Origin of the sequence: Vibrio porteresiae DSM 19223 (genome assembly GCF_024347055.1) — a bacterium.
In the GTDB taxonomy this organism is placed as follows: Bacteria; Pseudomonadota; Gammaproteobacteria; order Enterobacterales; family Vibrionaceae; genus Vibrio; species Vibrio porteresiae.
Genome location: NZ_AP024895.1, coordinates 2,360,338 through 2,475,680 on the forward strand (window position 1 = coordinate 2,360,338; position 115,343 = coordinate 2,475,680).

Below are 115,343 nucleotides of genomic sequence, written 5' to 3' on the forward strand. Positions count from 1 at the left end.
TTATTAGATGAACCGACTGCCAGCCTTGATGCACGTAGCGAGCAGCTCGTAATGCAAGGTTTGGATAATCAAATTCATGGTAAAACCGCGCTATTGGTTACCCACCAACTGGCACCACTGAAATCAGTGGACCATATCCTAGTAATGCAAAGCGGCGCCATTATTCAAGATGGTGATTTTGCAACGCTCAGTTCTGAAGAAGGCCTGTTTGCTTCCATGCTAAAAGCCAATCAAGTCCTTCAAGAAGCGGATAAGGGGAATCTCGATGCGTGATCTACTGCCTTACTTAAAACTGTATAAAAAGCATTGGTTCGGCTTAAGCCTTGGGATGATTTTGGCCTTCCTAACCCTGTGCTGCTCTATCGGTCTATTGACCATCTCTGGTTGGTTCCTCTCTGCGGCCGCGGTGGCAGGATTAACGGTGGCCAAAGAGACATTCAACTTCATGCTACCGAGTGGCTTTGTGCGTGGCTTTGCCATCGGCCGAACTGCAGGTCGTTGGGGTGAACGTGTTGTTAGCCATAATGCTACCTTTAAGCTTTTGACTGACCTGCGTATTTTCTTTTTTGAAAAACTGACTCCACTTATTCCGGGGCGGATTTCGAATCTACGTAATGCTGACCTGCTCAACCGTGTTGTGGCGGATATCGACGCGATGGATCACATCTATCTGCGTTTGATTAGCCCTATCACTATCGCCATTTGCGGTATTGCTGCGATTACCTTCTTAGTAACCTGCTTTGATATGCGATTAGGTCTGATTCTTGGCGCTATATTGCTGTGTATCGTATTGGTATGGCCGGTATTGTTCTACAAGTTGGGTAAACGTAACGGTGCAGAGTTAACTCAAAACAAAGCCGATTTTCGTATTACCACGCTCGATTGGATTGAAGGTTTCAGTGAGCTGACTATCTTTGGTGCTGAATCGCGCTATCGCCAAGCGATGGATTCTGCGCAAGCCCGTCTAATCAATAACCAGCGTATCAATGCTCATATCTCTGGACTTGCTATGGCGCTATTGATGCTGGCAAACGGTTGGACCTTGGTGTTGATGCTGTGGCTTTCCGCAGACGGTGTTGGCGGCAATACCCCAGACCCACTGATTGCGTTGGTGGTCTTTGCCACCATGGCCAGTGTTGAACTGCTGATGCCAATCGCTGGCGCATTCCAATACTTGAGCCAAACGCTCTCTTCAGCACGTCGCTTGAATGATGTTATTTTGGCAGAGCCTGAAGTGCGTTTCCCAACCGAGGCGACTCAACATAGCGGTCAATTCGGCATTGAGTTCGATAATGTCTCTTATGCGTACAGTGCCGAGCAGCGTAAAGCGGTTGAAGAGGTATCACTTTCTATTCCAGCGGGTCACAAAGTGGCAATCGTCGGTCAAACCGGCTCTGGTAAATCAACGCTGATTCAGCTTTTGACTCGCTACTGGGATACCCAAGCTGGTGAAATTCGTATTGCTGGCACGCCATTGAAATCATGGAATGAAAGCGACTTACGTGCTGCTATCAGTGTTGTAAGCCAACGTGTTGATATCTTAAACGGCACACTTCGCGATAACTTGCTACTAGCAAAAGACGAAGCAACCGATGCTGAGCTTGCAACCATGCTTACTCAAGTCGGTCTTGAAAAATTGCTTGAAGCACCGGGGCTAGATGCTTGGCTTGGTGACGGCGGTCGTCAGCTTTCTGGTGGTGAAAAACGCCGTATTGGTATTGCACGCGCCCTACTTCACCAAGGCCCGATCTTGCTGCTTGATGAACCTACCGAAGGTTTGGATAAACAGACTGAGCAACAGATTTTGGCGCTATTCCGCCAACACTTTGCGGGCAAAACCGTGGTGTTCATTACTCACCGTTTGGTCGAACTAGAAACCATGGATTCTATTTGCCTCATTGAGCAAGGCCAATTGGTAGAACACGGTAGCCATACCGAACTGCTTGCAAAACAAGGGCGTTATTACCAACTAACCCAAACGCTGTAAGTTTTTATCGCTCTAGTCATTGATTAAGGCGCATCATTTGATGCGCCTTTTTTATTGAGCTACAAACACAGCGCTCTCGATCTGGTTCTCCCCCCTTGTTTTTAAGGGGGGAGTTAGAGGGGGGATTATGCTCAGAAGTTAAAGAGATTCACCGTAACACACTGAATTAAATATAAATTATTTGATAGAAATTCGAAATAATAGGATTTTTCTTTTGTTAGCACTAAATTCGTTACGAAACTATCAAAACCAAACAAAAAACTAACAAAATAATGTGAATACAGTAACTTCAGTGCACGTAATGCTCCCTCCCCCGCCCTCCCTCTAAAGAAGGAGGGAGCCAGATCGAGATCGCGGTTACAAAATTGCTCGAGCCGCAAGTCCTGAGAACAGTGAAAATGCGACCATTCCGCAACCCAAATTAATGCAATCTGCAGCAATTACTACTTGATCCATCCAATCTCACAAACATAGCGGTAATCGCTGCAAACACAGCGTGCTCGATCTGGTTCTCCCCCCTTGTTTTTAAGGGGGGAGTTAGAGGGGGGATTATGCTCAGAAGTTAAAGAGGCTCACCGTAACACACTGAATTAAATATAAATTATTTGATATAAATTCGAAATAATAGGATTTTTCTTTTGTTAGCACTAAATTCGTTACGAAACTATCAAAACCTAATAAAAACTAGAAAAATAACGTGAATACAGTAACTTCAGTGCACGTAATGCTCCCTCCCCCGCCCTCCCTCTAAAGAAGGAGGGAGCCGGTTCGAGATCGCGGTTATAAATATGCTAGAGCCGTGGATTCAGCGATGATTAAAAATCACAGAAACTAAATACAGAAGGTCATATTAGTCCCACTCTCTTTACAGAAGAAGAAAGCCAGACCGAGGTCGCGGCTACAAATACGCTCAACTTGTGGGTTCTGAGATGATTAAAAATCCGACCCGTAATTTCCGCACATAAAGAAAATCCCGAGTCATTGCTGACTCGGGATTTTTATTCTTAAACGAGATGAACGCTTGAATTAACGCGTGCGACCTGCAGCGCGTCCGCCAGTTTTGTTTGGCTTCGCTTTTGCAGCGCCGTTATTGTTATTGCGTGTTGTCGTTGTTGTGCCCGCAGTTGCGCGGCTGCCACCGGATTTACCACCTGTTGGTTTACCACCACGAGGTTTTGGAGCGTTAATGCGCTCTTCGTGACGACGAACTGCACGACGGATTTTTTGGCTACGTGAACGTTCACGTTGACGAGAAGTGTTCTCTTTTTCGTCACCCAGCATCGTGGTTTTTTCTGGTCTTAATTCAACCAATTCACGCAAGTAGTTCACGTCTTTAAGGCTTAATTCCATCCAACCGCCACGAGGCAGTTTTTTATCAAGGAAGATGTCGCCGTAACGAACACGTTTCAGACGGCTAACTGTGGTTTCCTGAGATTCCCACAGACGACGAACTTCACGGTTACGACCTTCGTTGATCACAACGTAGAACGTGTGGTTCATGCCTTCACCACCCGCGTATACGATGTCCTCAAAACGTGCGATACCATCTTCTAGTTCAACACCTTTTACAAGGTTGCGAACTTTGTCTTCAGTCACATCACCAAACACACGTACTAAATATTCACGCTCAACCTGACGGCTTGGGTGCATCAAGCGGTTTGCTAATTCGCCGTCTGTTGTAAATAGCAACAGACCCGAAGTGTTTGCATCCAAACGGCCTACGGAAATCCAGCGTGAGCCACGGATTTTTGGTAGACGGTCAAATACCGTACGACGACCTTCTGGGTCGTGGCGAGTACATAACTCACCTTCTGGCTTGTAATAGGCCAAAACGCGGCAAATTACCTCTTCTTGTGCTTTTACAGACACAGCATGTCCATCAATACGCACAATGGCGTTATCATCTTCTAGGCGTTCACCTAATACAGCTACCTTGCCATTAACACTCACACGGCCAGCTCGAATCAGAGCTTCTAACTCACGACGAGAACCATGACCAGCACGTGCTAAAACCTTTTGTAACTTTTCGCTCATCTATCTACCTATGTGTCGTCTTCTCAGACGTCGAATAACATTATGCGATTCCCAAGATCGCGGCCGCGTAGTATCGCAAATATCCGCAAAAAAAGCATCCGTTTTATTGCGATCCATTGCGTTGTCGAGAACCGAGAAACTTCCTTAGGAAACCGAACCTTATTCAAACGGTGTCGGATCACCTGCACCTAAACGTTCAATACGAATGTCATCGTCGCTGAAATCAATCACTGTGGTGGGCTGTTCGCCCAAATATCCACCATTAAGAATCACGTCTACCGCATGTTCTAGACGATCGCGAATCTCTTCAGGATCAGACTCAGTGGTCTCTTTACCCGGTAAGATTAACGAAGTCGACATCAACGGTTCACCCATCGCATCTAACAAGTCTAGGGCGATTTTGTTGTTTGGTACACGAATACCAATGGTTTTACGTTTGGCATTCATTAACCGGCGAGGCACTTCTTTGGTCCCTTTAAAAATAAAGGTATAAGCGCCAGGAGTGTTGTTTTTTAACAGACGAAATGCGGTGTTATCAACGCGGGCATAAATCGACAGTTCAGACAAATCACGGCACATTAGCGTGAAATTATGGTTATCGTTCAAACGACGAATCTGGATAATTTTCTCTAATGCGTGTTTATTTTCCAACTGACAACCAATGGCATAACCTGAGTCGGTTGGATAAACAATGACACCACCATTACGCACAATCGCCACGGCCTGACTGATCAGGCGAGTTTGTGGGTTTTCTGGGTGAACATAAAAATACTGGCTCATGCTAATTCCTCATCATCCAGCGTATTTACTGGTGCTTTAGGGACAATTCCCCACTCGTTCCATACTGGAACCACACCGGCGGGTAGCCAGAGATTTCTTCCTAACTCCATCCAAGGCGATGGGTAATGGAAGTCGCTACCTTGAGATGCTAATAGATTGTATTGTATCGCATAATCAGCCAAGTTGCGCTTTTCTTGCGGAGCTTGTTGTGGTTGTGACACTTCCATCGCATCTCCACCCGCTTGTGCATACGCTTCAATCAGACGTTTTAACCATTTGGTCGTCAGATCATAACGGCCCGGATGCGCAAGTACCGCTTGACCACCAGCCGCATGAATCGCGTTAATGGCATCAGCCATTGAACACCAGCTTGGTGGCACATAACCGGGGTTATTGCGGGTCATGTATTTCTTAAAAACTTTTTGCATATTGGGAGCAAAGCCCTGCTCCACCAGCCATTGGGCAAAATGTGCACGCGTGAGCGCAACGCCATTCGCCAATTCTTTGACTTCTTCTAACACGCCTGGACGTGTCACTTTCTCTAAGCGATGGGCAATTAACTCAGCGCGCGCATCGCGACGCTGTTTTTGTTCTTCGATCAACGCGGTTAACGCGGGATGGGTTGGATCGATGTTCAATCCAACAATATGAATGTCTTTGTTTTGCCACAAGGTGGAAAACTCAATCCCGTTAATTAGCTGTAACGGCTTGTCATTCTGCTTAATGTAGTCATGCGCAGCGGCTAAAGCATCGACCGTATCATGATCAGTAATTGCCAATACCCCAACGCCCATTTCAATGGCTCGGTCGATCAGCGCGTCATAGGTAAAACGGCCATCTGACGCTGTGGTATGGCTATGTAGGTCAATAATATTCATATTCTTCAGTTTGCTTACAATTTCTGCTTGACAATTTATCCCTGCACTAGTTTACTAGTACGCAAATACAGGACACACGTTAAAGGCTTATCATGTTACAAGAATTTAACCTAAATCATAAACCCTTAATCCAATCAGTTCGCAGCGAACTCTCTTGGTGGCGCACTTGGTCAAACTCAAGTGGGCTGACGTGTGCATAACATTTAATAACCAATGCAACCGACAAAGCCCGCCCCCAAGCGGGCTTTGTTTTATCCAGAATGAGACCACAAACATGACGATTTTCTCCTCTCACTCTGGCGCTTAAAGAATATAAAGAATGAAAAGGAGGTCTTGTGAAAAAGGCCAACACAACAAAAAAACTCGCTGCTCTGGAACTCATTACTCTGCCAGTGACCTATCGCCGCAATCCAACTGCCTTGTTCCACACGCTGTGTGAAAACAAAACCGACAGCTTGCTGCTTGAGTCTGCTGAAATCGATTCAAAGCAAGACCTAAAAAGCCTGCTGCTGATTGATGCTGCGGTTCGCATCACTTGCTACGGTCAGGATGTGACTCTGCATGCGCTAACCGATAACGGTGCTGCTCTGCTCTCCATTCTAAGTGAGCAAGTGGCAAGCGATGTAAAAGCTCAACAAACCGAAGCTCACACGCTAACACTGACTTTCCCGCACGCAGATGAAACCTTAGACGAAGATAGCCGCTTACGCCAAACATCCACATTTGATGCTTTGCGTATGGTGCAGCACAGTTTCGATTTAGCTGGGTTAGACAAACACGCGATTTTCCTTGGCGGTCTGTTTGCTTACGACCTCGTTGCGAACTTCGAACCACTGGGTAACGTGAAAGATACCACATCTTGTCCTGACTATGTGTTTTACGTCGCTGAGACTTTGATGATCATTGACCACCAAACCGAAACGGCGCATCTGCAAGGCACGCTTTTTGGTCAAGACAACAGCCATAAACTGGCACTGCAACAACGCATGCAAGCCATTATTGCTCAAGCACAGCACAGCGTGTCACATCAAGTGGCGAAACGCCTAGCCGAAGTGCCGCTAACGACCAATATTGAAGATGCTGATTTCTGCTCGATTGTGTCTGACTTAAAAGACTACATCGTAAAAGGCGACATTTTCCAAGTGGTACCTTCACGTCGCTTCTTCCTACCTTGCCCATCTCCATTGGCAGCGTACGAACAGCTCAAAATCAACAACCCAAGTCCTTACATGTTCTACATGCAAGACGAAAACTTCACCCTGTTCGGTGCATCACCAGAGAGTGCTTTGAAATACGCAACCGAAAGTAATGAAGTACAGATTTACCCAATTGCTGGTACTCGTCGCCGCGGTAAACGTGCCGATGGCTCTATCGACCCAGATTTAGATAGCCGTATTGAACTTGAACTGCGTAACGATAAAAAAGAGACCGCAGAGCACATGATGCTGGTCGATCTAGCGCGTAACGATGTGGCTCGCATTTCTCAAGCAGGTACGCGCCATGTGGCTGACCTGCTTAAAGTCGACCGCTACAGCCACGTAATGCACTTGGTCTCTCGCGTTGTGGGTCAGCTACGCACGGATTTGGATGCGCTGCACGCGTATCAAGCGAGCATGAACATGGGCACACTCACTGGTGCACCGAAGATTCGCGCCATGCAATTGATTCGTGAAGTGGAACGTGAACGTCGTGGTAGCTACGGTGGTGCTGTCGGCTACTTAACCGGTGAAGGCGATTTGGATACCTGCATTGTGATCCGCGCCGCTTACGTGCGTAACGGTATTGCGCAAGTCCAAGCTGGCGCGGGTGTGGTGTATGACTCAGACCCACAATCAGAAGCGGATGAAACCCGCACTAAAGCGCAAGCCGTTATTACCGCGATTCAACAAGCTCACCAAGCGTAAGGAAGATTCTCATGGCTAACATCGTTTTCATCGATAACTTCGACTCCTTTACCTACAACTTGGTGGATCAATTTCGCGCTCTTGGCCACCAAGTTGCGGTTTATCGCAACACCATCACTGTCGAAGCAGTAGAAAAAATCACAGCGCAATTAGAGCAACCTTTGATTGTGCTTTCTCCAGGCCCTGGTACTCCTGCTGCCGCAGGTTCAATGCCAGCCATTATTCAACGTTTTAAAGGTGAAGTGCCTATTTTGGGAATCTGCCTTGGTCATCAAGCGATTGTTGAAGCCTACGGCGGTACTGTGGCTGGCGCTGGTGAAATTGTCCACGGCAAAGTGTCGATGATGGCACACGATTCTCACCCGATTTACGAAGGCTTACCTTCTCCTCTGGCGATTGCGCGCTACCACTCACTGGTTGCGACCAAGGTGCCTGAGTCGCTCACCATTACCGCCCAAGTAGACGGCTTAGTGATGTCGGTTTGCCATGAACAAGACAAAGTGTGTGGATTCCAATTTCACCCAGAGTCAATCATGACCACTCAAGGCGCAGCACTCTTAACCAAAGCGATTGATTGGGCTCTTGCTTAAACGCTAATCCTAACCAATTGAATCGCTAGAACCCGAATAGAACGAAGCATAAAAAAGAATTCATGGAGAGAGTTATCATGCAACAGATCATCGACAAATTGTACGCACAAGTATCATTGACCCAAAACGAAAGCCATGAGCTATTTGATCACATTATCCGCGGCGAAGTAGACCCAATTTTGATGGGCGCAGCGCTGACTGCACTCAAAATCAAAGGTGAAACACCACAAGAAATTGCCGGCGCAGCCAATGCTCTGCTTGCCAATGCCAAAGCATTTCCTCGTCCAGAGTACGATTTCGCTGACATCGTTGGTACTGGTGGTGATGGCTCAAATACCATGAATATCTCCACTACCTCTGCTTTTGTTGCCGCCGCGTGTGGCGTGAAAGTTGCGAAACACGGTAACCGTGGTGTATCGAGTAAATCCGGCTCGTCTGATCTGTTAGATGCCTTTGGCATCAACTTAGCGATGGAGCCACAAGCAACTCGCGAAGCATTAGATGATTTAGGTGTCGCGTTTTTGTTTGCTCCGCAATATCACGGTGGCGTTCGTCATGCGATGCCTGTGCGCCAAACGCTCAAAACTCGTACGATTTTTAACATTCTTGGCCCACTGATTAACCCTGCTCGCCCAAATATTCAATTAATGGGTGTGTATAGCAAAGAACTCGTTCGCCCTATTGCTGAAACCATGTTACAAATGGGACTGAAACGTGCCGCGGTTGTGTTTGGTTCGGGCTTAGATGAAGTGGCGATTCATGGCACAACCACAGTGGCAGAAATCCACAATGGCACGATTAAAGAGTATGAACTGACGCCAGAAGATTTTGGCTTAGCGACCTACTCACTGGACGAAATTAAAGGTGGCGATCCGCAGCAAAACCGTGAGATTGCAACCAATGTACTGACTGGGAAGTCAACTCCTGCGCAAGCGGCTGCGGTCGCAGCCAACGTAGCTTTACTGCTACGTCTGTTTGGTCAAGAAGACCTACGTCAAAACGCGCAGCAAGCCCTTGATGTCATGGCATCTGGCAAAGCTTTCCAGTTGGTTCAACAGTTAGCACAACGAGGTTAAGTTATGTCTGAACAACTGTCTGAACACATCTCCGTCAAAAATGCCCAAATGGCAGAAGTACTGGCTAAGATCGTAAATGATAAATATCTCTGGGTTGAACAACGTAAAGCTGAGCAACCATTAGAGAGCTTTCAGCCATTATTGACTCGTTCAGATCGCAGTTTCTATGACGCGCTAGGTACTCCAGAAACCGCGTTTATCTTGGAATGTAAAAAGGCATCACCATCAAAAGGCTTGATTCGTGACGTCTTTGATTTGGATTACATAGCTTCGGTTTATAACCGCTATGCGAGTGCTATTTCCGTTCTGACTGACGAGAAATATTTCCAAGGTAACTTAGAATTTCTACCGCAAGTGCGCCGCCAAGTGACTCAACCTGTTCTATGCAAAGATTTTATTGTTGATGCATACCAGATTTACCTTGCACGCCATTACCAAGCTGATGCGATTTTGTTAATGCTGTCGGTGTTAAATGACGAGCAATACCGTGAATTTTCTGCGATTGCCCATGAGCTAGGACTCGGGGTTCTGACTGAAGCCAGTAACGAAGAAGAGCTGCACCGAGCGCTCAACTTAAACGCCAAAGTGGTTGGGATTAATAACCGTAACTTGCGTGATTTAACCACTGACCTCAATCGCACTAAAGCGCTTGCACCGCTGATTCCAGAAGGGACGATTATCATCTCTGAGTCAGGTATTTATACCCATCAACAAGTGCTTGAATTAGCTCAATACGCCAACGGATTTTTGATTGGCAGCTCACTGATGAGTGAAGAAAACCTTGAATTGGCCGTTCGTAAAGTGCTGCTTGGGGAAAACAAAGTGTGTGGTCTGACTCGCCCTGAAGATGCGGTCGCAGCTTACCAAGCCGGGGCGATTTATGGTGGCTTAATTTTTGTTCCTCAATCCAAACGTTGTGTCGCGATAGATCAAGCACAAGAAGTCGTAGAAGCCGCGCCATTGCATTTCGTTGGCGTGTTCCAAAACGCTACGTTGCAAACCGTGATTTCAACAGCGCGCGAATTAGGCCTTTATGCGGTGCAACTGCATGGTGAAGAAGACCAAACCTATGTTTCTGAGCTACGCCAACACCTGCCAATGAATGTGCAAATTTGGAAAGCCTATGGGGTGAGCGAAACGATGCCAACACTTCTGGCTCAAGACGTTGACCGCCATCTGCTCGATAGCAAGATTGGGCAGCAGTCTGGTGGAACCGGCAAAGCGTTTGATTGGAGTGTGATAGCCGAGCCAGAGCGCATTATGTTAGCCGGCGGACTCAATCCAGATAACGTGGCACAAGCTCACCAACTCGGTTGTATCGGCTTAGATTTTAACTCCGGCGTTGAAATAGAACCTGGCGTAAAAGATCGCAGCAAAATAGCACAAGTGTTTGAAACACTGCGTCGCTATTAGCTTTAGCACTAAATAACGCCCTGCCCGAGCGGCAAAGAATGACAGCGGCTGACGAACATCGGCAGCCGACAAAAAAACAATATAAGACATGGATGCCATGTCGACGACTTACAAGGAATATGAGAATGGCTAAGTTAGATGCCTACTTTGGCGAATTTGGTGGTCAGTATGTACCACAGATCCTCGTTCCCGCGCTGGATCAGTTAGAACAAGCGTTTATTGATGCGCAAGAAGACCCAGAATTTCGCTCCGAATTTATGGAGCTGCTACAAGAATTTGCAGGTCGTCCAACCGCGCTAACCCTTACCAAAAACATCACCAAAGGTACCAAAACCAAACTGTACCTGAAACGTGAAGACTTGCTGCACGGCGGCGCGCACAAAACGAACCAAGTGTTAGGTCAAGCTCTACTGGCAAAACGTATGGGTAAAACCGAGATCATCGCGGAAACAGGTGCAGGCCAACACGGCGTAGCAACCGCGATTGCTTGTGCACTGCTTAACCTAAAATGCCGCGTTTACATGGGCGCGAAAGACGTTGAACGTCAAAGCCCGAACGTATTTCGTATGCGCTTAATGGGTGCAGAAGTGATTCCTGTGCATTCAGGTTCGGCAACACTTAAAGATGCGTGTAACGAGGCGCTACGTGACTGGTCTGGTAGTTACGAAACCACCCACTACCTACTTGGCACCGCCGCTGGTCCACACCCATTCCCAACGATCGTGCGTGAATTCCAACGTATTATTGGTGAAGAGACTAAGAACCAAATTTTAGCTCGTGAAGGTCGCCTACCAGATGCCGTTATTGCCTGTGTTGGCGGTGGATCAAACGCCATAGGCATGTTTGCCGATTTCATCGAAGAGACCGATGTTCGTCTGATTGGCGTAGAACCGGGCGGTAAAGGGATTGAAACCCATCAGCACGGCGCGCCACTTAAACATGGCACTACGGGTATCTACTTCGGTATGAAAGCACCGATGATGCAAGACCAATATGGTCAAATTGAAGAGTCCTATTCTGTTTCAGCGGGTTTGGACTTCCCATCAGTGGGTCCGCAACATGCGTATCTGAACGCCACTGGCCGTGCTGATTACGTCAATATCACCGATGATGAAGCGCTAGACGCCTTCCAACAATTGGCGCAACACGAAGGCATTATTCCTGCGTTGGAATCATCTCACGCGTTAGCACATGCTTTGAAAATGGCGTTCGCTGAGCCAGAAAAAGAGCAGCTATTGGTGGTTAACCTATCAGGCCGTGGTGACAAAGATATCTTTACTGTAAACAAAATTTTGGATGAGAAAGGAGCGCTGTAATGGATCGTTATCAATCGCTGTTTGCCCGTTTGGCAGAGAAAAAACAGGGCGCGTTTGTTCCTTTCGTTACCATCGGCGACCCAAATCCAGATCTGTCGCTGAAGATCATGCAAACGTTAATTGATGCCGGCGCTGATGCACTAGAGCTAGGGATGCCATTTTCCGATCCTCTCGCCGATGGCCCAACCATTCAGCAGGCTAACATTCGTGCGTTAGCTGCTGGAACGAACCCTGACATTTGCTTTGATTTAATTAAGCAGATTCGCGCAGCTAACCCAGAAACGCCAATTGGCCTACTCATGTATGCAAACTTGGTGTTCAAACGCGGCATCGATGATTTTTATCGCCGTTGTGAAGAAGCGGGCGTTGATTCGGTGCTGGTTGCTGATGTACCAACCGGTGAAAGCCAACCGTTTGTGGAAGCCGCTAACCGTCATGGCATTAAACCGATTTTCATTGCGCCTCCAGGTGCTACAGCGCAAACACTTGAACAGGTTTCCACCCTTGGTGGCGGTTACACTTACCTACTCTCGCGTGCTGGGGTAACCGGTACAGAAACCAAAGCACAAATGCCTGTGCATGAGATGTTGGATCGTTTGCAGCAATACAATGCGCCACCAGCACTGCTTGGTTTTGGTATTTCTGCTCCAGAGCAAGTTAAACAAGCATTAGAAGCAGGTGCGGCAGGTGCCATTTCAGGATCAGCAGTGGTCAAGATTATTGAGAACAACGCCGAGAAACCCGATGAATTGTTAAATAATTTGCACACTTTCGTTAAAAACATGAAGGCCGCAACGCTTTAATTAATCATCCCTAAATTAGTTCATATTTTAAACAGGCCAAAGTGAAAGTACTTTGGCCTGTTTTTTTAACCAATTTGCGTACGTTAAAAAGCATAAAATTTGGTCAAACACAGTTCAAATCAGCCTCCCCATTATGGTTCAACTTAACGCAAACGTTTTCCATTGAATAAAAAGCCGTCAAAAATCAACAGAAATTCATGGTAATGACAAGTTATTGACTATTTTGTATTGCCAACCAAGCCCTAAAAGTGTACAAAGCAAATGCAAAACAAATCCCCACAAATGGACTGACAATTAGTGGGGAACACTAGGAAATTAACAATTATTAGCACAGAGGTTACGGAAGTGTTAAAGGAAAAGAGTTTGCTAAGCAACATTGGCGTGCAAGTTGTTATCGCCATGATCATCGGTACCGTTGTCGGTGGTGTCATGGGGCATGATGCTTCTATGTTCGCTCCTCTAGGTAGCATCTTTATTAACTTAATTAAGATGTTGGTTATTCCACTAGTCGCTGTCGCTTTAATTTCAGGTGCAGCTGGCCTAGGTGATAGCCAGTCAGCAGGTAAAGTAGGTTTCGTTACACTATTTTATTTCGCTGTCACTTCTGCACTTGCAGTTGTTCTTGCCCTTGTTATGGGTCATATCTTCCAACCTGGTATTGGCGTAGATGTGTCTGGCGTAGAAGGAATGTTCTCTTCTGAATACGCTTCTAAAGGTGAATTGCCAACTTTCTGGGCAACCGTTATCGGTATGATCCCAACCAACGTTTTCCAATCACTGAACGACGCTAACATTCTACAAATCTTGGTATTCTGCCTATTCTTCGGTATTGCGGTTTCTAAACAATCAAAAGAAAAACGTGCACCGATCATTAACGGCGTAAATACTATTGTTGATTCAATGGTTTGGATGATCAACAAAGTGATGATCATTGCACCACTTGGCGTATTTGGTCTGATGGCTGAAGCCGTTGGTACCTTTGGCTTTGGTGCGTTGATGGTGGTGTTTAAACTGTTCATCGTTTACGTAGCGGCGATTGCGATTTTCGGCTTCATCGTTTACCCACTGATGATTCAATTCTTCACCAAAACTTCTGCTCGTACTTTCATTAAAGCAATGAAAAAACCACAAGCTGTGGCACTGTCGACTGCCTCTTCTATGGCAACACTACCAGTGAACATGGACACTTGTGAAAATGAGCTAGGTGTGCGCAACTCAACTGCATCATTCGTGCTGCCATTGGGAGCAACCATCAACATGTCAGGTAACGCGATTTACTACGGTTTAGTCGCTATCTTCTTTGCTCAGCTATTCCATATTGACCTAGGTATTGGTGCATACGCAGCGATCGTTGTGACAGCAACACTAGGCGCAGTAGGTCAAGCGGGTGTACCTGGACCATCATTCCTTGTTGTAGCGGTATTACTTGCAGCTGGTATTCCAATTGAAGGTCTACCACTACTGTTCGCTCTTGACCGTATCTTCGACATGATTCGTACCGCACTAAACATCACTGGTGATGCGGCTTGTGCGTTGATCGTTGATGCAATGATCAAAGAGGAAGATGCAGTAAAGTCAGAAGAAGCGCTAAATAGCCAAGAAGCGTAATCTGGACGACACTCAATCTTGATGAAAAGCCACTCTTCGGAGTGGCTTTTTTATTCCAAATTGCACCATTAATGCGACGTTAGTGAACTATTTTGTTTCCAAATGTCTATAAGAGTTTTGCAACTGGCCGTATTTGGTTAGACTGTCACTAGTGTTTAGACTGGATGTATACCTAAATGAAACAATTGCTCGACTTTATTCCTCTGATTATCTTCTTTGCTCTGTTCAAGTTTTACGATATTTACGTCGCGACAGGCGCATTGATTGTGGCAACCGCAGCTCAAATCGGCATTACGTACCTAGTCTACAAAAAACTTGAAAAAATACAGCTCATTACCTTTGCTTTGGTCGCGGTATTTGGTGGCATGACTATCGTGTTACACGATGCTGACTTCATCAAATGGAAAGTGACTATCCTTTACGTTGTGTTTGCTTTAGGTCTAACGATTAGCCATCTCATGGGGCGCTCAGCCATCAAAAGCATGCTAGGGAAAGAGTTAGTCTTACCTGAAGCTGTATGGGCAAAAATCAACTGGGCGTGGGTATTCTTCTTTGTCGCCTGTGCCATCATCAACATCTATGTGGCGTATCGTCTCCCGTTGGATGTTTGGGTGAACTTTAAAGTGTTCGGCCTGTTAGTTGCGACCTTTGTTTACACCCTGCTAACGGGTATTTACATTTATAAACATATGCCTAAAGAACAGAAAGATTCTCAACAATAAGCGTCATTTACACCGCATTTAACGGATGATTCACGACATTTATTTTTGTTATAATCCAAGCTCTTGTCAGCGACCGGCGGGTCGCTGTTTTCTTTTTTGCGGATGATAAAATGACTCAAGAAGTGAATTCACCTAAAGGCCAATTACTACTTCGCACTCTGGCTATGCCGGCTGACACCAACGCAAATGGTGATATTTTTGGCGGATGGATTATGTCTCAGCTCGATTTGGCTGGGGGTATTCTAGCGAAAGAAATTTCAGCAGGCCGTATCGTTACCGTTTCGGTTTCTAGTATTACGTTTCAAAAGCCAGTGAAAGTCGGTGATGTAGTGTGTTGTTACGGTGAATGTGTGAAGATTGGACGCACGTCAATGACCATCAACCTTGAACTATGGGTGAAACCGGTAAAAGAAGATGGCGTACATGACCGTTTCCAAGTCTGTGGGGCGACTTTCCACTACGTGGCAATTGACGCCAATGGACGACCTCGTGCAATAAACGTCGGCAGCTGATCACACTTATTGGCATTAGATGGTTGGAATACGGTTAACTTTCAGTACATTAACCATTGTAATGGAACCGAACTCTCTGACATGACTCTTAAACAAGCGTAAAGTAGAGTAAAGTTCCATCGACGATGTGACTTAGCCTATGGACTTAGCTATAAGGAAAGCGATATGTGGTATGTAATCTTCTCACAAGATGTAGACAACTCTTTGGAAAAACGCATGAGCGTTCGACCACAGCACTTAGCCAGACTACAAGACCTACAAGATGAAGGTCGTCTGCTAACTGCAGGACCAATGCCTGCCATTGATTCTGATAACCCAGGCGAAGCCGGTTTCACAGGGTCAACCGTCATTGCCGAGTTCTCTTCTCTCGAAGCAGCAAAAACTTGGGCAGATGCGGATCCATACGTCGCAGCAGGCGTCTATGCTAACGTTATTGTAAAACCATTTAAAAAAGTATTTTAGTATGAAAATAAGCACTTGGGGTGTGATTGCACTCAGTGGCGTGCTGTTGGCGGGTTGTAGCTCCAACAGTGAACGAGAAAAAACACTTGAAATGATTGCAACGAACCGTGCCGCTTTACTCGCCTCGGAATTGCCGTTGGAATACGGTCCTTTACATATCATGCGTGCGAATGCCAAAGGCTCCACCATTGAAATGATGATGGTCTACAACAACTCGGCGCCCAATGCCAAGTCCACTCAAGAAGTGCTCACTAACAGTGAAAAAGCGTTTTGCAACAACACCACGATCATGGAAAACCTCACTACAGGGATAAGCTATCGTATTAAGATGCGCGACAGTCGTGGCACTTTGTTAGTCGATCAGCTGATCACTCAAGAGACCTGTGACAAACAGAAAAAGTCAAAATAGCGTCTCGTTTTTCATGCTAAAGGCCATCCAACGGATGGCCTTTTTGTTGTCACTTAACTCAGTCGTCGCTAAGTCATCATGCCTGTTACTGCGCAAATTCCTGACGTAGCGCTTTGGCTGCTAACACCATGTTAGTCAGCGACGCTTCAACTTCCGCCCAGTTGCGCGTTTTTAGGCCACAATCGGGGTTAACCCATAAGCGCTCTACCGGAATTTTTGTTGCTGCAGTACGAATTAACTCTTCAATCCAACCCTGTGCAGGAATGTTTGGCGAGTGAATATCGTAAACGCCAGGACCAATTTCATTGGGGTAGTGAAACTCTTCAAACGCTTTAAGTAACTCCATATTTGAACGTGACGTCTCGATAGTAATCACGTCGGCATCCATCGCCGCCACCGATTCAATGATCTCATTAAATTCGCTGTAACACATATGGGTATGAATCTGTGTTTCTGATTTTGCACTGCTCGCTGCAATACGAAATGCTTCAACTGCCCAATCAAGATACGCTTGGTGATCACGCCGCTTAAGCGGTAAGCCTTCACGAATCGCAGGTTCATCAATTTGGATAATGTGAATTCCAGCCGCCTGCAAATCATGTACTTCATCACGTAGTGCCAATGCTAATTGCTGTGTGATCGCCTTACGGCTGATGTCTTCACGCGGGAATGTCCAACATAAAATGGTCACCGGGCCGGTTAACATCCCTTTCATCTGCTTTTGCGTCAAAGATTGCGCGTAAGTCGACCATTCCACTGTGATTGGCTGTTCTCGTTCAATATCAGCCACCACTATCGCAGGTTTGACACAACGCGATCCGTAACTCTGCACCCAACCAAACTCTGTGGTTTGAAAACCTGACAGATGTTCAGCAAAGTACTCTACCATGTCATTACGCTCTGGCTCCCCGTGCACCAAAACATCCAAACCTAACGCTTCCTGTCGCTGAACTGCATCGGCAATCTGCTCTTTAATTGCTGCCACATAATCCGCTTTGGCTAATCTTCCCTGACGAAATGCACTACGTAAGGCGCGAATTTCCGCCGTTTGCGGGAACGAACCAATGGTCGTTGTAGGCAGTAATGGCAGATTCAACACTTCATGTTGATGATGGGCACGCGCTTGATAAGGTTCAGAGCGCTGACTCAATGCTGGCGTTATTTGTTCAACGCGATCTTGAACGTGAGGTTTATTGACATGCAGTGCCGACTGGCGAGCAATGATCGGTTGGCTATATGTGTCACAGGCAAGAATGGCCGCAGGATCGTTATCCAGAGCTTTACCTAACAGCACCACTTCCGCTACTTTCTGTTTGGCAAAGGCAAACCAACTCTGTACTTCAGGCGTTAACTTTGTCTCAGCATCAAGGTTAACGGGACTATGCAACAACGAGCAAGAACTGGCTATCCAGAGACGCTCTCCCAATTGCTGTTTTACTGGTTCTAACCGTTCAATCCATTCACTGAGGTTGGCTCGCCATACGTTACGACCATTAATCACCCCAACCGACAGCACCCAATCTTCTGGTAATAGATTGACCACCTCATTCAATTGCTCTGGCGCTGAAGCAAGGTCAACATGCAAACCATCAACAGGCAGCGTAACTATCTTGCTCAGTACGTGTGACACAGAATCAAAATAGGTAGTCAGTAACAGTTTCACTTCGCTTTGGAGCGTCTGATACGCCAGTGCAAATGACTCAAGCCACGGACTCTCAAGTTCAAGAGCCAAAATAGGTTCATCGATTTGCACCCAAGTGACACCTTGCGCAGCAAGCTTTGCGAGAATGTCTTGATAAGCGGCCAGCACACGCGGCAACAATGAGAGACGGTCAAATCCTTCTTCAATTTCTTTCCCAAGATAGAGATAACTCACCGGCCCAAGTAAGACAGGTTTGACTTGATGGCCCTGCTGTAGCGCTTGATTGATTTCCTCAAATAGCTGCGGCCAACTGACTTGAAACTGATCGTTTGCGCCAAACTCTGGAACGATGTAATGATAGTTAGTGTTAAACCATTTAGTCATATCTGACGCTGCATGTCCTTGGCAACCACACTGCTGTTGCGATTGACCTCGTGCAACGTTAAATAGCGTGTCCAATTCCAGAGCACTTTGTTCCTGCACACTGTGGCCCGAATGACGATGGCGCGCTGGTACATGCCCTAACAGCAATGACGTGGTAAGAACATGGTCATACCAAGCAAAGTCGCCTGCTGTAACAAACTCAAGACCAGCCTCCTTTTGCAACGCCCAGTTTTGCGTGCGAAGGTCACTTCCCAATGCCTGCAACTGAACTTGATCGATTTCGCCTCGCCAATATTTCTCTAATCCAAATTTCAGTTCACGTTGTTCGCCAATGCGTGGGTAACCCAAAATGTGTGTTGTTGTCGCCATCATCTCTTCCTTCTAAATTATGTGGAGCCGACATTGAATGAATGCAAATTCAGATGTCTAGATGGCTAAACTATCTAACTGGCACGTTATTTTCGCAAGCGTCGAATATTCAACTTGTTTATTAAAAATTTTCATGTAGTTTAAGTTGATATTGATAAACTTACACATCCACTAACCATTTGGACATCTAGACGTTTACAAGTCCAAAGATAAAGTGATAAGTTACGCGCACTCCGTAACGGAACAAAAAGCACATGCAACGCTCAGGGCACACAGTTAAGTAAGGATTTTTAATGATTGAGCTCAAACACTTACGAACATTGATTTCACTTCGCGATACGGGTTCGTTGACCTCGACTGCCACAGCGCAGCATCTTACTCAGTCAGCCCTTTCTCATCAGATCAAAGACTTGGAGTCACGTATTGGTGGCCAACTCTTTCTGCGTAAAACTCGCCCAGTAAAATTCACCTCTGAGGGTGAGATTCTGTTGGCTTTAGCTGATGAAATTTTGCCACGTCTTGCTCGAGCAGAAAATGAATTGGCCAGCCTCAAAGAGGATGTGAATGGTCGCTTACACATGGCGATTGAGTGTCACTCCTGCTTCCAATGGCTCATGCCAGCGCTGCGTGAATATCAGGTGGCGTGGCCAACGGTCACACTCGATTTTTCTTCAGGCTTTGGTTTTGAACCGCTGCCAGCTCTACTCGCTGGCGAGCTGGATCTTGTGATCACGTCAGATATTTTGCCGCGTTCAGAAGTGCATTACGAGCCGCTGTTTGACTTTGAGATGCGCCTGATTACTGCGACAAATCACCCGCTTGCCAATAAAGAGCGTATTGAGCCACAAGATCTCGCCGATCAAACCATGTTGAGCTACCCAGTACAAAAGCAGCGTTTGGATGTGGTAAAACATTTCCTCAATCCAGCAGGAGTTGAACCGGCACGCTGGAAACAGGCCGATAACACTCTGATGTTAGTGCAAATGGTTTCTGCTGGACTTGGGGTTGCAGCATTGCCTAACTGGGCAATCAGTGAATTTTCTCGCCAAGGATTGATCACCAGTAAGCCACTGGGTAACGGCTTGTGGCGACGTCTGTTTGCCGCCACTCGCCATAGTGAAAAGGATAAACGCTATCTCCAAGCCTTCTTTGCTACGGCTCGTTCACAATGTAAAAGCCATCTTGAAGGCATAAAAATAGCTTAAGTCTAACGGAATTGGTTAGTAAGCGGGTCATATTCAAAGCCCGCAGCTTCAAGCTTTTGTTCCAAGTGACTTTGATCGATTTCATAGGTCATCACTAAATCATCCAAACTGTGGCACTCTAGCCGCAGTTTTTCATTAATGATGCCAAGTAAGATATGGGTGTCAAAACGCTGCACATTACTGAGATCCATTGTCAGTCTCCTTATAGCGATCTTATCCATCGTCGAAAGTAAGAGATCACTTAAAGCGTAGTCAGCAATAGAGAGAAGCGCAGTATCACACGTGAAAAATGTGATACTGCGAAAAATGAAGTGTCGTTGTGGTTAAAGTAAGTAGAGACCTTCAAATCCGGTCATAGCGATCAAGATCAGAATTTGAGTTACCGCTAACTGGATTTTTGCCACGCTCTTATTGGTAAAGATGTGCCAACACCAAGTGATGATCGCCAGCACCAGCAGTGCCAAATAGGTTAATACGCCTTGAGTCAACGCGCCTAATGCACTCTCGCTCAACTGGTATCCATACGGAACTAAACAGAGCACCATCAGCATGGTGCCAACAATGCCTACCACTGGCAGAATCCGGTTAAACGCTTGCAGACGTGATCGCGCCAGCGTCATCAAGAGATGCGCCAAGACACTACCCGAGACAGCTAGACTGATAAAATGCGCTACGCCAGCCCAAAGATGGGGATATAAGAAAGATTGCCACAGCAGCGCAAGCACCGCGAGCACGTTCGTCACATGCATTGCCCACAACGGGCCTTCATCGCGGGTTTTCTTGGTTTGCACCTGCGAACAGAAAAACAGAATCCCTGCGCCAAGTACAATAAAAATAAGATGGTTGAAAGCGGTCGCTAACCACAAAATACCAACCACTGGCAGCACTTTATGTACACGGCCACGCTGTCCAGGGCAGATTTCACCTTTAACCATGATGAGCGTTAGAACGAGCTGCGCACCCAATAGCATAGGCGGCAACATTGCAAGTAATGAATGAAGCATAATCATCGAGACAAGAAGAGTAACAGGGCGCAGATAATAGCAAACTATTCATTTATCCCCAAATCACTTCACCATTGGGTATATAGTTTAATGCAAACAGAATGGGACTTACTGACTGCCTATCGTCACGTCCTTGAGTCAATGAAAACCATCTCCAATGACGAACTGACTGTGGCTAGAAAGCAGTTTTGGAACTCGCTAAACCACGACTTGGATTTTGATGATGCATGGAGTGAAGTGCTACTTGTCGCCTTAGAGAACCACTATTCGTTAAAAGAGTTGCCTCTCTATGAGCAGATAATTAACCCCGATTTCAGATAATAATTGCTGCACTCATGATTTAGAGCAGCGAGCAAAGCAATTGTTTGGTAACCATAGTCAGCATTTTTACTCCTATTTGTTTCCGGAATCAGATCATTAGAACCGTTTCTTAGTAATTAAATATATCCCAGTAGCAAGCTAACTTTTGGTACTGGGATATTATTTTAGCTGTTACTTAATTTGATCAAATAATCCGTCATAAAAATAGCACTCGTTATTATTTTGACTTATCGCCAATTATTAGACGAATTTTTCTCTTACCAGCAATCCCCAAATAGTTATTTGAAGCTCTGTCGTTTCACTCTATTTCACATGCTACGAATGGCGAATACTCCCTGCTAAGACCTCTATGTTCAGTGGTTGAACATGACCACTACCGCAGAGACCTCTTCTCTATTTTCATTTGTGATGACGACCAATGTCATGCGTTTTAACGCAGATACCTGCAAATCATGTCATTCGCAACAATCTCACCTTATCTTGCCCTCTCAGACAAACCGATCAAAAGGCCATCACATGTTTCTTGATTGTGACGCAGGGATAAATTTTTCATTACGAATTGAATGCAAAACAATCAGCCATTGATGATCATTTTATTTTTATAAAGTGTTGTATTCGCCACACATATTAGATTATATTCACTGCGCACAACATCAATCAGTTGCATTGAATTTATATTCATTGCCATCTGTATGATTAAAACCAGTAGCAATGCCTATCATCCACTATCCTTCCATGTTCGAATCGACGGCACACACTCGGCAAGCCATCCCAATTCGACATGTATTAGGAAATTGTAGCCTGCTTGCATCTCTGTTTATGAAGCGCTGCAAAGTTAGGGAGGGTAAATAAAGTAGGCATGCATCGTTGTTTCAACAATATATTTTAGGGATAACAAGGAATACTTGTTAGCGGAGCGCATGACTTTAGGTTTTAAATCTCGCATCTATCTCAGTGTGTCATTATTAGTCGCACTTTCATTGATCATTCTTGGTTCGATTAATATCTATAATCTGCAAGACAAAATGGTGTCTTCTCTGGTGAAAGAAACAGAGATAAAACTCAAATCGCAAGTTTCCAATATGGAAACTTGGTATCAAGGTAAGCAACAAGCCATTGATAACGGAGCCGCTTCATTTTCTCTCAACCTTTCGGACGCGGAAAACCTCAAATTAGTTGACCTACTCGAAAAAAGCGGCAATTTCAGCACCGTTGCCATCGCTTACAGTAACGGCACTAGCTTCATCTCTCGCGATCACCAAATTCTTGGTAACAACATTCTACAAAATCGACCTTGGTATAAAACAGCAATTCAGTCTAACGATCTGATCGTGACCGACATTTATCAAGATTTGCAGACCGGTGAGAAAACCATCAGCCTGACCAAAGCAGTGACCGAAAATGGTCGCAAAGTGGGTGTTTTGATTGGTGATATCGTGATCGATAACGTTGCCAGTAGCATCAACCAAATGCGTTTTGCAGGTGGCGCAGCCACGTTGGTTGACCGCAACTCTGTCTTCTTTGCAAGTGATGACCCATCTGACATTGGCAAAACACCAACCCAAGTCAACCCAGTGTTTGCTGATATGGAACGTGGTTTCGAAACCAAAGAGCAAGGACATCTGACTTTCCCTTACCTTGGCAAAGACTTTACTGGTTACTTCCAACGTATTCATCTTACCGGCGATAACCACTGGACGTTGATGGTTTTCATTGACAAATCGACCGCTCAAGCGGGTGTGGAAAGTGCGAAATGGAATGCCATTTGGACCGGTCTAGTGCTGCTTTTGGTGAGCTGTGCTTGCATGGTGCTCTCCATCGAAAGTGCCTATAAACCTCTACTACGCTTGAAAGCAGCGGTATTAGCGCTTTCACAAGGCAGTGGCGACCTGACGTCACGTCTACAAGTGGATGGCAATGACGATCTTGCGCAAATCAGCCAAGGTTTCAACAGCTTCACTGAGCAATTGCAACAAATGATGCTGCACATTGCTCAAGCAAGCCAAAACATCTCCAGCAGTATCACGCAACTGGGTCAAAGCGCTCGTGATAACGAAACCCAGTTAATTTCTCACTCTGCTGAGACAGAACAAGTAGTCACCGCGATTACTGAGATGAGTGAAAGCGCCCATAGCGTGGCGGTTAACGTCACTGAATCGAACAAACTTACCGCTTCTGCTAACACTGGCGCACGTGAATCACTGGCCATCGTTAATAACGCAGTGAGTAACGTCGAGTCATTAGTGGGTGAAGTGGAAACCATGTCTGGCCGTATTGCGGCAATGAACAACGATACGATGAAAATCTACGACGTGGTAAATGTGATTGAAGAGATCTCAGCGCAAACCAATCTGTTAGCACTAAACGCTGCAATTGAAGCCGCTCGCGCCGGCGAACAAGGTCGTGGCTTTGCGGTGGTTGCCGATGAAGTGCGCGCACTGGCTGTTCGCACCCAAAACAGTACCTCGGAAATTTCTTCCATGCTGCAGCAACTACTGGACGTCACCTCCAGTGTGGTCAACTCGATGAAACAGACCCAGCAACAGTGTCAATCCACTGCCGACAGCACTGCCCAAGTCTCCACCAGCCTGACCGAGATGAGCCAATCGGTAAACGAAATCGATGATGTCAGCACCCAAATTGCTACCGCGACAGAAGAACAAAGCCGTGTAACGGAAGAACTATCGCGCAATATGTTGACCATCCGCGATATCGTTGAATCCCTTGTGGTCAGCGGTCGTCAAACGGTGTCAGCAACTGAACTCTTGGCGCAAGCCAATAGTGAACTAGACCAACTAGTTCGCAAATTTAAATTGTATTAACTTCGTTTATACCATTAAGTAAGAGGTCCGTATGACAACGGAAATAATTGAGCACGTTTGGTCTGATCTTTCTGCCAATACTGTAAGCGATACGTTCAACAGTAAGTATTCTCAGGTGGTAAAACGCTTTTTCGGTCGCGATAAAGCGTTATGGCCAACCTATCAGATCGCCGGCTTGGACAGTTTAATTGAGAACCGTCGCCACAGTGCTGAATTAAACGACGAGCACATGATGGAAACCCTGCTGAACTATTCAGAGATTCCAGCGCATTGCTCAGACAGTAACGAACCATTCGATCCTATCGCGATGTTCGCAGCGCAAAAAACCAAAAACTGGGAAGATCCTAAAGCGGTAGAAAACGTGATTTCTACGCCGAGCGATCCTGCGATTCACGGTGCCATTTTGGCCACGATCGCTAACCCAAACTTGGTGTACAGCGAATACTCAGGTAAAGCGACTGAACTTGAACGTTTAGTGGTTCGTCAAATTGCAAATCTTGCTGGTTACGACGTTGAAAATGCTTCTGGTATTTTCACTCAAGGCGGCACGTTCTGTAACCTATATGGTTACCTGCTGGGTCTGCGTAAAGCCCTGCCAGGCTCTTGCGTGCAAGGTTTTGCCAATCAATCGATGATGATGATGAACTCTCAAGCGGGTCACTATTCCAACATGACCAACTTGTCGTTACTGGGCATCAATATCAACGATCAAGTATTGCGCATTCATATCGATGAAAATAACCAAATGGATATCGACCATGCTGAGCAACAAATGGAAACCTGCTTTAAACAAGGCATTGTGATTCCGACCATTTTGTTGACCTTTGGCACGACAGATACCTTTGCAATCGATGATGTGAAAGCGGTTTATGATATCCGTGAACGCTTATGCGCACAGTACAAAACCTCTTACAAGCCACACATCCATGTGGATGCGGCTATCGGTTGGGCGCTAATTTTCTTCAATAACTATGACTTTACCACTAACCCTCTAGGCATTAATGCGGCAACGCTTGATGGCCTAATGGCACTGAATGGCAAAGTGAAAGCGCTAAAATACGCAGATTCGTTCACTGTCGATTTCCAAAAATGGGGTTATGTTCCTTATACCTCTAGTTTGATCATGGTGAAAAACGGTAAAGATTTTGAGAGCTTAAAACACGATCCAAGTTACTTCTCATACTTTGAACCAGCGATGCAAGATGATACTCACCTGCAATCCACTATTGAGTGTTCTCGTAGCGGTGTGGGTGTCTTTTCTGCATTTTCTGCTCTGCAATACATGGGCTTAGAAGGTTACCAAGCCGTGATTGCTAATGGCCTGCAAAACGCGAACTACCTGCGCGCGCTATTAGAACAAAAGCCAAACTGTGTTGTGGTTTCACCAGAAAACCACGGCCCTTCAGTGACCTTCCGTCTTTACGATGCAAAATGCAAAGCAGAAGCAACGGAAATGTTCCGTCGTGAACGCGATGCGTTTACGTCAGAAAAAGACATGGAAAATGTGGTACACGCTGCGGCGTTCCACCGTCAAAATTTCCAAGCGCGTAAAGGCCAAGTACTGAACACCAACTGGATCGATTCCATTGCTCGCACTGCTTACAACGCAAACGGTCAATGCCTCTATCTGCCAGGTGAAAAAGCGGTATTTTTGAACCCATTTACTTCACGTCAACGCATTGAAGAGTTTGTGGCCAACATCGATCAATAGTACCGATTTGACCAAACAACCGTGTTGATAAAAAGCCTGCAAATTGCAGGCTTTTTTCATCTAACGGTAGCGAAATCCCTAAAAAATATACGCCTAATACCAATGTTAACTATCCTTAATATAACGTGAAGTGATCATGGTGTTCTCTATTGAGTTCATGATAAACTCCAGCGCTATTTTGTCGCTCAATTTATACCCGCAGAGGGAATGTCATGACCATCAAGAACATGCGGTCGGTCGTGTTCTTTGCCGCAATGGGAATGAACAGATGGATTTATCAAACAGTAATGAGCGAACATTCACACCGATGGAAGTCAGCACGACAGATGGCACAACAATAATTCTTCCTGAAAATGCCATAACTGTTAGATAAGTGAGCAAATGTTATCTCTATGAATATTAAAAAGATTTTTGAGTACAACAAGTATTGGGCTGAGTGCTATGGCATTTCCCCATTCTTACCGACCTCTCGTAAAGAGATGGACCAACTGGGTTGGGACAGCTGTGATGTCATCATCGTGACCGGTGATGCCTACGTTGACCACCCTAGTTTTGGTATGGCGATTATTGGCCGATTACTTGAAGCTCAAGGATTTCGCGTAGGTATTATTGCCCAGCCAGAATGGCAGAATAAAGATGCCTTTATGGAACTGGGGAAACCTAACCTCTTTTTCGGCATCACTGCTGGCAACATGGATTCGATGATTAACCGCTATACATCGGATAAAAAGTTGCGCCAAGATGATGCCTATACTCCCAATAATGAAGGGGGTAAACGCCCTGATCGCGCAACCTTGGTCTATTCGCAACGTTGTAAAGAAGCCTATAAAGATGTGCCTATCGTACTTGGCGGCATTGAGGCGAGTCTGCGCCGCGTCGCCCATTACGATTATTGGTCAGACAAAGTACGCCGCTCTATTTTAATGGATGCGAAAGCCGATATTTTGCTGTTTGGTAACGCTGAGCGCGCCCTTGTCGAAGTGGCCCATCGCCTTGCGGACGGGGAAACCATCGAGACCATGACCAACATTCGTGGTACCGCTGTTAACCTTTCAGCTGCACCTGAACGTTACAAAATCATCGATTCTTCGCGCATCGATAAACCAAGCACACCCTTTGTACCGACCAACCCGTATGAAGTAGAAACTCAGTGTGAGACGAAAACCAAGGAAGAAGATAGTCAGCCAAAGCCGATTACCATTCGTCCTTCTCGTCACGATGCAGAAAATACCGCCGTGCGCCTACCTTCATTCGAGAAGTTAGTGAATGACCGTATTTTGTATGCGCACGCTAGCCGCGTATTGCACCTAGAGACCAACCCTTATTCAGGGCGTGCGCTACTGCAAAGCCACGGTAATCGTGAGCTGTTAGTCAACCAATCCCCTATTCCTCTCTCCACTGAAGAGATGGACTATGTGTTTGGCCTTTACTACGCGCGCGTACCGCACCCGAAATATGGCAAGGCAAAAATTCCTGCCTACGACATGATCAAAACCTCGGTGAACATCATGCGTGGCTGTTTTGGTGGCTGTTCTTTCTGCTCTATTACTGAGCACGAAGGCCGTATCATTCAAAACCGCTCTCAAGAATCGATCTTAAATGAGCTTGCCGAGATCCGTGACAAAGTGCCTGGCTTCACTGGCACCATTTCCGATTTGGGTGGCCCAACGGCGAACATGTATCGCCTAGGCTGTTCTGATCCTAAAGCAGAAGCAAACTGTCGTCGCCCATCATGTGTGTTCCCTGGTATCTGTCATAAGTTAAATACCGATCACAAACACACCATCGATCTCTACCGCGCAGCTCGTCAAGTGGATGGTATTAAGAAGATTTTGATCGCATCTGGGGTTCGTTACGACCTTGCTATTGAATCTCCAGAGTACATCAAAGAGTTGGTGACTCACCACGTCGGTGGTTACTTGAAGATTGCCCCTGAACATACCGAAAAAGGTCCACTGGATCTGATGATGAAACCGGGCATGGGCACCTATGACAAGTTCAAAGCGTTATTTGAAAAATACAGTGCCGAAGCGGGTAAGAAGCAGTATTTGATCCCGTACTTCATCTCAGCTCACCCAGGTACTGAAGATGAAGACATGCTGAATTTGGCGTTGTGGCTGAAAAAGAACGACTTCGAATGTGACCAAGTACAAAACTTCTACCCATCACCGATGTGTAACGCCACCGCGATGTATCACTCAGAAGTGAACCCGCTAAAACGCGTTAAGTACAAGAAACGTGAAGATATTCCTGTTCCAAAAGGCATTCGTCAACGTCGCTTGCACAAAGCGCTATTGCGTTACCATGATCCGGTGAACTGGCCAATCATTCGTGAAGCCTTAATCGAGATGGGTAAAAAGCATCTTATTGGTGATAAACCGGGCTGTTTGGTTCCGGCAGAAGATGGTGACAAACAAACACCGGCGCAACGTCGTAAGTCTGGTCGTCACGGTTCAAACCGTTTTGCAACCAAGCACTCGCCTGATCAACCAGGATTTGAACCATTACGTGGCGGTCGCAACAACAATGGCCAAACCAACAACCGTGGTAACAACAGCAATCGTGGCGAAGGAAACACCAATAGCCGCAATAGCGACAACCGTGCTGGTAGCCAACGTAATGGTGGTGGCAATAGTGGCAACCGTAACCAAGGCAATGGTCAAAAAGCAGGTAATAACCAAGGGAACCGCGGTGCGGTGAATAATGGCAAACCAGCTGGAGCTGGCCGTCCGGGTCAACGTCCGAACAATAAACAGCGTCCACGTGCTACCTCATAATGTGAGTTAGCCATTAGCTGAAAGAAAAAGCGCAGTGTTTTCACACTGCGCTTTTTTATTGTTTCTGCTCTTTTACTATCTATTGCTTAAGGACTTAAAGCGTTATAGCAACTTAAGCGTATTGAGCTTCGAACTCACGCATAAAGTCAACAAGAGCTTGAACGCCTTCGAGTGGCATCGCGTTGTAGATAGAAGCACGCATACCACCAACAACACGGTGACCTTTAAGTGAAGTCAAACCTTTTGCTTCAGCCAGTTCAAGGAATGTCGCATCCAATTCTGGTTTAGCCAGTTGGAATGGGATATTCATGCGCGAACGGTTCGCAGGGTGAATGTTGTTACGGTAGAAGTCTGAGCCGTCGATAGCGCTGTAAAGAAGGTCAGCTTTTTGGCGGTTAACCGCTTCCATCGCTTTCACGCCACCTTGGTCTTTCAACCATTTGAACACTTGACCAGATAAGTACCATGCAAATGTTGGTGGTGTGTTGAACATTGATTCACCTTCGGCAAGAATTTTGTAATTCAATACGCTAGGTAATACGTCGTTCGCCAAATCCAACAAGTCGTCACGCACAATCGCGATACAGATACCAGCAGGACCAATGTTTTTCTGTGCACCAGCGTAGATCACGCCGTACTTAGACACATCAATCACTTTAGACAGAATGTTCGAAGACATGTCTGCTACGATTGGTTTGTCAGTCACAGGGAGGTCATTGATTTCGATGCCGTCGATGGTTTCGTTTGGACAAAAGTGCACGTAGGCAGAATCATCAGCGATAGACCAAGCTGAAGCGGGTTTAACCGCCATTTTGCCATCGATCTCTGTTTTGGCATCAAAAAGGTCGATTTCACAGTATTTTTGAGCTTCTTTTACTGCGCTCATCGCCCAGTAGCCGCCATCGATGTAAGTCGCTTTAGTCGACTCACCAAGAAGGTTTAGAGGTACAGCAGCAAATTGAGCACGCGCACCACCTTGGCAGAAAAGGACTTTGTAGTTATCAGGGATATTTAGCAGATCACGTAGATCTTGCTCCGCTTCTTTAGCGACCTGAATAAAAGGTTTACTACGGTGGCTGATTTCCATGACGGACGATCCAAGATCGTGCCAGTTAACAAATTCTTGTTGTGCTTTGAGCATAACCGGTTTCGGTAATACAGCCGGACCTGCGCTAAAGTTAAAAACGGTGTCCTGATTAGGCTCCATGTGTTTCTCGCTCCTGCTTTTGAAATAAGTGTGATTAATACCACTTTTTTTTCTGAATAAAAAGTGACAAAAAATTCTTTTCCATGCGAATAAGTAATTTTCTCGTATTTTAAGAAAAAGACCTAGTTACTCGGTATTTTATCAACGGTGTTAACCGGAATCGTAGTGAATAATCTTGATAATCCCATACGACATAGAAACACAAATAATAAGGGTAATATCAAGGTCTTGAGTAAATAAAGCGCCATCAAAGTCATCAAATCGACCACCGAGCTCTCTGCAATATCCGCCAGTTGTGTTAATTTATCCTTTTGGGCTGCAACATCGTGGGTTAACTGTTCCCATTGCTGCTGAAGCTGTTGCAAGAAACTGAGAAAGCTGTGTTCGGTTTTTTCTTCTGCCGCTGTAACAGGGTAACTCGATTGCTCAGACTCATGGGCTAAAGCAGCCACACGCTGTTGATATTGCTCGATTTGTGGATTGATAAACCACCAATCAATGCATTGTGAACTGAGCACCGCGAGCAACACTAAAAACCGGCCAATCGCCATGATATGAAAAAGGCGTTGGGCAAGCGATCGCCACTGCTGTGCCCAGCCAGCCCACATCGTCAATAAGTACGCGGCGGCAAACAGAGCAAATATCACGTTAGCGGCGGTTGACGATAGCATCAACAAAAGTACTTTCTGTAGGCTCAGTGAAGTGAAAGACATCACCATGATGTCACTGAACTTATTGATTAAGTCACTGACTGGATTAAGCACTTGGCCGATGTCGATGGAAAACACACCCGCTGAAACTTCCGAGCTTTGCAGAGTCGAGATCGCGGCATCTAAGGTGCGCGCAATGGTGTAGCTTCCTGCAGCACTAAGCATGGCTTGATTAATGAGCTGATGCGCTTTTTCATCAGCAAGATTGAGCGAGCTCACTGCCACCAGCCCAATAATGAGCAAGGTCATCAGCCCTTTTTGCCACTTTGACTGCACGTGAGTTGTAACCATGTGATGCCCCACTCCTTGAGCACATTTTGTGCGCATCAGTTTAACATCGTTATCTCAAGAGAACATCTACCCCATGTCATTGCCTTGTTACCTTTGAAGCTAACGGTGAACTTTAGGGGTTAACAAAAGGGCTTAGCCAAAAACCGATACGTCGGATATTTCACATTTTAGGCTGTGTTATTCGCACCTAGCATAATGATGTGCCAACATTGCATAACCTAACTGATTAGCGTCGAATTTGCACTCGTTCTCAGCATATGAATCTAAATTCGTGCTCATATCCCATTTTGCAATATATTATTCCGACGATATTGCATAAATATTCCGATGGAGTACTATGCGCCTTTTCAAACGCACTACATATCGAAAATATGGGAATTAAAGCGAATCACATCAATAAATCCTATGGGGAGCATCAGGTTTTAACCGATGTGAGCTTTGGATGCGACAAAGGTGATACTTTGGTCCTGCTTGGCCCAAGCGGCGCAGGTAAAAGCTCTTTGATCCGCGTACTCAACTTACTTGAGACTGCGTCTTCAGGAACATTGACCATTGCCGGACAATCTTTTGATTTCGGTCAGCCGATTTCCGATAGTGTTGGTCAAACACTACGCAAACACGTGGGCATGGTGTTTCAACAATACCACTTATGGCCACATATGACGGTATTGGACAACCTGATCGAAGCCCCGGTCAAAGTAATGGGAATCACCAAAGCCCAAGCGAAAGAACAAGCGTTGACCATTCTCAAACAGTTGCAATTAGCCGATAAAGCCAACGCATGGCCACTTCAGCTTTCTGGCGGCCAGCAGCAGCGTGTCGCGATTGCCAGAGCGCTAATGATGAAGCCGGATGTATTACTGTTTGATGAGCCAACAGCAGCACTTGATCCAGAAATCACCTCGCAAGTGGTGAATATTATCAAGCAGCTCAGTGAAACGGGCATCACGCAAGTCATCGTTACCCACGAAGTGGATTTTGCCAAGAAAATCGCAAGTCATGTTCTTTACCTAGAACAAGGCAAAGTGGTTGAATTCGGCGATAAATCGGTATTTGAGCACCCACAAACAAAACAATTTGCTCAATACTTAACACACTAATTTATTCTTCGTTTCCCCAGATAGGGAAATGTTCATTGTTGTCATGGAGTTAAACATGAAAAAAGTACTTTTCGCTAGCCTTATTGCCCTTGCATCAACTCAAGTTTCTGCCGCGCAAACTATTAAGTTCGCGACTGAAGCCACTTATGCTCCTTTTGAGTTTGTTGACGCAAACAACCAAATTCAAGGCTTTGACATTGATGTTGCAAACGCACTTTGTGCAGAGCTTAAAGCTGACTGCACCTTTGCTAACCAAGCGTTTGACAGTTTAATCCCTGCACTAAAATTCAAACGTTACGATGCAGCGATTTCAGCAATGGACATCACTGAAGCTCGTTTAGAACAAGTGAGCTTCACTCAAGCTTACTACGATAACGCGGCGGCTTTTGTTACCACGAAAGGTCACGTAGCGACTCAAGCTGATCTAAAAGGCAAACGTGTTGGCGTACAAAACGGTTCAACTCATCAATCTTACTTGATTGAACAAATGCCAGGTGTTACTGCAGTTCCTTACTCTAGCTACCAAAACGCCTTTACTGACATGCAAAACGGTCGTATCGATGCGGTATTTGGTGACACTGCTGTGGTGGCTGAATGGTTTAAAGACAACCAAAACTTAGCTTATGTTGGCAAACCAGTGACCAATGCCAAATACTTCGGGAATGGTTTTGGTATCGCGGTGAACAAAAACAACGATGCACTACTAAAACAGCTTAACGGCGCACTCAATGCCATCAAAGCAAACGGCCAATATCAAGTTATCTACAATAAGTACTTTGGTAAGTAATTTATGATCTTATCGGGATACTCCCAAGCGTTGATCTCTGCAAGCTGGATGACTGTCCAGCTTGCTTTTTCTAGCCTGATGGTTGGGCTAGTTTTAGCAGTGATATTTGCTGCAGGCGAAATGTCTAAACTGACTCCACTGCGTTGGCTAACCAGTGGGTTTGTGACGATCGTTCGTGGTTTACCAGAGTTATTGGTTGTCCTGTTCATCTTCTTTGGTTCAGCGCAGATTTTGTTCTACATCACTGGCGATTTTATTGAAATCAGTCCGTTTTTGGCTGGTGTAGTGGCGTTATCGCTGATTTTTGCTTCTTACGCTTCGCAAACTTTGCGTGGTGCCATCAAAGCAGTCCCGCGTGGTCAAATTGAGGCCGCTCGCGCTTTGGGTTTACCCAAACTGCACACATTTGTACGCATCACTCTCCCCCAAGCGATTCGCCATGCACTTCCTGGTTTAAGTAACCAATGGCTAGTGCTACTCAAGGATACTGCGTTAGTTTCCTTGATTGGGGTAACCGACCTCTTTCGTCAAGCTCAATTGGCTTCTGCTACAACGCACCAAACTTTTGCTTGGTATGCGATGGCCGCGATGATCTATCTCGTGATCACTTTAATAACTCAACAAGTGATTAAAAGAGTCAATGCACGTGTTCAATTAAAAGAGACAGGTTCGCGTTAATTCGCAACACTGTTTACATGGAATAGGAATAGACAATGAATTCCCAACATGTCTGGCAACTGATCGACGGTCTCGGTACCAGTATTGAACTTACGTTAGTTGCTCTGATTATCGGTGGCATGCTGGCCCTTGCTCTCACTGTCGTCGTGGTTCGCCAATGGTGTCCGCTAAATTGGATCGCACAAGGGTTTATTACGCTGTTTACTGGCACACCACTGTTAGTACAGATCTTTCTGATTTACTACGGCCCGGGTCAGTTTGAATGGTTTAGAGCATCGTTTTTATGGGATTGGTTTAGCCAACCATGGTTTTGTGCCATGTTAGCACTGGCTTTCAATACCTCAGCCTACAGCACGCAACTCTTCGTTGGCGCTGTCAATGCTATTCCAAATGGTCAATGGCAAGCGTGCCGAGCTCTGGGTATGAACGATCGCCAAACGTTACGGGTGATCTTACCTTATGCACTACGCCGCGCCGTACCTGCGTACTCCAATGAAGTGATTTTGGTGTTCAAAGGAACATCACTAGCAAGCACCATCACGATCATGGACATCATGGGTTATGCTCAGCGTATCAATGCGCAAACCTATGATACGTTAGCGGTATTTGGTTTAGCAGGCTTATTCTACCTGTGCGTAAATGGCTCACTGACTTTGCTCTTTCGTTACATCGAGAAACGCGTTTTGGCATTTGAGCATAACTAAGTCATTCATCACTAAATGACTTCAGTGCAACCGTAAAAATGGTTATAAAAAAGGGCTCTCTCGAGCCCTTTTCTTTATCTATCAGGTTCTGTTTAGGCTTAGTAACCGCGCATTCCCATCATTACGAGCGAGATAAGCGGAATTTTTTCGCCGTTATCAAATACCACGCTGCCATCTTTAATTTCAGCTTTTAGTGCGTAGCCTTTATCATTTTGCGTTGCCATTTCCATCACAACCAACTCATCGGCCCATTTGTGCATTTCTGGGAATTGTTCCAATAAAGCGGTTGAGGCTGTGGTGCCAATATGACCAGTAAGTGCTGTTACCACCGCGGCTGGGTTTTGCGAAACATGCTCTGTTCCTTTTGGCACGGACAAGGATACTTGTGAAGTAAAACGGCCTTCGCCAATGGTGGCGTCCATCTTACCTAGACTAACGTCAAAACCTTGACTAAATAGTGTATCGACATAAGGCAAAGCTTTGCCGATCTCCTCATTTGAAAGGCTTGGATTGTTTTGATACAGGTTAGAAAGCTGCTTGAACGCATTACTATCCACACCATTGAGGGCGAAATCCAACTCCATCTGCTTAGCGTGAACGGTTTTGCTGTCTAACGCAACTAGGGTAAAGACGTGTTGACTGCTAAAGCGTGTCTGCTGCTCATCAAGCTTGGACGTAAAGTGGTAATTAAATCCATTAAGTTCCAAAGCAACAGGAGCCGTTTTTTCCTCACCAGCCTTAGCAGGTTCTTCAGGAAGATTACCTTGCCCAGTCAGTTTACCAATAGTAAGCACTTGATCACCAATCCAGAAACCATTGGTTTGTTTGCCTTCACCTTTGGTCGTCATGTCGGTTAATACAATTTTCGCTTGATTATCAAAGTCGATTGCTAACGATGGAATTTTGGATTCAAATTTCACTTCACCCAATTTGGTTACCATACCTTTTAGATAGGAGGGTGAAAGTGACACGGTAAATGGCTCTTTACCGTCGCGATGGTAATTCCAAGCGTTTAATACCAAGTTGAAATCTGTGTTGCCATTCAACTGAGTGGTGGTCTGTAGTGTCATTGGAAAATCGCGATAATCCGCCAATGTTGTTTGAGACGAGAGGCTAACCACACCATGGGAAACATGGCTATTAAGGACAAATTCGGTAGGTAAGCCATCGGCGATAAACTGCTGTTTTAAGCGAGGATCAAGCAAAGTAATTTTGGTTTGTACTTCTGAAGAGAGGTAGCCGCGATCGTATTTAACCAAGGAAACAGCAACGCGGTCATTTCCTGCATTCTGTGCACCTTCGGTTAAAATACGTTGCCCAATCTGCCCCACTGCTAGCGGCCAGCATGCGACGATAACAATCGCGCCACCTATTGCGCCCGCTTTTTTTAAATTGTTCATAATGCCTTTATCCTATGGAATTTTTCTCATTTGTGATCCCCTCGCTAAGCGTCTGCATTGGGCAGTTTATCTCGCTCTACGACAATTTCACTGCGCAGTGTAACCCGCTATGTCTCAGTTTATATTAAGAAAATGCCAATTTACGACTCTAAACGACAATTAATTTTTCTTAACAGAGATTCAGCGCCTAAATCCATCATCAAACAAAGCTTTTCTTCATCAATTGAACCCATTCTAAAAGCCAACTTTGGTCATCTTATCTACATCACAGTTTAGCCGCTGTATCTGTGAGAGCATGGCTAATTATGGCATTCAACTTGCTAGAGAATTAAGCATTCAAGCAAAATCGACATTTTTTTGATGGTCTATCGGAATCAATGCTTTATGATACTGGCTAAACGTGACCATCGTTTTGGATTTCACTGCATCACAGTGAATGAATGGAATTAATGACAGAATATAGGTTTATCGTGACTATGCGTAAAACAATGATTGCAGCAGCGCTGCTTCTCGCTTCAAGCCATGCTCTCGCTGAAACAGACCAAGATAGTCCTTCCGTTATGAGTAACTTTAGTTACGACTATATCGAAGCGCGCATCGGTGTTAGCCCTGTGACTTATGGTGCGGGATTCAGTATGTCGATTCACCCTAATGCACACTTTGTTGGCCGTGTTGACTCAGAATTTGATGGCGACTTTGATGCTGCGACAGGTCTTGGTTTTCATGCGCCAATTAATAACTGGTCTGACTTAACAGGTGAAATGTTACTTCGCGCTCAAGATAAGAAGCACGATGGCAACGCAGATGCTGGCATGGAACTGAACTTAGGTGTTCGTCAATGGTTAGGTCCACAACTTGAAGTGGGTGGTAAAGCAGGTTACGTCTCTATCGACGACCGTGATGACTGGATCGGTTCTGTGTACGCTCGTTTCCACTCAACAGAGCTATTCTCTCTTGGTGCTGAAGCTCGCTTTAACGACGCTTACGACGACCAAATTCTTTTCACAGCGCGTTTCAAATACTAATCAAACATTTGTTACCCAGACTGTGAATAAAAAGTCGACCGGCATGAAGGACACATTTTCACCACCGGTCGGCTTTAATTAATTCTGTTTTACTGGTCACTCAGCACCAAGCGAAGTAAACGCTATGCTCAGTTAACCAAGTGCTATCTTACTGCAGAGCCACAAATCCAAAATGTCGGCACTCTTGTAACAGCTGCTGCCTTTTCGGTTCTTGAATCAGTTCCCAATGGATTCCGTCTACGGCTCCCGCTAATTTCCAAAGTAAGCGCATATCGATATCGCGTCCGTAAATTTCACAAATTCGCGCAAACGCATAGGACGCTCCTTTTTCCAAAAAGGTATCCACGTTTTCAATACCCGCTTTTTTCATCATGCGTTCAGTGGTGAGCTGCATGTTAGGCAAATCACGTAAGCGTCGCTTACTTTTGCAGCGCTTCGCTTCATCATCTTGTTTCGCGCCTTCAATTGCCAATTTGACTAACTCAACGGCCAAATCACTCTGCTCTTCTACTAACTCGGTAATATCATAGTAGTTAACAGTGGCGACGGAGGACTTCTTGATGTGCTTAAATTTTTCGCAGGCCAGTTCAGCCAATTTGGGTTCAACGAGAGGGTGACTTCTTAGATAAATAGATTGTTCCCGAATCAGTGCATACATAACATTGTTTTGAAATATGCCAGTTCCGCCAAACATGGAGCGCGTCTGCAATGAGCCACATTGCGTCGCAACTTTATAAAATAATTGTCTTTTCATAATGGTGTCCTTCACTAGTTCTGACGTTGTTAAGTGGGTTCATTAGGTACTAGATTTATTGCATCATTACATCGATTTAATGAATAAAGACTCAGTCACTCATTCATGAAGCGGAGTATGCCCATTATTTATACTCTTATCACTTATGCATCGCTGTTTTATGCGATGCAGATCTCGTCAGATACCTCTTGTTGATGAGATCAAACATAAAAAGCGGACTAAATGTCGAACTGCTCGGAGAAAAATGAATTTATTTGAAGAGAAAATTATAATGTGTTGCAGTTGTTGTAATTCCCTAGGTAGAATAGCCGCCGGTATGGCAGAGTTGACGTTTTTATGAATCATTTATCCTTTTATTGGCTTCCAGATAATCGGCACAAATTGATCCATGGCTTGGAAAGTGAGTTTGCACAACTCGTCGAGCTATCGATAAGCACAGGTAAAATCTCTTTACCACCGATTCCAACGGTCGTTATTCGCGTCCAGCAACTCTGTATGCAAGACTCGACAACTATTTCAGATATTGCAGACTGCTTGACTGACGATCCGAGCTTAGCGGCAATTGTGATCCGCGTAGCTAACTCTGTGGTGTTCAACCGCCGTAACATCACCTGTAATGATTTAATTACTGCTGTTTCGCGTTTGGGTATATTGCGAGTGCGTGACATCGTCACAGCGCAAGCTATCGAACAGTTAAAACACGCCATCAACTTAAGCCCTGAATGTAATAAAATTCTAGCGAACAGTGCTCATACTTCCCGTGAACTTGGGGCAACCATGGTGCTTGTCACCGAGACGTTCAAACAAGTTGAACCTGAAGAGTATGGTTATCTTGAAGAAGAGAAATCGCTCTTAGTCGGTCTACTGGCGGACATTGGTCTATTTTGTCTCGTTAACGAATATCACCTCTATTTGGAAAACGGTAACTATCTGGATGAAGATATTGCAATGCAAATCTTCCAATCTCGCTGTTCCAGCACCAGTAAATTGGTATTGAAACATTGGGGATTTGATACGGATTTCCAAGAAGTGTCCTGTAACGAAGAGATGCGTGATCATATCCATGAAGTGCGTTATTTGGATATTGCCCGCATTGCGAGCCACCTATTGATGTTCCGCAAGCAAGATGATGCTATCGAAGATCATGAAGTGGAGATCAACGCAGCCGGCGCAGATGTGCTGTACCAGCTAAGTAACCTTTCTGACACTGAATTTAACGAGAAATTACGCTCCGTTATTACTCGCAGTGGCTTCTAATTATTTGATATTGAGCCGTTCATGATATCAAGCATGTTGTTGGTCATGGGACCACTGTTCATCGGCTATCTCATTGTTATAAAAGAATCAATGTGGCTTGGTAAAATAAACCAAGCCACTGCTTTTCTCATCCACTTGATTCTGTTTTTGATGGGACTCAGTCTCTCTCATCTCGATAATCTTTCCGCCAACTTGCAAATAATACTTCGCTACACCGCTGTGTTTTTTGTCTCGATGACTTTATGCAATCTAGCGGTGCTTCCTTGGTTAGATAAGTACTCACCATTGGCCATCCGCTCGGGTAAAGCACAGTTAGCGCTTGGCCAGATGGCATTTCAATCAGTCAAATTGATCATGATTGTCGCAACAGGTCTCGTGATTGGATTACTATTGCCTTTTGATTTCAGTTGGGTATCCAAAGCAAGTGAACACACATTGTCGCTACTCTTGTTGTTTATTGGGATACAGCTTAGGACCAGTGGTCTTTCATTACGTGAAATTATCCTCAACAAACATGGGATGATCATCTCTTTACTGATGTGGTTAACTTGCTGGTTAGGCGGCATCATTTCCGCTTGGGTATTGGATATGCCACTGTCTCAAGCTCTCGCAATGGCATCAGGATTTGGCTGGTACTCTTTGTCCGGTATTTTGATCAGTGAAGCTTATGGACCTGTATTTGGCGGTAGCTCTTTTTTGATAGAACTGTTGCGTGAGTTAGGCGCGCTGATCATGATACCTATGCTGATCAGTCGCAAACCTTGTACGACAATAGGTTATGCAGGTGCAACGGCGATGGACTTTACGCTTCCTTTGATCCAAAGTACTGGAGGTGTTCGTTGCGTTCCAGTGGCTATCGTCAGCGGTTTTGTCCTTAGCATATTGGTGCCGATATTGATGTTGTGTTTCATTTCATTTGCACGATAACGCCGCTAGTTTTCCATGCGCTAAGCGCGTATGGTGAGCAGCGCCGAGTAGGTTTGGGCCTATCGACATTAATCAATAACCATCACTGGTTGAGTTTTTCTCTCAGGCATTAACGCACCAACTTGCCAGTGAACTAGCATGAAGCTATTGCTCTTTAGTAAAGATGAATTAGGTAAATTAGGATGACGGCAAAAAACAAAACAGCGGATGTGACTTTTGAAAATCTCCTGCGCATTTTCACCATACCAGAAGGCCCCGACTCCACCTTAACGCGTATTGAAGCCGAGCTTTCGCGTAACCTAAATCTGTTTCTAGGTGAGCACATCGTTGCCGAAGAAAAACCATTAATCGACATCGAGAAGGATTTTGCCAGCGCGCATATTCCTGAGCAGGCACAATTTGTCTCAGAGCACACCGAACATTTACTTGATACGTTAGTTGCTCATTCAGTGCACACCTCCGCCCCCAGTTTTGTCGGGCATATGACTTCAGCACTGCCGTACTTCTTAATGCCGCTTTCCAAAATCATGATTGCTCTCAACCAAAACTTGGTAAAAATTGAGACTTCAAAAGCCTTTACCCCGTTAGAACGTCAAGTACTCGGCATGATTCATCACCTTATCTACGGTGAGGAGGATGCTTTTTATGCTCGCTGGATGCACAGCGCTGCACACTCCCTTGGCGCATTTTGTTCTGGTGGCACGATTGCCAACATTACAGCGCTTTGGGTTGCACGTAATAACGCCCTCAGAGCAACCGCCGATTTTGGTGGCGTAGAAAAAGAAGGGTTATTCAAAGCGCTAAAATATTATGGCTATGAAGGACTTGCTATCGTTGTGTCAGAGCGAGGGCATTACTCTTTGAAAAAAGCCGCTGACGTGTTGGGTATTGGCCAAGATGGTTTAGTCAGTGTCGCTACCGATGAACATAACCGCATCGAGCCACAAGCGCTCGAAAAGACACTCAAGGATCTCAAAGCTCAGCGTATTTTACCGTTCGCTGTAGTTGGCGTCGCGGGGACGACAGAGACTGGAAATATCGATCCATTAAAAGCGATGGCGACAATTTGTCGTCATCATCATTGCCATTTTCACGTTGATGCAGCTTGGGGCGGCGCGACATTAATGTCGCAGCAACACCGTTATTTATTGGACGGGATTGAACTGGCTGACTCAGTCACCATTGATGCACATAAGCAACTTTATATCCCTATGGGCGCTGGCATGGTGCTGTTCAAAGACCCAAGTGCGATGCAGTCAATCGAACATCACGCACAATACATTTTGCGTCAAGGGTCAAAGGATTTAGGCAGCCACACCCTAGAAGGCTCCCGCTCCGGCATGGCAATGCTGGTTTATTCTAGTCTGCACATTATTAGCCGCGCTGGCTACGGCATGTTAATCGATCAAAGCATCGCTAAAGCGCGTTATTTCGCAGACCTTATCAATGCAACGGATGATTTCGAACTGGTCTCAGAGCCTGAATTGTGTCTGCTCACCTATCGTTATATTCCTGCCGTTGCGTTAAAGGCGCTAGAGCTAGCCACACCAGAACAGCAACTCGCACTAAATAATGCCATTAACGAGTTAACCAAATTCATTCAAAAGCATCAGCGAGAAACAGGACGCTCATTTGTTTCCCGGACTCAGTTAACCCCAGCGCGTTGGCGACATCTTAAAACCATCGTTTTTCGTGTTGTACTGGCCAATCCGCTTACCACAAACACCATTTTGCAGGGAATTTTGCAAGAGCAGCGAGAAATTGCTAGATTAGCACCCCAATTGATGACAAACATAGAGAACATCGCGTACTCTATCGTCCCAGTTCCTGCGCCCAAAGTTACACAAGAGTGAAAATTTATTTCTTATCTTTGTAATTTACCTATCATCAACAGGCTGAATTAAGGTAAAAGCAGCGCAACTAGTTGGTGTATGTGTAGTTTTAATGAAATTTTGTTTGAGGCTTGTCATAGAATCACCATTTGATACATCGTTTCATTTATGAATTGACCTGGCTTAGGTTTATACTCGAGTCACTGGGGTTGGGTCGATGTGCCTATGTGATGTGGCAATGTTCTCAGAATTTAAAACAGCTTTATGGCATACCAACGAATCATTCCTTATGCCTGCGTGAATACTATGAATACAATAGAAAAAATCCAAAAAAATCTGGAAAATTTTAGCAAGTCTGAGCGTAAGGTAGCGGAAGTCATTATGGCCTCCCCGCAAACTGCCATCCACTCAAGTATTGCCACTTTAGCGAAAATGGCCGACGTCAGCGAGCCAACCGTTAACCGTTTTTGTCGTCGTTTAGACACAAAAGGCTTTCCAGACTTCAAACTGCACTTAGCGCAAAGTTTGGCCAATGGCACCCCTTACGTCAACCGCAACGTCGAAGAAGACGATGGCCCAGATGCGTACACTCATAAGATTTTTGAATCGACAATGGCGTGTTTGGACGTGGCAAAAAACAGTATTGACCCAGTACAGATCAACCGTGCTGTCGACCTATTGACTCAAGCGAAACGCATCTCTTTCTTTGGCTTGGGTGCTTCATCTGCTGTTGCACGTGATGCTCAAAATAAATTCATCCGTTTCAATATTCCAATCACTTGCTTTGAAGATATTGTCATGCAGCGTATGAGCTGCATTAACTGTACGGATAACGATGTGATCGTGCTGATTTCTCATACTGGCCGGACGAAAAGCCAAGTGGAAATTGCCCATCTAGCCAGAGAAAACGGTGCTACGGTCATTGCGATTACCGCAAAAGATTCGCCACTCGATAAGGCCAGCTCATTGTCTATTTGTCTTGATGTCCCAGAAGATACCGACGTTTATATGCCAATGGCGAGTCGCGTCGTTCAAATGACAGTCATTGATGTGTTGGCGACAGGATTTACCTTGCGTCGCGGTTCAGGTTTTCGTGAAAACCTCAAACGAGTGAAAGAAGCACTGAAAGACTCGCGCTACGACAAATATTCCAATTTATCCTAATCCCCAATGAGCGTCTTTCGACGCTCATTCTTTTTCTAACGATTGTCTTGCCCCACTTCTCTGCCCTTCCGTTTGTCGGATCAGTTCAACCGCATTGCCTTCATTCACTTGCTCGCCATCATGTTCTGCGCATTCACGGCATTGACACACCTGATTGAGAATCCCCATCAAACGTTCTTCCGTTAAAGGTAACGGATTTCCTTTAATCGAATTTGATTGCAGCGCATCTCGCACCACTTCTTCAAACGAGGTTTGGCATACGCCAAAATGATCTAACGTAGGCAGTTGTAAACGTTCTAAGATCATATTGACCCACAAAACCCCATCTTCCAAATTGACATTACGCCTATCGGTGAGAATTTGAGCAATACGATGATAGCGTTGCAAAATCTCATCCTTTTGATAAGTACGTGCCAGCTCTATGTTTTCATGCATGACATAAGGTGCGAGACGCGCCGTAATCACGCTGTGGGGAGCAGCCAGTTTTCCACCCAACGCGGAAGCAAGACCATGCGCTGCACCGAGTTTTGCGTTATTCAGTGCTAGACCACCCAACATCGCTGCAAAAGAGAGATCACGCCGAGCTTGAGGCTTATCTTCCACACATCCATCAATGATCGAATGCGTTATTCGACTCAGCCCCTCCTCACACACCATATCGGTGAGCAGATTGGGAACGCCACACACATAGGCTTCCATCAAATGGGTAAAGGCATCCATTGCTCCCCGTCCGGAAAGGTAAAGATCGGTACCATAAGTTAAAGTCGGATCGATGATCGCGACATCCGCCATCATATCAGGGCTGCGCAAACTGACTTTTATTTTGTCTTGCCCCGAGCGAAGCACGGCGTTCTTGGTGACTTCCGATCCAGTGCTTGCCGTGGTGGGGATTGCGATAAACGGCAGCGGTTTCGCTTTGAGCGGTACATTGCGACCAATCACTTCGACATAATCGTACAAAGAACCTTGATTAGGGATAATGGCCGCCAGCGCTTTACCGGTATCTAAAACACTTCCGCCTCCGATAGCCACCACGGCATCCGGTTTAAAGCGTCGCGCCAAATTAGCGGCCTCTTCAATCATGGTGATATTGGGCTCGCTCGATACGGCAACGTGTTGATAACGTTTATGATGTTGTTGGAAATCGGCGACAATCGGATGGGCTCTCTGCTGATTGCGCCCCGATACCAGCAAAATGCTGTAACCTATTTGCCGAATAAGTGGTAACGAGTGTTGCAATGAACCGGCACCAAAAATGATCTTTGTGGGGGTCATAAATTCAAACATGATTAAGCCCTTTTTAAGATGTTATTGTTTATACCCAAATGACCTCAAGATGCAGAATTCAGAGCTTCATCAACCAGCAAAGGGCGAGTTGTATTCACTGAAACCGCATCTTGAGGTTACTTAGATATATAGAATGGCTCATCTACTTTTCGAATTTGGTGATGCAGTGCAAAGTGAACCGTTGCTGAAAAAATCCAATGGTTAAAATATGCTCACAATCACGTAAATATCGTTATGATAGCTTTGTGTCCATTGACCTTAAACGGCGGCTAACCTGCATGCTTTAGAGCCGAAACGGGGGATTTCAACTATACTCATTTCATTGATCAGGTTGAATATGAATGCGCCGAGAATAGCCCAAGAAGTGAACAATAGGTTTTATCTATTGAATTGAATGGTAATTGCTACTTTATTTCCTATATCTTATCAGGCATATTGGCATCGAAAACAATTAAGGAGAGAGTCATGTTTGTAGTTATTTTTGGTCGTCCAGGTTGTCCTTACTGTGTTCGTGCAAAAGAGCACGCAGAAACTCTGAAAGCAAAACTTGAAGACTTCAACTACCGCTATGTTGATATTCAAGCGGAAGGCATCACCAAAGAAGATCTATCAAAAAGCGTGGGTAAACCAGTTGAAACTGTTCCACAAATCTTTATCGATCAAAAGCCTATCGGCGGTTGTACTGACTTCGAAGCTTACGCAAAAGAGCATTTGGGTCTGTTTGACTAGTCGTAACAGATTGAAAAACCCGCTAAAAATAGCGGGTTTTTTATTTTCTAGAGAAAGGCATTCAGACGGATATTGCAAAAGCTTTACACCGCGATGGTTTGACCTCTCTAAAATCTGCATAAAAGTGAAAAATTTAACTTATCTTTTTCTCATATTCAGATAAAATTGTGCACGTTAATTCTTTTCGCCATACCTTCTTTGAGCCTAGACAGTGAATATAGACGTCGTACTCTTGCTAAAACAAAATCCCATCCTCCTTATTTTCGTCGTTTTAGCCATTGGGCTTACCATTGGTAAAATCAGGATAGGTAGTTTTCAATTCGGAAACTCCATTGGTGTATTGGTCACCTCACTCGTTATGGGGCACCTTGGTTTTTCTTTCAGTTCAGAATCACTCACAATTGGGTTCATGCTGTTTATCTACTGTGTAGGTATTGAAGCGGGGCCCAATTTTTTTGGCATTTTTTTCCGCGATGGCAAACATTATCTGATTCTTAGTTTGACGGTGCTCATCACCGCAACGTGGATCACCTATTTCGGTAGCTATTATCTCGACCTCGATTTTGGTCTTTCCGCTGGTATGATGGCTGGGGCATTAACCTCAACGCCGGTATTGGTAGGCGCTCAAGATGCGATCAACTCTGGATTGGCGGAAATACCACACAATAAAGACCTGTCGCTTATCCTAGATAGTGTCTCGGTAGGTTATGCGATGGCTTACTTAGTGGGCTTAATCAGCATGATTATGTTCGCTAAGCTTATGCCAAAACTGCAAAAACAAAACCTGTCCGATTCAGCGCAACAAATCGCCAGAGAACGTGGTCTAGGTGGCAATAGTCAGCGTAAAGTGTATCTGCCGATTATCCGTGCTTACCGTGTCGGCCCTGAGCTCACCAATTGGGTTGATGGTCGTAACCTTCGCGAATTGGGTATCTATCGCCAAACCGGTTGTTACATTGAACGTATTCGTCGTAACGGTATCCTTGCCCATCCCGATGGGGATGCAATTTTGCAAGAAGGCGATGAAATTGCTCTCGTTGGCTTCCCTGACAGCCATGCGCGTCTTGACCCAAGCTTTCGTAACGGTAAAGAGGTATTTGACCGCAACTTGCTTGACTTACGCATCTCTGAAGAGGAGATCGTGGTAAAAAGCGATGCGATTGCAGGGAAACGTCTATCCGAGTTGAACCTATCTGAATACGGCTGTTTCTTAAACCGTGTGGTACGTGCTCAAATCGAAATGCCAATGGACTCCGACATCGTGCTGGCTAAAGGCGATGTATTGCAAGTCAGTGGTGAAAAGAGCCGTGTGCAAGGGCTAGCCGACAAAATCGGTTTTATCTCGATTCACAGCCAAATGGCCGACTTACTCGCCTTCTGTGGCTTCTTTATCCTGGGGATTTTGTTTGGTTTGATCACCATGACCTTCGGTCAAGTCTCATTTAGTTTGGGTAATGCGGTAGGCTTACTGTTATCTGGTATCACGCTAGGCTTTTTGCGCGCCAACCACCCAACCTTTGGTTACGTACCGCAGGGGGCATTGAACATGGTTAAAGACCTAGGTTTGATGTTCTTTATGGTGGGAATCGGCTTAAGCGCAGGTGGCCAGATGTTTGAGCACTTATCTGATATTGGCTTGAAGGTCTTTGCTCTTGCTTTCTTAGTGAGTGTTGTGCCAGTGTTTTTTGCCTATCTCGTGGGTGCTTATATTCTGAAGATGAACCATGCCCTGCTGTTTGGTGCGATCATCGGTGCCCGTACTTGTGGCCCAGCAATGGACATCGTTAATGAATACGCAAAATCCACAATTCCAGCTTTGGGTTATGCTGGCACTTATGCGATTGCCAACATCTTGATGACTCTCGCCGGTACTGTGCTGATTTTGCTCAACTAGATCCGATGCCGCGTGATACACGCTGCATCTTCTTCGTGTTTGTTTTTCTTAGCCGACACCAAGACATTAAAAAAGGCGCTCATTGAGCGCCTTTTGTCTATCTGCTGTCCATTTAAGGACGGTAGACCCAATTAGAAATTGATCAGATCGAATTCTACTTCTGGGTTTACATCAGCTTCGTAATCAATGCCTTCGATACCAAAACCGAACAGTTTCAAGAACTCTTCTTTGTACTGAACGTAGTCAGTCAGTTCTTTAAGGTTTTCAGTCGTGATTTGTGGCCATAGATTTTGGCAGTGTTGTTGGATGTCATCACGTAGCTCTAAGTCGTCTAGACGTAGACGGTTTTTGTCGTCCACTTCTGGAGCTGAACCATCTTCTTTGTAAAGACGTTGACTGAACATACGGAAGATCTGTTCCATACAACCTTCGTGTACACCTTCTTCACGCATTTTCTTGAAGACCATTGCGATATAAAGAGGCATAACAGGAATAGCAGAACTTGCTTGAGTCACAACAGACTTAAGAACAGCAACGTTTGCACTGCCGCCTTTAGCAGACAGTTTCGAGTTCAGTTCAGATGCTGCGCGGTCTAGGTCCATCTTCGCACGGCCTAGAGCACCGTCCCAGTAGATTGGCCAAGTCAGCTCAGTACCGATGTAGCTGTAAGCAACGGTTTTACAACCTTCAGCCAGTACACCAGCTTCATCAAGCGCGTTGATCCACAATTCCCAATCTTGACCACCCATAACAGTGATGGTGTCTTCGATCTCTTGTTCAGTTGCAGGTTCAACACTGGCTTCAATGATAACGTCACGGTTAGTGTCAACCGCAGTTGAAGTGTAAGTTTGACCGATAGGTTTTAGAGATGAACGAATCAACTCACCTGTTTCAGGCAATTTACGAACTGGAGACGCTAGTGAGTAAACCACCATATCAATTTGACCTAGGTCTTGTTTGATAAGCTCAATGGTTTTTTCTTTTGCTTCGTTAGAGAAAGCATCGCCATTTAGGCTTTTTGAGTATAGGCCTTCAGCTTTAGCGAACTTATCGAACGCAGCTGAGTTGTAGTAGCCCGCAGTACCTGGTTTTTTGTCTGTACCAGGTTTTTCAAAGAAAACACCGATAGTCGCTGCACCACCGCCGAAAGCAGCTGCAATGCGAGAAGACAGGCCGTAGCCACTAGATGAACCAATCACAAGAACGCGTTTAGGTGCGTTTTTAATTGGGCCATTAGCTTTAGTGTATTCAATTTGTTCTTTTACGTTAGCTTCACAACCCACTGGGTGCGTTGTTGTACAGATAAATCCGCGAATTTTAGGTTTGATGATCATATTCAACTTCCTTCAAAAATCTTCGATAGGATAAAAGGTTCGTCGCCCCTTCGCATCCTATTTCTGCAAAAATAGGAATAAATCCCAAGTGGTTGGAGCACTCTCGCTTAAAATTCACGCAAGAAATAGCAAGAGCTTCTATTTTGAGAAGCTCTCGAGGTCAGTTTGAACCACTTAATCAGCGGATTAAAGTGTAGGGGCTTGTCCCTTATTGGTCAAAACTTCAGAGAGATCATGTGAAAAATGATCTACTTGAATCGCACGATAACGCAATTGTTCTGCCCGAAGCACCATGCGTCTCTCATTCGCGCTCATCACCCCCACCTTTTCTGCCGCATTTAATTTCTCTTCGAGAGGCAATTTGCTGTCTACTTTTTTCGCGACGATTGCCTGCTGCAACCGCTTTTCAATGTCTTTAACCTCATACAAGGCGACAAAAGCGTTATCCATGAGCGCAATAGCATCATCCTTATCTTTGCCAACGAAACAGAGGTGGGTCATTCGATCACGTTGCTCGCCCGGTATCATCATCAGTTGAGCAATCTCTAACGCTATCGCATCTTTCGGTGGCGCATAATTTTGCCCTAGTGGGAAAATTATGCCGCGCAATATCGAGCCAATAAAACCATTAGGGAAGTTAATTAGGGCTTCTTTCATTGCATTAGCTGCGCGCCAATAGCAATGCGCTAGCGCATAATCGAGATAGGGTCTGTCGACCACTTGTTCGCCTTCATCAGCAAACCGTTTTAAAGCAGCACTGGCCATGTATAAATAAGCTAAAGCATCACCTAGGCGCGCCGAGATAAGCTCTTTACGTTTCAACGCTCCGCCTAACGTCAGCATCGCCATATCCGCAGTCACTGCAAGTCCTGCGCATAAACGGGAGAGATGTTGAAACTCTCGAGTTATTGTCCCCTGACTTGGTACCTTGACCCAACGAGATCCGGTCAATGCCAACCCCAATGCGCGCCCCATATTCCCTGCGGTGTGGCCTATATGCTGAAACAACCAGCGATCAAACGCCTTTGCGCCACGCTCTGTTTCTGGGTCTGCGGCCGCAGCCATCTCTTTAAGGACAAAGGGATGGCAACGTGTTGCTCCTTGACCAAAAATCATTAGGTTACGTGTCAGGATGTTGGCTCCTTCGACGGTAATTGCAATCGGTATCCCTAAATAATGGGTCGATAAATAATTCATTGGCCCACCTTGAATCGCCCGCCCCGCATGAATGTCCATGGCATCCGCCAAAATGGTTCGCCCCATTTCGGTCATGTGATATTTCGCAATGGCGGTCACCACACCAGGCTTTTCGTCACTGTCTAACGCGGTAGTGGTCAAAGTTCGGGTGGCTTCCAGTAAATAGGTCAAACCACCAATGCGTCCAAGGGCTTCGCCCACCCCTTCAAAACGCCCTATCGAGACACCAAACTGCTTTCTCACGTAGGCGTAAGCGCCAGTCGTCCGTGAGGCCAGATGGCCGATAGCCGCGCCTAATGCAGGTAAAGAAATACCTCGCCCAGCAGATAGGCACTCCACCAGCATTCGCCACCCTTTTCCTGCATACTCCTGTCCCCCGATGATCCACTCGATGGGGATAAAAACATCTTTACCTCGGGTAGGTCCATTCATAAAGGCCAATCCCATTGGGTCGTGCCTCTCACCAATCTCAACTCCGGGATGCGATGTCGGGATCAAAGCGCAAGTGATGCCTAATTCTGATTTTTCACCAATTAATCCATCGGGATCATACAATTTGAACGCTAACCCCAGTACGGTCGCCACGGGAGCTAAGGTGATATAGCGCTTGTTCCAAGTCAGGCGTATACCAAGCACTTCTTTACCTTGGTACTCGCCCCGACAAACGATGCCTTTATCAGGAATACTTCCTGCATCGGATCCTGCTTCAGGACCCGTTAAGGCAAAGCACGGAATGTCTCGTCCATCAGCCAAACGAGGTAACCAATACTCTTTCTGTTCTTTTGTCCCATATTGAGTGAGCAGTTCGCCCGGCCCCAAAGAGTTGGGCACCATAACCGTCACCGCGGCACTGATACTACGCGTAGCAATTTTGGTCACTATGGTTGAATTGGCATAAGCAGAAAACGCTCTACCGCCGTACTCTTTTTCGATGATTAACGAGAAAAACCGTTGTTCACGCAGGAAATTCCAAATCGACTCGGGAAGATCCTTCTCTCGGTGCATGATGTGGTAGTCGTCGAGTTGCGAGAGCAATATTTCCAGCTCGTTATCGATAAACGCTTGCTCTTCATCGCTTAATTGAGGCTTGGTGTATTCCAAAAGATGTGAAAAGTTAGGTCGACCGGAAAAAAGTTCGCCTTCCCACCATACGCTGCCCGCTTCCATCGCCTCTTTTTCAGTGGCTGACAGTGGCGGTAGAACGCGGCGAAACCATTTTAGTGCAGGATCACTTACCCATTTCTGACGAAATGTACTCATAGGGCGCTCCTTATTATGGTTGGAAAACTGTGGTTGGGAAACTCAGTCTCACTTGACCAGCTAACCGTTTTAAATCGTGGCAACGCTTTAAGCTATCAGTCCCTTTCTTCACCTCTCTGTTAAAAACTATAGCCCTCGGCCATTTATTAACAAATGATTAACCTAAGACTTTGGTCAAACTCTGCGTGGTGGTACGTTTTACTCTTCGCAAATCTTTTAGCAAAAAATCTGAACTCTTCGCAAAACCTGCAGTCTCTATTTATGTGGTTAAGAAGCTTTCGGCGAAACGCTGAAGTGTTTTTTCATCGTAACAGTTAACTCTATGTTACTGTTTTTCCTATTAACTCCTACGTTTGTATGTGCCCAGTTCGTTTTGTTCTGGGTATTTTTTTGTCTTACGTTTGTTTGGTAACTATCGATCAGTCTCGATTGCTAGCCTCTCAATCAACTTGCCTATCCTCAGGACATTTCCCCGCGAAATCCGATATAATCAACGCACTTACCGTAGCGCCTAATGATCATGAAACTTCAGCACAGTCCAATTACCTGCCATCAGTTTGAACAAATCGACTTTTATCTCAAACGCGACGACTTATTGCATCCGCAGTTTTCTGGAAATAAGGCCCGTAAATTCATGAGTCTTTTGTCTCTCGCCAATGCAGATATTGATACCTTAGTGGGTCACGGCTCTCCCCAAGCGAACTCTCTGTATTCAATGGCAGCTTTGGCTAACTTGCGAGGTTGGAAGCTCGATTTTTATGTGGATCATATTCCCTCTTGGTTGAGCCAAAATCCGATCGGCAACTATCGTGCAGCACTGGCACTTGGCGCGAATATCATTGCTACTCGCCCAACCTATGGCTGCAGCGTTGCAGATTATCTAACCCAGCAACAATGGCTTCCTAATCAATTGTTTGTGCCAGAAGGCGGCCGCTCTCCCATCGCACAAAGTGGGGTTAACCAACTAGCACAAGAGATCTTAGCGTGGATGGCGAATCAACCCTCAGCCAACTGGGTGGTGGCGTTACCTTCTGGGACGGGGACAACCGCTTTATATCTTCATCAAGCATTAAAGCAGCACCATATTGAAGTCGTCACTTGTGCTTGTGTCGGTGGCGATGATTACCTTCGAGAACAATGGCTAAGTTTAGGGGAGCAATCCCACCCTACCATCCTAAGTAATGGCACTAAGCATCAATTTGGCCACCTTTACCCAGAGCAATACGATTTGTGGCAAAAGCTCGGCGACCAAACTGAGGTGGAATTTGAATTGTTGTACGACCCACTGATGTGGCAACGATTACTAGAGTGGTGGCCAACTCAAACAGATCGCCAATTACTTTATATCCATCAAGGTGGGATTTTAGGTAACGAAAGTATGCTGCCCCGCTATCGCCGCCAAAGAAACTAGGCCTCTCTCCTTTTTCCTTATCTATCTGTGAACTCTATGGCACTAATCTTGATAAATTTCGTCTATCCCTACTCTGGGTGGCGCTTTTTTTAAGGTTATACCCCGTCAGTCGCCATAAGCTGTGCGACAGGTTCCTATTAGCCCACAGAGCCTACTGTCGAGATACTCCCAACCACCACAAAATTTTTCATTTTGATATTACAAAGGAGTTTCTTATGTCTTTTGCGTTAAAAATGCCCAGACTTTGTCTGATGGGTGTTGGTGCTATTCATGATGCCGTTGAACAGATGGCGACTCAGAATACGCAAAAAGCCTTAGTTGTTACTGACCATACATTGGTAGAGCTCAATATTGTTGCTCCTGTATTGGCGGCTTTAGAGAAGCACCACATTGCTTATTCCTTGTTTGACAAAGTGACACCAAACCCAACTGTCACCTTGGTTAATCAAGGTCTAGCTCAGTATCAACAAGAGCAATGTGACGCTTTTATCGCTATTGGTGGCGGTAGCCCTATTGACTGCGCTAAAGCGATTCGCATTATGGCGACCAATAAAGGTCGGATTAATGATTATGAAGGGGTCAATAAAGTCGCTAACGAAGGCGCTTACTTTATTGCCATTAATACCACAGCTGGTACGGCCGCTGAGATGACCTCCAACTCAGTGATTACTGACGAGCAGGCAGAAAAGAAAATGGTGATCATTGATGACAAACAGATCCCAGATATCGCCGTCAATGATCCGACGGTGATGGTTGGTCTGCCAGCCTCAGTGACTGCTGCAACTGGCATGGATGCATTGACTCACGCCATCGAAGCGTATGTTTCTGCTGGACATCATGCCTTAACCGACCCAACCGCACTAGAAGCGATCCGGTTGATCCATCACTGGCTCCCTACTGCAGTTGCTGATGGACAAAATATTGAAGCACGCCAAGGATTAGCCTGCGCCGAATATCTGGCTGGTATGGCATTTAACAGTGCTGGTCTAGGTTTAGTACATGCAATGGCTCACCAACCAGGAGCAACGCACAACCTACCTCACGGTGTATGTAATGCGATTCTACTTCCTGTTGTCAGCGCCTATAACGCCAAGTTTGTTCCTGAACGTTTTCGCACGGTTGCGGCAGTATTAGGTGAAGATGTCGCCACATTAAGTGATAAAGAGGGCGCACTCCAAGCCATCAAAGCGATTCGCTCACTTTCAACACAAGTGGGTATTCCAAGTGGTTTCTCTGAATTGGGCATCAAAGAGAGCGACATTCCTCATTGGATTGATAAAGCACTGGCTGATCCATGTTTAGGGTGTAACCCGCATCAACCGACCGCAAAAGAAGTTTACGAGCTTTACTCAGAAGCACTTTAATCTTCGTTAACAGCAATGAAAAAGGTCCTGAAAAGGACCTTTTTGTTGTTTTTAGTGCTCGTTTGCGCTGCTATTTCAATCTAAATTGAGTAATCAGCTTATTGAGTTGCTCTGATTGATCGGTCAATTCTCTTGCAGACGCAGCGCAGCTATCTGAGTTAGTACTGTTTTGCTGAGTGACTTCATCAATTTGGCCGATACCTAAGCTCACTTGGTCAGCACCAGCAGACTGCTCACTTGCCGCCTGGGCAATCTCTTCCACTAAACCTGATACTTGGCTCGCACCATCAACAATGTCTTTCAACGATTGCGCTGTCTGTTTAGAGAGTTCAATACCGCGATTGGTTTTTTCAGCTGACGTGGCAATCAGCTTCGATGTTTGTTGTACCGCTTCGGCACTGCGACCCGCCAGCTTACGTACTTCGTCAGCCACCACCGCAAAACCTCGACCATGTTCGCCGGCACGAGCCGCTTCAATTGCCGCGTTCAAAGCAAGCAAGTTGGTTTGCTCAGCAATCGATTCGATGGTGCGAATGATGTCATTAATATCATTACCCGACGCTTCAATCTCGGTCATCGCCGTTTGTAGCTCGGACATCAGTTGGTTACCATTATTGGCGGATGCCACCGACTGAGCAGATAGACGACTTGCTTTATCCGCATTATTGGCGCTCTGACGGATCTGTTGGGCAATTTCGTTGATTGTCGCACTGATCTCGGTCACCGCCGAAGCCGAATCCGTTGCACCGCTGGACAGACTTTGACTCAAGCCGTTTACCATGTCCGCGTTACGCGCAATGATGTCGGAACGAGAACGAATTTGCCCGACCAACGTATTTAAATCATCCACCATCTGCGATAGAGCTCGGCCAAGCTGGTCCTCGTTCGAAGCCAGTTTCACATTCACCGCTAAATCACCTTGAGAGATTTTCTCGGCAATCGAAACCTGAGCTTGCAAACTTTCCGCCATATTATCTAAGGCTTCAGATAGCTGACCCACTTCATCAACACTGCGATAATTCAAACGGTTTTTAAACTGGCCCGTTGCAATGGTTTTCGCCATGTTTACCGCATTCAAAATAGGCTGGGAAATATTGCGCGCCATCACCAAAAGGGCACCGATTGCAACGACAGAAATAATCAGACCTAAGCCAATCTGCCAAGTGGTATCGGTTTGGTTGTTCGATTTCAATTCCGCAGATAAGGCATTGGCATCTGCAAGCACCAATCCCAAATCGAGCTTTATCACCATTGCCCAAGTGACATTACTTTGGCCCAACACAAAGGGAGAGATAACTTTTAGGTTGTTGGACTTCTCATCAATTTTGACTGTGGATTCTTTATTTTTTATCGCTGTTTGAACGAAATTAGTCTCATCGCCAAACAGAGCTTGCATCGATTTACCGATGGTTTCTGTCTGTTCGCTGTCGGCGATGACTAACCCCGACGCTGTCACAATCGATACGTGAGAGCGACCGTTGTAAAGCTCAGAAGAGACCTGTTCACTCAGTTTCTGTACAAAATCGAGGTTATAGTCAGCGCCTACAACCCCTAAAAACTTACCATTAGCAATAATGGGTGCAGACAACGTCGCTAGCCAAACGTTCTTACCTTGCACAATGTAAGGTAGTGGCGCCGTCACTGTTTCGTTCAAGGTTTTTTCTGGCACTTGATACCATGCCCCTTTCATCACCCCATTCGGATGCGCTTCAAACGAGTCGTATTCCACCAGCGGTTGCACATTGATCGCCCCAGAGGCATCTCGAATCCAGTACGGCGTAAATCGGCCCGTGTCTGGGTTGTTCCCGTCACGATTGACTTTAAACTGCGCATCTTGACCATCAAACGCATTCGGTGCCCAAGCGCTATAAGTACCGTTCAAATCTTTATTCGATTTCAACACTTCGGTTAGCATGCCGTTAAACACACTACGGTTGATAAAAGGCGCACCTTGGTTGATTTGCGCTTCTTTTGCTGCAGACATCGCATCGGAAATCGCTCTCGCAGCACTTAACGCCTCTTCAAGACGTCGACTGATCGATTCGGAGTAATTAGCCGCGGTTGCTTTAATCTCTTTCAGTGTGGTTTCGGTGGCTAACTTAGACACTTTCTCCGAAACCAAGGTTTGTGTTTTTAACGCAGAATAGACGCTATAACCGACTAGGATACCTGCTGTCAGGAGCAAGCAGAGTCCTGCTGTTACGGCAATTTTTGCCTGAATAGATTTTAACTTCATACTTTCGTCCTAAAACCAGCTCACCCTAAAACCAGAACCCTAAACCACAGGGACACGGTTATTCAGCATTAAATAAAGCGTATTTAGGCGATTTTTCCAGTAGCACGCCGACAAAACGATACGAAGTTTATAAAAGTGTAACTTAGCTCTCCAAATCACTGTTTAGTTGTCCTGAGTCGACATAAAACTCAGCATTTATCTTATAAATTTTGTTGACCATTCAAGGCCCTTAAGTATTTCTTAAGTTAAGAAAGGCAGGCTACGCGCGCGTCATTCCTCTATCAATCATCAAACAAGGAAAAATCATATGAAGCCTGGTCATACTGGCATTTTGCGTCTGTTCTATGCCACTCAGTTTTCTTGGCAAGGATTAAACGCTGCATGGAAAAATGAGGCCGCATTTCGCCAAGAAGTGCTGTTCCTATTACCTCTCGCTGGCGCATCGCTACTCTTCCCTGTAAGCAAAGCCGAACATGTCGCCTTAATCGCAAGCCTTGTATTGGTGATGATTGTGGAATTACTTAACTCCGCTATTGAAGCTGTCGTCGATAGAATTGGCTCAGAGCATCACGAGCTAAGCGGTCGAGCTAAAGATATTGGTTCCGCGGCCGTATTGGTGACCATGGCACTCGCTTTTACAACTTGGTGCATTATTTTGATTTAGCGCCACTTTCTTATGCCTATTTTTCATAGGCAATATACGTATCACGAAATATATGTAACCAATTAAAATCAATATCTTTATATTAATTTTCGAGTCATATCACGTCATTAGGTTCAATACCCTCTAATGGGTATTGAACTTCATTTAATCGCTAATTATCGTCACGGCATATTTCTTATATTTATAACGGCAGTAAGTATGTGGTTACGATTATTTGGCTTGTTTAATGTCTGCTTATTAATTGGCTGCAATAGCGGTGGTAGTAGCAGCGACTCAAGTGACAATAGTTCATCTTGGTATACACCTTCTGTAGGTGTAACTTGGCAATGGCAACTACAAGGCACTGTAAATACAAGTTACGATGTCACCATATACGATATCGACCTTTTTGATTCTTCCGCCTCTCTTATCTCCACTTTGCAAGCACAGGGCCGTAAAGTTATCTGCTATTTCTCTGCAGGTTCTTACGAAAACTGGCGCTCTGACGCTGCAGATTTTGACTCCAGTGATCTTGGCAATGACGTTGAGGGGTGGGCCAATGAGCAGTGGCTCAATATCAATTCAACCTCAGTACGCAATATCATGCTGGCGCGTCTCGATTTGGCACAGTCCAAAGGGTGTGATGGTGTCGAACCCGATAACGTCGATGGCTACGTCAATAGCAGTGGATTTAGCTTAACTTATAACGACCAACTCTCCTTTAACCGCTTTCTCGCCAATGCGGCACACAGTCGAGGCTTAGCGATCGGTCTGAAAAATGACCTCGACCAAATCGATGATTTAGTCAGCTATTTTGATTTTGCGGTTAATGAGCAATGCTTTGAGTACAGTGAATGCTCCACGGTTGTCCCTTTTATTACCGCTGGAAAACCTGTCCTTAACGCTGAGTATTTAAGCACCTATGTTTCCAGCTCATCCGCTCGCGCGAGCATGTGTTCCTCATCCATTAGCCTCGGTTTAAGCACGCTGGTCCTCTCTGAAGACCTCGATGACAGCCTACGCTACTCCTGTCGCTGATAGATTGAAGCCAGAGCGAATGAAACCGAACGTGTACGAATTAAATTCACTTTTGTTTCAGAACGTTACCGCGCTCTACCACTATAGGGTTAGCCAAGCTTGCAGATATGAACTATTTTTTCTTTAATCCCTTAGGTCGCATAATGGTAATGGTTGTGAATTTTCATCGAAGTAAACACACAACATGGTTTTTGGTCTGCTCTATTTTGTTGTTTCTCTCTTTAGACACAACAATGCTCGCCCTTAACTATAGAATTACACACGAAGTCTCAGAAGATGCTGTGATCATTAACCTTGCCGGTAGACAAAGGATGCTATCGCAAAACATGGCCAAATCCGTGTTTCAAATCGATGAAGAACGCACCACCTCCAAACAAGCACAATCGCTTATCCTGCAATATATGCAATCTTATGAAATGTTCAGCGACACTTTAGAGGGCTTTGCCAAGGGTGGCTATGTGGTTGATGCGGAGAAAAAACTGGTGATGGTAAAACCAATCAACCTGCCGCAAGTGAACAACCTCATTAACAATGCCAATCAATTGCTCATCCCTCTTGATCAGCTTAATTTGAGCATATTGAAAAATGGGCTCAACCCCAAATTGCTCGACGACATAAAGCAAACTCTTGCCAATATAAATTTACCTTTATTAAGTTTGATGAACGAGATTACGGTCCTAGTAGAAAAAAATTCTCAGGAAAAATCAGATACGTTACGTTCGATACAAATATTCACGTTTTTTCTGGCACTGATGAATTTTGGCTTCATTATTACCCAATTCCGTTCTGGTCAAAAACAGTCTGAGCAGACGATAAATGTATTAAGCGAACTGATTCAGTCGGCAAAAGCCTCATTAGTTATTTTTGACGAATCAGGGCACGTCACAATGGCGAATGAAAGTGCGCGTAGGATGTTTGGCTATACCGAAGGCGAAATACTCCAGCTCTCCAAAGATAAATTGTTTAGCTACGATAACGAGCAGTTGGTTGCTCTCACTCGCAGTGGTAAACAAGTGCCAGTGGAACTGCATGAACGTTCCATCATCCGTCATGGTGAAACATTAACGATTGCAACCTTAATCGAATCTCAACAGCAACTGAATCACAACCGTACCCTATTCCAACTGGCGAATAGAGACCCACTGACTGGGATGTTCAATCGCAATGCGTTAAATATCGCCCTCTATCATAAAGTGCAACAAACTAAGTTCTGGGGTGCTCGCTTCGCTTGCTATGCCATTAATATCGATAACTTTAAGCAGGTGAATAGTTTATACGGACGTAACATCGGTGATGATGTACTGAAAGAGTTTACTTACCGGCTGTGCAGAACAACAAGGGACAGTGACTTTATCTACCGATACGGTGGCGATGAGTTTGTGTTGGTCGTGGACTTATCGGATAACGAATTGGCGCTAAATAAAGTGACCAGCAAGGTCAAAGACATTACCTCTGTGCCATTTAAGCTACCTGATGACATCGAAGTGAACTTAACCGCCAGTATTGGAGTGGCCATTTGCCCTGATGATGCAGATGATCCCGAAGAACTGCTCACCATTGCTCAAGAAGTGATGCACAGAGGTAAAGATTCAGAAGTCATCGAGCTTTCTCAAGCGGCGCGGATTCGCCAAAAACAACCTTCTTCGGAAGGCTAATGGTTCAGAGCCTAGTTAATTAGATATTGATAAATTAGATAGTTACATTTCGGCTAATAACGCCTTGTAACACGTAGATATTACAGAACAACAAGCACAAACATTAATAAAAATTTCATATAAATTCGTTTGATGAATGGGTATTTTTTACCATTTATGCAAAATAAGTTATTGAATTAGATATACTTATCTATCTTCAAATAGCCCGTTAGATCATTTACTCAAGTTAGCAATTTCTGATATAAAACCGAGCATTATAAAATAACATGCTTATGATAATTCAGTGGATTTTCTGCATTATCGGCTTTATGTAACAGGAATCGATATGAGGCTTAGCCAACGAATCAAGTCACGCTTGAGTAAAGAACCACAGCCGCTGTTTAATCTCCACACGAGCGAAGTACAACTACAAAAAGACCTGCAAAAGATCCCTTTTACTCCCCATTTGATTGTAGGCTTTACCTCTCCCAATTCGAATACGGACGCCATAGCGAAACGGCTTAAAACGACATTTCCGCAGAGTCACGTGGTATTAAGCAGTTGTGCCGGCACATTAAGCAACACCAATAGCCAAGAGCTCTATCAAGCAACGGTAGGACAATGGCAAGATATTGTTTTGCAATGTTATAGCGAGTCTCTCATTAGCGATGTAGAAATCCTTTCCGTGCCTTTAGGCAGCGAAGATTTAGCTCAGGGTAAGATTGATCGCCCTCTGGAACATCGCGTTGCCGATATTCGCTCGCGTTTAAATAATCTACGCGTCAAAACAGACATTGATTATCAGGATACGATTGCCTATATCACCTTTGATGGCTTATCCCGTTCAGAAACCTTCTTCATGGAAGCCATCTACCAAAGTGGTCGTTTTCCTTGCCTATTTGTCGGCGGCTCAGCTGGTGGTCATCTCAATTTTGAACACACCTTTTTGCACAATGGCCAGCAATGCCTGCAAAATCACGCCATCATTACTTTAATCAAACTCAAACCACATATGCGCTTTGGCGTGTTTAAATCGCAGAATTTTGAGGAAACTAACGTAGCGGTCAACGTGTTGACCTCATCACAAGAGCATCGCCACCTCAGTGAGATCATAACGCCTAAAGGTGAAATAACGACCCTGATTGACTTTCTTTGTCAGCATTTTCACTGTCAGCCACAACAGTTAGAAAAAGCACTAGAAGAGTATTCTTTTGCGGTCAAAGTCGGCGACGAGCTGTTTGTTCGTTCTGTTCAATCGTTCAATTTGGCTGAGCAAAAAGTCCATTTTTACTGTGATATCGCTGCTGGTGAGACACTCTATCTGGTTAAACGAATTCCGTTTGCCGAAGCCACTCGACGCGATCTCGCACAGTTTCTCAAAGGTAAACCTGCCCCAATAGGTGGACTGTTAAACGACTGCATTTTACGTCGACTAAAAAACAGCCAATCTCTAGCCCAAATGAACGGCGTATTTACCCAAATCCCAGTGGTGGGCAGTTCAACCTTTGGTGAAATATTAGGACTCAATTTGAACCAAACCCTTACTGGGATCTTTTGGTTTGATACTCGCCAGGCAAAAGTCCCATTTCATGACGACTATCTTGACCAGTTTATTCATCGTTACTGCCAATTTCGCGCGGTGTTCTTGCATAAGGATGTCAGCAAACTGGCTGGTCTGAACCGAGTAATCGTCAAACAAATTGACCATTTTAAAGAGAGCCAATACGACAGTTTGGTGGATGCAGAGGGACTGGATAATAAGGTTCGCCCTATTTTCCATGGGTTAAATCAACTCGGCCAATTACTGAATGGTGCCGAGCAACAAAGAGCTGCGATGGCATGTGAATTGGCACAATGCGCCAGTGAATTGGACCAAAGCGTTGATGAACTCTCTGGACACGTACAAACACAAGCTGCAGCAGTGGAACAATCGGAAACCACCGTCTCTGGCATGGCTGGCCAGGCGCACAATGTCGCACAAAATGCTCGTCAATTAGCGGAGTCAGGAGAAAAGATCCAAGACATTGTTGCCGTTATACAGAAAATCTCCGAGCAGACCAACTTGCTCGCGCTCAACGCTGCCATTGAGGCGGCACGCGCTGGAGAACAAGGTCGTGGCTTTGCCGTAGTGGCAGACGAAGTCCGTAAGCTTGCCGAAAAATCACGCCAAAACGCCGATGAAATTGGTGGTGATGTCCTCACTCTCGCTCACGAAATTCGCGCGGTGGCTGAGGAGATAGAAAATCAATCCTCCGCTGTGGCAGAGCTCACTTCTGTACTCGCATCACTGCGTGAGGTTAGCTCATTAACCGCAGAAAATTCTATTAGAACCCAATCAGTTGCAGATAAGTTACTGACTCTAACACAAGAACATCACTAAGTTATGCCCCTGCGAAGGTCGTCTTTGCAGGGTTTTCTTGAAAATCTGACTTTATTTTCCGGCCACTCGATTTTTTTCAAAATAATTCACTATTTTTTGCGTATCGTAAAAGTGGACTTTTACAGCAGAAAACTTCAATTCATGCACACATCACAATTTGGCGCGCTAAAAAGTGCAAGTTTGCCTATAGATTGTGTTTTCTGTTGCAATATTTAGCTATCATTTGCACAACATAACATTCCACAATCTTAACAAAAGCCCTTTAATTTCGAATTCTCTGTGCGTAATATCCTAGATCCCTTGCTTTCACGATAAGCCAATTTTCTCATCTTATCTGCCGTTATTTAAGATGAGTTTGCTCTCGTAAGCAGTCCCCAAAATAAAACGAAAAAGGTTAATCAGGGATCAATATGACAACTGCACAAACACAACAGCAAACTGCCACGCCCCCGTCACAGAGGCGCAAACTAACTCTTGAAGACGTAAAAACCCTAAGCTTGTCCGCATTAGGCGGTTCACTAGAGTTTTACGACTTTGTTATTTTCGTTTATTTCGCCAATGTTGTCGGTGGGCTCTTCTTTCCAGCAGACATGCCAGAATGGATGCGTCAGGTACAAACCTACGGTATTTTCGCAGCAGGATATTTAGCACGCCCTCTCGGCGGTATTATTATGGCTCACTTCGGTGACCTATTAGGCCGCAAACGCATGTTTATGCTAAGTATTTTCCTGATGGCAGTACCAACATTGGCGATTGGCCTGATGCCAACTTACGAACAAATTGGCTTGGCCGCGCCATTGTTACTGCTACTTTGCCGTGTACTGCAAGGCGCAGCGATTGGCGGTGAAGCCCCAGGCGCTTGGGTATTTGTAACCGAGCACGTATCAAAACGTCATATCGGTTTTGCGTGCGGTACACTTTCTGCTGGTTTAGTTGCCGGGATTTTGATCGGTTCATTAGTCGCTACCGCGATTCATTCAGCTTATTCAGCACAAGAAGTGCACGCTTACGCATGGCGTATTCCATTCTTACTGGGTGGCATCTTCGGTTTTGTGACTATGTATCTACGTCGTTGGTTACACGAAACACCCGTTTTCAAAGCAATGCAAGAGCACAAACAGTTAGCGCAAGAGATGCCAGTGAAAACTGTGGTTAAAGAATACTTACCCTCAGTCATCATGACTATGGCGGTAACTTGGGTTCTAACTGCAGCCGTTGTGGTAACCGTACTATTACTGCCATCATTGCTACAAAACGTTATCCATCTGGATCCTAAAACCGCTCTAGAAGCCAATAGCCTAGCGATTATCTTTATCTTGGTTGGCTGTTTAGTTTCCGGTGCCTTGGGCGATCGCTTTGGTAACGGTCCTATCATGGCTATTTTTAGTATCGGCTTAGGTACTAGTTTCTGGGCGTTTTATAGCACAATGCTGCAAGACACCACTTACCTATTCCCAATGTATTGTGTGGTTGGTTTCTTTGTGGGCTTGGTCGGCATTGTTCCTGCTATTGCTGTGAAAAGTTTCCCTGCTGCCATTCGTTTTTCAGGCCTATCATTTTCATACAACATTGCCTACGCCATCTTCGGTGGTTTAACCCCAATGATCATCACGACTATGATTATCGAAAATGTTATGGCTCCAGCATATTATGTGGCGTTTGTGTCATTGATTGGTGTGGTAGCGAGCTTGGCGATTATACGTTTTCGTCCAACATTGGATTTGGCTGCCAACCCAGCTTAAAAATAGCCAATTTATCTCATCCAAAAGGTAGCCTCGCGCTACCTTTTCTTTTATCTCTGCGAATGAATAAATCTTCGCATTAAACAATGCATGCAAATCGTTTAGAAAAACCAACAACTCACCATAAGTACCTAATCTAGAAATGGATTCAAACAACGCGATTCACTTCACAAAATAACCAATATTATCCATTCCTATTCATTTTACGCCGCCAAAATGCAATGCAGCACATACACTCAATCTATCAATAAGCGTACAAATTCGACTTTAGGTAACTCGATGACAATCAATTCGATTAAAACCAAGATAGCTTTAGCTGCAGGGATCTGCTTGGTAACGGCTTCCGTTGCATTGGTAGGTTATAGCGTCTTCTCAGCGAATGAGTCGCGTGACTTCGTTTCAGTAGAAGCCACCAACTTGATAAAGCAAGAAGCGTTGAAGAAGTTAGAGTTGACGGCCTCTGCTGCTGCAAAAACCATTGATGAAACCATTGACTCTAGTTTAGAGACAGCAAAAGCCATCGCCACCTTCGTTGCCAGCGTTAAGACACAAGATACTCAATCCGGGACTAAACGCCTCAACCGTGATGACTACGATAGCGTCCTACTTGCCTTTTTAAAGAAAGATCCCGATCTAAACGGTACTTACAGCGCTTGGGCACCCAATGGCTATGATGGACAAGACAGCAGCGCATTATCATCAAGAACCGACACCAGCGATGACGGTCGATTTGTACCTTATGTCACTCGCGATGCGAGCGGCAAAATCAGTACGCAACCCTTAGTGGAATACGATTCGTTAGAAAAACATCCCAATGGGATAGTGAAAGGCGCTTGGTATCAAGTACCCAAAGCGACCTCGAAGGAAACAGTGACTGCGCCACTACCCTACATAGTGCAAGGTAAGTCGGTTTGGCTTGCGACCATGTCTGCACCTATCTTGGTGAATGGTCAGTTCTTGGGGGTGGCAGGTACAGACTTCAATCTCGACTTTATGCAGTCACTGGCGGTCAAACTGTCAAACAGCATTTATCCCGGTCACAGCAGAGTGACCATTTCAACCGCCGACGGCCTGCTTATCGCCGATAGCAAGTCACCTGAATTTATTGGTAAATCCACCGAAAATATTTATGGTGACAAAACGCCTGTCGTTATTTCCCTCATAAAGAAAGGCGATAACTATGTCACCGATGATCAACAGAATAATCTGTATAAAGTGCTTATTCCGATTAGCTTCGGTAACTCTGATATCAAATGGGGCATAACGCTGGAAGTGAATAAAGACGTGGTTCTCGAAAATGCGGTGTTATTGGGAAATAACCTCACGGCAAAAAACCAAGAGAACTTCATCTATCAAATCGTGATTGGCTTGGTGATTACCATTGTGGCCATTTTGGCGATAATCTTTTTCTCACACCGTATTGCGCAGCCAATTTTGGCGGCAGTGAATATGGCGAAGACGATTGCACAAGGACGTTTTGATCATCGCCTAAACCACCAATCAGCAGACGAGATTGGGCAGTTATCACAAGCACTTGATGAGATGGCAACCTCCCTTTATAACCAAGTGAAAGTGGCAGAAAAAATTGCACAAGGCGACTTAACCGTTCAAGTCAAATTGGCATCCCCCGAAGATCAACTCGGCAATTCACTGCGTAAAATGGTTGAAGACCTGAATAACCTGATTCAACAAATCACCCAACGTGCGAGTGTTATTGGTGGTAATGCTGAATCGGTCTCCACACTTAGCCACGATCTGGCAAGCGGTGCAACCCAATCGGCAGCGTCTATTACGGAGATCAGTGCCACCATCGCTAACATTACCGATCAAATTAACCAAAGCGCTGAAAATGCTCAGCAGGCGAATAATCTCTCAAACCTTAGTAATGAGTTAGCGACTACGGGCAATCAGTTAATGGAAGAGCTGAGTTCCGCCATGGTGGATATCGAAAGCTCTGGGAATGAAATCACCAATATTATCGGCGCAATTGAAGATATTGCAGAGCAGACCAACTTATTGGCGCTCAATGCCGCGATAGAAGCCGCTCGCGCCGGTGAAGCGGGACGTGGTTTTGCGGTCGTCGCCGATGAAGTCCGTAATCTTGCCGCACGAAGCGCTTCGGCAGTTCAAGACACGGTGAAGATAATTAATAACTCTGCAGCAAAAACCAAACGAGGCATTGAGTTAAGCGCACAAACATCGAGTGCATTAAAAGATATTGTCGACAACATCAGCAAAGTGTCGTCCTTAATTACGGATATTGCAGAGGCATCGTCATTACAATCAACTGGCGCCGATGAAATTAACCAAGGGATTAAGCAGATTGACCAAGTAACTGTACACAATAGTTCCAACTCAGAGCGTTGTGCCGATGCCGCCAATGAACTCACGAGTGAGTCACAAGATCTGATTAATTTAGTGAGCAAGTTTAAGCTTTAAGAGTGTAATCAAAAGGAATAGCGGTGTGGCTTGCAAAGCCTTATACCTAGTATCTGTACCACCGCTTTAACCAAGCAGAGATGGCCTTGAGCAGTAACGAAACCTCATTGACCGAGATCTCTTAGATACAAAAAAAGACGTCCTAGGACGTCTTTTTTCTTGAATTTGGCGGTGAGCAAGAGATTCGAACTCTCGATACGTTGCCGTATACACACTTTCCAGGCGTGCTCCTTAAGCCACTCGGACAACTCACCGTGATGTCGTTAACTGTGTTAACGAGGCGCTAATTTAATGATTCTACTCAGGTTGGTCAAGTGCAATTGGCAAAAAAAACCTTTTTTCTCGCACAACTGCCTACAAAGTAACTGATTTGATCAATTTAACTGCAAACCTTGCTTCCACAGGGCTTCACATTAGCTTGCGTGATAGTAACCAGGGACTCTAAACCAACGGCGGCACATATCCAGAAAGTAGCCGTAGATAACGCCCATACCACAAGAGATCACTGCGTTACTGGTTACTGCTGTCGCAATTTGATCCCATGATGCTCCGACGGTAAACAAAATTGCTGCGTACACTGGCGATTGAAACAGCACATAAGCGACTAAATCTGATCCCTGTTTCATCCAACGAGTATCCGATAGGCGCTTACCTTGGCGCAATACGAAGTCTCTAAAAAGACCATACGGCCAAGCAATCGCAATGTTGACAGGAATAGACAAGGTTCTTGATGCTAAAGACTGTTCAAATGTCATCCCTGAAATAAAGATCTCAATAATCATCCCTGAAATAAAACAGAACACGACCATAGCAAACGTATCGGCAGCAGCATGCCGAATACAAAATGGGCCACGAGCTTTCATTTACATCCTCAAAAAATATATCACTAGTATTTTGCTTTTATTGTAAAACAGATGACTGGATTCATCGTTACCATCCAGTTTATGGCGCTATTAGAACACAGCTTATATAGTTTTAGATTCCGTATTTAAATATGTTCACTTAATAAACCACTAGTTTTGTTCACAAAACTAGCAGCTCTCGCTACTTTTTAACCGTGGTTATTTTGTATACACCCTACCTTGCTCGACAGGAAAAAAGCGCTGAGTATTTCTCGCCTCACAAGACAATTTAAAGGTAAACTATCGGCAAAATTGACAACAAAGTGGAAAGACATTTTGACCCTTCAAGAACTTCTTGCTCAGCCAGAGTTAACTGATCGTCTTCTTAATGAGGCGCAAACAACCGGATTTGTTACTGCAATGGCTTGTTCGCCTAACATTCTTCCGCCACAGGAGTGGTTGCCTTATTTATGGGGTGGTGAAGAGGTAGCGCCATTTAACGATGGTGAGCAACTGGAAAACTACCTAGAACTTATCATCAATATGTGGAATCACTTCCGCCCTGCTCTGTTGAATAATCAGTGGACATGGCCTGACGGTTACAATCTTGATGCTCAAGAGATTGTGAATGAGGCTGTACGTGATTTTTGTGAAGGCGTATTGCAAGGTTGGCAGTTAACTCGTGATGACTGGGAAAATATCATGCCGCCGGAAAGTGAGGATAATGCCCTACTTGGTGGCGTATTGTTGTCACTTAGCATGCTTTACGATCCTGAGACATCGATTGCCACATTAAGTGAGCAAGGGATTGAAGGTCTTGAACAGTTTGAAGAGATTTTCAACGCGATTCCACTGATGCTCTGCGGTATCACTTTGCGTGGTGCTGAGTTGGTTGACGAGCAATAGAACGCTCATCCCCCAATAATGAAAAGCGGCACCGGATACAAGGTGCCGTTACCATCATTGTTAATGGTGAAGTTGCCCCCAAAGCGAGTTTGGGAGCGAACAGGGATAAGGTGTTAAACAATCAACCGTTGCGGAAAATATAGCTGTAAGCATTAATCGCAGGTACGCCGCCTAAGTGCGCATACAGTACTTTTGAACCTTTAGGGAAATAGCCCTTACGAGTCAAATCAATCAGCCCTTGCATTGATTTACCTTCATAAACCGGATCGGTCATCATTGCTTCTGTGCGAGCCGCGATTCGAATCGCTTCTACTGTCTCATCCGATGGCACACCATAAGCTGGGTAGGCATAGTCATCGATGATAACCACATCGTCTTTTGTGATTGTTTGATCGAGTTCAACCAAATCAGCGGTATTTTGTGCAATACGCAATACTTGTGCATGGTTCTGCTCTGGCGTTCCTGATGCATCAATACCAATCACTTTTTGCGCACGACCATCGGCAGCAAAGCCCACAACCATACCTGCCATGGTGGAACCCGTTACTGTACACACCACGATGTAATCGAAAGTAAAACCTAGCTCTTGCTCTTGAGCGCGCACTTCTTCTGCAAATTGCACGTAACCCAGTGCGCCATATTTATGTTCGGATGCGCCAGCTGGAATTGGATAAGGTTTGCCACCTTTAGCTTCCACATCTTTTAATGCATTTTCCCAGCTTTCGCGAATACCAATATCAAAACCTTCATCGACCAATTCAACGTGAGCGCCCATGACGCGGCTCATCAAAATGTTACCAACTCGGTCATACACCGCATCTTGGAATGGTACCCAGCTCTCTTGTACCAAACGACATTTCATACCGATTTTAGCCGCGACAGCTGCCACCATACGAGTGTGGTTTGATTGCACACCACCGATAGAAACTAATGTATCTGCACCATTAGCGATGGCATCAGGAACAATGTATTCCATTTTGCGTAGTTTGTTACCGCCAAACGCTAAGCCACTGTTACAGTCTTCGCGTTTTGCATAGATCTCAACATCACCGCCAAGAAATTCAGATAGACGACTTAACTTCTCAATAGGGGTTGGGCCGAAAGTTAGCGGGTAACGTTCAAATTTGTCCAGATTCATAACTCATCTCCATCACGAAATACTTAGGTGACAATCCATCTCACCTGCTTTTTAAGTTGAAATTAGCTTATCTAATTCCGTTTGAAATGTGCTTTCTAATTTCATGTATTTATCTCACTATATTTTCTTTAAATTAAAACTATGATTAACTAAGTTTCATTTTATAAATTAATAATGGAAGAATATTTCATGGAAGATGTTCTAGATCGTATCGACTACAAGCTTCTACGCTTGCTGCAAAAGGATGGGCGAATCTCTAATGCTGATTTGGCACAGCAAGTGAACATCAGTGCCGCAACATGCCACCGGCGAGTAGATCGTTTATTTAAAAAAGGCATTATTCACTCGGTACGCGCAATAGTAGAACCAACCGCAATACAGCTAGGAAGTTTGGTTATTGTGGGGGTCGTGTTAGACCGTTCGACACCAGAAAGCTTTGCTGAGTTTGAGCAAGCGGTATCTCATCTTCCGGTGATCATTGATTGCCAGTTAGTGGCTGGGGAATTTGACTACTTCCTACGCATCCGAGTCAAAGACATGGCCGATTTTAACCAACTGCATGCTTCGCAATTGTTGGTTCTGCCAGGTGTGCGTCAAATTAGAACCTTCTTTGTGATGAAAGAAGTGGTGGAAAACGCACCTCTCACCTTTTAATTCGGTATGATTGGCGCTTGTATAGACATATAAAAAGCCCTGTTTGGCGATTTAACCGAATCAGGGCTTGAGCGAGATATTTTTATCTAACGCGTTAACGTTTGAGCGAACTCCAACATCCGATTTAAAGGGATCAGGGATTTGACTCTGGTCTCTTCATCAACAAAAATTTCATGTTCACGCCCGCCCTGCTTAAGAGCGGTTTCAATCGCCACTAAACCATTCATCGCCATCCACGGGCAATGAGCACAGCTACGACAGGTAGCACCGGCTCCTGCGGTTGGCGCTTCAATTAATGTCTTATCAGGAACCATTTGCTGCATCTTAAAGAAGATGCCTTTATCTGTAGCCACGATCATCGTCGACTGAGGTAACGTCTGTGCTGCTTTTATTAGCTGGCTAGTTGAACCTACTGCATCGGCCAATTCAACCACACTGGATGGTGATTCTGGATGAACAAGTACCGCGGCATCGGGATAAAGAGCTTTCATTTTGCGCAGAGCATCGGCAGAAAACTCATCGTGAACAATGCATTCACCGTTCCACAGCAGCATCTCTGCGCCGGTTTGCTTTGCGATATAAGAGCCTAGATGGCGATCTGGCCCCCAGATAATCTTCTTCCCTTCACTATCGAGATGCTCAACGACATCAAGCGCAATGCTCGAAGTAACGACCCAATCAGCCCTTGCTTTAACCGCCGCCGATGTATTCGCGTAAACCACCACGGTATGGTCTGGATGAGCATCGCAAAATGCGGCAAAAGTGTCAGCTGGGCAACTTAAATCGAGAGAGCATTCCGCCTCTAACGTGGGCATTAAGATACGCTTTTCTGGGGTGAGAATTTTTGCCGACTCGCCCATAAAGCGCACGCCTGCAATAACTAAAGTGGTCGCGGTATGGCGATTACCAAATTTTGCCATCTCTAATGAGTCACCGACAAATCCGCCGGTAGATTCAGCCAAAGCTTGTATTTCGGGGTCGGTATAATAATGCGCGATCAAAACTGCGTCTTTCTCTTTTAGCAGCTCCTTAATACTCGCGACATACTCCAATTTCTGGGCTGCCGATAAAACATCAGGCTTAGGTGGAAATGGGTAAACAGTTTCGATTTTATCCAAGATGTGTGTCATTGCTCTGCTCTAAACGGCTTTTTCGTGTTTTCACAGTGTACACTGATAACTGTAAAACACACAAAACCCACCTCTCATTTATTGGATGAATCATTCTGCAGCAACCAAGGTAACAACAAGCAGTATCGGTGACAGATTTAGAAGCACGGAGAGAGGTTAAAGAGTAAACAATAAGATGAATGGCAGACCTGCCGATAGAAACAATTAATGAGGAATATTTTCCTCATTAATCGCTTAATAACTTAGGCAAAGATACTGAATCAGTAAATTCGACTGGCTATTATTTTAAATGAGTGCGCGCCAATTCGGCTGAAGCACTACTTGGATATTCATCCACAACTTGCTGGTAGTATTTCTTCGCCTGAGCCGCATTATTGTTACGTGTTGCGATGTCACCCAATTTTACTAACGCGTCAGCGCGCTTGTTCGATTTAGGATAAGAAATTACTGCAGCAAAACTTTTTGCCGCATCAACATCTTGTTTCTTCGCAAAGAACAGCTGACCCAGCCAGTAATGGCTGTTAGGCAAATAAACCGATTGCGGGAAATCTTTTTGGAACTTCTGGAACGCAGCAATTGCGCCAGTGTAATCTCTCTTTTTCAAGATAAGATCAACGGCATCTTGATAAGCAGATTGCTCGTTAGCATTCGCCGAGAATGTGCCTGAATCCGTATCATCCGCTTTATCATCGGTCGCAGCTTGAGTCGCCGCTGGTGATTTCATGTTGCTACGAACACGGTCTAACTCGACAAATAACTCTCTTTGACGTTGCACCATCTGTTGCATGTCGTAGCTATTTTTTTCGATTTGACCACGTAAGTCACGGATCTCTTGAGACATCTCATCCAACTGCTGTTGCATTTGCAACTGGGTGCGATTGCGGTTTTCTAGGAGGCGCTCCAAACGCTGAACATCCGTTTCAGATGCAGGTCCTGAGCTCACAGACGCGGTGCTTGCACTTGTACTGGCGCTATTGCCAATATCGGATACTGGAGCTGGTGCAGCGAGCACGGAGCTCGCTGCACTTGCCAGTAACGAAAGCGTGACTACGCGCTTTAAGTTACTGAACATGAGGTTCTTCCTCAATTATTAGTAAACTAGAACCGCACGACGGTTTTTCGCGTACGCTTCTTCAGATTGACCAAGAACTAGAGGTTTTTCTTCACCGTAGCTAACGATAGAGATTTGAGTTGGTGCAACACCTAGTGCTTCTAGGTATTTTTCAACTGCTTTCGCACGGCGTTCACCTAGAGCGATGTTGTACTCAGGAGTACCACGTTCGTCAGTGTAGCCTTCGATAGTCACTTTAAGATTGGTGTTTTTGCTCAAGTATGAAGCGTGAGCCGCTAGCATATCTTCGTAATCGCTAGCGATAGTTGCGTTGTCAAACGCGAAGTATACAGTTTGATTTTCGCGAAGAGCTTGCTCTTTAGCTTCTTGTTCAGAAACTTGAGAACTGTTGTCACCCATTGGAGTCACAACTGTGTTGTCTGTTGTGTCTGTCGCTGGAGCAGTTTGTTGTTGGTTTGTTTCAGAAGAGCCAGATGCATTTGCTGCATCATCGCTTGAACTACATGCTGTCATTGCTAGAACTGGTAGCGCGATCAGTAGCCCTTTAAGAACTTTGTTAAATTGCATCTTTATTTTCCTTACTATTGAAAAGTTTGTGCTTATAAAAACGGTGACCAAGCTGGAGCTCTTACGCGTCCATTCGTTGCTGGTAATCTCGCTTTAAATCTTCCGTCTATCGATACCATGGAAAGAACGTTAGTTCCGTTATAAATCGAGCTGTATATAACCATAGCACCATTAGGCGCGATACTTGGAGACTCATCAAGCAAAGTCTTCGTCAGAATTTGCACAGCTCCTGTTTCCAAATCTTGTTTTGCTAAATTAAACCCTGAATTGTTTTGGTTAACCATTACAAGATATCGACCATCTGGGGTGATTTGGCCCCCCAAATTTTGACTACCTTGCCAAGTCAGGCGTTTAGTAGAACCGTCACCTAAATTTACTTGATAAATCTGTGGTTTACCACCCCGATCCGAAGTAAAAATCAGTGATTTGCCGTCAGGGAACCAAAATGGCTCAGTGTTGTTTGCACGGTCATTGGTGATCTGAGTCAGCTTACGCGTTTCTAGATCAAGTATATACAACTGTAGCGATCCTGTTTTAGATAATACGAGCGCTAACTTCTTACCATCCGGTGAAAATTCCGGCGCGCCATTATGACGTGGGTATGATGTCAGCTTTTCACGTTTACCCGTATAGATATTCATCATATAGATCTCAGCGTGCCCGTTTTGGAAGCTAACATAAGCAAGCTCTTTCCCGTCTGGCGACCAAGATGGTGACATCAAAGGTTGTTTGGAGCGCAGTACTAATCTTTCGTTATAGCCATCGTAATCAGCTACGCGTAGTTGATATGGGTACGCTTCTTTATCGTTGACAACAACGTAAGCAATTCGAGTTAAGAATGCACCCTTCTCACCCGTTAACTTTTCGTAAACCAAATCAGAAATACGGTGTGCATATTCGCGCAGACGTTGTGCAGGAACGGTAGCAATTTTGCTAAACAGAATATGGTCTTTGGATAAAATCAATTGGCCATCAGAACTTAAGCCTTTGCTTTGTCCATTGGTAAGCTGACCGCGCACTACGTCAATCAGCTTATATTTAATAACGTAATCGCCTTTCGCATCTTGTGAGATAGTCCCAGTCAGCAGTGAATCAACACCAAGTTTGGTCCATGCTTCAAAATTTATGTCATCTTCACTGTAAGGTGTTTGTGGCATTTTACTGGTTGGCACCGGACTGAATTTACCGCTGCGCATCAAGTCAGAAGAGACGACAGCAGAGACATCTTGCGGTAAGGGAGATTTGCCTTCCCATTTAAAAGGAACAATGGCAATAGGGCGTGCCGCGTTGATACCATCCGTAATGACAAGATCCAAGGCCGCATTGGCCATGTGTAAACTGCTTAGCACTAAGCATAAGCATCCTAGAAGTAATCGCTTAAACACAAGCATTTCCTTTTTACTCTGGAACAACGGTTAAGTTGATATTTTTCAGTTTTTCTATGACAGCCGCGTCATCTTTAGGTAAGGGAAATGTCCCAACTTTCGCAACTGCGAGCTTAGTCGCAGAACATAAGCGGGAATCCCCCCCTTGAACGCTCAAATTGCCAACAATCGCACCACTGCCAGTGGGTATCAACTGCAAGTTAACCTTACACTCCTTCCCACGGTAACTATCCTCCAAAATCAAGTTCTGTTGGATGAGCTGTGAGTAGATAGCACCCCAACGTTGGGACTCACTGGCTACGTGCTTTGCTTGAGCAGATTGGTTATTTGTTGACTCAGTTTCTAAGCCTTTAAAAATATCATCGAGCGCTTTTTGCTGTTGCTCTTTCTGCTCCTGCAGTTTCTTCAAACGCTCTTTCTCTGCCGCCGCTTTCTTAGCTGCTTCTTGAGCGGCTTTTTCACGTGCGATACGTTGTTGCTCTGCTTTTTCAGCGGCCTCTTGCTCTTTACGTGCTTTATCCGCAGCCGCTTTTGCCGCCTTTTCTTGAGCTATGCGTTGCTGTTCAGCTTTCGCTGCAGCAGCTTCACGTGCTTTACGATCCGCTTCCGCTTTCGCCGCTAGCTCTTGCTCTTTCCGTGCTTTTTCAGCGGCAGCAGCTTGTTCTTGCTCTTTCTGCTTACGTAACTTTTCAGCTTCGCGCGCAGCTTTGGCTTCTTGAACTTGTTGCTCTTTTAGCTTACGAATGCGTTCCTCTTCAGCGCGGCGATTGGTTTCAAGCTGTTCGCTTTCACGGCGCATCTTATCAAGGCGTTCCTGCTCTTTCTGCGCTGCGGCTTCACGCTGCTGACGGATCTGCTGAGCTTGTTTTTGAATTACTTGCGGATCAATCACCACCGCCTCAACCATATTTCCCGTTGGTTTCGGCTTCTCCATGGTGAAATCCGAGCCCCAAATCAATGCTGCAATCAATAACAAATGCAATACGAAAGATATCAGCAGAGGCTTCTTGTAATAACTTTTGTTCGTTCTCTTTGTTTTCATGAACAGTGCTAAGCCTATTCCTTGATATCCGTTAACAAACCAACTTTGGGAATACCCGCTTTGCTTAACTCATCCAGCACCATCACGATATTGGCATAAGGAGTGGCTTTATCTCCCCCCACCGCAACCGGTGTTTCAGGGTTGATTTGTCGCTCAGCTTTAATTCTTACAATGGCGTCCGATAAAGAAATGCCACGCTGCATCTCTTCATCATTGACACTAATTCCCAATTTCCCTTCTTTGTCGATCTCCACAATGATGAAACTAGAGCTGTCACCTGCAAGTTCTGAAGCAGGTTTGGCCGTGGTGGTCTTCGGTAAATCGACATCGACACCTTGTGTCACAAAAGGCGACGTGACCATGAAGATGATCAACAGAACCAACATAACATCGATATAAGGAACGACGTTGATTTCAGCTGTCATCTTCCGTTTCTTCGGTTGATAACCCGCCATAACTTATTCCCTACCTGCCATCGCTTGACGATGTAAAATGCTGTGAAATTCTTCAGAGAAGGTGGCGTAGCCGTGCTCTAGCTTACTGACTTTGTTACTTAAACGGTTGTAAGCGATAACGGCAGGAATTGCAGCAAACAAACCCATCGCGGTTGCGATAAGTGCTTCTGCAATACCAGGTGCAACCATGGCTAGCGTCGCTTGCTTAACCTGACCTAACGCGATAAAGGCGTGCATAATCCCCCACACTGTACCGAATAGACCAATATAAGGGCTAATTGAACCAACAGTTGCGAGGAAAGGTAAATGGGTTTCTAGCTCTTCGACTTCACGACCGACCGCAACACGCATGGAACGACCGGTTCCTTCCATAACGTAATCAGGAGAAGCCGCATTGGTTTTATGTAGGCGAGCAAACTCAGTAAAACCGCAATAGAAAATCTCTTCGGTTCCCGCTAAATCATCTTTGCGCTTTTTGGAATCTTGATATAAAGCAGAAAGATCACTACCCGACCAAAACTTATCTTCAAAAGCATCGGCACTTTTTTGTGCTTTAGATAACGCTTTACTGCGTTGCAATATCATTGTCCAAGAAACAATGGACATACCTAGCAGTAACAGCATGACCAATTTAACGAGAAAACTGGCTTGTAGAAACAGATCAAGAATTGAAATATCAGCACTCACTGGGGGTTAACTCCACACTTAATGACTGAGGCATAGCAATGGGCCTCATGTTCTGATTGTTGATACATGCTACCTTAACTATTGCTTTACACAATAGTTGACCTTCAGGATTAACCAGCTCTTGACAGAATGTCAGGGAAGCCTTTTTAAGTTGAGAAACACACGTGTTTACCGTCAACTTATCGTCAAGACGAGCACCTTTCAAAAAGTCGATGTCTATGTGTCGGACAACAAAACCGACATGTTGTTCCAGAAGAGCTTGTTGGTTAATTCCGATATGTCGCAACATTTCGGTACGAGCACGTTCAAAAAATTTGAGGTAGTTGGCGTGATAAACCACTCCGCCAGCATCTGTGTCTTCATAGTACACAGTGACAGGCCATTCGAAAGTTTTCATAGTTTTGGCACGTTCTATCAAATAGTAATACAACTGACTGATTACTATAACGCAACTTGTTGGGTGGAGTACAAGGCTAAGGGCTGTTTTCACAAATAACTGATAAAAAATTAGCGCTGTCTCAACAAGACAGCGCTAACTTGATTAATTCATCAACACACTATGACGCTATTATGACAAGTTGGCCTTAACCAACCAGGCGTAACACCGTCAAATAGAGCAAAATGAGTAGCGAAAAATAAGGACTGAATAGGATTTGCCAAAACCAGTGGCGCGGTTTAAAACCTACGCCAAAAATCATGCTGGAACATAAAGCCCAAATCATCAGCGGTGCAATCACTGGATTAAACCCACCAATCGCAGCTGAATAATGCTTGGGATCCCACATCATCATGGCGATATGGTAAAAACCAAGAACCATGGATAAGGCTCTAAGCAGAGCCTTATCAAGAGGTGCATGAATTTTGGTAACCTTTTCGGACCAATTATTACTCACTATCTTTATCCATCATCTCTCTGTGCTCTAACCAAAGAGCGTTGATGATACCGAATGAACAAGCCAATAATAGGCCTAGAATCCAAGCGAAATACCACATATTGTCAGCTCCTTAGTAAGTAGAATTGTTTTTGTCTTCAACATATTCTTTGTTAACACGACCGTACATTTTGTAGTAACAGAACGCAGTGTACAGCAGGATGATTGGCACGAATACCGCAGCAACCCCCGTCATCAGTTTCAGGGTCAACTCACTTGAAGTTGCATCCCACATCGTCAAGCTTACATTTGGATTTAAGCTTGAAGGCATGATGAATGGGAACATGGCAAAACCGGCAGTAAAGATAATACCAGCAATACCTAGACTTGAAGTAACAAATGCCAACGCACCTTTGCCAACGCGAGAAAACAGTACAGCAAGAAGCGGCATTACAACACCAAGAATAGGGGCAATCCACATTGCTGGGTAGACATCAAAGTTATGCATCCAACCACCAGCTTGACGAACGACTTCTTTAGACAGTGGGTTTGACGCTGCATTTGCATCAATATTGCTTGCCACTAGGAAGCCATCAATGTGTTGAATCCAGAAACCACCAATAACAAACAGAACTGCCGTGAGAATACCCATAATTTGAGTTACTGAGCGTGCACGAGTGTGAAGCTCTGCATCGGTTTTCATCTGTAGCCAGCTAGCACCTTGCATAAGGAACATGAACACACAAACCAAACCGCATAGAATACCGAATGGATTCAACAAACCAAAGAATGAGCCGTGGTAAGTCACCATTAGGAATTCGTTAATGTCTAGCGGTACGCCTTGTAGAAGGTTACCAAATGCAACACCAATGATCAGTGGTGGAACAAAACCAGAGATCGAAATACCGATATCTAGCGCGTTGCGCCATTTGTCATCATCAATTTTCGCACGGTATTCCAAACACAGTGGACGTAGCCATAGGCCAGCCAGTACGAGGATCATACCAAAATAGAAACCAGAGAATGATGCCGCGTAAACCATAGGCCATGCAGCAAATAGAGCACCACCAGCAGTGATAAGCCAAACTTGGTTACCATCCCAGTGAGGGGCAATGGTGTTGATCATTACACGACGCTCTGAGTCACCTTTGCCAATAAATGGCACAAGTGCACCCACGCCCATATCGAAACCATCAGCGACTGAGAAACCTACAAACAGCACACCAATTAGAATCCACCAAATAAATCGTAGGACTTCGTAATCAAACATTATTGTGTCTCCTTGCTTAAGCTTCTACTTGGCGGCTAACTTTGTCTTCTACAGAGTTACCGTTTTGCTCGAAATGGTAGCGGCCTGTTTTCAAACTGCTTGGACCTTTACGAGAGAATTTCACCATGAGATACACTTCAGCAACTAAGAAGATTGTGTATAGCGCGAGAATGGCAATCAACGACGCAATCAATTCACCCATAGTCAACGCAGACGCAGCAACGTTGGTTGGTAAAATTTCACCAACAGCCCATGGTTGACGACCGTATTCAGCAACAAACCAGCCTGTTTCAACTGCAATCCAAGGAAGAGGGATTGACCACAATGCTGCTTTTAGCAAAATTGGGTATTGTTGAATCTTGTTACGACACGTTTGAATGAATGCCGCACCGAATACCAATAGCATAACCACACCACAAGCGACCATGATACGGAATGAGTAGAATAGAGGCCAAACTTCAGGGATTGAATCATCCGCCGCTTGTTGGATCTGTTCTTCAGTCGCATCAGTTACTTCATCAGTGTAGCGTTTTAGTAATAGACCGTAGCCCAAGTCTTGCTTCGCATTTTCAAAGTTAGCTTGGTCTTCAGGAGTTTGAGTACCTGCACGCAATTTCTGGAGTAGTGAATACGCGTAAATACCATTACGGATACGTTCAACGTGTTGCTCACGAAGGTCACGCAATCCTGGTACTTCTTCGTCAAGAGAACGAGTTGCAATGATACCAAGAGCCCAAGGAATCTGAACTGCGTATTTCGTTTCGCGCTCTTCATTGCTTGGTAAGCCAATCAATGTCCATGCTGCAGGAGCTGGTTGAGTTTCCCATTCACCTTCGATGGCTGCCAGCTTCACTTTCTGTACATCACCCATTTCGTAACCAGATTCATCACCTAGTACGATAACAGAGAGAACTGCCGCCATACCAAACGATGCTGCAACAGCAAATGAACGACGAGCAAATGCGATATCACGGCCTTTCAGTAGGTAGTATGCACTTACACCTAGAATGAACATTGCACCAGTACAGTAACCAGCAGCAACAGTGTGAACAAATTTCACTTGAGCTACAGGGTTTAGAACCACATCCGCAAAGCTCACCATCTCCATACGCATACTTTCGAAATTGAATTCAGCGCCAACTGGGTTTTGCATCCAGCCGTTTGCTACAAGAATCCAAAGCGCAGAGAAGTTTGAACCGATAGCGGTTAACCAAGTGGCAACTAAGTGTTGACGTTTAGATAGTCGATCCCAACCAAAGAAGAATAGACCCACAAAGGTAGATTCAAGGAAGAAGGCAACTAATGCTTCAATAGCAAGAGGGGCACCGAAAATATCACCTACATAATGAGAGTAATAAGACCAGTTTGTACCAAATTGGAATTCCATGGTGAGACCAGTGGCAACACCTAGGGCAAAGTTGATACCAAACAATTTACCCCAGAACTTAGTCATGTCCTTGTAAACTGGTTTGTCGGTCATTACGTAAAGAGACTCCATGATGGCAAGCAAGAAAGTCATGCCTAGAGTCAGAGGTACGAATAAGAAGTGATACATCGCTGTCAATGCAAACTGCAATCGCGACAGATCAACTACGTCAATCATAGTAACTCCTTTGTGTCGGCTGAAAGACACGTTGAGCACTGTTACTCATTTTCACTTAGTTACACAAAATGTAGGGTTGTTATAAAAAAGTGATTTTTGTTGTAATCATGTGCCGTTGTGGTTAGTTAATTGTTAAGCGCTAGCTAATATAGCTGCGACTAATACTACTTCCAAAACTTGTTTGTTTCAAAAGGTTTATAGGCAGATTCCGCTTTGATTCAAATCAAGTTTCATCACGCAAAACAGACCAAGAAAACAACAAAATGATTCAAATCAATAAAATTACCGTTTTATTGTTACTAATACGTAAATTCTAGAAAAAAGATGGGGAGAGGGAGAACAAATAGTTAACAAGCACACTCATCTTGCTAACTATTCATCTTAAAATGGATTTAATTATTTGTGATCCAGATCACCCTAAGGTGTCAAATATAAACAGATGCTAATTTTTGTAACGTTTATCGATCAAGGCCGAAATGTAAGTATGCTCTATCGGTCGCTATTCTACCCCTTGGAGTACGTTGAAGGTAGCCTTGTTGGATAAGAAAAGGCTCTAATACATCTTCAATCGTATCTTTCTCTTCACCGATCGCTGCAGCTAAGTTATCCAGCCCTACTGGCCCACCCGAAAACTTCTCCATAATGGCTAACAATAACTTACGATCCATATAGTCAAAGCCTTGGTGGTCAACATCCAACATATTTAATGCCTTGTCTGCAATATCAGCACTGATATGACCATCACCTTTCACTTCGGCGTAATCGCGCACGCGACGTAACAAACGGTTTGCGATACGTGGAGTACCGCGAGCACGCCGCGCAACTTCTAATGCCCCTTCACTGTCCATTGAGAGTCCAAGACAGTTAGCACTGCGTTGTACGATATGTTGCAGGTCTGCAACATTATAGTATTCAAGGCGTTGGACAATACCAAAGCGATCACGTAGCGGCGAAGTTAACGATCCCGCTCGTGTGGTAGCCCCGATTAGGGTGAACGGTGGCAAATCAATCTTAATTGAACGAGCAGCAGGTCCTTCACCAATCATGATATCTAATTGGTAATCTTCCATCGCTGGATAGAGCACTTCTTCAACTACAGGGCTAAGACGGTGGATCTCATCAATAAACAACACATCATTTTCTTCAAGATTGGTTAACAATGCGGCTAAGTCGCCGGCTTTCTCTAACACGGGTCCTGATGTAGTGCGAATATTGACTTCCATTTCGTTAGCGACAATGTTGGCTAACGTTGTTTTACCAAGGCCTGGAGGACCAAAAATCAACAGGTGATCGAGCGCCTCATTACGCTTTTGTGCGGCTTGAATAAAGATTTCCATCTGATCACGGACATGATCTTGCCCTTGATAATCGCACAATTTTTTCGGTCTAATCGCACGATCAATCGCTTCTTCTTCTCTAAAAGAAGGGCTATCAGGTGCAATGAGGCGATCTGCTTCTATCATGAATGAGGTTCCTAATGACTTTTCTTAATTGTTGCTGCGTTACCGGTAAATAGATAACAAAGTGACGCAAATACGTCCTTATTTCGTAACGTGATAACTCGTTACACCATCGATTTTAGTGCGTCACGAATTAATTGCTCACTGCTCATTCCAGGTTTAGCAATTTGTGAAACCACTTTTGAAGCTTGTGCGGGTTTATATCCTAAAGCGAGAAGTGCACTTACTGCTTCTTCTTCAGCACTCTGTTCTCCTGCTGGGAAGCTGTCGATAGGTGCGGCATCGGTCGCTGGAGTAAAGAGGTCACCAGCCCCCCACCCTTTCAAGCGATCTTTCATTTCAACGACAAGACGTTCAGCGGTTTTCTTACCCACCCCAGGTAACTTGACCAGTGTTGAAATATCTTCTCTTTCGACACAAGAGACAAACTGTGATGCCGTCATGCCAGAGAGAATGGCCAAGCCCATCTTAGGACCCACACCATTGGCTTTAATCACTTGACGAAACAGAGCTCGTTCTTTAACCGTGTTAAATCCATACAGAAGTTGTGCATCTTCACGCACCACAAAATGAGTGTAAATAACGGCTTCTTCACCCACATTAGGGAGTTCGTAAAAACAACTCATTGGCATCTGAACTTCATAACCAACGCCACCGACTTCGATTAACACTTCAGGTGGTTGTTTTTCAATCAATATTCCGCGAAGACGTCCGATCACGGTGGTATCCTTTTAATGACTTAACTTTGCAAAAGATGATAATCAATAACTGGATGGATAGCCAGTAAAAGATAGGTTACCCCTTTAACGGTAACGCCCCCGACGAGCACTGGTCGCCTTACCAGCCAACGCTATCAAGGTCTTATTGGTGTTGGCATGACAAATAGCAACGCCTAATGCATCGGCAGCGTCAGCTTGTGGCTTGGCAGGCAGTTTTAACATTTGTTGCACCATGTGCTGTACTTGAGCTTTCTCGGCTCCGCCCGTTCCGACGACGGCCTGCTTGATCAAACGAGCCGCGTATTCAAACACGGGTAAATCGGCATTCACTGCAGCAACAATCGCACTGCCGCGCGCTTGACCGAGTTTTAGCGCCGAATCCGCATTTTTCGCCATAAACACCTGTTCTATAGCAAATACATCCGGTTGAAATTGGGTAATGATTTCGCTCACTCCAGCGTAGATCTGCTTGAGCCTCAGTGGCAGTTCCTTTTCAGATGTTCGAATACAGCCGCTGCCTAAATACTGCAGTTGTCGACCTTGTTGGCGTATCACTCCATAACCAGTAATACGAGAGCCGGGGTCAATCCCCAAAATGATAGACATAGATAAATCTTGATAAGGTAACGATATTCTTGAAGATGTTAGCTTAATTCGCCGTATCACGGTAGCAATGGCCACCCGTTCCGGGCTAAACATCCAATTAAATAAGATGCATGTAAAAAGAAAGTGGGCCTAAAGCCCACTTTCATCATAAGCACGATACTCAGCTCACCTTACTTACGGCGCCAAGTAGTTCCTTCTGGACCATCTTCTAGCACAATGCCCATCTCATTTAACTTATCACGAGCAACGTCTGCGTTAGCCCAATCTTTAGCTGCACGAGAGTCGTTACGTAACTTGATGAGCGCTTCAATTTCTGCCACTTCATCAGAGTTACCAGCATCGCCTTGTAGGAAGTGCTCAGGGTCTTGGTACAAAATGCCAATCACATCAGCCAACTCACGCATTAACGCACCTAGTGCACTCGCCTGAGCCATATCTTCGGTTTTCAGACGGTTGATATCACGAGCCATATCAAACAGCACTGAATAAGCTTCTGGTGTATTAAAGTCATCATTCATCGATTCAGTAAAACGACGAATGTACTCTTCGTTATGCGCAGCTTCAGCCTGGCTATCAAGACCACGTAAAGCGGTGTAAAGACGTTCTAGTGACGCACGAGCTTGATTTAGGTTTTCTTCGCTATAGTTCAATTGACTGCGGTAGTGACCTGACATCAAGAAATAGCGCACAGTTTCCGCATCGTAGTGATTAAGCACATCACGAATGGTAAAGAAGTTGCCAAGAGATTTAGACATCTTCTCTTTATCAACCATCACCATGCCACTGTGCATCCACGTATTTACATAGTGGCCACCGTGCGCACAGCATGATTGTGCAATTTCATTTTCATGGTGTGGGAATTGAAGGTCTGAACCACCACCATGGATATCGAAGTGGTCACCTAAAATAGATGAGTTCATCGCAGAACATTCGATGTGCCATCCTGGACGACCTGCGCCCCAAGGCGATTCCCAAGTTGGTTCGCCAGGTTTCGACATTTTCCAAACCACGAAGTCTAATGGGCTGCGTTTAGCTGTCTCAATGTCAACACGCGCACCCGCTTGTAACTGATCAAGATCTTGACGTGACAATTTGCCGTAATCGTCAAATTTAGCCACTTCGAACATGACGTCGCCATTATCGGCAACATAAGCAAAACCTTTTTCAATCAGTTTCTCAACTAAAGAGATGATCTCAGCAATAAACTTGGTCGCTCTTGGCTCTACATCTGGACGACGCATATTCAGTGCATCAAAGTCGGTGTACATCTCTTGAATTAAGCGTTCAGTTAATGAATCGCATGACTCACCATTTTCTGCTGCACGCTTGATAATTTTATCGTCGATATCCGTAATGTTACGAACGAAAGTCAAATCGTAACCAAGGTAACGCAGGTAACGCGACACCACATCAAAAGAAACAAAAGTACGACCATGACCAATATGACAGAGATCGTATATGGTGACCCCACAGACATACATGCCGACTTTGCCAGCATTGATCGGTTTAAATTCCTCTTTTTGTCGTGTGAGTGTGTTATATATCTTCAACATGATCTCTATCTAAACTGTCTAAAAAACGAAATGGTTCCGTAGTATAACAACTCTGTTATCGTCAGGTCATCCATTTGATGTTTTGAATGAACAAAAAGTTAAGCTAGAATTGCCATTTCATACAAAACAAAGCAAAGGTAATGCTCATGATCACCCTTCACACTAACTTTGGTGATATTAAAATTCAGTTGAACGAAGAAAAAGCACCAGAAACCAGTGCAAACTTTCTTCAATACTGCCGTGACGGTTTTTACGACAACACACTGTTTCACCGTGTTATCGATGGATTCATGATTCAGGGCGGTGGTATGACTTCAGGCCTGAAAGAGAAAGCGACTCGTGCTTCTATCAAAAATGAAGCAAACAATGGTCTGAGCAACAAAGTAGGTACCATCGCTATGGCACGTACTATGGAACCCCATTCTGCAAGTTCACAATTCTTTATCAACGTGAACGACAACACTTTCCTAAACTTCCGCTCTGAAAGCCGTGATGGTTGGGGTTACTGTGTATTTGGTGAAGTTGTTGAAGGTATGGACATCGTTAACAAGATTAAAGGCGTTAGCACGGGTTCTTACGGCATGCACCAAGACGTTCCACTAGAAGAAGTGGTGATTACTAGCACCACTATCGAAGAGTAATTCGATTATGGAGCGCTGCGGCGCTCCATCTATTTTCCTATGCAAAAAACATTATTTATATCTGACTTACATCTCACCCCTAAACGCCCCGACATTACCGATTGTTTCGTTCGTTTCATGCGCACTGAAGCGATTGATTGTGATGCGCTTTATGTGCTCGGTGATCTCTTCGATTTTTGGGTTGGCGATGATGATGACAGTGAATTTGCACTGAAGATTCAAGCTGAATTTCGTCAACTCACTTTAGCTGGCGTTCCTTGCTATTTCATTCATGGCAATCGTGACTTTTTAGTGGGTCGACGTTTTGCGCGCCGAACGGGAGTAACACTGCTGGCAGAAGAACATGTTGTCGATCTCTATGGGCAAAAAGCACTTCTTCTCCATGGCGATACCTTGTGCACCCAAGATGTCCGTTACTTAGCGTTTCGCAAGAAGGTCCATCAGCCTTGGCTACAATGGCTGTTCAATCGCCTCCCTCTCTTTATCAAGCGTAAATTGGTCTCTAAGATTCAGCAGGATATTCGCCAAGATAAACAACACAAAGCGATGGAGATCATGGACGTCACTCCCGACGAAGTCCAACAGCGTCTGCAACATCATAGTGTCTCACTCATGATCCATGGCCACACTCATCGCCCTGATATTCATCGTCACTCCTATGGCACTCGCGTGGTTTTAGGTGACTGGTATGAGCAAGGATCGGTAGGAGTATTCACACCCAATGGTTTCACGTTAGAAAAACGTGCTTTTTAAACTAAATCACAACATTTAGCCCACCAAACAAACAATTTTGGAATACGCTTAGTAAATGGATTATTAATGACTAGAACAAGAGTTATGGCGTCGACTAAGGCCACACCAAAATTTTCTTATATCGCTAGGCAACCTATTTTAAATAGTGATCGTGTCACTATTGGTTATGAATTACTGTTTAGAGATGGTCCTAACAACAGTTTTCCAGAAATTGATCCTGAAAAAGCAACTAGCCAGTTGCTGTCGGATCACTTTTTATCGACGCATTACCATACGCTCGGAGGCAAACTAGGGTTTGTTAACTTTCCCTACCATAGCCTGGTTAATATGATACCCACGGTGTTTCCAACCAATAGCTTAGTCATAGAAGTATTGGAAACCTGTCCGCCTTCAGTGGAATTGTTGACCTCGATAAGACACATGCACAAGCAGGGCTATAAGATTGCTTTAGATGATTTTATTCCGAGTAAAGAGTGGAACGCTTTTTTACCTTATGTTTCAGTGATCAAATTCGATCTTCGGCAGACCTCAGTCGACATTGCTAAGCAATTTATGGCGCGTACCAAACAGTTCAACATTGAATTTCTTGCCGAAAAGATTGAAACCTACGACGAATTTCAAAAAGCCAAAGCCGCTGGTTTTACCCTTTTCCAAGGTTATTTCTTTGCACGCCCTGAGATCTTACAACACCAGTCCCTTGATCCCTCATTTCTGACTTTGATCCAACTCTGTAAAGAGGTCGCAAAAGATCAACTTGATTATCCTGCTTTAGAAGCGATCATCTCCCGCGATCTTTCGATGTCTTATAAATTGCTTTCGTTTGTGAACGCTTCCGCTAGTGTCAGTTCCAAGATCCAGAATTTTAAACAAGCGATTGTTTATCTAGGAGAGCAACGTCTACGTCGCTTTATCTCCATTGTCGCCATTGCCTCCGCTCAAAAATCAAAGCCTCATGCACTTTATACTCTCTCGATCCAACGTGCTCGTTTTTGTGAATTGCTCTGGCAACGAGCTAAAAAGCGGGATAACAGCATTGAACAAGGCGCAGCTTTTTTAACTGGCATGTTCTCATTACTCGATAGTTTGCTCGATCAACCTTTAGAGAATATCCTGCAGCAAATGCCTATCGACTCCGCAATCAAACTGGCTTTATTGCAACATAAAGGGACGCTAGGAGAAATTCTCGATTTGGCGATCGGCTATGAAACCGCTGATTGGGCTCATGTCTCGCACTTAGCGGATAAATTAGCAATAACTCACGCTGACGTGATTAGCAGTTATGATGACGCGATTGAGTGGGCAGATGTGTTAATGGATATGAATTTATAGACATTATTATAGTTTCTACTTAGACTTTCCCATCATTTTATAATTCGATATTGCCTATGACTCTCTGCTATTGTAACTCCGGTCTAGCTTATTCAGACTGCTGCCAACCAGTTCATCATGATCACGCTAACGCCAAAACGCCTGAGCAGCTAATGCGGGCTAGATACAGTGCACACGTACTGAAATTGGTTGATTTTATCGTTGCAACCTATCACCCCTCGTGCAACGCAGAGCAAGACAGAGCTGAAATAGCGGCTTCAGCGAACAGTCACTGGAATAAGCTTGAAGTACTTTCTACCGATGAAGGGAGCAATGACTCAGAAGGTTATGTGCACTTTAAAGCGCATTTTTCAGACCACGGTCAGACCTACTGTTTAGAAGAGCGCTCGCGTTTCTTACGTGAAGGACAATTGTGGTATTACGTTGATGGTGAATTTCCACAAACCACGACGCATTCTAAAGTAGGCCGCAACGATCCTTGTCCTTGTGGTAGCGGTAAAAAATACAAAAAGTGCTGCGGTTAACCTTTGCACCATAAAAAACCAGCTACCGCTGGTTTTTTTACTCATATCTCATGTAAAACCAAGCTTACTCTTGGTCGACAATCCATTTGCGGAATGCTTTGCGATCTTGTGCTGAAGACTGCAGATACAAACGTTGAAGTTCAGATAAAGTACCGACTTTTAAATGCTGTTCAGTGGCTACTTTTACGGTTTTTCCTGAATCACCAAGAACCGGTTTATCTGTATTAACCGTAACATAGCTGACAGCCACTGCGGCTTTACCACCAGCGCGATTGTATTCCATCACTTCATTAGTGTAGTCACGACCTAACACGAAACCAGTTACACTCAATTTATCGTCAACAACGTTGATATCTTTGTCTGTCTTGCTGGAATGCAACTGCCACGTCATCTTTTCGATATTCACTTTTGCGTCGTAGTAGCTTTTGTACTTTGGCATCTTCAAAACCAAAGTGTCGTCTTTTGCATCAAAGCGAGCAACAACGATGTGACTATAAACCTTTTTGTAATCATTCTTATCTAAGAAGTCAGGTGTAAATTGAAATACCACCTGATTAACACCGTTAGGCAGGGTAATTGACTTATTGTTATCCAACAAGCTCCCACTAACTTTCGGCGTCTGCATATTTGTTACTAAAAGGTTCACTGTATCGGGGAACTCTAGTTTAACATCGGCAAAGGCAGTAGAAGATAGTGCCAATCCCAGACTCAAACACCCGATACTCCAAAAATTTTTCATTATTATCTCCATTAAAAAACCCAGCAATAAATGCTGGGTTTATTCTACATGCTAAGCGACTGATATTACCAGTAAACGCGAGCACCAACTGCTAGAGCATTCACAGCAGCTGCGCTTTCAGTGTCGTTGTAACCGTATTCAACATAAGTCAGAGCCCATGTTACAGGACGGTAGCTAACACCTACGTAGCTGTTTTGGATGTCTGCGTTTGATTTGTCTTGCATTTCAACGTATTGGTAGCCACCGTATACAGTAGTTGCGTCAGACAGTTTGTACATTGCACCAAGGTTGTAACCGTTAGAATTGTTGTCAGTGTTACCTTCTGTACGGTTGATGTGTGCGTATGTTGCACCTAGAGTTAGAGCGTCTAGTTTGTATTCTACAGTAACTTCAGTAGATAGAGACTCTGTGTCATTCTTAGTTGAAGTTTCAGTTACAACACCTGTTGTAGCGTTAGCTGCTTGAGAAGTTGTTGTAGTATTGTTTTCGAAGTAAACGATACCAGAGTGGAAGCTCAAATCACCCATAGTTGAACCAACAAAGATAGACGCTTGTTTAGCAGCAGAATCTTTTTCAGCCAGGTTGTACTGAGCACGTACGAAGTAGTTATCTTTGATAAAATCGTAGTTGATTGCGTTGTCTTGATAGAAGTAGTCGTTTGCTAGGTCTGTATCGTATAGAGCTTTATCAGAAATACCGTAGTACCAAGAGTACTCTGCACCGTACACGTCATCAGCTAGTAGAGCTGTACGACCAACGTATAGAGAACCGTAATCATCACTAGACACACCGATCCAGTTTTGGCGGCTTTTCATTGAGCTAACAATACCGAACTCGGCTTTACCGATTAGGTTTAGGTCGTCAGTTAGTTTCCAAGATGCGTTGATACCAGCACGAGAAGAACCTGCATCAGCAGCAGTCTTAGACTCATCATTTGAGTGAGAGTAAGTCATTGCTTCACGGATTTGACCGTAGAAGTTTACTGAACCGCTGTCGTTTTTAACGATTTCTGCTGCGTTAACAGAACCTGCTGCTGCAAGCACTGCTAGTGCTAAAAGAGTCTTTTTCATAATAATCCACTGCCTTTTCTTAAAATCGGGAGATCCTTGCCCGGTTCCCTTTTGTTTTTGAAGATGGTTTATCAACTCTGCGGTTGTTGACCATCGCCACTAAATTCGAGTTTTAGATTGCAAAAGAATATGCTGAGTGTCAAATGCTCTAAAAGAATAGTTAAATAAATATAAAAATCAAACATTTTCAAACACTTAAGTAAAAAGGTTTGTAAAAAACGCTTAAAATTCAACCAAAAACATCAATTTTCATCACTATCAAAAGGTTAGCCAATCCGGATAATTATCTTTTTCTATCCCTTAAAAATACCAATATGCAGAATTTTATAAAGACTAATACACCTTTTTGGAGCTTTATATTTTTGAATTGCTAAATAATTTTTAAGTACATGATGGTTCAATCTTTTTTTGTGAACGAGATCTACATTTGATTTAAAACAGTGTTGTTTTACGGAACTACTTGTCGCAAAGGCTTATGTGGTAGCATCTCTGGGTAAGAAACTCGAGTACCAACATGATCACTAATAACATCCAAAAATCGATAAGAAACAGCTACCATAACTTGCAAGCACAGCTTGATAATTTTGTTCCTCGTCGAGCACAAAATTATCTGGTGGCGGAAATCGCGAAGACCTTATGTGGCGAATATCACAAATCAACTCGCATTCTTGTTGCAGAAGCAGGAACCGGAATCGGCAAATCGCTCTCCTATCTAATGGGAGCAATTCCGGTTGCTTTATCCAACCAACGAAAGATTGTGATTTCAACAGCAACTGTCGCGTTGCAAGAGCAGTTAATGAATAAAGATTTGCCGCTGTATCGCCGCATCACGGATGTCCCTTTTTCTTTTATCGTAGCTAAAGGAAGACAAAGGTATTGCTGTGCAGAAAAACTGGCGGTAGCTGCTGGTGTGGATGGAGGTCAGTTAGCGATTTTTGAAACAAAGCCCACTAACGACACATTAGAAACCTTAAAGAACCTATACCACGAGTTAGCCAACCAGAAATGGGATGGTGACAGAGACTCTTGGCCTGATACGATATCAGATGAAGTTTGGCAGTTAATTGTCAGTGACAAACACAGCTGTAACAACAGTTTTGCAGCGCATCGCCATTGCCCATTTCAAAAAGCACGCTCAGAACTGGATAGAAATGATGTCATCATCGCCAACCACAGCTTAGTGATGGCGGATGCTGATCTTGGTGGTGGCGTGATTCTCCCTGAACCAGAAAATACCATTTATATCTTTGATGAAGCCCATCATCTACCTCATGTTGCTCGCGACCATTCTGCTGCTGCTGCAACGTTAAAAGGCGCAGCGAGTTGGCTTGAGAAACTCAATCAATCTCTCAGCAAATACGTCAACCTAGCGGATGCCAAACGAGTCGGACGATTTCACGAGCAAGCTTCCTCTGCTTTTCAGCAGTTAATTCCAGAGCTGAGCCGTTTACCTAATCATTTTTCAGCACAACAGTTCAACGAAGGTATTCTGCGCTTTGAAAACGGCGAGTTACCCGAATGGCTAGAGTTACTTGCCAAAGAGTTGAAACGCGAAAGTCAGAAGGCAAATCAAGCCGTAGCAAAAATTGCTGATTTGATTGCTGAACAGGTAAAAGAAGGTGAGCTAGCCAGCCGCTTAGCGGAGCCGGCCCTTTCAGAATTGGGCTTCTATATTCAACGGTTAGAGAATCTGCAGCAAGTTTGGACACTAATGGCTCAGCCACAACCTGAGCGTGGCGCACCTCTCGCTCGCTGGTTTGAAATCAGTAAGGAACGTGAAGGCGACTTTATTGCTAACGTGTCGCCACTGGAGATCGGTTGGCAACTGGATCAGCAGATTTGGAGTCGCTGTGTGGGCGCAGTGTTAGTCTCAGCAACCATGCGTGCCTTAAATTCATTCCAATATTTTTGTCGTCAAGCCGGTATTAGTGACAAAGCAGAAGATGGCGTGCAATTCTTAGCACTCTCTTCACCCTTTGATTATCAACAACAAGCCGAATTGCTCATTCCCAAGATGGATTATGAGCCAACCGCTCCGGAATTTACTCACTATCTTGCTAAACGACTAGGAGAATACATTCAGCCCAATCAAGCTAATTTGGTGCTGTTCTCTTCTTATTGGCAGATGAAAGAAGTGGCCGACAAGCTAAAACCGTTATGTAAGTCCTCTAATTGGACATTGCAACTGCAAGGCGAAAAGTCTCGATCTGAAATTCTAAAAAAACATAAAAACCTAGTAGAAAAACAAAAAACCAGCATTTTATTCGGTACAGGGAGCTTTTCTGAGGGTTTGGACCTACCAGGGGAGCTATTGGAAAACCTGATCATTACTAAGATCCCCTTTGGTGTACCGACCTCTCCCGTTGAGCAAGCGCATGCTGAATATATCCAACGTTTAGGCGGGAATCCTTTTTTACAAATTGCAGTTCCCGATGCGAGTAAAAAATTGATTCAATCGGTCGGGCGACTGCTACGTAAAGAGCGAGATTCTGGTCGAGTTGTGATCTTAGACCGAAGAATTATCTCAAAACGCTACGGTAAACAACTGCTAGACTCTCTACCTCCATTTAAGCGAGTGGTAGAATATTGATTCTCTTTTGCTGAGTTAGTCAGGCTAGATAATGATGAAAAAACTGTCTCAATTACGCCAACAATTGGCTGAACTGACGATTCAAGCAACCGAACTTGATAGTAAGAGCGGCGCGAGACAACAGCCCCTTTTTGACGAACGCTTGTTTCGCAACCCCACTAGGCGTTTAGCTACTTGCGCTAGTGAAGCACAAGAAACATTGGATCGATTAATCTTAGGGCAAGAGACTAAATCACTGAGCCAAGAGCAAGCACAATATCTAACCGAACGATTTATCGCTCAACTGACTGCAATACAAAGGGTCGTTTCAGCGGCTTCGCATGTAGTGCCGAAAAGTGAAGATGACTCCATTCCCACGCAAACTCTTTATCTCAATTTAGCTCAACATCAAGAGTGGGAAGATCGTTTAGCGCTGTTGGTCATGGAGAAACAAACCGCACTAGAGCGTGCTAATTACTTAATTAGACAACAAGCTCAGCAAGAATTAGCCCTCGCAGAGCAGCGCTTACTTCGTTGCCAGACGGCAAAAGCCAAAATAGAACAGCAGATAACTGTACAAGAGAAAGGCCAATAAATGTCAGACCCAATCGGTACACCGCTCGACCAAGCTCCAGATGAAGTGAAATTGGCCGTTGATTTAATCTACCTTTTAGAAACCCATGCTATCGAGCCTCATACCGCGTTAGCAGCCCTTGAGATTGTGAAACGTGATTTATTAAAACGCGTTAAAAACTCATCCAACAGTAATGCAGATTCCTTGTAAAACTTAGGGTTGAGCCAACTCACCACAGTGATACTATCGACAAATAATTCAATGAGTAAGGAACCTGTATGAAAGTCGTCAGTTTTAACATTAATGGCCTACGAGCCCGACTCCATCAGTTACAAGCACTTATAGATAAACACAATCCAGACGTAATCGGTCTACAAGAGATCAAGGTACACGATGAAGCCTTCCCAGTAGCCGACGTGGAGGCGATGGGTTACAAAGTCTATTTTCATGGTCAAAAAGCGCATTACGGTGTTGCGCTGCTGTGCAAGCAAGAGCCGATCACAATCCAAAAAGGTTTCCCTTCTGATAGCGAAGAGCATCAAAAGCGGATGATCATAGCAACGTTTGCTGATGAAAATGGCGATAAAGTAACGGTGATGAATGGTTATTTCCCGCAAGGCGATAACATCAATCACGAAGTTAAATTCCCGTATAAACGCCAGTTTTATAGTGATTTGATGAGCTACTTAGATGAGTATCATCAGCCTGATGAACAGATCATTGTCATGGGTGACATTAACATTAGCCCATTGGATTTAGACATTGGCATTGGCGAACCGAATCGCAAACGTTGGTTGCAAACGGGTAAATGTTCATTCCAGCCAGAAGAGCGTGAATGGCTACAACGTTTACTTGATTGGGGCTTTGTTGATACTTTCCGTCAAGTTCATCCAGAGGTTGACGACCAGTTTTCGTGGTTTGACTATCGCTCTAGAGGCTTTGACGATAATCGTGGTCTGCGCATTGATGTCATTCTCGCCACCCCCCCTTTGGCAAAGAAATGCCTTGAATCGGGGATTGATTATCCACTACGCGGTATTGAAAAACCGTCAGATCACGCACCAATCTGGTCTGTATTCAGCAATCAATAACCCTATCTGAATGCTACGTTAATCGAAGGATATACACTTACAGCGTATATCCTTCTTACATTCGGGGCTTAAGGTGTGCTAAATACCGTTTCTCCGCTTGCTTAAAACACCAAATCAGTGAAAAGCTCAACACCATATAAAACACACCAGCGGTTAAAAATGCTTCAAAAGGTGCATAGTAGCGCGAGTTAACCAACCGAGCCGCTCCTGTGAGATCCATAATGGTGATGATCCCCGCAACCGCACTGCCGTGCAGCATAAAGATCACTTCGTTGCTGTAAGCGGGTAAAGCGCGACGCAAAGCGCTTGGTAAGATAATCCGTTTTACTATCTTAAACCGCCCCATACCAAAGGCTCGTGCGGCCTCAATTTCTCCTTTAGACAGCCCGTTAATCGCCCCGCGAATGATTTCTGCAGTGTACGCTGAGGTATTGAGGACAAACGAAACCAAAGCACAAAACCAAGCATTTTCCCAAAGCGTCCCGGCCACGGTAAAAAACTGATCCATTCCGTAGTAAATCAGGTAGAGCTGGACCAACAATGGCGTACCGCGGAAAAAGTAGATATAGAGCCAAGCGGGATAACGCAGCCAAAGCTGTTTGGCATTGCGAATAAACGCCAATGGTATTGCAACCATGATGCCTATCAGCAACGATACGCCCACTAGCCATGCGGTTGTCCAAAGTCCATTTAGGTAGATAGGCATGCTGGCCAAAATCAAGGAAAAGTCCATTTCATTTACCTCGTTTGAATCGCATAACGACGTTCCAGCATTTTTAACACACTGGTCGAAAGACTCGTAAACAGCAAGAAGAGCACCGAAATCGCCATATAAAAGGTGAACGGCATTTTGGTAGAGCCAGCGGCCAAAGAACCTATCCTCACCATATCCTCTAAACCAATAATGGAAACCAATGCCGTGGTTTTGAGGAGTACTAGCCAGTTGTTACCAAATCCCGGCAATGCATGGCGAACCATCTGAGGAAACAAGACTCTTTTAAAACTTAACCAAGGGCTCATACCATAGGCCTTCGCCGCTTCAAGCTCTCCTTGGTCGACAGCCAAAATGGCACCACGAAACGTTTCTGCCATATAGGCACCGAAGATAAAACCTATTGTAAGTATCCCCGCAATGAATGGACTGACATCAATATAATCGGGCAAATAGGCTGCCCACTCATGTTGTGGATTCAGTGAGGTCAAAGCAGAGTTAAGCCACTCATTCACTTGATAGAGGCTATTGTTGAGAAATATCTGACCACCAAAGAAGATCAGCATCATGAGAACCAGATCAGGAATACCACGGATGATAGTGGTATAGATGGTTGCACTGATTCTAAGTGCCTTTGATGTAGAGAGCTTCGCCATTGCCCCAGCCATGCCTAAAAGCATAGCGACAAGTAGCGACAACAAAGCCACTTCTACCGTTAATCCGGCGCCTTGCAAAATAGCCCAGCCATATCCTTGGAGATCAAACATCGCAAAATTCCGTTTTACTCACTTGAACATCAGAACACATTACACGTAAACCGATGTGAGATTTTCGAGTTAGCCGCACGACAAAAGACGGCAAAAGTTGACTAACGAGATGGTGATTAGATTGACCCGGGCAGTCATTGCCCGGGATCACATGGGGTAATGGAACGTTATTCACCGTACACGTCGTAGCTAAAGTATTTCGCCGCTATTTGTTTGTAAACACCATCAGCACGGACAGCATCAATCGCTTTATTCAGTTTTTCCGTCAGATCTTTATCTTGTTTACGCACCGCGATACCAAAGCCTTCACCAAACCATTTAGGGTCGGTTAAGGTTGGACCAACAAATTCGTATTTTTCACCGCCAGGCTTTTTCAACATGCCCTCTTCCAACGCAGAGGCATCACCAAGAACTGCAGCAATACGTCCGTTGGCAAGATCAAGGTAGGCTTCATCGAATGAACCATAACGGACGATATCAACGGAGTCACCATAATTATCGGAAAGGTACTTATCATGAGTGGTTGCACGTTGAACACCGATTTTTACGCCTTTCAACCCTTTCTTCGTAAAATCAATATTGCTGCCTTTCTTGGCAATAAACTTATTAGGAATCAATGCATATTTGTGGGTGAAATCGACTTTCTTACGACGTTCATCGGTAATAGACATTGCAGCAATGATCGCATCGTACTTACGTGCTAATAAAGAGGGAATGATACCATCCCAATCTTGACGGATGATCTGACACTTCACTTGCATCTGCTTACACAGTGCATTTGCCATATCCACATCAAAACCTTTTAACGAGCCATCTGGTTCCGTCCAGCTAAATGGAGGGTAAGCGCCCTCAATACCAAACCTAACCACTTTCCACTCTTTTGCTTGTGCCACGCCAGTCGCGGTTGTTGCGATCATAGCAGCCACGAGTAACCACTTTTTCATATCCTTACTCCTGTGATAACGCTGTCTTATTATTGTACTACCAGTGACAAACTTATCTGCTGTCACTCTGTCCTTGCTACCCCTAAAGGGATAGGGGTTAATAAATTGAAGAGATAAATTGTTTGAGCCGTTCTGACTTGGGTTGTGAAAACAGTTTGTGTGGCTCGCCTTGTTCTTCCACCACCCCCTGATGTAAAAACATCACATGCGAGGAAACATCACGAGCGAACGCCATTTCATGGGTCACCACCAGCATAGTTCTGCCCTCTTCAGCGAGATCTCGCATCACGTTTAAGACTTCACCAACCAGCTCCGGATCTAATGCGGACGTAGGTTCATCAAACAGCATCACCTCAGGCTCAACCGCCAATGCACGAGCTATCGCGGCTCGTTGCTGCTGCCCGCCTGACAAGTGTCCTGGGTAATAGTCTTTACGCTCATACAAGCCGACACGCTTAAGCAGTATTTCGGCTTTCTCTATTGCTTCCTTTCTATTTACACCAAGAACATGTATCGGGGCTTCGATAACATTTTCGAGCACCGTCATATGTGACCAAAGATTAAAACCTTGAAAGACCATAGCAAGGCGCGATCGAATACGCTGAACTTGCTTAGCATTGACTGGTACATATTGACCACTTTTATTGGCACGCATTTCCAATTGCTCACCGTTAACCCAAATATCACCTTGAGTGGGTGTTTCAAGCAGATTGATACAGCGCAAAAAGGTACTTTTCCCAGAACCAGAAGAACCAATAATAGAAATGACATCGCCTTTATTGGCTTGCAGTGAAATGCCTTTTAGAACGACGTTGTGTCCAAAGGTTTTATGAAGATTATTGATTTGCAGCGCGGGAACATCCGTCATGCGCTTTCTCCCTGTCAACAAATAGGCTACCCATCTTCTATAAAAAGACGCACCTCGAGAGTAAAACGCCTCCAATAGCGATGGGTATAAGCTTCCCAGCTCATATGCTGACAAAGTATCACTAGAACAAAATCGAATCAACACACACAATAGGTAAATGACTAAAAAGTCGAAATAAATAACTACATAATCGTTTTTTATACCTATTTTTGCAAATATGTGAATAACTCTTCACATACGCATTTTGTGGCACATTAGCTTAATCGTCAGAATTGTACTTATGTCACTAAATTTTAAGTGAGGTATGTCACAATGCGTCATAATTAAAGGCGTAGAAATGTGAATTTTCGTGCTTACTATGGCCCGAATTGCCTATATCTAGTGAGTTAGGCTACGAAGCAAACATCATGCTGAAAAAAGCGACAATGGCGAGTTCACTTTATTCCATTTTTTGAACTTTTATTGATTTAGTTTAAGGTTTGCTATTTTTTTTTAGCTTAAATTGGGTCGCAACAGAACGAAGTAACTATATCCATACGCAAATCGATGCGATGTGAGTATCAATATTGTTATTTCTATGAGTGTACTGCTCCGATAAAAAGGATAGCTGGCTCAACGGCTAAGACAGTACGTGTTTTTTCTACTAATAAAGGTAGGTATGTCATGGCAGAGCAATTTGCTAAAGCTTGGGAAGGTTTTGCTGCAGGTGATTGGCAAAACGAAGTAAACGTTCGTGATTTTATCCAAAAAAACTACACTCCTTATGAAGGCGACGAATCTTTCCTAGTTTCTGAAGGTACTGAAGCAACTAAAGCGCTTTGGGCTAAAGTAATGGAAGGTATCAAACAGGAAAACGCGACTCACGCACCTGTTGATTTCGATACTTCTGTTATCTCTACCATCACTTCTCATGATGCTGGATACATTAACAAAGATTTAGAGAAAATCGTTGGTCTACAAACTGACGCACCTCTAAAACGTGCAATCATCCCTAACGGTGGTGTACGTATGATCGAAGGTTCATGCAAAACTTACGGCCGTGAACTCGATCCACAAATTTCAAAAATCTACCACGAATACCGCAAAACACATAACCAAGGTGTTTTCGACGTTTACACTCCTGGTATCCTAGCATGTCGTAAATCTGGCGTTCTAACTGGTCTTCCAGATGCTTACGGCCGTGGTCGTATCATCGGTGACTACCGTCGTATCGCTCTTTACGGTATCGACTACTTGATGAAAGACAAATTCGCTCAATTCACTTCTCTACAAGAGCAAATGGAAAACGGCGAAGACCTACAAGCAGTTATCCAACTTCGTGAAGAAGTAGCGGAACAACACCGTGCACTTGGCCAAATCAAAGAAATGGCTGCTAAATACGGTTGTGACATCTCTCGCCCTGCAGAAACAGCTCAAGAAGCAATCCAATGGACTTACTTCGGCTACCTAGCTGCTGTTAAATCTCAAAACGGCGCGGCAATGTCTCTAGGTCGTACTTCTACTTTCCTAGACATCTTTATCCAACGTGATATCGATGCAGGCAAGCTTACTGAAGCAGACGCACAGGAAATGATCGACCACTTCGTAATGAAACTACGTATGGTTCGTTTCCTACGTACTCCTGAATACGATGACCTATTCTCTGGCGACCCAATTTGGGCAACAGAATCAGTAGGTGGTATGGGTCTTGACGGTCGTACTCTAGTTTCTAAAACTAACTTCCGTTTCCTAAACAGCCTATACACAATGGGTCCTTCTCCAGAGCCAAACATCACTGTTCTTTGGTCTGAAAAACTACCTGAAGGCTTCAAAAAATTCTGTGCTAAAGTATCTATCGATACTTCATCTATCCAGTACGAAAACGATGATCTAATGCGTCCAGACTTCGAGTCTGATGACTACGCAATCGCATGTTGTGTATCACCAATGGTTGTTGGTAAACAAATGCAATTCTTCGGTGCTCGTGCAAACCTTGCTAAAACTATGCTTTACACCATCAACGGCGGTGTTGATGAAAAATCTAAAGCACAAGTTGGTCCTAAGATGCCTAAAATCACTTCTGAAGTTCTTGATTACGATGAACTTTGGGAAAAAATGGACCACTTCATGGACTGGTTGGCAAAACAATACGTTACAGCATTGAACTGCATCCACTTCATGCACGACAAATACAGCTACGAAGCTTCACTAATGGCTCTACACGACCTACACGTGAAACGTACAATGGCTTGTGGTATCGCTGGTCTATCTGTTGCAGCTGACTCACTATCTGCAATCAAATACGCTAAAGTTACTCCAATCCGTGACGAAGACGGCGTAGCGGTAGACTTCAAAATTGAAGGCGACTACCCTAAATTTGGTAACAACGACGCTCGCGTTGATGACATCGCATGTCAATTGGTTGAAACTTTCATGAACAAAATCCGTTCACTGAAAACTTACCGCAATGCGATCCCAACTCAGTCAATCCTTACTATCACTTCTAACGTTGTGTACGGTAAGAAAACTGGTAACACACCTGATGGCCGTCGCGCAGGCGCTCCATTCGGTCCTGGTGCAAACCCAATGCACGGTCGTGACCAAAAAGGTGCTGTAGCATCATTGACTTCTGTTGGTAAACTACCATTTGCACACGCTAAAGACGGTATCTCTTACACCTTCTCTATCGTTCCAAACGCACTTGGTAAAGAAGACGATTCACGTCGCGCTAACCTTGCTGGCCTAATGGATGGTTACTTCCATCACGAAGCTGGCGTTGAAGGTGGTCAACACCTTAACGTTAACGTTCTAAACCGTGACACTCTTCTTGACGCAGTTGAACACCCAGAGAAATACCCTCAGCTAACTATCCGTGTATCTGGTTACGCTGTTCGTTTCAACTCTCTAACTGCTGAACAACAACAAGACGTTATCTCTCGTACATTCACTGAATCAATGTAATTGACTCTACTGAATGAATGATTCTAAGCCCCGCAATGCGGGGCTTTTTTTATGTCTGCGACTTGCTGTTTTATTCAGAACCAAATGAAGAACTGCACCTAACCTGTGCTTTTAGGGGGTGTTAGGGGGGATGACACTCGTAACGCACTCTAGAGTTTGCTTCTTCTATCCAGAATCTAAACAACGACATAGATGTTCGATAGCGTCACCATTTCGCGAATGAATCCAAGTGTACAAGCGAACTAAACAGTAGATATAAATGGGATTAAAAAGCCCAAACTAAGTTTGGGCTTACAATGTGTGGCAGGTTTAGTTAGATAGCAAAGCGTTGACAGTCGTCATTGAGGTTAGTTGAGCGTTTATCCACTTCTCGACTTGTTTGTCTTATTTGTTCATTACCCTCTTCTAACGATTTCATCGCAGAAGAAATTTGAACCATGTTGTCAGCCATCGATTGACTGGTTGTCGCCAGCTCTTTCATCGATGCAAAAATAACTTCCGTTTGACTTGCAGCTTCATCGGCCTTTTGAGTAATCAAACGCATGGCTTCTATTGCCTCAAGCCCACGCTGTTGACCTATCGACATAGAATTCTGAGATTGAGTGATGTACTGAATCACCTCTGCACTTTCATCCTTCATCGTTTTAATCGTCAACGTAATATCTGAAACCGCATCCACCGTTCTCACCGCTAAACTACGCACCTCATCAGCCACCACAGCAAATCCTCGGCCTTGTTCTCCAGCGCGGGCGGCTTCAATCGCAGCGTTAAGTGCTAGTAAGTTGGTTTGCTCGGCAATACCATTGATGATTTCCATAACGGTGTCGACTTTGGTTGACGCTTGCTCAAGCTGTTGAATGTGACTCGCTGCGGAATTGAGAATTTTGCCGATGTCTTCCAAAGAGCCAATCGCCGCGGCAATCACTTTTGCTCCCTCTTCTGCCGCTTGGTTCGATGATTTACTCATTTCCGCGACAAACTCGAGTGAGTTAGAGACTTCCTGGGTCGTTACGCTGACTTCTTCTGTTGCAGATGCCAATAATTGAGTTTGACCAATCACTTCACTTTGACTCAGAGCTTGTTGGTCAATTCCCCGATTTAGCGTGGCAGCATCGCCAGATAATGCGCGGCTGTTCTCCTGAACTTTACGCACCAACCCCCCGAGATGTTCACAACTGTCGTTAATCGCAATCGCTAACTGATTGAATTCATCATTAGGGTTATTGGTTAAACTCATGCGTTGAGATAAATCTCCCTCAGAGAGTTGTTCCAAAACGCGTTTGGTTTGCGCCAAAGAACGAGTCAATGACATGCTTAACATCATAAAGATGGAGATGGTGACTAAAGCAAGCACAGCACATGCAATCAGTACTGACCATAGAGTCGTATTCCCTGTTTGCGCTGCTTGACCTTGATATTTCGCACTGAGTTTTTCGATATTTTGCGAAATACTCGCAATGACACTTCTCGCAGCAGCCTCACTTTCAATGAGCTTTTGCTCGTGTCCTTTCACTAACTCGTTTAATTCTGCGACGCGTTTAAAAACGGACTTATATTGATCGATCTCTTTTTGATACAAGTTGAGCATCGCATAGCTGTTAGAGGTATTGATAAAACTGAACATGGCACGATTGAACAACTTTAAGTTCTGCTCACTCGGTTTGAGCAGATAGTTTTGTTGTGTTTTGATCATCGCTTGAAAATCAGACATCACGGTCACCATGCCCGTTTCATCGATTTTCTTTTCTATTTGGGTTTCAAGCGATTTGAGCTGACCCAACTTACCTTCGTCAACGCTAAAGCCCAATTCAGCTTTGGTACTTAACCAAGGGCGAAATGAGAGATCAAACGATTCGACAGCCGACATGAGTTGCTTACTGTCATCATGCAGGCCAATGCCTTTTAAAAAATCAGCATCATGCGTTACCTCAGTAACAAGCGCATCCAACTCTTTTAAAGCAGAATTGACCTGTGAAGAGGTTAAATCGTCGCGTTCAGCAGCGAGAGTGAGAAGTTGTGATTGAGTCGAATGAAGTCCGACCACACCTGAAGTGATATCGTTACTCTGCTGATACTGTGAGCTCATGCCTTTTAAGCTATGTGCAGCATAGCCCCCCAATGCAATGAACCCGATGCAAAGAACAACAATGAAAGCAGTAATTTTCTGCTTTTGAGACAACTTAATTACATCCATGTATGTATCCCTTTGAGAGTATTATGAATTAAACAAACAACCCTATATCCTTATTATTTCCTAGCCGAATAGCATTGTTATAACACATTTTCGCTCAATATCTACGCATTTCAACTTCCAGCTATTTAGTCCCTAATAATCACGAGGAAAAACTATTTTATCCCGTTGGTTTGTAATAAAATAACGACCAAGAACCTCCAAGAAGAGCTGCACATGTCTACTACTGGTCGTATACATTCCTATGAAACCTGCGGTACCGTTGATGGTCCAGGTATCCGTTTTATTATTTTCCTGCAAGGATGCCTATTCCGTTGTAAGTATTGCCACAACCGAGACACATGGGATGTGCATGAAGGTAAAGAAGCTTCTGTTGAGGAGATCATCCAAGAAGCAAAGACTTATCGTCACTTTATGAACGCGTCTGGTGGTGGTATTACATGCTCCGGTGGTGAATCTTTACTACAACCTGAGTTTGTTCGTGATCTATTTACTGCTGCCCATGCCGAAGGTATTCATACCTGTTTGGACACCAATGGTTACGTACGTAAATACACTCCTGTGATTGATGAAGTACTCGATGTGACCGATCTTGTCATGCTTGATATTAAGCAGATGAAAGATGACGTGCACCAAAACCTCGTCGGCGTGTCCAATAAACGTGTCCTAGATTTTGCCGAATATCTGCATAAGATTGGTAAAAAAACATGGATTCGTTACGTGATTGTCCCTGGTTATACTGATGACGACGAGTCTGCACACCTGCTAGGTCAGTTCATCAAAGATATGGATAACATCGAAAAAATCGAAATGTTGCCATATCACAAACTGGGTGCCCATAAATGGGAAGCGATGGGTGAAGTTTATCCTTTGGAAGGCGTTAACCCGCCGAGCAAAGAGACGATGGAACGCATTAAGAATGTGCTTTTAGAGTATCATCCTGTTGTGAAATATTAATCTTCGCGCACCTTAGTCGGTAAAGGTTAAACATCAAAGGTCAGCACTGCTGGCCTTTTTTATTGAAATCTATCCAAGTATGTACGAGTCAGCTTTCAGCAACATCATCTCTTTTTATCGCTCATATCCGACGATTTTTGGGTCACAAATTAGTAGCACGACTTTTTATCCATTTTTTCAAATTTGTTCACTAAATATGTGTTTAGATCATATTTATGGATTGGCTATCCCTGTAATCTGAGCCCATAAACACAAAATTTAAACCTTTCATATTAGTGAGGCCAACCATGGAAATGACTAACGCTCAGCGCCTAATTCTCTCTAACCAATACACACTGATGAGCCAACTCGATCCTGCAAACAGTGCAAAATATCAACGTTTAAAAACCATTGTTGAACGTGGCTACGACCTGCAAATGAAAGAGTTGAACAAAGAGTTTGGCTGCCTATCAGAACAATCTTGCCGTGAAGTTATTGATATTATGGAGATGTATCATGCGATGCAAGAGTCATTCAATATGATCCCTGCACCAGCGCAAGCAGATGTGGATAAACGTCGCCTAGCCTTCTTGGGATATGATGCCGCGACCGAAGGGCAACTGGTTCAATATGTACGCTTTTTAGTCGCGAGTGAAGGTTTGTATACTCAATTTGATCAAGGCGAACATGGCTTTAACAGCCAAATCCCAATGGCTGAAAAATATCGCCGTATGCTCAGTGTATGGAAAAAATGCCCACGCCAATATCACTTATCCGCTTCAGAATTACACCAAATATTCGGTGCTTAATTGCTAAAAGACCTCTTTTGAGAATAAAAACAGGGAGCAATCAATGCTCCCTGTTGTCCATTACCCGCGTTCTAAACCGCTCTAAAACTTAAAAGAGATAAGAGGCAGCGGTAAAAAATGCCACGTTTTCACCATGAGAAACCATCGGGCTATCTTTGATTTCATTGTCATAGGAAGTTAGACGGACACCAGCATCAAAGCGAACATGATCAGTCATCTTATAAAAACCATTCAAACCTAGATAGAACTGCCCTGCACCACTTGGCTTATATTTATCTAACCCTGAACGGCTTGCCTCACTGGCAGAAACCCCATACAGATAATTCGCCATTTTACTCGAGTTGTATTCAAAACCGACGCCAGGAATCAATCCCCACGCGCCAGCGATGATCGGATAGCTCCATCCTGCGTGAGCCAAGTATCCGTTATGTTCCCCAGTAAATTCTACCGCAGCTCCCGCTTCGAGTTTGCCAAGCGGTAAACGCAGCTCATACTTAGGACCGATTAACCCAGTGGCATGGCGTTTGTCCAGTTCACGCATTTGGCGATTGCTGGAATCATCAGGGTCAAAATGGCGACCGTCGTAAATCAAGCGCAGTGAAAAATTCTGCACTGAGTCTTTAGGCAATACTCGATAACCCAATTCACGACCACGAAAGTAAACATAGTCCCCTTCGTAACCGCCAACTAGGGTACCACCCGAAGTGTAGTCTGTATCTTTATACAACTCAGAAGAGACACCGCCACCGACACCAACGGACCATCTAGGCTCCGCAGCATGGGCAAAACTTGTACAACCGATTCCTAACACAAGCAAGGTCTTAGCCAAGCGGTCAGTCATTTTTGTTTGCACTTTTTCAATCCTCGTTCAGCAAAATTGGTAGATAGATCACACTTACTTAACAATATTTGTGCGAGTAATACCTATGGATATCGTGTTTTAAAGGTAAACCGCTTCTTGTATAGACCTAAAATATAATCAGTAAGATTCATATCTAACCCAATAATGGCAAATATGTAAACACGATACAACCATCACGATTTTGAAATAAACGCATAATTGTTAAGCAAAATCGTGGGTTTGGAACTAGGCTTAAATTGTTAGGGATTTGTGTTTTAAGCGGTTGTATGTCAATAAGACATTTTTAGAGGGGAATCACTATGAGTATTTTTGACCACTTTCAGGCACGCTATGAAGCAGCCAAGGACGAAGAGTTATCAATACAAGAGTTTCTAGCTCTATGTAAAGAAGACAAAAGTGCTTATGCAAACGCTGCAGAACGTTTGTTGTTAGCCATCGGGGAACCTGAACTGGTAGACACGTCTAAGCACCCTCGTCTAAGTAGAATCTTTTCAAACCGAGTTATCTCGCGCTACCAACCATTTAAAGAGTTTTATGGTATGGAGGAAGCCATAGAACAAATCGTTTCTTACTTGAAACATGCTGCGCAAGGACTAGAAGAACGCAAACAGATCCTGTATCTGTTGGGTCCTGTTGGTGGCGGTAAATCATCATTGGCTGAAAAATTGAAAGCCTTGATGCAACAATGTCCAGTCTATATTTTGTCTGCAAATGGGCAACGTAGCCCAGTCAATGACCATCCATTCTGTCTTTTTGACGTGAATGAAGATGGTGCCTTGTTAAAAGAAGAATTTGGCATTGATAAACGTTATTTGCGCTCCATCATGTCACCATGGGCAGCAAAACGTCTACATGAATTCGGCGGCGATATTACCAAATTTAAAGTGGTAAAAGTTCGTCCATCCATCTTGGATCAAATCGCTGTTGCGAAAACTGAACCAGGTGATGAAAACAACCAAGACATCTCGTCTCTGGTTGGTAAAGTGGATATTCGTAAACTGGAACATTATTCTCAAGATGACCCAGATGCCTACAGCTACTCTGGTGCTTTGTGTCGTGCCAACCAAGGGTTGATGGAATTCGTGGAAATGTTTAAAGCACCAATCAAAGTGCTACACCCACTGTTGACCGCTACTCAGGAAGGTAACTATAACGGTACTGAAGGGCTATCCGCTCTGCCATTTGACGGCATGATCTTGGCTCACTCTAACGAATCTGAATGGCAAGCTTTTAGAAACAACAAGAACAACGAAGCGTTCCTAGACCGTGTGTACATCGTCAAAGTCCCTTACTGTTTGCGTGTTTCTGAAGAAGTTAAGATTTACCAAAAACTACTGGATCACAGTGAGTTGTCTCACGCGCCATGTGCTCCAAGTACCTTAGACCTTTTAGCGCAGTTCAGTGTGCTTTCTCGTTTGAAATCACCTGAAAACTCATCCATCTTCTCAAAAATGCGGGTTTACGATGGTGAGACACTAAAAGATACCGATCCAAAAGCGAAGAGCTATCAAGAATACCGCGACTATGCAGGTATCGATGAAGGCATGTCAGGTCTGTCTACACGTTTTGCGTTTAAGATTCTGTCTCGTGTCTTTAACTTTGACCATGCGGAAGTCGCCGCTAACCCTGTACATCTGTTCTATGTAATTGAACAGCAAATCGAAAGGGAACAATTCCCTCAAGACACTGCTGAACGTTACCTAGAGTTTGTTAAAGGTTACTTGGTCCCTCGCTATGTGGAATTCATCGGTAAAGAGATCCAAACCGCTTACCTAGAGTCTTACTCTGAGTACGGTCAAAATATCTTCGACCGCTATGTAACCTACGCTGATTTCTGGATTCAAGACCAAGAGTACCGCGACCCAGAAACTGGACAACTGTTCGATCGCTCTGCCTTGAACAGTGAGCTGGAAAAAATTGAAAAAACCGCGGGCATTAGCAACCCTAAAGATTTCCGTAATGAAATCGTCAACTTTGTGTTGCGTGCACGTGCCAATAACAATGGCAACAATCCACTTTGGACCAGCTACGAAAAACTGCGCACGGTTATCGAGAAGAAAATGTTCTCCAATACCGAAGAGCTGCTGCCAGTTATCTCCTTTAATGCGAAAACCTCTTCAGAGGACCAGAAAAAACACGACGATTTTGTCGCTCGTATGATGGAGAAAGGTTATACAGAGAAACAAGTTCGCTTGCTATCTGAATGGTATCTACGAGTTCGTAAATCCTCATAACCTCCACATGGCCCTTTAGCCCCCATCACGGCAGGACGCCGTGATGGGGATAACCGATTCTAAAGGTACCCATTCTGCTGACTAAGCAGTGTCGTTAAAAGGGGAAACACATGGCGCAATTTATCGATAGAAGACTGAACGGCAAGAATAAGAGCGCGGTAAACAGACAGCGCTTTTTGCGCCGTTATAAAGATCAGATTAAGGAATCGGTAGCAGACGCAGTTAATCGTCGTTCCATTACCAATACGGATTCAGGTGAAGACGTATCTATTCCTAATCGTGACATCACTGAGCCTTCTTTCCATCAAGGTAAAGGGGGTGAGCGTGAGCGTGTCCATCCTGGTAATGACCAATTTATCCGTGGCGATAAAATAGAACGTCCACGAGGTGGCCAAGGTGGCGGCGGTTCAGGTGAAGGTGATGCCAGTGCTGATGGCGAAGGCTCCGATGATTTTGTCTTCCAAATTTCTAAAGACGAATATTTGGATCTGCTTTTTGAAGATCTCGAACTGCCTAACCTAGAAAAAAACCAAGTTAACAAGATTACCGAATGGAAGAGCCATCGCGCTGGTTATAACACAGCAGGTGTTCCAACCAATATCGCGATTGTTCGTTCATTGCAACAATCTCTTGCTCGTCGTACGGCAATGACAGCCGGTAAACGACGTCTGCTTCACGAGTTAGAAGAAGAACTCGACCGTATCCAACATGCCGAACCGGCACAGTTGCTAGAAGAGAGACGTATTAAAGAAGAGATAGAAGAGTTACGTAAGAAAATTGAAAGCGTACCTTTTATTGATACTTTCGACTTGCGTTTCAAAAACTACGAACGGCGCCCTATTCCATCAAGCCAAGCGGTGATGTTCTGTTTGATGGACGTTTCAGGTTCTATGGACCAAGCAACCAAAGATATTGCAAAACGCTTTTACGTGCTGCTGTATCTGTTTTTGACCCGTAAATATGAAAACGTTGAAGTGGTTTTCATTCGTCACCATACTCAAGCTAAAGAAGTCGACGAGCATGAGTTTTTCTACTCCCAAGAAACTGGGGGCACCATCGTCTCTAGTGCATTAAAAATGATGCAAGAGATCGTGGAAAAACGTTATCCAACCGGTGAGTGGAATATCTATGCTGCTCAAGCATCCGATGGGGATAACTGGGCAGATGATTCACCTCGCTGTAAAGAACTACTTAGCGAAAAAATTCTACCACTGTGCCGTTACTATGCGTACATCGAGATTACTCGTCGCTCGCATCAAACGCTGTGGCATGAATATGAAAAACTTCAGGAGTCTTTTGGAAACTTTGCCATTAAGAATATTCGGGGGGTTGATGATATCTATCCCGTATTCAGAGAGCTATTCCATAAAGAGACAGCATAGGGAGGTCATATGGTGACAAAAACAAAATCAGCGAAATCTAGCGCTCCCGATAAAAGTCGTATGCTGCCAGACGGACCCGACTGGACATTTGATTTGCTAGAGAGATACCACACCGAAATTCGGCGTGTGGCTGAACATTATCGTCTCGATACGTATACCAACCAAATTGAAGTCATCACGTCAGAGCAGATGATGGATGCGTATTCCAGTATCGGGATGCCAATCAATTACAATCACTGGTCATTCGGTAAAAAATTTATTCAAACCGAACAAGGTTATAAGCATGGTCAAATGGGCCTAGCTTACGAGATCGTCATTAACTCCGATCCTTGTATCGCCTATTTGATGGAAGAGAATACCGTGACCATGCAGGCATTGGTGATGGCTCATGCCTGTTATGGGCATAACTCTTTCTTCAAAGGCAACTACCTATTCCAAACATGGACAGATGCGTCCTCTATCATCGATTACCTGCTATTTGCCAAAAACTACATTCGTCAATGTGAAGAGAAATTTGGTGAAAAAGAGGTCGAACAGTTACTCGACTCCTGTCACGCCCTAATGAACTATGGGGTGGATCGCTACAAACGCCCTGAAAAAATCTCGATTGCCGAGGAGAAAGCTCGTCAAGAAGAGCGTGAAGCGTACTTGCAGTCACAGGTCAACGCCTTGTGGCGTACCGTGCCGAAGAAAGAGAAAGAAGATGCGGGTGTTAAGCGGTTTCCTAGTGAGCCTCAAGAAAACATTCTCTACTTCATTGAAAAACATGCCCCATTGCTCGAGTCATGGCAACGCGAGATTGTACGTATTGTGCGCAAGGTAAGCCAATACTTCTATCCGCAGAAACAGACTCAAGTCATGAACGAAGGTTGGGCAACGTTCTGGCACTACACCATTTTGAATCATCTCTATGATGAAGGATTGGTGTCTGACAAATTCATCTTAGAATTTCTTCACAGCCATACCAGTGTGGTCGCTCAGCCACCTTACAATAGTCCTTATTACAGTGGGATAAACCCTTATGCCCTTGGCTTTGCTATGTTCCAAGACATCAAGCGCATTTGTGAAAATCCGACTCAAGAAGATTATGAATGGTTCCCTAATTTGGCAGGAACCCCTTGGTTGGATGCGCTGCATTTTGCCATGCGTAACTTTAAAGATGAGAGCTTCATTAGCCAATATCTATCACCTAAAGTCATTCGCGATTTTAAACTGTTTGCGATTGCCGATGACGATAGAAAGAACTTTATCGAAGTGAGCGCCATTCATGATGACACGGGCTATCGTGCCATTCGTGAAAAGCTCGCGGCTCAATACAATTTGAGTAATCTAGAACCCAACATCCAGATCTACAGTGTGGATGTCCGCGGTGATCGTTCGTTGACACTTCAGTATGTGCCACATGATCGCATTCCATTGGACCCTAGCTACGACGAAGTACTGAAACATCTCCATCGTCTGTGGGGTTTTGAAGTGAAATTAGAGGAGGTAAAAGACACTGGAAGAAGAGAGATTCTCGCAACCTGCCCTAAACGTAACGAATACGACACTCGCATATGATTGGGGCATAGAACACCAAATCACTTAACACTTAAAACAAAAGGCTCCGCAAACGGAGCCTTTTTATTTGGAACAAATTCTATTTTTTCAAGCCTGTCGCTGTGCAACGATGCGACGCACTGCTTCAAGATCTTCAATGGTGTCGACGCCCGCAGGTGGTGCTTCTTTCGCCACGTCTACATGGATCTTTTCACCATACCAAAGTACACGTAACTGCTCTAAGCTCTCAATCTGCTCAAGTTGGCTTGGCTGCCAGTTAACGTAGGTATTGATAAAACCAGCACGATACGCGTAGATACCAATATGACGTAACAAAGGACGCACAACCTGTTTTGGTTGAGCGGCGAAATGGTCACGGTCCCAAGGAATTGAGGCGCGACTAAAATAGAGTGCGTAACCGTCTTTATCGGTCACTACTTTCACTGCATTCGGGTTAAATACTTCCGACTCTTCGGTGATTTCAATCCCCAATGTCGCCATTGGCGCAACACTGTTTGCCAAATTATCCGCTACTTGACCAATGATAGCAGGTGGAATCAGTGGTTCATCACCTTGAACGTTAACGATAATTTGATCGTCGGCGATACCCATCAACTTCACGACTTCCGCTAAACGCTCAGTCCCAGATTGATGATGAGGTGAAGTCATACAAACTTGACCACCAAAACCGATGACTACATCAGCAATACGTTGATCATCGGTTGCGACGATCACTTGCTCTGCACCAGCTTGGCTCGCTTGTTCGTAAACCCATTGCACCATAGGTTTACCGCAAATATCCGCAAGCGGTTTAGCAGGCAAGCGTGACGATTGATAACGGGAAGGTATCACCACAGTGAAAGACATATTAACGCCCCTCATCCATCGACATAGTGCGAGCTTCGCTTTCAAGAAGAACAGGAATGCCGTCCTTAATTGGGTAAGCTAGTCGGTCCGCTTTACAAATGAGTTCTTGTTTCTCTTTATCGTATACCAGTTTGCTTTTGCATACTGGGCAAGCCACGATCTCAAGTAGTCGATGATCCATAGTGTTCCATTACCTCTTGTATTTTATTGATGATGCGCTCAGCATCCTGCACCGCAATCGTTGCCGTCACTGGCAAATACCACCAGTTCTCTTTAGCGATGTGTGCACATTTTACAGCGTCTTTCTCTGTCATGATCACATGGTCACCACTTCGATCGAGCGCTTCAAGCTCAGCGGGTGAAAAATCCTCATGATCAGCAAAAGATTTTGTGATGAGTGGTTGTGCCCCCAACTGCTTGAGGGTATTAAAAAATCGTGGTGGATGACCAATGCCCGCAAACGCCACCAAACGTGATAACGACGCAGCGCTACGTTTTTCACCAGTCACTAGGTTTACTGCGTCATCTGGTTGTAATGACATCGCAATCTCATCGACTTGGGCTTGACCACCATTGGTGATCTTGAAGTCGACCTCTTTCAAGCGAGACATAGGTTCGCGCAAAGGCCCTAGCGGAATCATCTGCTGATTACCAAAGCGACGCACACCATCGATGACCACCAATTCAACATCACGCTCTAAGGCATAATGTTGCAAACCGTCGTCAGTAATAATGATGTTTACGCCTTTGTTTAGCAAGGCTTTTACCGCATCTGCGCGAACAGGATCAACAGCGACAGGTACACCTGTGCGTTGGTGGATCAGCTTGGGTTCATCACCACAATGTGCGGTAGGGGTAGAGGCACCAAGAACAAGAGGATATTGTGGCGCTTTTGCTCCATAACCTCTTGAAACCACGCCGGGCTTGTACCCCAATGCTAACAATGTTTCCACCAGCCAAATAACCACTGGTGTTTTACCATTGCCACCAGCGGTAATGTTACCTACCACTACCACTGGAACTGGTGCACGATAGCTCGTCTTGCTGCCACTGGCATAAGCAAGGCGGCGAGATCGACTGATTCGGGCAAACAGACAGCTCAATGGCCACAACAGTGGCCAGAGAAGATAGAAAAAAACGGAGCGTTGAAACCAGATTTTTTCAATCACGCTTTATCACCAAACTGAATACTGTGGAGCTGGGCATAAGCACCGCTGAGGCTCAATAGTTCAGAGTGACTACCGCGTTCAATGATTTCACCCTCTTCAACGACTAAGATTTGATCCGCATTTTCAATCGTAGAGAGACGGTGTGCAATCACCAATACTGTTTTGTTCTTTTGTAGCTCTTCCAATGCCGCTTGAATCGCACGCTCTGATTCGGTATCCAGCGCGGAGGTCGCTTCATCAAGAATCAAGACTGGCGAATCACGCAATAGAGCACGCGCAATCGCAATACGTTGACGCTGACCACCAGACAAGCTCGTCCCATTCTCACCAATCACGGTATCGAAACCTTGCGGCATATTGTTAATAAATTCTATCGCATGGGCTAACTTCGCAGCGTGTTCAATCTGCTCGCGGGTATATTCCCCTTCGGCCGCATACGCAATGTTGTTCGCGATAGAATCATTAAATAGATGTACGTTTTGCGACACCAAGCCGAAGTGACGACGTAAATTAGAGAGTTTGTAATCTCGTACATCGTGTTCATCAAGAGTAATCGAACCTGAGTCCACATCGTAAAAACGGGTAAACAAGTTGGCAATGGTAGATTTACCAGAGCCAGATCGCCCCACTAAGGCAACCGTTTTACCAGCTGGAATGTTAAAACTCACATTACGCAGTGCTGGTTTTTCTTTACCTTGATAGCTGAACGTCACTTCTTTTACCGCAACATCACCACGAACTTTATCGGCTTCAAATTTGCCTTCATCTTTTTCGCGTTCAAGATCCATCAAACCAAACAGAGTTTGGCTTGCCGCCATCCCTTTTTGGAATTGAGAAGTCACGTTAGTAAGCGCTTTAAGTGGACGCATCATAGAGAACATTGATGTGAACACCACGGTAAATGTGCCGGGAGTTAAGCTCTGACGCACTTCGTCAATGCTTGCCAGATAAAGAACCGCAACTACTGCAAATGAAGCAATAAATTGGATCAACGGGTTAGCAATTGCTTGTGCTGATACCAATTTCATCGATTGCTGACGCATCCGGTTGCTCACTTTATCAAAGCGCTCTTGTTCAATCGCTTGACCACCGTAGCTTAGCACCACTTTATGCCCTTTAAGCATTTGTTCTGCCGATTCAGCAACATGCCCCATTGCAGTCTGCATGTTCTTGGAAATTTTGCGAAAACGTTTTGATACGATACGAATGGTGATCGCCACAACAGGAGCAATCACAATCAGCACTACAGATAATTGCCAGCTGCTCCAAAACATCAAAGCAAGTAAGCCAATAATGCTTGCGCCTTCACGCACAATACTGACCAACGCACGGCTAGTGGCATCAGCCACCTGCTCTGAGTCATAGGTAATACGAGAGAGCAAACTACCAGTCGACTCTTTATCAAAAAAGCTCACTGGCATATGCATAAACTGGCCAAAAACGGCACGACGCATCGACATGACAACGTTGCCAGAGACCCAACTCAAGCAGTATGCAGAGACAAAACTACTGCTACCACGAATCAGCATCACGCCAATCACGATCAATGGCAAGGTACGCAAAAAGCTTGAGTCAGTCGAAGTAAACCCTTCATCAAGAAGTGGTTTCAATAAAGACATCATGTAGGTATCAGATGCCGCGTTGAGAACTAAAGCAATACAGGCGACAACTAAGCCTGCTTTATAGTTGCGAATGTAGGTCCACAGGCGCTTAAACGTCTGCCAGGTGGTTTCATCTGTATTGATCGACATGGATATCCATCACTGGGTTATAAAATTGCGCTCATTCTACCCCGTTACGTAGCATCTGCCTATACCATGGCTGGTTACCATCTGAGCGTTTCGTGCTAATTGTTATCTTACTTGTCTGAAAATTAACGCTAATTTGACCTGAGTCAGCTGTATCTAACCAAGAAGCGCCTAAAAATTCATACAAATCCACTACCGAGGGAGAAGGTAAATGCCACTGCCCCCCTTTTTCAACAGAGGCAATGGCCCATTGAGGTCGAACCTTTTCGATAAAGTGACGTGTCGATGAAGTGCGGCTGCCATGATGAGGAACGAGCATAACATCCGCTTTGAGTTGATTATTATCCCGAGAAAGTAACCACTCACCTACGGCATCAATATCGCCCGTTAATAATACTCTCTTCCCCACTATATCGCTGACAAGAACGACACAAGAGTGTTGATTTTTGGCTCTCGAGACCATTTCAGGTGGCCATACTACTTCGAAATGTAACGCGCGCCACCACCAATTCGCCCCTTTAATGCATGGAGAGTATCCGACTATGGTTTGACTGGCACGTAACCATGCCTTCGGTTGTGACTCTTCCAACCACAGCCGACCACCACTGTGGTCATTATCCGTATGACTTAGGATGAGCCCATCAAGTACCCAACCTCTCTGTGCCAACATAGGCAAAATAACGCTTTGCGCATAACTGCCACTATCCCAGCTGCTACCAGTATCGTATATCACCACATGCCCTTGCTGCTCAAGCAGCACTGCCAGACCATGGCCAACATCCAATACGTATAGATTCCACCCTTTTCCCGGCGTTTGAAACACAAAGTGCAACACGACGATCAAGAGTAACGCAGTGAGAATAGTGCGACGTACAAACGGTCTAAATAGCCATAAACCAACACCCAACATCAGTACCACTATGGTTTGATGATTTAAAGGCAGCCACCCACCCGCAGATAATGGTAATCCCCACAATAGCGGGGTGAATCCCCAAGTCACCCCCTGCCAGAGTAACTGAGTCAAACCGCCAAAAAAAAGCAGACTGCTAAGCAACAGAAACACCAGAGGAACCAATATCAAGCTAAACCAAGGAATAAAGAATAAATTGAATAGGAACGACCCCATGCTCACTCCTTGGAAAAACCAGCCCGTGACTGGCAACATACCAAGCGTCATTCCTAATTGAATCAGGAGTGCTTTTTTCCAAGAACGGCGAATGCTATGCACCGCTTGAGCAAACACCATCACCATGATGACGGCAAGAAACGATAACCAAAAACTACTGGAGTAACCGGCAAACGGGTCAATAGCCAAGACGCCAGATAGGGTTAACAGAATTCGCCAGACCATGGACACTTTGGCTTGAGTCAGCATCAGTAGCACTTGAATTGCGCACATGACTAACGCTCTTTGAGTTGGTAATGTAAATCCGGCCAACCATGCATAACCCCACGCAACCGTAAATCCGACTAACCATGGGCTCCACAGCAACCAACGATGCCCGCGAGAGAAAACCCCACCTAGCAGAAAGCCAACGCCAAATGCAATACCAATATGCAAACCAGAAATGGCCACCAAATGAGCTAAGCCACTGTCCCGAAGTTGCTGCCAAAGTTCTGGGTTGATCAGACTTCTATCGCCAAACACCAACGCCAACAACAATCCTTGAATAGGCGTATCCCGACTTATCTCAACCACTTGTCGGTACAATTTGTCCTTAATTCCTCCAGTTGAGATAACCATAAAGGGGGAATTTGGTTGCACATTCGCTCTGGCAACGATCCTTTGGCTTATTGCTTGTTTTTCAGCATCATAGCCAACGTCGTTAAGCACGCCATAAATCGGTTTTACTTTGACATGAAAGCGAACAACCTCACCATCAAGGAGCGGTACAGGGGCACGCAGATAAACCCTTGGCTGAAAAAGTGGGTTTAATCCATGTTCATTAATTTGGTGAATTTTTACCGTACCTGAATAACCGCTTTGGCTCGGTTTAAAAAAGCTGTCAACTTTTGCGGTTATGGTAATATCCGTTCCAAACTTAAAAATCATTTGTTTTTGTACGCTCAATATTTGGCTGTGTGTTAGTATCAACACCACACCAAATGCGATACCAGCGCCCCATTTTAAGCCTCGAATCCAGAAGCATAAGATGCCCAGTGAACTAACCCAAAGCCATGATGGCAACATGGGCCAAATCATTGAAGAGAGCGTAGTGAGCGAGAAAGAAACAAATATCCAATAATTATATAAGCGAGTCATGATCCCTTATGCCAAGAAAGTTCATTAAGCGGTTTATGCCTAACCACGACTTAATCAAACGTCAGAAGGCACTTAAAATTTTTGGCAACGTGCTATACAACCCCAATTTGTGGTGCCTCAATCGCCGTTCGGCGGCTGGAGCGTTCGCGGTCGGGCTGTTTATGGCCTTTGTCCCACTACCAAGCCAGATGATTATGGCGGCAGGCTTAGCCGTCTTCTTTGGTGTGAATTTACCGCTCTCTATCGCATTAGTTTGGATTACCAACCCGGTAACCATGCCAGTGATCTTTTACTTCTGTTACAAACTCGGCGTTTGGGTCATGCAGATGCCACCACAAGATTTCCACTTCGAATTAACATGGGAATTTCTCCGTGAACAGCTCAATACCATTTGTCTACCACTCTTGGTTGGTTGCGGTATTTGCGCTGTGTTGTCAGCCATTCTTGGCTACTTTGGCATCATGGGGCTGTGGCGCTACTCGGTGGTTCGCAGCTGGCAAAAACGTCGTGACAAATTGGGTAAACACTCTGCTCAGTAATGACCTATTTCACGAAACTAAGGTGATACGTAAGGTGATGCCTTAGTTAAGCGATACTCTAGTTAGGTTATCAACGAGCTTTGACGAGCAGCTTAAAGCGTTTGATGAGAAGAGAAATGCCTAATCACATAGCATGCGAGTGACAAAGCGATTTCCCTTGAAAGAGATG

General features: G+C 44.7%; 98 protein-coding genes, 1 tRNA gene, 2 pseudogenes and 1 other annotated feature (1 of these 102 running past the window's edge). Of the genes and pseudogenes, 55 read left to right on the forward strand and 46 right to left on the reverse strand.

Annotated elements, in window-relative coordinates; translation table 11 throughout:
• Together cydD and cydC are read left to right on the forward strand one after the other, a co-directional pair.
• Positions 1–273, forward strand: the 3' portion of a protein-coding gene (gene cydD, locus OCV11_RS10825) for a heme ABC transporter permease/ATP-binding protein CydD (protein WP_261892863.1). The gene continues 1,512 nt to the left of window position 1, outside the view; 273 of the gene's 1,785 nt are visible here — the last part of the coding sequence; its start codon lies beyond the left edge, outside the window; its stop codon occupies positions 271–273.
• Positions 266–1,987, forward strand: coding sequence for a heme ABC transporter ATP-binding protein/permease CydC (cydC, locus tag OCV11_RS10830; protein ID WP_261892864.1), 1,722 nt, complete (start codon positions 266–268; stop codon positions 1,985–1,987). Before cydD ends, cydC begins: the two co-directional genes overlap by 8 nt.
• 1,026 nt (positions 1,988–3,013) lie before the next feature.
• Here the strand turns inward: cydC and rluB are convergent.
• The 3 genes from rluB to rnm all read right to left on the reverse strand — a co-directional run bounded on the left by rluB (position 3,014) and on the right by rnm (position 5,679).
• Positions 3,014–4,021 (reverse strand): 23S rRNA pseudouridine(2605) synthase RluB, encoded by a 1,008-nt coding sequence (rluB, locus tag OCV11_RS10835; RefSeq protein WP_261892865.1) that lies wholly within the window; start codon positions 4,019–4,021, stop codon positions 3,014–3,016.
• A gap of 159 nt (positions 4,022–4,180) precedes the next feature.
• On the reverse strand, positions 4,181–4,801 hold the full coding sequence (locus OCV11_RS10840; protein ID WP_261892866.1) for an L-threonylcarbamoyladenylate synthase: 621 nt from the start codon (positions 4,799–4,801) through the stop codon (positions 4,181–4,183).
• Positions 4,798–5,679, reverse strand: coding sequence for an RNase RNM (gene rnm / locus OCV11_RS10845; RefSeq protein ID WP_261892867.1), 882 nt, complete (start codon positions 5,677–5,679; stop codon positions 4,798–4,800). Before rnm ends, OCV11_RS10840 begins: the two co-directional genes overlap by 4 nt.
• A 149-nt stretch (positions 5,680–5,828) precedes the next feature.
• Positions 5,829–5,932 (forward strand) — a sequence feature (Trp leader region).
• A gap of 82 nt (positions 5,933–6,014) precedes the next feature.
• Between rnm and OCV11_RS10855 the strand changes: the two genes are divergently transcribed.
• The 11 genes from OCV11_RS10855 (at position 6,015) to OCV11_RS10905 (ending at position 16,494) form a co-directional block, all read left to right on the forward strand.
• Positions 6,015–7,583 (forward strand): anthranilate synthase component 1, encoded by a 1,569-nt coding sequence (locus OCV11_RS10855; RefSeq protein WP_261892869.1) that lies wholly within the window; start codon positions 6,015–6,017, stop codon positions 7,581–7,583.
• An 11-nt stretch (positions 7,584–7,594) separates the two neighbouring features.
• Positions 7,595–8,173 carry an aminodeoxychorismate/anthranilate synthase component II gene (locus tag OCV11_RS10860; RefSeq protein WP_261892870.1) on the forward strand — a complete coding sequence of 193 codons (579 nt, stop codon included), beginning with the start codon at positions 7,595–7,597 and terminating at the stop codon, positions 8,171–8,173.
• Positions 8,174–8,250: 77 nt separating this feature from the next.
• A complete protein-coding gene (gene trpD / locus OCV11_RS10865; RefSeq protein ID WP_261892871.1) occupies positions 8,251–9,249 on the forward strand; it encodes an anthranilate phosphoribosyltransferase in 999 nt (332 codons plus the stop codon).
• Positions 9,250–9,252: 3 nt separating this feature from the next.
• Positions 9,253–10,662: a bifunctional indole-3-glycerol-phosphate synthase TrpC/phosphoribosylanthranilate isomerase TrpF gene (trpCF, locus tag OCV11_RS10870; protein WP_261892872.1), complete on the forward strand. Its 1,410-nt coding sequence runs from the start codon at positions 9,253–9,255 to the stop codon at positions 10,660–10,662.
• Between the two features lie 125 nt (positions 10,663–10,787).
• Complete coding sequence (gene trpB, locus OCV11_RS10875; protein WP_261892873.1) at positions 10,788–11,978, forward strand: tryptophan synthase subunit beta; 1,191 nt, start codon at positions 10,788–10,790, stop codon at positions 11,976–11,978.
• A complete protein-coding gene (gene trpA, locus OCV11_RS10880) occupies positions 11,978–12,781 on the forward strand; it encodes a tryptophan synthase subunit alpha (protein WP_261892874.1) in 804 nt (267 codons plus the stop codon). The genes trpB and trpA overlap by 1 nt, the downstream gene beginning before the upstream one ends.
• Positions 12,782–13,078: 297 nt before the next feature.
• Positions 13,079–14,389, forward strand: coding sequence for a dicarboxylate/amino acid:cation symporter (locus OCV11_RS10885; RefSeq protein ID WP_261892875.1), 1,311 nt, complete (start codon positions 13,079–13,081; stop codon positions 14,387–14,389).
• Positions 14,390–14,565: 176 nt separating this feature from the next.
• Positions 14,566–15,111, forward strand: a complete 546-nt coding sequence (locus tag OCV11_RS10890; RefSeq protein ID WP_261892876.1) for a septation protein A — start codon at positions 14,566–14,568, stop codon at positions 15,109–15,111.
• A 110-nt stretch (positions 15,112–15,221) separates the two neighbouring features.
• Positions 15,222–15,623 (forward strand): acyl-CoA thioester hydrolase YciA, encoded by a 402-nt coding sequence (gene yciA / locus OCV11_RS10895; protein WP_261892877.1) that lies wholly within the window; start codon positions 15,222–15,224, stop codon positions 15,621–15,623.
• A gap of 165 nt (positions 15,624–15,788) precedes the next feature.
• Positions 15,789–16,085 (forward strand): YciI family protein, encoded by a 297-nt coding sequence (locus OCV11_RS10900; protein ID WP_261892878.1) that lies wholly within the window; start codon positions 15,789–15,791, stop codon positions 16,083–16,085.
• 1 nt (position 16,086) lies between these two features.
• A complete protein-coding gene (locus OCV11_RS10905) occupies positions 16,087–16,494 on the forward strand; it encodes a GspS/AspS pilotin family protein (protein ID WP_261892879.1) in 408 nt (135 codons plus the stop codon).
• A gap of 85 nt (positions 16,495–16,579) precedes the next feature.
• Here OCV11_RS10905 and metE read toward each other — a convergent pair whose 3' ends face one another.
• A complete protein-coding gene (gene metE, locus OCV11_RS10910; protein ID WP_261896284.1) occupies positions 16,580–18,889 on the reverse strand; it encodes a 5-methyltetrahydropteroyltriglutamate--homocysteine S-methyltransferase in 2,310 nt (769 codons plus the stop codon).
• Positions 18,890–19,182: 293 nt separating this feature from the next.
• Here metE and metR point away from each other — a divergent pair, with 293 nt between their 5' ends.
• Positions 19,183–20,094, forward strand: a complete 912-nt coding sequence (gene metR, locus OCV11_RS10915; RefSeq protein WP_261892880.1) for an HTH-type transcriptional regulator MetR — start codon at positions 19,183–19,185, stop codon at positions 20,092–20,094.
• 2 nt (positions 20,095–20,096) lie between these two features.
• Here metR and OCV11_RS10920 read toward each other — a convergent pair whose 3' ends face one another.
• Entirely contained in the window at positions 20,097–20,285 is a 189-nt protein-coding gene (locus OCV11_RS10920; RefSeq protein WP_261892881.1) for a DUF4250 domain-containing protein, read from the reverse strand.
• Positions 20,286–20,417: 132 nt separating this feature from the next.
• Complete coding sequence (locus OCV11_RS10925) at positions 20,418–21,098, reverse strand: hypothetical protein (RefSeq protein WP_261892882.1); 681 nt, start codon at positions 21,096–21,098, stop codon at positions 20,418–20,420.
• Between the two features lie 90 nt (positions 21,099–21,188).
• Between OCV11_RS10925 and OCV11_RS10930 the strand changes: the two genes are divergently transcribed.
• The 4 genes from OCV11_RS10930 to OCV11_RS10945 all read left to right on the forward strand — a co-directional run bounded on the left by OCV11_RS10930 (position 21,189) and on the right by OCV11_RS10945 (position 28,729).
• Positions 21,189–21,419: a hypothetical protein gene (locus OCV11_RS10930; RefSeq protein WP_261892883.1), complete on the forward strand. Its 231-nt coding sequence runs from the start codon at positions 21,189–21,191 to the stop codon at positions 21,417–21,419.
• A 920-nt stretch (positions 21,420–22,339) separates the two neighbouring features.
• Complete coding sequence (locus OCV11_RS10935; protein WP_261892884.1) at positions 22,340–24,241, forward strand: methyl-accepting chemotaxis protein; 1,902 nt, start codon at positions 22,340–22,342, stop codon at positions 24,239–24,241.
• A 31-nt stretch (positions 24,242–24,272) separates the two neighbouring features.
• On the forward strand, positions 24,273–25,952 hold the full coding sequence (locus OCV11_RS10940) for a pyridoxal phosphate-dependent decarboxylase family protein (RefSeq protein WP_261892885.1): 1,680 nt from the start codon (positions 24,273–24,275) through the stop codon (positions 25,950–25,952).
• A gap of 386 nt (positions 25,953–26,338) precedes the next feature.
• Positions 26,339–28,729, forward strand: coding sequence for a YgiQ family radical SAM protein (locus OCV11_RS10945; RefSeq protein ID WP_373332826.1), 2,391 nt, complete (start codon positions 26,339–26,341; stop codon positions 28,727–28,729).
• A 112-nt stretch (positions 28,730–28,841) separates the two neighbouring features.
• Here OCV11_RS10945 and serC read toward each other — a convergent pair whose 3' ends face one another.
• Both serC and OCV11_RS10955 read right to left on the reverse strand, forming a co-directional pair.
• A complete protein-coding gene (gene serC / locus OCV11_RS10950) occupies positions 28,842–29,936 on the reverse strand; it encodes a 3-phosphoserine/phosphohydroxythreonine transaminase (protein ID WP_261892887.1) in 1,095 nt (364 codons plus the stop codon).
• Between the two features lie 122 nt (positions 29,937–30,058).
• Positions 30,059–30,937 (reverse strand): hypothetical protein, encoded by an 879-nt coding sequence (locus tag OCV11_RS10955; RefSeq protein WP_261892888.1) that lies wholly within the window; start codon positions 30,935–30,937, stop codon positions 30,059–30,061.
• Positions 30,938–31,308: 371 nt separating this feature from the next.
• Here OCV11_RS10955 and artP point away from each other — a divergent pair, with 371 nt between their 5' ends.
• Genes artP through artM form a run of 4 tightly spaced genes read left to right on the forward strand, consistent with a single transcriptional unit; the run spans position 31,309 to position 34,206 of the window.
• The gene (gene artP, locus OCV11_RS10960) at positions 31,309–32,037 is read left to right on the forward strand and encodes an arginine ABC transporter ATP-binding protein ArtP (RefSeq protein WP_261892889.1); all 729 of its coding nucleotides are present in this window, start codon (positions 31,309–31,311) and stop codon (positions 32,035–32,037) included.
• Positions 32,038–32,092: 55 nt separating this feature from the next.
• Positions 32,093–32,824, forward strand: a complete 732-nt coding sequence (locus tag OCV11_RS10965; protein ID WP_261892890.1) for an arginine ABC transporter substrate-binding protein — start codon at positions 32,093–32,095, stop codon at positions 32,822–32,824.
• A 3-nt stretch (positions 32,825–32,827) separates the two neighbouring features.
• Positions 32,828–33,502: an arginine ABC transporter permease ArtQ gene (gene artQ, locus OCV11_RS10970; RefSeq protein WP_261892891.1), complete on the forward strand. Its 675-nt coding sequence runs from the start codon at positions 32,828–32,830 to the stop codon at positions 33,500–33,502.
• Between the two features lie 35 nt (positions 33,503–33,537).
• Positions 33,538–34,206 (forward strand): arginine ABC transporter permease ArtM, encoded by a 669-nt coding sequence (gene artM / locus OCV11_RS10975; RefSeq protein ID WP_261892892.1) that lies wholly within the window; start codon positions 33,538–33,540, stop codon positions 34,204–34,206.
• A gap of 98 nt (positions 34,207–34,304) precedes the next feature.
• On the opposite strand, the gene OCV11_RS10980 is transcribed toward artM, so the two are convergent.
• Complete coding sequence (locus tag OCV11_RS10980; RefSeq protein ID WP_261892893.1) at positions 34,305–35,606, reverse strand: YdgA family protein; 1,302 nt, start codon at positions 35,604–35,606, stop codon at positions 34,305–34,307.
• A gap of 476 nt (positions 35,607–36,082) precedes the next feature.
• Here OCV11_RS10980 and OCV11_RS10985 point away from each other — a divergent pair, with 476 nt between their 5' ends.
• Entirely contained in the window at positions 36,083–36,631 is a 549-nt protein-coding gene (locus OCV11_RS10985; protein ID WP_261896285.1) for a hypothetical protein, read from the forward strand.
• Between the two features lie 148 nt (positions 36,632–36,779).
• Here OCV11_RS10985 and OCV11_RS10990 read toward each other — a convergent pair whose 3' ends face one another.
• Complete coding sequence (locus OCV11_RS10990; protein WP_261892894.1) at positions 36,780–37,385, reverse strand: TfoX/Sxy family DNA transformation protein; 606 nt, start codon at positions 37,383–37,385, stop codon at positions 36,780–36,782.
• 336 nt (positions 37,386–37,721) lie between these two features.
• Here OCV11_RS10990 and OCV11_RS10995 point away from each other — a divergent pair, with 336 nt between their 5' ends.
• From OCV11_RS10995 to OCV11_RS11010, 4 genes are all read left to right on the forward strand, one after another.
• Positions 37,722–38,642: an HDOD domain-containing protein gene (locus tag OCV11_RS10995; RefSeq protein WP_261892895.1), complete on the forward strand. Its 921-nt coding sequence runs from the start codon at positions 37,722–37,724 to the stop codon at positions 38,640–38,642.
• 21 nt (positions 38,643–38,663) lie between these two features.
• Positions 38,664–39,569 carry a lysine exporter LysO family protein gene (locus OCV11_RS11000; protein WP_261892896.1) on the forward strand — a complete coding sequence of 302 codons (906 nt, stop codon included), beginning with the start codon at positions 38,664–38,666 and terminating at the stop codon, positions 39,567–39,569.
• 182 nt (positions 39,570–39,751) lie between these two features.
• Positions 39,752–41,422, forward strand: coding sequence for a pyridoxal-dependent aspartate 1-decarboxylase PanP (gene panP / locus OCV11_RS11005; RefSeq protein ID WP_261892897.1), 1,671 nt, complete (start codon positions 39,752–39,754; stop codon positions 41,420–41,422).
• 285 nt (positions 41,423–41,707) lie between these two features.
• Entirely contained in the window at positions 41,708–42,565 is an 858-nt protein-coding gene (locus OCV11_RS11010; protein ID WP_261892898.1) for a MurR/RpiR family transcriptional regulator, read from the forward strand.
• 24 nt (positions 42,566–42,589) lie between these two features.
• Here OCV11_RS11010 and OCV11_RS11015 read toward each other — a convergent pair whose 3' ends face one another.
• The gene (locus OCV11_RS11015) at positions 42,590–43,852 is read right to left on the reverse strand and encodes an iron-containing alcohol dehydrogenase (protein WP_261892899.1); all 1,263 of its coding nucleotides are present in this window, start codon (positions 43,850–43,852) and stop codon (positions 42,590–42,592) included.
• A 465-nt stretch (positions 43,853–44,317) separates the two neighbouring features.
• Between OCV11_RS11015 and OCV11_RS11020 the strand changes: the two genes are divergently transcribed.
• Entirely contained in the window at positions 44,318–44,581 is a 264-nt protein-coding gene (locus OCV11_RS11020) for a GrxA family glutaredoxin (protein ID WP_261892900.1), read from the forward strand.
• 211 nt (positions 44,582–44,792) lie between these two features.
• Positions 44,793–46,475 (forward strand): aspartate:alanine antiporter, encoded by a 1,683-nt coding sequence (locus OCV11_RS11025; RefSeq protein WP_261892901.1) that lies wholly within the window; start codon positions 44,793–44,795, stop codon positions 46,473–46,475.
• A 131-nt stretch (positions 46,476–46,606) separates the two neighbouring features.
• Here OCV11_RS11025 and fabV read toward each other — a convergent pair whose 3' ends face one another.
• Both fabV and OCV11_RS11035 read right to left on the reverse strand, forming a co-directional pair.
• On the reverse strand, positions 46,607–47,809 hold the full coding sequence (fabV, locus tag OCV11_RS11030; RefSeq protein ID WP_261892902.1) for an enoyl-ACP reductase FabV: 1,203 nt from the start codon (positions 47,807–47,809) through the stop codon (positions 46,607–46,609).
• A 186-nt stretch (positions 47,810–47,995) separates the two neighbouring features.
• Positions 47,996–50,266 (reverse strand): acyl-CoA dehydrogenase, encoded by a 2,271-nt coding sequence (locus OCV11_RS11035; RefSeq protein ID WP_261892903.1) that lies wholly within the window; start codon positions 50,264–50,266, stop codon positions 47,996–47,998.
• A gap of 520 nt (positions 50,267–50,786) precedes the next feature.
• Here OCV11_RS11035 and OCV11_RS11040 point away from each other — a divergent pair.
• Both OCV11_RS11040 and fucO read left to right on the forward strand, forming a co-directional pair.
• Positions 50,787–51,677, forward strand: a complete 891-nt coding sequence (locus OCV11_RS11040) for a pyridoxal-phosphate dependent enzyme (RefSeq protein WP_261896286.1) — start codon at positions 50,787–50,789, stop codon at positions 51,675–51,677.
• Positions 51,678–51,892: 215 nt separating this feature from the next.
• Positions 51,893–53,041 (forward strand): lactaldehyde reductase, encoded by a 1,149-nt coding sequence (gene fucO / locus OCV11_RS11045; RefSeq protein WP_261892904.1) that lies wholly within the window; start codon positions 51,893–51,895, stop codon positions 53,039–53,041.
• A gap of 70 nt (positions 53,042–53,111) precedes the next feature.
• Here fucO and OCV11_RS11050 read toward each other — a convergent pair whose 3' ends face one another.
• A complete protein-coding gene (locus OCV11_RS11050) occupies positions 53,112–55,277 on the reverse strand; it encodes a methyl-accepting chemotaxis protein (RefSeq protein WP_261892905.1) in 2,166 nt (721 codons plus the stop codon).
• Between the two features lie 307 nt (positions 55,278–55,584).
• Here OCV11_RS11050 and OCV11_RS11055 point away from each other — a divergent pair, with 307 nt between their 5' ends.
• The 7 genes and pseudogenes from OCV11_RS11055 to OCV11_RS11080 all read left to right on the forward strand — a co-directional run bounded on the left by OCV11_RS11055 (position 55,585) and on the right by OCV11_RS11080 (position 65,153).
• Entirely contained in the window at positions 55,585–55,941 is a 357-nt protein-coding gene (locus OCV11_RS11055) for a diacylglycerol kinase (RefSeq protein WP_261892906.1), read from the forward strand.
• A gap of 198 nt (positions 55,942–56,139) precedes the next feature.
• Positions 56,140–56,958: an endo alpha-1,4 polygalactosaminidase gene (locus OCV11_RS11060; protein ID WP_261892907.1), complete on the forward strand. Its 819-nt coding sequence runs from the start codon at positions 56,140–56,142 to the stop codon at positions 56,956–56,958.
• Between the two features lie 233 nt (positions 56,959–57,191).
• Complete coding sequence (locus OCV11_RS11065; protein WP_261896287.1) at positions 57,192–58,613, forward strand: diguanylate cyclase; 1,422 nt, start codon at positions 57,192–57,194, stop codon at positions 58,611–58,613.
• Between the two features lie 325 nt (positions 58,614–58,938).
• Positions 58,939–60,096: pseudogene (locus OCV11_RS25115) on the forward strand (FIST signal transduction protein); the annotation flags it as partial.
• A gap of 519 nt (positions 60,097–60,615) precedes the next feature.
• Positions 60,616–60,972, forward strand: a pseudogene (locus OCV11_RS25120) (methyl-accepting chemotaxis protein); the annotation flags it as partial.
• Positions 60,973–61,382: 410 nt separating this feature from the next.
• Positions 61,383–62,714, forward strand: coding sequence for an MFS transporter (locus OCV11_RS11075; RefSeq protein ID WP_261892909.1), 1,332 nt, complete (start codon positions 61,383–61,385; stop codon positions 62,712–62,714).
• A gap of 279 nt (positions 62,715–62,993) precedes the next feature.
• Positions 62,994–65,153 carry a methyl-accepting chemotaxis protein gene (locus OCV11_RS11080; protein WP_261892910.1) on the forward strand — a complete coding sequence of 720 codons (2,160 nt, stop codon included), beginning with the start codon at positions 62,994–62,996 and terminating at the stop codon, positions 65,151–65,153.
• Positions 65,154–65,319: 166 nt separating this feature from the next.
• Here OCV11_RS11080 and OCV11_RS11085 read toward each other — a convergent pair.
• Together OCV11_RS11085 and OCV11_RS11090 are read right to left on the reverse strand one after the other, a co-directional pair.
• Positions 65,320–65,407, reverse strand: a tRNA-Ser gene (locus tag OCV11_RS11085).
• 159 nt (positions 65,408–65,566) lie between these two features.
• Positions 65,567–66,016: an L-alanine exporter AlaE gene (locus OCV11_RS11090; RefSeq protein WP_261892911.1), complete on the reverse strand. Its 450-nt coding sequence runs from the start codon at positions 66,014–66,016 to the stop codon at positions 65,567–65,569.
• 315 nt (positions 66,017–66,331) lie between these two features.
• On the opposite strand from OCV11_RS11090, the gene OCV11_RS11095 reads away from it, so the two are divergent.
• Positions 66,332–66,901 carry a UPF0149 family protein gene (locus OCV11_RS11095; protein WP_261892912.1) on the forward strand — a complete coding sequence of 190 codons (570 nt, stop codon included), beginning with the start codon at positions 66,332–66,334 and terminating at the stop codon, positions 66,899–66,901.
• A 121-nt stretch (positions 66,902–67,022) separates the two neighbouring features.
• On the opposite strand, the gene OCV11_RS11100 is transcribed toward OCV11_RS11095, so the two are convergent.
• Positions 67,023–68,039, reverse strand: coding sequence for a 1-aminocyclopropane-1-carboxylate deaminase (locus tag OCV11_RS11100; RefSeq protein WP_261892913.1), 1,017 nt, complete (start codon positions 68,037–68,039; stop codon positions 67,023–67,025).
• A gap of 189 nt (positions 68,040–68,228) precedes the next feature.
• Between OCV11_RS11100 and OCV11_RS11105 the strand changes: the two genes are divergently transcribed.
• Positions 68,229–68,693 (forward strand): Lrp/AsnC family transcriptional regulator, encoded by a 465-nt coding sequence (locus OCV11_RS11105; protein ID WP_261892914.1) that lies wholly within the window; start codon positions 68,229–68,231, stop codon positions 68,691–68,693.
• A gap of 86 nt (positions 68,694–68,779) precedes the next feature.
• Here the strand turns inward: OCV11_RS11105 and nadA are convergent, their stop codons facing one another.
• From nadA to cysS, 16 genes are all read right to left on the reverse strand, one after another.
• Positions 68,780–69,823 (reverse strand): quinolinate synthase NadA, encoded by a 1,044-nt coding sequence (gene nadA / locus OCV11_RS11110; RefSeq protein ID WP_261892915.1) that lies wholly within the window; start codon positions 69,821–69,823, stop codon positions 68,780–68,782.
• A gap of 280 nt (positions 69,824–70,103) precedes the next feature.
• A complete protein-coding gene (gene ybgF / locus OCV11_RS11115) occupies positions 70,104–70,895 on the reverse strand; it encodes a tol-pal system protein YbgF (RefSeq protein WP_261892916.1) in 792 nt (263 codons plus the stop codon).
• 18 nt (positions 70,896–70,913) lie between these two features.
• Positions 70,914–71,462, reverse strand: coding sequence for a peptidoglycan-associated lipoprotein Pal (gene pal / locus OCV11_RS11120; protein WP_261892917.1), 549 nt, complete (start codon positions 71,460–71,462; stop codon positions 70,914–70,916).
• Positions 71,463–71,494: 32 nt separating this feature from the next.
• Positions 71,495–72,847 carry a Tol-Pal system beta propeller repeat protein TolB gene (gene tolB / locus OCV11_RS11125; RefSeq protein WP_261892918.1) on the reverse strand — a complete coding sequence of 451 codons (1,353 nt, stop codon included), beginning with the start codon at positions 72,845–72,847 and terminating at the stop codon, positions 71,495–71,497.
• A 13-nt stretch (positions 72,848–72,860) separates the two neighbouring features.
• Positions 72,861–73,889: a cell envelope integrity protein TolA gene (gene tolA, locus OCV11_RS11130; protein WP_261892919.1), complete on the reverse strand. Its 1,029-nt coding sequence runs from the start codon at positions 73,887–73,889 to the stop codon at positions 72,861–72,863.
• Positions 73,890–73,903: 14 nt separating this feature from the next.
• Positions 73,904–74,344, reverse strand: a complete 441-nt coding sequence (gene tolR / locus OCV11_RS11135; protein WP_261892920.1) for a protein TolR — start codon at positions 74,342–74,344, stop codon at positions 73,904–73,906.
• A gap of 3 nt (positions 74,345–74,347) precedes the next feature.
• Positions 74,348–75,031: a protein TolQ gene (gene tolQ, locus OCV11_RS11140; RefSeq protein ID WP_261892921.1), complete on the reverse strand. Its 684-nt coding sequence runs from the start codon at positions 75,029–75,031 to the stop codon at positions 74,348–74,350.
• Positions 75,021–75,428 carry a tol-pal system-associated acyl-CoA thioesterase gene (ybgC, locus tag OCV11_RS11145; protein WP_261892922.1) on the reverse strand — a complete coding sequence of 136 codons (408 nt, stop codon included), beginning with the start codon at positions 75,426–75,428 and terminating at the stop codon, positions 75,021–75,023. Before ybgC ends, tolQ begins: the two co-directional genes overlap by 11 nt.
• A gap of 187 nt (positions 75,429–75,615) precedes the next feature.
• Entirely contained in the window at positions 75,616–75,924 is a 309-nt protein-coding gene (gene ybgE, locus OCV11_RS11150; RefSeq protein WP_261892923.1) for a cyd operon protein YbgE, read from the reverse strand.
• Positions 75,917–76,024 (reverse strand): cytochrome bd-I oxidase subunit CydX, encoded by a 108-nt coding sequence (cydX, locus tag OCV11_RS11155; RefSeq protein ID WP_068714084.1) that lies wholly within the window; start codon positions 76,022–76,024, stop codon positions 75,917–75,919. The genes ybgE and cydX overlap by 8 nt, the downstream gene beginning before the upstream one ends.
• Positions 76,025–76,036: 12 nt before the next feature.
• Positions 76,037–77,173 carry a cytochrome d ubiquinol oxidase subunit II gene (gene cydB, locus OCV11_RS11160; RefSeq protein WP_261892924.1) on the reverse strand — a complete coding sequence of 379 codons (1,137 nt, stop codon included), beginning with the start codon at positions 77,171–77,173 and terminating at the stop codon, positions 76,037–76,039.
• 16 nt (positions 77,174–77,189) lie between these two features.
• On the reverse strand, positions 77,190–78,776 hold the full coding sequence (gene cydA, locus OCV11_RS11165) for a cytochrome ubiquinol oxidase subunit I (protein WP_261892925.1): 1,587 nt from the start codon (positions 78,774–78,776) through the stop codon (positions 77,190–77,192).
• 458 nt (positions 78,777–79,234) lie between these two features.
• A complete protein-coding gene (ruvB, locus tag OCV11_RS11170; protein ID WP_261892926.1) occupies positions 79,235–80,239 on the reverse strand; it encodes a Holliday junction branch migration DNA helicase RuvB in 1,005 nt (334 codons plus the stop codon).
• A gap of 101 nt (positions 80,240–80,340) precedes the next feature.
• Positions 80,341–80,955, reverse strand: coding sequence for a Holliday junction branch migration protein RuvA (ruvA, locus tag OCV11_RS11175; protein WP_261892927.1), 615 nt, complete (start codon positions 80,953–80,955; stop codon positions 80,341–80,343).
• A gap of 84 nt (positions 80,956–81,039) precedes the next feature.
• Positions 81,040–81,561 (reverse strand): crossover junction endodeoxyribonuclease RuvC, encoded by a 522-nt coding sequence (gene ruvC / locus OCV11_RS11180; protein WP_261892928.1) that lies wholly within the window; start codon positions 81,559–81,561, stop codon positions 81,040–81,042.
• A gap of 170 nt (positions 81,562–81,731) precedes the next feature.
• Positions 81,732–83,114, reverse strand: a complete 1,383-nt coding sequence (gene cysS, locus OCV11_RS11185) for a cysteine--tRNA ligase (RefSeq protein ID WP_261892929.1) — start codon at positions 83,112–83,114, stop codon at positions 81,732–81,734.
• Between the two features lie 146 nt (positions 83,115–83,260).
• On the opposite strand from cysS, the gene OCV11_RS11190 reads away from it, so the two are divergent.
• The 4 genes from OCV11_RS11190 (at position 83,261) to OCV11_RS11205 (ending at position 86,361) form a co-directional block, all read left to right on the forward strand.
• Positions 83,261–83,755 carry a peptidylprolyl isomerase gene (locus OCV11_RS11190; RefSeq protein WP_261892930.1) on the forward strand — a complete coding sequence of 165 codons (495 nt, stop codon included), beginning with the start codon at positions 83,261–83,263 and terminating at the stop codon, positions 83,753–83,755.
• Between the two features lie 39 nt (positions 83,756–83,794).
• Positions 83,795–84,508 (forward strand): UDP-2,3-diacylglucosamine diphosphatase, encoded by a 714-nt coding sequence (gene lpxH / locus OCV11_RS11195; RefSeq protein ID WP_261892931.1) that lies wholly within the window; start codon positions 83,795–83,797, stop codon positions 84,506–84,508.
• A 66-nt stretch (positions 84,509–84,574) separates the two neighbouring features.
• Positions 84,575–85,837 carry an EAL and HDOD domain-containing protein gene (locus tag OCV11_RS11200; RefSeq protein ID WP_261892932.1) on the forward strand — a complete coding sequence of 421 codons (1,263 nt, stop codon included), beginning with the start codon at positions 84,575–84,577 and terminating at the stop codon, positions 85,835–85,837.
• 56 nt (positions 85,838–85,893) lie between these two features.
• On the forward strand, positions 85,894–86,361 hold the full coding sequence (locus tag OCV11_RS11205) for a YchJ family protein (RefSeq protein WP_261892933.1): 468 nt from the start codon (positions 85,894–85,896) through the stop codon (positions 86,359–86,361).
• A gap of 64 nt (positions 86,362–86,425) precedes the next feature.
• Here OCV11_RS11205 and OCV11_RS11210 read toward each other — a convergent pair whose 3' ends face one another.
• The gene (locus OCV11_RS11210) at positions 86,426–87,100 is read right to left on the reverse strand and encodes a DUF2057 family protein (RefSeq protein WP_261892934.1); all 675 of its coding nucleotides are present in this window, start codon (positions 87,098–87,100) and stop codon (positions 86,426–86,428) included.
• A 65-nt stretch (positions 87,101–87,165) separates the two neighbouring features.
• The gene (locus OCV11_RS11215) at positions 87,166–88,170 is read right to left on the reverse strand and encodes a porin (RefSeq protein ID WP_261892935.1); all 1,005 of its coding nucleotides are present in this window, start codon (positions 88,168–88,170) and stop codon (positions 87,166–87,168) included.
• Positions 88,171–88,684: 514 nt separating this feature from the next.
• Between OCV11_RS11215 and dinG the strand changes: the two genes are divergently transcribed.
• The 4 genes from dinG to xthA all read left to right on the forward strand — a co-directional run bounded on the left by dinG (position 88,685) and on the right by xthA (position 92,404).
• Positions 88,685–90,760 (forward strand): ATP-dependent DNA helicase DinG, encoded by a 2,076-nt coding sequence (gene dinG, locus OCV11_RS11220; RefSeq protein ID WP_261892936.1) that lies wholly within the window; start codon positions 88,685–88,687, stop codon positions 90,758–90,760.
• A gap of 31 nt (positions 90,761–90,791) precedes the next feature.
• Positions 90,792–91,334: a primosomal replication protein gene (priC, locus tag OCV11_RS11225; protein ID WP_261892937.1), complete on the forward strand. Its 543-nt coding sequence runs from the start codon at positions 90,792–90,794 to the stop codon at positions 91,332–91,334.
• Positions 91,335–91,523 (forward strand): pleiotropic regulatory protein RsmS, encoded by a 189-nt coding sequence (gene rsmS / locus OCV11_RS11230; protein ID WP_261892938.1) that lies wholly within the window; start codon positions 91,335–91,337, stop codon positions 91,521–91,523.
• 68 nt (positions 91,524–91,591) lie between these two features.
• Positions 91,592–92,404, forward strand: coding sequence for an exodeoxyribonuclease III (gene xthA, locus OCV11_RS11235; protein WP_261892939.1), 813 nt, complete (start codon positions 91,592–91,594; stop codon positions 92,402–92,404).
• A 55-nt stretch (positions 92,405–92,459) separates the two neighbouring features.
• On the opposite strand, the gene OCV11_RS11240 is transcribed toward xthA, so the two are convergent.
• The 4 genes from OCV11_RS11240 to OCV11_RS11255 form a co-directional block, all read right to left on the reverse strand.
• Positions 92,460–93,137, reverse strand: coding sequence for an ABC transporter permease (locus tag OCV11_RS11240; protein WP_261892940.1), 678 nt, complete (start codon positions 93,135–93,137; stop codon positions 92,460–92,462).
• 5 nt (positions 93,138–93,142) lie between these two features.
• Positions 93,143–93,883, reverse strand: coding sequence for an ABC transporter permease (locus OCV11_RS11245; RefSeq protein ID WP_261892941.1), 741 nt, complete (start codon positions 93,881–93,883; stop codon positions 93,143–93,145).
• Between the two features lie 167 nt (positions 93,884–94,050).
• Entirely contained in the window at positions 94,051–94,827 is a 777-nt protein-coding gene (locus OCV11_RS11250; protein ID WP_261892942.1) for an ABC transporter substrate-binding protein, read from the reverse strand.
• 97 nt (positions 94,828–94,924) lie between these two features.
• Positions 94,925–95,695: an ABC transporter ATP-binding protein gene (locus tag OCV11_RS11255; protein WP_261892943.1), complete on the reverse strand. Its 771-nt coding sequence runs from the start codon at positions 95,693–95,695 to the stop codon at positions 94,925–94,927.
• Positions 95,696–96,358: 663 nt separating this feature from the next.
• Between OCV11_RS11255 and pflB the strand changes: the two genes are divergently transcribed.
• Positions 96,359–98,635, forward strand: coding sequence for a formate C-acetyltransferase (pflB, locus tag OCV11_RS11260; RefSeq protein WP_261892944.1), 2,277 nt, complete (start codon positions 96,359–96,361; stop codon positions 98,633–98,635).
• Positions 98,636–98,948: 313 nt separating this feature from the next.
• On the opposite strand, the gene OCV11_RS11265 is transcribed toward pflB, so the two are convergent.
• Positions 98,949–100,829, reverse strand: a complete 1,881-nt coding sequence (locus OCV11_RS11265; protein ID WP_261892945.1) for a methyl-accepting chemotaxis protein — start codon at positions 100,827–100,829, stop codon at positions 98,949–98,951.
• Positions 100,830–101,042: 213 nt separating this feature from the next.
• On the opposite strand from OCV11_RS11265, the gene pflA reads away from it, so the two are divergent.
• Positions 101,043–101,783, forward strand: coding sequence for a pyruvate formate lyase 1-activating protein (gene pflA / locus OCV11_RS11270; protein WP_261892946.1), 741 nt, complete (start codon positions 101,043–101,045; stop codon positions 101,781–101,783).
• Positions 101,784–102,070: 287 nt separating this feature from the next.
• Positions 102,071–102,571 carry a YfbU family protein gene (locus OCV11_RS11275; protein WP_261892947.1) on the forward strand — a complete coding sequence of 167 codons (501 nt, stop codon included), beginning with the start codon at positions 102,071–102,073 and terminating at the stop codon, positions 102,569–102,571.
• A gap of 88 nt (positions 102,572–102,659) precedes the next feature.
• Here the strand turns inward: OCV11_RS11275 and OCV11_RS11280 are convergent, their stop codons facing one another.
• Entirely contained in the window at positions 102,660–103,424 is a 765-nt protein-coding gene (locus OCV11_RS11280; protein ID WP_261892948.1) for a MipA/OmpV family protein, read from the reverse strand.
• 308 nt (positions 103,425–103,732) lie between these two features.
• Here OCV11_RS11280 and OCV11_RS11285 point away from each other — a divergent pair, with 308 nt between their 5' ends.
• From OCV11_RS11285 to OCV11_RS11295, 3 genes are all read left to right on the forward strand, one after another.
• Positions 103,733–105,667 (forward strand): PrkA family serine protein kinase, encoded by a 1,935-nt coding sequence (locus OCV11_RS11285; protein WP_261892949.1) that lies wholly within the window; start codon positions 103,733–103,735, stop codon positions 105,665–105,667.
• 110 nt (positions 105,668–105,777) lie between these two features.
• Positions 105,778–107,049 carry a YeaH/YhbH family protein gene (locus OCV11_RS11290; RefSeq protein ID WP_261892950.1) on the forward strand — a complete coding sequence of 424 codons (1,272 nt, stop codon included), beginning with the start codon at positions 105,778–105,780 and terminating at the stop codon, positions 107,047–107,049.
• A gap of 9 nt (positions 107,050–107,058) precedes the next feature.
• Positions 107,059–108,609, forward strand: coding sequence for a SpoVR family protein (locus OCV11_RS11295; protein WP_261892951.1), 1,551 nt, complete (start codon positions 107,059–107,061; stop codon positions 108,607–108,609).
• 87 nt (positions 108,610–108,696) lie between these two features.
• On the opposite strand, the gene kdsB is transcribed toward OCV11_RS11295, so the two are convergent.
• Genes kdsB through OCV11_RS11320 form a run of 5 tightly spaced genes read right to left on the reverse strand, consistent with a single transcriptional unit; the run spans position 108,697 to position 114,563 of the window.
• Positions 108,697–109,455, reverse strand: coding sequence for a 3-deoxy-manno-octulosonate cytidylyltransferase (gene kdsB, locus OCV11_RS11300; RefSeq protein ID WP_261892952.1), 759 nt, complete (start codon positions 109,453–109,455; stop codon positions 108,697–108,699).
• Position 109,456: 1 nt separating this feature from the next.
• The gene (locus OCV11_RS11305) at positions 109,457–109,636 is read right to left on the reverse strand and encodes a Trm112 family protein (RefSeq protein WP_261892953.1); all 180 of its coding nucleotides are present in this window, start codon (positions 109,634–109,636) and stop codon (positions 109,457–109,459) included.
• A complete protein-coding gene (lpxK, locus tag OCV11_RS11310) occupies positions 109,617–110,624 on the reverse strand; it encodes a tetraacyldisaccharide 4'-kinase (RefSeq protein ID WP_261892954.1) in 1,008 nt (335 codons plus the stop codon). The genes OCV11_RS11305 and lpxK overlap by 20 nt, the downstream gene beginning before the upstream one ends.
• Entirely contained in the window at positions 110,621–112,375 is a 1,755-nt protein-coding gene (gene msbA / locus OCV11_RS11315) for a lipid A ABC transporter ATP-binding protein/permease MsbA (RefSeq protein ID WP_261892955.1), read from the reverse strand. The genes lpxK and msbA overlap by 4 nt, the downstream gene beginning before the upstream one ends.
• Positions 112,376–112,406: 31 nt before the next feature.
• Positions 112,407–114,563: a DNA internalization-related competence protein ComEC/Rec2 gene (locus OCV11_RS11320; RefSeq protein ID WP_261892956.1), complete on the reverse strand. Its 2,157-nt coding sequence runs from the start codon at positions 114,561–114,563 to the stop codon at positions 112,407–112,409.
• Between the two features lie 80 nt (positions 114,564–114,643).
• On the opposite strand from OCV11_RS11320, the gene OCV11_RS11325 reads away from it, so the two are divergent.
• Positions 114,644–115,174: a DUF2062 domain-containing protein gene (locus OCV11_RS11325; RefSeq protein ID WP_261892957.1), complete on the forward strand. Its 531-nt coding sequence runs from the start codon at positions 114,644–114,646 to the stop codon at positions 115,172–115,174.
• Positions 115,175–115,343: the final 169 nt, after the last annotated feature.

Coding starts and splice junctions, on each gene's coding strand:
- cydC (WP_261892864.1), top strand. CDS start 266: ATGCGTGATCTACTGCCTTACTTAAAACTGTATAAAAAGCATTGGTTC.
- rluB (WP_261892865.1), bottom strand. CDS start 4,021: ATGAGCGAAAAGTTACAAAAGGTTTTAGCACGTGCTGGTCATGGTTCT.
- OCV11_RS10840 (WP_261892866.1), bottom strand. CDS start 4,801: ATGAGCCAGTATTTTTATGTTCACCCAGAAAACCCACAAACTCGCCTG.
- rnm (WP_261892867.1), bottom strand. CDS start 5,679: ATGAATATTATTGACCTACATAGCCATACCACAGCGTCAGATGGCCGT.
- OCV11_RS10860 (WP_261892870.1), top strand. CDS start 7,595: ATGGCTAACATCGTTTTCATCGATAACTTCGACTCCTTTACCTACAAC.
- trpD (WP_261892871.1), top strand. CDS start 8,251: ATGCAACAGATCATCGACAAATTGTACGCACAAGTATCATTGACCCAA.
- trpCF (WP_261892872.1), top strand. CDS start 9,253: ATGTCTGAACAACTGTCTGAACACATCTCCGTCAAAAATGCCCAAATG.
- trpB (WP_261892873.1), top strand. CDS start 10,788: ATGGCTAAGTTAGATGCCTACTTTGGCGAATTTGGTGGTCAGTATGTA.
- trpA (WP_261892874.1), top strand. CDS start 11,978: ATGGATCGTTATCAATCGCTGTTTGCCCGTTTGGCAGAGAAAAAACAG.
- OCV11_RS10890 (WP_261892876.1), top strand. CDS start 14,566: ATGAAACAATTGCTCGACTTTATTCCTCTGATTATCTTCTTTGCTCTG.
- yciA (WP_261892877.1), top strand. CDS start 15,222: ATGACTCAAGAAGTGAATTCACCTAAAGGCCAATTACTACTTCGCACT.
- OCV11_RS10900 (WP_261892878.1), top strand. CDS start 15,789: ATGTGGTATGTAATCTTCTCACAAGATGTAGACAACTCTTTGGAAAAA.
- OCV11_RS10905 (WP_261892879.1), top strand. CDS start 16,087: ATGAAAATAAGCACTTGGGGTGTGATTGCACTCAGTGGCGTGCTGTTG.
- metE (WP_261896284.1), bottom strand. CDS start 18,889: ATGGCGACAACAACACACATTTTGGGTTACCCACGCATTGGCGAACAA.
- metR (WP_261892880.1), top strand. CDS start 19,183: ATGATTGAGCTCAAACACTTACGAACATTGATTTCACTTCGCGATACG.
- OCV11_RS10920 (WP_261892881.1), bottom strand. CDS start 20,285: ATGGATCTCAGTAATGTGCAGCGTTTTGACACCCATATCTTACTTGGC.
- OCV11_RS10925 (WP_261892882.1), bottom strand. CDS start 21,098: ATGCTTCATTCATTACTTGCAATGTTGCCGCCTATGCTATTGGGTGCG.
- OCV11_RS10930 (WP_261892883.1), top strand. CDS start 21,189: ATGCAAACAGAATGGGACTTACTGACTGCCTATCGTCACGTCCTTGAG.
- OCV11_RS10935 (WP_261892884.1), top strand. CDS start 22,340: ATGACTTTAGGTTTTAAATCTCGCATCTATCTCAGTGTGTCATTATTA.
- OCV11_RS10940 (WP_261892885.1), top strand. CDS start 24,273: ATGACAACGGAAATAATTGAGCACGTTTGGTCTGATCTTTCTGCCAAT.
- serC (WP_261892887.1), bottom strand. CDS start 29,936: ATGGAGCCTAATCAGGACACCGTTTTTAACTTTAGCGCAGGTCCGGCT.
- OCV11_RS10955 (WP_261892888.1), bottom strand. CDS start 30,937: ATGGTTACAACTCACGTGCAGTCAAAGTGGCAAAAAGGGCTGATGACC.
- artP (WP_261892889.1), top strand. CDS start 31,309: ATGGGAATTAAAGCGAATCACATCAATAAATCCTATGGGGAGCATCAG.
- OCV11_RS10965 (WP_261892890.1), top strand. CDS start 32,093: ATGAAAAAAGTACTTTTCGCTAGCCTTATTGCCCTTGCATCAACTCAA.
- artQ (WP_261892891.1), top strand. CDS start 32,828: ATGATCTTATCGGGATACTCCCAAGCGTTGATCTCTGCAAGCTGGATG.
- artM (WP_261892892.1), top strand. CDS start 33,538: ATGAATTCCCAACATGTCTGGCAACTGATCGACGGTCTCGGTACCAGT.
- OCV11_RS10980 (WP_261892893.1), bottom strand. CDS start 35,606: ATGAACAATTTAAAAAAAGCGGGCGCAATAGGTGGCGCGATTGTTATC.
- OCV11_RS10985 (WP_261896285.1), top strand. CDS start 36,083: ATGCGTAAAACAATGATTGCAGCAGCGCTGCTTCTCGCTTCAAGCCAT.
- OCV11_RS10990 (WP_261892894.1), bottom strand. CDS start 37,385: ATGAAAAGACAATTATTTTATAAAGTTGCGACGCAATGTGGCTCATTG.
- OCV11_RS10995 (WP_261892895.1), top strand. CDS start 37,722: ATGAATCATTTATCCTTTTATTGGCTTCCAGATAATCGGCACAAATTG.
- OCV11_RS11000 (WP_261892896.1), top strand. CDS start 38,664: ATGATATCAAGCATGTTGTTGGTCATGGGACCACTGTTCATCGGCTAT.
- panP (WP_261892897.1), top strand. CDS start 39,752: ATGACGGCAAAAAACAAAACAGCGGATGTGACTTTTGAAAATCTCCTG.
- OCV11_RS11010 (WP_261892898.1), top strand. CDS start 41,708: ATGAATACAATAGAAAAAATCCAAAAAAATCTGGAAAATTTTAGCAAG.
- OCV11_RS11015 (WP_261892899.1), bottom strand. CDS start 43,852: ATGTTTGAATTTATGACCCCCACAAAGATCATTTTTGGTGCCGGTTCA.
- OCV11_RS11020 (WP_261892900.1), top strand. CDS start 44,318: ATGTTTGTAGTTATTTTTGGTCGTCCAGGTTGTCCTTACTGTGTTCGT.
- fabV (WP_261892902.1), bottom strand. CDS start 47,809: ATGATCATCAAACCTAAAATTCGCGGATTTATCTGTACAACAACGCAC.
- OCV11_RS11035 (WP_261892903.1), bottom strand. CDS start 50,266: ATGAGTACATTTCGTCAGAAATGGGTAAGTGATCCTGCACTAAAATGG.
- OCV11_RS11040 (WP_261896286.1), top strand. CDS start 50,787: ATGAAACTTCAGCACAGTCCAATTACCTGCCATCAGTTTGAACAAATC.
- fucO (WP_261892904.1), top strand. CDS start 51,893: ATGTCTTTTGCGTTAAAAATGCCCAGACTTTGTCTGATGGGTGTTGGT.
- OCV11_RS11050 (WP_261892905.1), bottom strand. CDS start 55,277: ATGAAGTTAAAATCTATTCAGGCAAAAATTGCCGTAACAGCAGGACTC.
- OCV11_RS11055 (WP_261892906.1), top strand. CDS start 55,585: ATGAAGCCTGGTCATACTGGCATTTTGCGTCTGTTCTATGCCACTCAG.
- OCV11_RS11060 (WP_261892907.1), top strand. CDS start 56,140: ATGTGGTTACGATTATTTGGCTTGTTTAATGTCTGCTTATTAATTGGC.
- OCV11_RS11065 (WP_261896287.1), top strand. CDS start 57,192: ATGCTCGCCCTTAACTATAGAATTACACACGAAGTCTCAGAAGATGCT.
- OCV11_RS11075 (WP_261892909.1), top strand. CDS start 61,383: ATGACAACTGCACAAACACAACAGCAAACTGCCACGCCCCCGTCACAG.
- OCV11_RS11080 (WP_261892910.1), top strand. CDS start 62,994: ATGACAATCAATTCGATTAAAACCAAGATAGCTTTAGCTGCAGGGATC.
- OCV11_RS11090 (WP_261892911.1), bottom strand. CDS start 66,016: ATGAAAGCTCGTGGCCCATTTTGTATTCGGCATGCTGCTGCCGATACG.
- OCV11_RS11100 (WP_261892913.1), bottom strand. CDS start 68,039: ATGAATCTGGACAAATTTGAACGTTACCCGCTAACTTTCGGCCCAACC.
- OCV11_RS11105 (WP_261892914.1), top strand. CDS start 68,229: ATGGAAGATGTTCTAGATCGTATCGACTACAAGCTTCTACGCTTGCTG.
- nadA (WP_261892915.1), bottom strand. CDS start 69,823: ATGACACACATCTTGGATAAAATCGAAACTGTTTACCCATTTCCACCT.
- ybgF (WP_261892916.1), bottom strand. CDS start 70,895: ATGTTCAGTAACTTAAAGCGCGTAGTCACGCTTTCGTTACTGGCAAGT.
- pal (WP_261892917.1), bottom strand. CDS start 71,462: ATGCAATTTAACAAAGTTCTTAAAGGGCTACTGATCGCGCTACCAGTT.
- tolA (WP_261892919.1), bottom strand. CDS start 73,889: ATGAAAACAAAGAGAACGAACAAAAGTTATTACAAGAAGCCTCTGCTG.
- tolR (WP_261892920.1), bottom strand. CDS start 74,344: ATGGCGGGTTATCAACCGAAGAAACGGAAGATGACAGCTGAAATCAAC.
- ybgC (WP_261892922.1), bottom strand. CDS start 75,428: ATGAAAACTTTCGAATGGCCTGTCACTGTGTACTATGAAGACACAGAT.
- cydX (WP_068714084.1), bottom strand. CDS start 76,024: ATGTGGTATTTCGCTTGGATTCTAGGCCTATTATTGGCTTGTTCATTC.
- cydB (WP_261892924.1), bottom strand. CDS start 77,173: ATGTTTGATTACGAAGTCCTACGATTTATTTGGTGGATTCTAATTGGT.
- cydA (WP_261892925.1), bottom strand. CDS start 78,776: ATGATTGACGTAGTTGATCTGTCGCGATTGCAGTTTGCATTGACAGCG.
- ruvB (WP_261892926.1), bottom strand. CDS start 80,239: ATGATAGAAGCAGATCGCCTCATTGCACCTGATAGCCCTTCTTTTAGA.
- ruvC (WP_261892928.1), bottom strand. CDS start 81,561: ATGTCTATCATTTTGGGGATTGACCCCGGCTCTCGTATTACTGGTTAT.
- cysS (WP_261892929.1), bottom strand. CDS start 83,114: ATGTTGAAGATATATAACACACTCACACGACAAAAAGAGGAATTTAAA.
- OCV11_RS11190 (WP_261892930.1), top strand. CDS start 83,261: ATGATCACCCTTCACACTAACTTTGGTGATATTAAAATTCAGTTGAAC.
- lpxH (WP_261892931.1), top strand. CDS start 83,795: ATGCAAAAAACATTATTTATATCTGACTTACATCTCACCCCTAAACGC.
- OCV11_RS11200 (WP_261892932.1), top strand. CDS start 84,575: ATGACTAGAACAAGAGTTATGGCGTCGACTAAGGCCACACCAAAATTT.
- OCV11_RS11205 (WP_261892933.1), top strand. CDS start 85,894: ATGACTCTCTGCTATTGTAACTCCGGTCTAGCTTATTCAGACTGCTGC.
- OCV11_RS11210 (WP_261892934.1), bottom strand. CDS start 87,100: ATGAAAAATTTTTGGAGTATCGGGTGTTTGAGTCTGGGATTGGCACTA.
- OCV11_RS11215 (WP_261892935.1), bottom strand. CDS start 88,170: ATGAAAAAGACTCTTTTAGCACTAGCAGTGCTTGCAGCAGCAGGTTCT.
- dinG (WP_261892936.1), top strand. CDS start 88,685: ATGATCACTAATAACATCCAAAAATCGATAAGAAACAGCTACCATAAC.
- priC (WP_261892937.1), top strand. CDS start 90,792: ATGATGAAAAAACTGTCTCAATTACGCCAACAATTGGCTGAACTGACG.
- rsmS (WP_261892938.1), top strand. CDS start 91,335: ATGTCAGACCCAATCGGTACACCGCTCGACCAAGCTCCAGATGAAGTG.
- xthA (WP_261892939.1), top strand. CDS start 91,592: ATGAAAGTCGTCAGTTTTAACATTAATGGCCTACGAGCCCGACTCCAT.
- OCV11_RS11240 (WP_261892940.1), bottom strand. CDS start 93,137: ATGGACTTTTCCTTGATTTTGGCCAGCATGCCTATCTACCTAAATGGA.
- OCV11_RS11245 (WP_261892941.1), bottom strand. CDS start 93,883: ATGTTTGATCTCCAAGGATATGGCTGGGCTATTTTGCAAGGCGCCGGA.
- OCV11_RS11250 (WP_261892942.1), bottom strand. CDS start 94,827: ATGAAAAAGTGGTTACTCGTGGCTGCTATGATCGCAACAACCGCGACT.
- OCV11_RS11255 (WP_261892943.1), bottom strand. CDS start 95,695: ATGACGGATGTTCCCGCGCTGCAAATCAATAATCTTCATAAAACCTTT.
- pflB (WP_261892944.1), top strand. CDS start 96,359: ATGGCAGAGCAATTTGCTAAAGCTTGGGAAGGTTTTGCTGCAGGTGAT.
- OCV11_RS11265 (WP_261892945.1), bottom strand. CDS start 100,829: ATGGATGTAATTAAGTTGTCTCAAAAGCAGAAAATTACTGCTTTCATT.
- pflA (WP_261892946.1), top strand. CDS start 101,043: ATGTCTACTACTGGTCGTATACATTCCTATGAAACCTGCGGTACCGTT.
- OCV11_RS11275 (WP_261892947.1), top strand. CDS start 102,071: ATGGAAATGACTAACGCTCAGCGCCTAATTCTCTCTAACCAATACACA.
- OCV11_RS11285 (WP_261892949.1), top strand. CDS start 103,733: ATGAGTATTTTTGACCACTTTCAGGCACGCTATGAAGCAGCCAAGGAC.
- OCV11_RS11290 (WP_261892950.1), top strand. CDS start 105,778: ATGGCGCAATTTATCGATAGAAGACTGAACGGCAAGAATAAGAGCGCG.
- OCV11_RS11295 (WP_261892951.1), top strand. CDS start 107,059: ATGGTGACAAAAACAAAATCAGCGAAATCTAGCGCTCCCGATAAAAGT.
- kdsB (WP_261892952.1), bottom strand. CDS start 109,455: ATGTCTTTCACTGTGGTGATACCTTCCCGTTATCAATCGTCACGCTTG.
- OCV11_RS11305 (WP_261892953.1), bottom strand. CDS start 109,636: ATGGATCATCGACTACTTGAGATCGTGGCTTGCCCAGTATGCAAAAGC.
- msbA (WP_261892955.1), bottom strand. CDS start 112,375: ATGTCGATCAATACAGATGAAACCACCTGGCAGACGTTTAAGCGCCTG.
- OCV11_RS11320 (WP_261892956.1), bottom strand. CDS start 114,563: ATGTTGCCATCATGGCTTTGGGTTAGTTCACTGGGCATCTTATGCTTC.
- OCV11_RS11325 (WP_261892957.1), top strand. CDS start 114,644: ATGCCAAGAAAGTTCATTAAGCGGTTTATGCCTAACCACGACTTAATC.